The sequence below is a fragment of the Vibrio misgurnus genome (assembly GCF_029635775.1).
GTDB lineage: Bacteria > Pseudomonadota > Gammaproteobacteria > Enterobacterales > Vibrionaceae > Vibrio > Vibrio chanodichtyis.
On sequence record NZ_CP113241.1, the window covers coordinates 922,745 to 1,036,941 of the forward strand.

Consider the following 114,197-nt stretch of genomic DNA (forward strand, 5'->3'; position numbering starts at 1 on the left):
ACTACACCGAGCAGCGCACTGCCGACCATAAATAAGGAGTTATAGATATTTAACGCTGCAATAATTTGCGCTCGCTCGGTCGCTTTGGCCCGTTGTTGCAGCATGGCATATAAGGGGACGATAAAGATCCCACCGCACACGCCAATCAATAGCAGATAAGCAAAAATTGGCCACAATCCGGCATAAGCCACAAAATCACTCAAGGTGGTAAATTGCGGAAGATCGTTTGGGATTGCGCTCGCCATCAGGTAGCCAAACAGACTCATCCCCAAACTACCGAGCGGCACGATGCCCAATTCAATACGATGTCCAGAAAGCTTATCGCAAGCCAGTGAACCCAGCGCAATACCTATCGAGAATAAAGCCAGCAGGAAAGAGACCGCCGCTTCATTGCCGTGCAAATAGAGGCGAGTGAAATTCGGAAATTGGGTTAGATAAACGGCTCCGAGTAACCAAAACCAACTGATGGCCATGATGGCTTGAAAAATGGCGCGATCACGCTGAGCTATCTGCAGGGTTTGTTTGGTATGAGTCAGTGGTTGCCAGCGAAAATCGAGATCAGGCGCACTGGCCGGTGCCAGTGGAATGCTGCGGCTGGCCAGATAACCGAGTAGCGCCAACAGCACAATCGCGGCTGCGGCTAAATAGCGGGCTTGCTCCGCAGAGGCGAGAATACCTGCGCCTACCGTACCGAGTAAAATAGCGAGAAAGGTGCCGGTTTCAACCAAAGCATTGCCCGGAACTAACTCTTCGGCGCGTAAATGCTGGGGTAGCAATGCGTATTTGACCGGGCCAAAAAAGGCCGATTGAGTGCCCATTAAAAACAGCAGTAACAATAAGATGAGATAGTTTTGCGTCATCAATCCAACCGCACCACCGAGCATAATCGCAATTTCCAGCAATTTTACCTGGCGAATATAGCGTGATTTTTCTAGCTTATCGGCCAGAACCCCTGCGCTGGCGGAAAACAGAAAAAACGGCAAAATAAATAACCCAGCGGCCAGATTGATAAACAGATCACTGGAGATCGGTAAGGCTTGCGTGCCAGCAAACGCGACCAGCAATAACAATACATTTTTGAAAATATTGTCGTTAAATGCGCCAAGAAACTGCGTGATGAAATAGGGTAAGAAACGGCGATCAGTTAAGAGCGCGCTGGTTAAATTAGCCATAGTGTGTCAAGCATTACCAGTTAGCGAGATAGTGATTGAGCAGATTATCAATCAACGCACGGCCATCCATCGGTTGATTAGCAAAAAATTTATCATCCACACTCAGCATGGTGATGCCGTGTACTCCGGCCCAAAGCACTCGGCTGGCTTGCAGTACTTCTTGCTCGGAACGCAATGGCGCTAACACTCGCAATAATTCTTCTAACATATTGGTCATATTATCGATGCGTTGTGCTTGCCATTCAGGCAGCGCCTCACCATTCATATTGTGTTCAAAAATCAGTTGCCAACGATAAGGGTTATGCTTGGCAAAATTATGGTAGCAATAAGCCAGTTGATAGAGAGCATCTTTCGGGTAGGGGGTAGATTTTAGCGCTTGTTGTGCTTGCTGTGCCAGTTCATCTAAGGTTTGCGCGACCACATGCAGCAGCAGTAGGTTGTAGTTACCAAACACGTTAACCAATGTGCTTGGTACATAGCCAATCATTGTGGCGACCTTACGCAAGCTCAGTTCATGATAAGAGTGCGTATCGAGAAACTGTTTGACGCTCTCTAGGGTGAGAGCCACCAGCTCTTCTCGGGTGTGATCGTTTCGTCTTGCCATGATGTGGATTCAATAATGAACAATGTTCGATAGTCTAATCATCCCCTTAACTAGCGTCAACGAATCGATTTGCAATATTCTGATACATGTCGATAAATGCAAAACATTTCCATCGCGAGATGAACTGGCTATAGTGACCCAGTAAAGATAGATAAGCTCAAAAGCCCCATAACATCGACCCCTAAGGAAGTGTATGAAACGTTTGTTTTCGCTCATTGCGTTAATCATGGTTTCGGTTGCGGTAACCCCGATTGCTGAGGCCAAAAAATTCGGCGGTGGTAAATCGTTTGGTAACAAGAGTTACAAAACCGCTCCGGCACCGAAACAGCAGCAACAAAGAAACGATACTTTAAAAAAAGATGCCACCAATCCTGCTGGTTCAGCCAAAAAAGGCTTGATGGGCGGCTTGCTCGGCGGCTTACTGGCTGGTGGTTTACTGGCCGCATTCTTTGGTGGTGCATTTGAAGGTATCCAGTTTATGGATATCCTGATCATGGGGCTAATTGCTTTCGTGATCTTTAAATTGATGCGTGGACTATTGGCTTCTAAGCAGGGCAGCATGAATCAGTCTCAGCCACAACCGGCTTTTGGCGGTATGCAGCGTACCCCATTTGAGCAATCGAATGTACACAACTTTGAACAGCCTCAAACTGTGTCTAGCGGTTTTGGCAGCGATGCGCAAAGCGAAGTTCCTCACAACTACCCAGCCGGTTTTGATCGGGTTGCCTTTGTGAATGGGGCGCGTGAGCATTACCGTATTTTGCAAGGGGCATGGAACCATAACCAGCTTGAGACTATTCGTGAATATGTATCGCCAAGCTTGTTTGAAGATCTTAAAGCGGAGCGTGCAAACTACCCAGGTGAACAACATACTGATGTGATGTATGTGGATGCTGAAATTGTGCGTGCCGATTACGATGCTAACCGTGCCCATTTAAGTCTGCAGTTTAGTGGCCGTTATCGCGATGCGGTAGAAGGGATTGAAGAGAATATTGATGATGTATGGCACTTAGAGCGCGATTTAACTGAGCCAAATGCGCCTTGGTTGATCGTCGGTATTCAAGGTTAATCTCTGCCACCATTAAGCTTTTGTAACGCACCCAGCATCGCTGGGTGTTTTTTTGTATAGAGAAAACCCCCAGCTAGGCTGGGGGTTCAGTAAAGCTTTCAGCTATAAGTCAGTTATCTAACCCCTTTCAATTTGTTAAAACAGCTTTGCGGTCTGGCAACTGCAAGAGTTAAACAAAAATTGAAAGGGGGTCCCAATGGGGGACGAAAAGAGCTTAGCGCACACGCGCTGGAACTGTAAATACCACATAGTATTCGCACCGAAATATAGACGACAGGTGTTTTATGGAGAAAAACGTAGAGCGATAGGAGAAATATTGAGGAAACTATGTGAATGGAAAAATGTGCATATAGTTGAAGCTGAGTGCTGTGCAGATCATATCCATATGCTTTTAGAAATTCCGCCGAAAATGAGTGTTTCAGCTTTTATGGGGTACTTGAAAGGAAAAAGTAGCCTAATGCTTTATGAACGATTCGGGGATTTGAAGTTTAAATATCGGAATCGAGAGTTTTGGTGCCGAGGGTATTATGTAGATACGGTAGGTAAGAATACGACGAAGATACAAAATTACATAAAGCATCAGTTGGAGCAGGATAAGATTGGAGAGCAATTATCGATCCCATATACAGGAAGCCCGTTTACGGGTCGTAAGTAAACGTTCTATGCAAATGTCAGATCGCAATGCGCCTGCTAGGGCGCTGCTGGTGAGAAAGCCTTATAGGCGCATATGAAAAACCTCCGGCTATGCCGGAGGATGTTTTTATGAGCAGAGTGAGAGGGCTGTACTCACTGTAATAGTGGTGCATTGGGTATATACTCGCAGGCCTGTAAAGTAGCGCAAGGAGATCAACGTGGCACAATTCAAACATCAACAACTTAGCCAAAGCGAGCAAGATCAACTGGACGCAGCAGTTTTTCGTCAACTGTTGCAACACCTTGATCAAAATAAAGATGTGCAGAATATCGATTTAATGATTCTGGCCGGTTTTTGCCGTAACTGCCTGTGTAAATGGTACGCGGCAGAGGCAGATAAGCAGGGGTTAGCGTTGAGTATCGATGATGCGCGTGAGCGGGTGTATGGTATGACTTATGATGAATGGAAAGCCAATCATCAGCCGCCCGCGACCGCAGAGCAATTAGCGGCTTTTGCGGCTAAAAATGCGCAATAAACTGGGTTAAAAACAAAACGCGCCAACAGATGTGGCGCGTTTTTTGTGCTCAACGATCAAGCATTAGCTCGAGATTTATTGTCGGTTAAGCACATAGAATCCAGCAAGGTCGCCATCAATTTGTTGGCCATGCATATCCAGATGAGTAAGAGTGTTTTCGCCGACCAGATATTGTCTGCCAGTTTGTTCGCCAGATCGTAGGATCACGATACTGCCTGTTTCATCCCATGCAAAAGTGCCTTGTGATACTAAAGGCTGGCCTTCTTTATCGAGATAGTTTTCACTCAGCTTATAAGTGCCATCTTCGTTAAGGGTCAGCTCGGTTTCAATGCCACCACAATCTGCGCAAGGTAAAGTGCCTTGATAGCTACCAGCCCAGTCAAGGCTATTTTGTGCATTATGCGCCGCATCAATCGTTTCGGTTGTCGACTCCGTCATTGACTGCTCAGCAGGTTCAGCTACGTCAACCACCGGTTCGGCTTCCACTTTGGCTGGTTGGTTGTCACATCCAACCAGAAGGATAGCCAGTGCGCTTAGAGCAAAAATACTTTTTTTCATCATAAATCCTTGATTAATAAATGTTGACCATCATCAACTTAGTCGCGATGAACCGACGTCACTATGAACTTACGTTGTTAAGTTTAAGTTAAACGCGGGTCATTTTAGCGACAAGTTGTGTTTGTTCTAACCGAATAAAACTCAAATATTCCCAATAGATAATAAATCTTTATTTTATGGCTACTTACCGTCGTCGCAGCCGAGTCGCGGTACTCACTGACAGGTCAAGCTGCTACGCCAAGTCGTTTCAGTATAGTTAAAAAAAACCCTCAATGTTGAGGGTCTTTATAAATCAGCTATTTTTCATCATCAGGTAAGGTGACGTTGAGTTCAAGGACTGAGATATCATCGTCCTTATGCTCAAAAGAGAGTTCGACCATTGAAGGGTCAACCACGACATATTTGGCAATCACTTGCAAAATATCCGCTTTTAGCTGTGGTAAGTAGCTAGGCGCAGGATCATCTTGGCTACGACGTTCGGCAACAATAATCTGCAAACGCTCTTTGGCAACGCAGGCCGAAGTTTTCTTCTGTGGGCGGAAAAATTCCAGCAATGACATCGGATTAGCCTCCAAATAAGCGTTTGAAAATACCTTTCTTCGCTTCAGTTAGAAAACGAAATTCCACTTGCTCACCGAGTAGGCGTGTCACGGTATCTTGGTACGCTTGACCGGCATCGGATTGCTCATCAAAAATAACTGGCACCCCTTTATTAGAGGCATTCAGTACCGCTTGGCTCTCTGGGATCACCCCGAGTAGGGGTACATGCAGGATCTCTTCAACATCTTGTACGCTGAGCATTTCACCCTGAGTTACCCGAGTTGGATTGTAGCGTGTGAGCAGTAGGTGTTGCTTAATCGCCGCTTGACCTTGTTCGGCCCGCAAAGACTTAGAATCGAGAATGCCGAGGATACGGTCAGAATCGCGTACCGATGAGACTTCTGGATTGGTGGTGACAATCGCTTCGTCAGCATAATAAAGAGCCATCAAAGCACCTTGCTCAATACCCGCAGGGGAGTCGCAAATGATGAAATCAAACGCCATCTCCTTCAGTTCATTGAGCACACGTTGTACACCATCTTTGGTCAGCGCATCTTTATCACGGGTCTGTGAAGCGGGCAAAATGAATAAATTTTCATTGCGTTTATCTTTAATTAACGCCTGATTTAGGGTGGCTTCACCGTTGATGACATTGACAAAGTCATACACCACTCGGCGCTCACAGCCCATGATCAAATCGAGATTGCGCAGACCGATATCAAAATCGATCACTGCGGTTTTTTTGCCTCGCAGCGCGAGACCAGAAGCAATTGCAGCACTGGAGGTGGTTTTGCCAACCCCGCCTTTTCCTGACGTGACGACAATAATACGTGACATGTTATGGTTTCCTTTCAATCTTAAATCTTAAATCGTGAGCGTTTCGAGGTGAAGTGACTCGTCAGTCATACTGAGCATCACTCTCTGTTGCCAAAACTGACCCTCAATTTGATCGCTTAGCCAATAATGGCCAGCAATCGAAATCAGTTCTGCTTGCAAATCATGGCAAATAATTCGTGCTGCGGTTTGCCCACTGGCTCCTGCAATTGCTCGGCCACGTAAGGTTCCGTAAATATGGATTGAGCCATCGGCAATCACTTCTGCTCCCGCACTGACATGGCTTAAAATCACTAAGTCGCTATCTTTGGCGTAGATCTGTTGCCCTGAGCGCACCGGCGTACTGACCACTTTGGTCGGGGTTAGCTCAATCGGAGCTTGAATGGCAGAGTTGGTGGCACTCATCACCGCAAAACCTGCCGCAGCAGCCAGATTTTGGCTGCGTTTATCTTTGCACCCAGTAATGCCGACTGGGATTAAACCAGCGTCAGTGATCCCTTGTTTTAAAGCCGGATAATCCAGATCTGCAGTGACTTTTGCCACATTAATCACCACTGGAGCATTAGCAAAAAAAGCCGGGGCTTGCGCGACCTTTTCTTGCAGAAATTGTACCGTGTGCGCAATTTGGTGGTCAGAAAGGTGTAATACCGACAAAGTAAAGCTACTACCTTTCAAGTCAGGGGTTTTCGACATAGCCAGGTTGACCTCAAGAAACTCTATGCTTTGCAGAGAGAGCATTGGCTGGGAACAGGGCTGTCATGTTATATTCAGTGCTAAAACACGGCAAGTTATCTTGCGGTGAAATAAGTGATTTGGCATCAACTTTGGTCAAAGTTAATTGAATTTAAGATCAAAGGCCCTAATCGGGCGCACATCTAATCAAAAGGTTTGTCATGCTTTGTTCAATTTATAAAAGTGCCAAAAAAGAAGGCGCTTATCTGTATATTCCCAAACGGGACGATTTTTCACAGGTTCCTGACACCTTACGGCAGATGTTTGGTAAACCTATCTTTGTGATGCTGGTGAATTTAGAGCAGCGTCAACTTGCGCAGGTGAGTGTGGAGAACGTCAAGCAGTCACTGCAGACTCAGGGATTCTTCCTACAATTACCACCTCCTGCGGAAAATATACTTGAGCAATATAAGGAGCGCCAAGCGCACTCAAATACTTGATTAAAGATCGCTCAAGGAGGGCATCTTGAAAAAATTATTATCGATAGTATTGGGCTTGGCTTTGTCAGCACCACTACACGCCAGTGAAGTCAGCACCGAAGTCAGTTTTGAACGTTATATCGAAAGCTTAAAACAGCAAGCTCGGCAACAAGGTATTTCCGAACATATTATCCAACAAGCGTTTGGTGATGTTGAATATCGACCTCGTGCGGTGGTTGCCGATAAAAATCAACCTGAAAAAAAACTCACCTTGGATGAGTATATTCCACGGGCAGTGCCTGAATGGAAAGTAAAACAGGCTCAGGCTTTGTATCAAAAGCACTATGCAGAATTGCAGAAAATTGGCCAGCAGTACGGTGTGCAACCGCGTTTTATTGTCGCACTGTGGGGTGTTGAGAGTAATTTTGGCGCATTAACCGGTAATTTTAAGGTGATTGATGCTTTATCAACACTGGCTTATGAAGGTCGTCGTGAAGAGTTTTTCCGCAAAGAAACCATGGCAGCATTGCAGATCCTCGAACAAGGCCATATTGATCCCGCCGCGATGAAAGGCTCTTGGGCGGGAGCGATGGGTCAGTGTCAATTTATGCCTAGCTCATTTTTGAATTTTGCTGCTGACGGTAATGGCGATGGCAAAAAAGATATTTGGGGCACCCGCTCGGACGTATTTGCGTCCACCGCCAATTATCTCAGTCAATCCGGTTGGGATGATAAATATACCTGGGGACGTCAAGTAAAAATTCCGCAAGGTTTTGACCGTAACCTAGAAGGTCGTCAGCCAGAAAAAGGCAAAACCTTGCAGCAGTGGAGCAAGCTCGGAGTGACGCGTTATGATGGTAAGCCATTGCCCAAACTGACTGACGATATTCAAGCTTGGTTGATCATGCCGGATGATGAAGCGGGGCGTATTTATTTGGTCTACAACAATTACCATGTGCTGATGAAATGGAACCGTTCACATTACTTCGCGCTCGCGGTGAGCCATTTAGCTGATCGGATCAAGTTTTGAGTATGAGCTGGCATTCTTGAGGTTCTTCACTAGAATGCCAGCCATAGTCACTGCTAACGCTTAATTATTCGTGTCGCAATGATTTTTTAATCATGGGTATGGAATTGTTCGCACGCGAGTAAGGTATTCTCAATCAAACTGGCCACTGTCATCGGGCCAACGCCGCCTGGAACTGGAGTAATGAAACTGGCATGGCTGCGTGCAACCTCATATTCCACATCGCCAACTAATTTGCCGTTCGCAAGACGGTTGATACCAACATCGATCACGACCGCACCGGGTTTAATCCACGCACCGGGAATAAAGTTCGCTTTACCGACCGCTACCACTAAAAGATCGGCTTGACGTACGTGACTTTCAAGATCTTGAGTAAAACGATGACAAGTGGTGGTGGTACAGCCGGCTAACAGTAGCTCAAGCGTCATCGGGCGGCCGACAATATTAGAGGCACCAACAATCACCGCATGTTTACCATGCAGTGGAATATGGTAGCGCTCCAGCAGCGTGATAATGCCTTTTGGGGTGCAAGAGCGCAGTTTGGGGATCCGCTGTGCTAAGCGACCCACATTGTACGGGTGAAAGCCATCAACATCTTTTTGAGGATCAATGCTTTCCAATATCTTGGTGGTATCAATGCCTGCTGGTAAAGGAAGTTGCACCAAAATGCCATCAATCTGTGGGTCATGATTGAGTTCATCGATCAGCGCCAATAATTCTGTTTCATGAGTGCTGGTCGGGAGATCGTAAGATTTAGAGATAAAGCCGACCTCTTCGCAAGCGCGTCGTTTACTACCGACATAGACCTGTGAGGCTGGGTCTTCGCCCACCAGCACAACGGCAAGCCCCGGCGCTCGTAATCCAGCTTGAATGCGCGCTTTAACTCGGTTTGCGACTTCTGAACGGACGGTTTGCGAAACCAGCGTTCCATCAATATTTTGAGCAATCATGACTTTCCTTACAGATTTGGAGCGAAATTTTTGTGCGCATTGTGGCAGATAATTTGAATTTCATCCACAGGCAAACGTTTGCTTAGTTGTATTTTTCAGCAGTGAAACATCGATTGGTAAAATATTGCTCGTTCGCAACAGAAAGTAAGATAAAGGCATTGATCTCAATGGTTTTACTCGTATAATCCTCACCCTGTAGTGCGCCCTTAGCTCAGTTGGATAGAGCACGTGCCTTCTAAGCATGTGGTCACAGGTTCGAATCCTGTAGGGCGTGCCATTTCTTCTCAGCACTAGCAAGTTGATTCTTGCTGGTGCTTTTTTATCTCTAATATTTGCCAAATTACCCAACTCAATAGCTCGCTAGGTTGTTTATAGGGCGATTTTGCAAATTGTCAGCTTGTCGATGTTCTCAAATTTAAACACACTATTTACGATAGCATCGTTGACATGTGAATTTTCATATATATGACATTTCGCATGTTAAATGACCTTTAATTATAATATGCAACAAAGAGCGCTTAATTTGTACAAAGCACTTTCTGAAGAAACTCGGCTTAAGTCTCTGCTTTTAATGCAGAAGCAAGGAGAGTTGTGTGTCTGTGATCTCATGGAAGCGCTGAATCTCAGTCAACCCAAAGTATCTCGGCATCTTGCCGAATTGCGGAAGCACGAGCTTGTTCTGGATGAGCGACGTGGTAAGTGGGTTTACTACCAAATCAACCCCGCGCTAGCTCCTTGGGTCAAGCAAGTGCTGGAAATCACCCTTAAGCATAATTTGACATTTATCGAGTCAGAGTTGCAGTTCATCAAAGGCAAATCATGTTCGAATGGTGTGAACGAATAATGCTCTATTCCGTTGATTTATCAATTTTAAATGAAAGAGGTTTGTATGAGTAATGTCTTAAGCTGTGTCGAAACCAGCGCATCTGAAAAAATGAGTTTTCTTGATCGATACTTAACCGTATGGATTTTTCTTGCAATGGCAGTTGGTGTCGGGATTGGCGTGTTATTTCCTCAGGTCGCTCAGTGGAACGAAAGCCTATCTGTTGGTTCAACCAATATCCCGCTTGCCATTGGCTTAATCTTAATGATGTACCCGCCATTGGCGAAAGTGAACTATAGCCTTTTAGGTGAGGTAACTCGTGATAAACGCGCGATAACGCTTTCTTTAGTGATGAACTGGCTCGTGGGACCGATTTTGATGTTCATCTTGGCTATTATTTTCTTGCGCGATCAGCCTGGCTATATGATGGGACTCATTCTGATCGGCCTTGCTCGATGTATCGCAATGGTGTTGGTTTGGAATGATATCAGCGGCGGGAACAAAGAGTACGGAGCAACCTTAGTTGCCTTAAATAGCGCGTTTCAGATTATCACGTACAGTTTTATGGCATGGCTGTTTATTACTGTTTTGCCCCCTTACTTTGGTCTTGACAGTTTCGTTGTTGACATCACTATCTGGGCTATTGCACAAAGCGTCTTAATTTATTTAGGCATCCCTTTCTTAGCTGGTTTCCTAAGCCGTAAACTCTTGGTCTCAGCAAAAGGTGAACCGTGGTATAACGAAGTCTTCATCCCTCGTATTTCGCCAATCACCCTGATTGCGCTTTTGGCAACCATCGTTTTGATGTTTAGCCTGAAAGGTGAACTGATCATTGAGTTACCGATGGATGTATTCCGTATTGCAGTGCCACTTATCATCTATTTTATGGTGATGTTTTTTGTGAGCTTTTACATCGGGAAACGTATGGGTATTCCTTACGACCAAAATGCATCCATCGCCTTTACTTCATCTGGTAACAACTTCGAGCTGGCTATTGCCGTATCAATCGCTGTATTTGGATTAAATTCTGACCAAGCGTTTGCAGGTGTGATTGGACCTTTGGTTGAAGTCCCCGTTTTAATTGCTTTAGTCAACGTCGCCTTGAGAATGAAGCGTAAATATTATGCCTAAGAGCCGTATTTCGAAACAAACTTCAGCAGTGCCATGTCTTATTGAGACATGGCATCTTTCCGAGTCAGAGCTTTACTACTGGCTGCTTAAGCAAACAGGTGATCCTGAGCTGAGCTTTGATTTACTACAAGATACCTTCTTGAAGGCGTTACAGCAGAAGCAAGCGTTTTGCGATATTCAAAACCAAAGAGCATGGCTATATCGGGTAGCACGGAATATGCTCATTGATAAGCAACGCAGGGCGAATAAAGAACAAGTTCAGGATCTGAGTGATAATACGTCGATATGGGAAGAGTATGAACTTCCCACCGTCGATAGCCTTGCGCAATGCCTACCTAAAGCGCTATCAAAACTGACTGAGTCTGAAAGCGAAATTATCAAACAGTGTGACCTACAAGGTCTTACTCAACAGCAGTTTGCCAAGCAAAATGGACTTACTTTAGTGGCAACCAAATCACGCATTCAACGCGCTAGACAGAAACTTCAACACATTTTGCAAACGCAATGTCATATACGTTTCGACGAACAACAGCGTGTTTGTTGCTTTTTCAAAGATAGCGATAGTCTCTAAAATCGCATTAATTCGAACTCGCTAAGTCGATCTATTCTTCATCACAACAACACTCTTGCCGTAAGAAGTTGATTACTGCCTCTAAACAATCATATTCGGCTACGCAATATAAGGTACGCCCCTCACGACGTTGAGAGATTAAACCTGCTGAGGCCAAGCTAGATATATGATGTGAAAGTGTAGACGCTGGAACGCCAAGTACCTCTTGTATGACTCCCACCGCTATCCCGTGATGACCCGCTTTAACCACAACCTTGTAGATACTTAACCGAGTGGCATGCCCTAACTCTTTAAGCGCTTTCGCTACCGCTTCTAGTTCCATTGTAGTCTCTTTAAATAATCGCTTCGAAAATACTTCGATGATAATGGAAACATTAATGCGTGGCAAACATGACAGGCTGACGTCGATACAGTGAGAAGCGAAATGTCTTACATTCCTATTTTTATGGAAATATAAGGTTGACGAACACCTTATTAATACTATAATTCCAGAATTATCGAAACGAAAAGTGCAACAAGTTGACCAAGATACCGCAAAGAATGTGATTCGGAGATTCAATATGAACCAAGAAATTGCCACCATGGCAAAAGAAGCAATTGATATGTTTGCTTTTTTAGCGATAGAGCTAACCATGCTTTTCCTAGTAATTAGTTATATTGTAGGTGCGTTGCAAGAAGTACTTACACCAGAAAAGATCCAATCAATCCTTAGCTCTAAGGGAGGAAAAGGGTGGTTTATCGCTGCCTTACTAGGTTCGATTACACCGTTTTGTTCCTGCTCTACAATCCCCTTCTTAAAAGGGTTGTTAAGAGCGAGAGCTGGTTTTGGCCCCATGATGGTGTTTTTATTTGCAAGCCCATTGCTTAACCCTGTGATCATTGGTTTGTTTGTCATCACCTTTGGGTGGAAAGTTGCAGTGTTCTATTTCGTGATTGCAATGACCGTGTCTGTGGTTTCGGGATATGTGCTTGAAAAATTGGGGTTTGAGCGCTATGTAAAACCTGAGGCGTATGAAGCAGCAGGTGGATCTTCATGTGGGGAGCCAAGTAAGCAAGAAGAAGAGGAATCAGCATCAAGCTGTAGTCCTCGTTCTTGTTGTGAACCAACACCAGTTGCCACCACAAAATCATGTTGTGGTGAGCGTACGCTAAAAGCTGAGCCTAAAGTGGAAATATCTTGTTGCTCTGCCAATGGCAGTTCAAGTGCGACATTCGTTGAAACAAAACAACCAAGTCGTTGGATGCGAGTCTGGAATTCTACTTGGAAAGATTTTAAACAAGTGTTTCCATACCTCATGATGGGGATTGCAATTGGCTCCATTATTTATGGTTTTGTGCCAACAGATTTCATTGCGAAATACGCGGGTGAAACCAAATGGTATGCGATCCCCGTCGCTGCAATTATCGGTATTCCGTTGTATATCCGAGCGGAAGCGGTAATACCATTAAGTGCGGCTTTAGTGCAAAAAGGTATGGCTCTCGGTTCAGTAATGGCACTTATCATAGGTAGTGCTGGTGCAAGCCTCACAGAGGTGGTTTTGTTGAAATCTATCTTTAAGAACCAAATGATTGCCGCGTTTTTGTTTGTCATTCTCAGTATGGCAATCTCTGCGGGCTATTTGTATAGCTACTTCTTCATTTAAACATCAAGCTATTCCTTAGATTTAGAGGAAGGAACTAAAGGAAAATTACCACGGCTCTAGACAAGCCGTGGTCAACCTAACAATAAGCTCCATCACACCATCCCCCACTTATAACTTAAACATAGCTAAATCAGTTTTCCCAAGCACAAAGATAATAAAAAATTCTTTGCATCCTTTCGGCACTAACTTCGTCTTAGTGACATCAAAGACAAATTATGAGGTTGAAGGAGCCGATATGTTTGAAGTCTTTACCCATCTTGCTGATTGGATAACCTACCAGCTATTTGCTATGCAGCAAGGTACTAAGCTGGCAGATGTTATCCACTTTTTTATAGAAGACACTAGTAAAATCATGGTGTTGCTGGTCTTCATGATTTACGTCATTGCTTTGTTTCGTGCTTCTTTAAATGTTGAAAAAGTGCGCCACTATCTTGCGGGAAAGCGCCGTCTTTTTGGCTATGTGACGGGTAGTGTTTTCGGTGCAATCACCCCATTTTGCTCATGTTCAAGTATTCCCGTTTTTCTTGGCTTTACATCAGCAGGTATCCCACTTGGGATCACCATGGCATTTTTGATTACCTCGCCATTGATCAATGAAATCGCAGTATTGCTTCTGTTTAGCTTACTGGGATGGAAGTTCACCATCATGTATGTGCTGATAGGGATGCTTATCGGGATGTTGAGTGGCTGGTTACTGGATCTTATAAGAGCAGAGCGTTGGTTACAGCCATTTGCCGCAAAAGTCATGCAAAAAGCCCAAGCCCAACAACATACTCAGAACAATCTGAACGTTAGTAACGAAGAGTCTGCAATCACGCTTTCATATCGACATCAGTTTGCCAAACAAGAAATGGTTGAAATCATCGGTCGGGTTTGGAAGTGGGTGTTTATTGGTGTGGGTATAGGAGCTGGCTTGCATGGTTTTGTACCCGATGGCTGGATAGAAGCCCACTTAGGCGCAGGTCAGTGGTGGTCAGTTTCAGCTTCAGTATTGATTGGTATCCCTTTGTATTCTAATGCGACGGGTGTGATCCCCATCATGGAGAGTTTACTGAGAAATGGTCTTCCCATTGGTACGACATTAGCGTTTTGTATGAGCACTGTCGCTGCAAGTGTCCCTGAATTTGTCATGCTAAAACAAGTGATGCAATGGCGCTTACTGGGACTTCTTTTTGGTCTACTGCTGACAGCGTTTACTGTTATGGGATGGATATTTAACTTACCATTCTGGCAATTTTAGGAGATAAAAATGAAAGTATTTAAAGTACTAGGCTCAGGTTGTGCCAACTGCGTTAATACCGCGAAACTGATTGAGAAAGTTGCGGCAGAGCAAGGCATTGATGTTTCGGTTGAAAAAGTAACCGACCTTGAAACGATTATGAATTATGGCGTGATGTCTACGCCAGGCGTCGTCATGGATGAAGAAGTGGTTCACACAGGCGGGGTTCCAAAGCCTGAAGCAATTTTAGATTGGTTAAAATAGATAGCTATTTTCTTTTAGGCTAGGTAAACAACATCCTAGCCTAACAATAGCGTTATGAATTTTTTATGACATCGTATTTTACTTCTAGATAAATTTTTCTTTGCGCTTTAATATATATGAAAGTCCATATATAGATATATTCATATGCTGCCGCATCAGTTTTTTAAATTACTGTCCGATGAAACGCGAGTGCGTTGCTTATTAATGATTGCTCGTGAACAGAAAATGTGTGTTGGTGAGTTAACTGAAGCACTTGCAGAAAGCCAACCAAAAATTTCACGTCATTTGGCGTTGCTGCGTGCAAGTGGTGTGGTGGTGGATACCCGTCAAGGGCAGTGGGTCTTTTATCGTTTATCGGATCAACTGCCTGGTTGGATGAAAAAACAGATCCAAGGTTTGGTTGAATCGAATTGTCTTAAACGTGAATATCAGACAGATATTCTGCGTTTATCTGAGATGCAATCTCGCCCAACGTGTTGTATTTAGAGGATAAATAAATGTCTATCAAAGTAGGGATTAATGGCTTTGGCCGAATTGGGCGTTTGGCGCTGAGAGCCGCGTTTGATTGGCCGGAACTGGAGTTTGTACAGATTAATGATGTAGCAGGAGATGCAGCAACGTTAGCGCATCTGCTGGAGTTTGATTCGGTGCAAGGTCGTTGGCACCATGCGGTGAGCAGTCAAGATCATGGGATTATCATTGCTGGCAAAACGATCCGCACGTCGCAGAAAAAAGCAATTGATGAGGTAGATTGGTCTGGATGTGATGTGGTGATTGAAGCGACAGGTAAGCACCGTAAAGGTGAGTTTCTCAATCAATATTTAACACAAGGTGTTAAACGGGTGGTGGTTTCTGCACCGGTAGCAGAAGATGGCATCGCCAATATCGTGGTTGGTGTTAATGATCATATTTTTGATCCAGCAATACATCAAATTGTGACGGCGGCTTCTTGTACTACCAACTGTATTGCTCCTGTGGTTAAAGTGATCCACGAAAAGCTCGGGATTGAGCAATCGCTGTTTACCACCATTCACGATTTAACCAATACTCAAACTATCCTTGATGCACCACATAAAGATCTGCGTCGTGCTCGTGCCTGTGGTATGAGTTTGATCCCAACCACCACCGGTTCTGCCAAAGCGATTGTGGAAATTTTCCCTGATCTAAAAGGTAAAATTGATGGTCACGCGGTACGAGTACCCCTGGCGAATGCATCACTGACCGATATTATTTTTGATGTAAAGCGTGATACGAGCGTAGAAGAAGTTAATGCTTTACTCAAACAAGCGTCAGAAAACGAGTTAAAAGGCATTCTCGGTTTTGAAGAGCGCCCGCTCGTTTCTATCGATTATAAGGGTGATCAACGTTCAACCATCGTTGATGCGCTATCCACCATGGTGGTTGGTAAACGTATGGTGAAAATTTATGCGTGGTATGACAACGAAATGGGCTACGCCACCCGCACGGCAGAGCTGGTGCGTAAAGTCGGTTTAGCATAAAGGAGCAGAACAATGACACATCCTACATGGGAACTGCCAGTGGCAGATAATCATGCCACTTTAGTATTAACCCCTTGTCCGGGCACTAAACAACTTGGGTTGGTTGAAAGTATTGAACAACTGAAAGCGCAAGGGGTGACTGTGGTGGTCACTGCCTTAAGCCATCAAGAGATGCAGGCCAAAGGTGTTGGTGATTTGCCGCAAGTGGTAGAGCAAATGGGTTTGCAATGGTTCCATGCACCCATTGAAGATGATTGTGCGCCGGATGCTGGGTTTCAAGCGGATTGGCAATCTATCTCTCCAGCGTTACATCAAGCGCTCGCTAACGGTGATAAAGTTGCCTTGCACTGTATGGGCGGCTCGGGTCGTACGGGTTTACTTGCGGCTCATTTATTGTTGGAGAAAGGGTGGGATCTGGCCGAGATTATCACTCAAGTGCAGTCATTAAGGCCGGGCGCATTTACCAAAGATGTGCAACTTGAATACATCAAACAGGTTAATCAATAACTGCCTTTAAGAGCTGCCTTTGGTGGCTCTTTTGCTAAAAGAGTGATTTATGCTATCGCAATGCAATCAAAATGTGCGCCAGTACATGCTGGTAACCTTTAATTATTGGAATTTCACCATTACTGATGGTGCACTACGGATGTTGGTGGTGCTCTATTTTTACGATTTAGGTTATTCCGCGTTACAAATTGCGTCACTGTTTTTGTTTTACGAATTTTTTGGAGTGGTTACTAACTTGGTGGGGGGATGGCTTGGGGCGCGTCTGGGTTTGAATCGCACCATGAACATTGGTCTTGGTATGCAAATCATAGCGCTTATCATGCTTGCCGCTCCCGCTGGTTGGTTGTCGATTGCATGGGTGATGACGGCGCAAGCACTCTCTGGGATTGCCAAAGATCTGAATAAGATGAGTGCCAAAAGCGCGATTAAAAGCTTAGTACCGGATAATGCACAAGGTGCGCTTTACCAATGGATCGCTATCCTCACCGGTTCGAAAAATGCCCTGAAAGGGGCGGGGTTTTTCATCGGTGGCGCGCTGCTTACCTTGATCGGTTTTCAGTATGCGGTTGCGGCTATGGCTGGTGTGTTACTGTTGGTGTTTATTGGCAGCGTGTTAAGCCTTAAATCGGATCTGGGCAAAGCGAAAAATAAGCCAAAGTTTGCTGAAATTTTTTCTAAGTCGAGTCGTGTCAATATCTTATCGGCGGCGCGTCTGTTTTTGTTTGGTGCACGTGATGTATGGTTTGTGATTGCGCTTCCGATCTATCTGGCTACGGTATTTGGTTGGAGCCATAGCGCAGTAGGCGGTTTTTTGGCCTTATGGGTGATAGGCTACGGTGTTGTACAAGGTATCGCCCCTAAGATCACCGGCAGTCAATCGAACCACGCGCCGGATGGTCAAGCGGCGATCAAATGGGCTTTATTGTTGTCATTAGTGACGGCCGGGATTGCGTATAGTGTTCAGCAGCAATGGTACCCAGAAATGGTGATTATCGTGGGATTATTGAGTTTTGGTGCGGTATTTGCTGTCAATTCATCACTGCACTCTTATTTGATTGTCCGCTATGCCAAAAGTGATGGAGTGTCACTGGATGTCGGTTTTTACTATATGGCGAATGCGATGGGACGTTTGATTGGCACTATCTTGTCTGGATGGGTGTTTCAAAGATCGGGATTGGCAGCTTGCTTGTGGGTTTCGTTTGCTTTTTTAGCGCTGACAACATTGATTTCGTTTTGGTTGCCAAGGGGCGCCGAATCTGAACGGGTACAAAATGAATAACGATAAATGAAATAATGGTAGGGAGAGAAGTGTGGCACCAAATAATTATGGTGCCACAAAATTCTTATAGTGCAGTAACTTGCGCAGCTTGTAAGCCTTTTTTGCCTTGTTCAACGATGAACGAAACTTTTTGGCCTTCAGTTAAGGTTTTGAAACCAGTAGAAACGATTGAGTTGAAATGTACGAATACATCATCGCCACCGTTGTCTTGAGAAAGAAAACCGAAGCCTTTAGTTTCGTTGAACCACTTTACTGAACCAGTTAATTTAGCAGACATAGATACCTCTATATTGATTTTTAATGAAAAATTTAGCTAACTGAAGTGCTACTCAATGATTTAGAGATGAATATTTTATCGCAGGAACGTAACGAGGTAATCGATGAAGTACTTGAGAGAAATTTTGATCTTAAATTACATAAATAGCTCTCTTCTTAAGAGCTGTGGTGCAGTATACCGACACGATTAAGAATAGCTAGTTTTTTATTTTTTATTTTTATTGGTGGATGAACTCAAGATGTTAAGTTGTGCGTGCGGTAAGGTTAGGCTTGATACTATCACACTGTTTTCTAAGCAATCGTCATTGAACACTAGCAACTTGAGGTTCTCTATTCGGCTTTTTTGCCAGCGCTGACCATCTCCATCTACCACCCTAGTGGCGAGAAAATACCTATCTATTTCATTTTATCGGTGTATAGTGAGCCTCGATTTTTATTTTGAACACTTTATCAAATTGTATTTTCTAGTTTTGTTAGCTCTGTATATTGTGGCTGATTTTTAATTGAGCATATATTAAAGGTCGTTCAATGGTTTTGTTGAATGTTATTTGTTTGTTAGCGATTAACGATTGATAAATATTTAAAAACCCTAAATGATTAAGTTTTATAAATGGTTTTGACGGTTGTTTTCAAGATGGCCAACAATATTATTTATTATTGGGTTTTTTATAAGGTTTTATTTTGGTTTCTTGATGGTGTTAAGAGCTAAATATTGATTGTTTTATTTTCATTGCCATAAGTTCTGGATGCAGATAATTCAATCCTATTAAATGGTTTTATAGAGGTATAATTATGAAAAATAAGAGAGCGAGATCGCCTAATAAGAATAAAAAAGCTGCGTATGAAGCTAAATTTGAATTTATGGTCAAAGAGTACCATGAGGCTCAAGCTGTCTTGGAATCGATGACACAAGGCAGTGATGAGTATATCCAACAGAAAAAAAACTGTGACAGTCTATTTGCTCAGGCCGAACGTTTCTTTAAACAGAATCAATAAAGATTAATAAGTAACGACACTTTTGATTGTGGTGTGTAAGTATTTTATTAATCTGCGCATCATTATCATTTCACCTAATTCTAATCCTATAGATGATTGTCATCATTTTGGCCTAGATCAACTCGTTATTCCCTTCCTACTTGAAGCTGCAGCGGTGTTGGCTAGGTTCGTTCATCCCAATCACATAGTTTGCCTATGCTCATGGGGACTCACTCACTTGCCGCCTACCTGAAACTCCAAGTGGTTTGGGGATAGTCGCTGGCATTTCGCGATGAATATTGCAGTTGTATCATGCGCTAGCTGTGCGACCTTTCCGCTTTTTCGATACATTCTATTTACAAACTGATTCAGTGGTGTAAGGATTTGCGCACTCAGGAAGAGGCAAACCCAACAAATGGTCACAGTCCTGCTATTATCATATTAATTCAACTGCTTATCCGCATTTTTAGTTAGTGTATTGGTCGATAGTCGATCTGCTGGACTAAAACTGCAGGGAGATTTCCATGAAACGCATCCCCGCATTGGACAGTATTCGAGGATTATTGTTGGTCTTGATCACTTTTAACCATCTGATCTGGTATAGCGGTGGTACTACCATCTTGCAACGTGTTACCCATGAGCCAATTGGAGTCTTTGGAGCTGCGGAAGGGTTTATTTTTATGTCAGGGCTACTGGCTGGCATGGTATATAGCCGTAGTGAGTATTCTAACTGTGAAATGACCAATAAAGTATGGCGACGAGCGTTTACTATTTATAAGTATCATCTGATTGGTCTGTTTATCGCGATGTTGTGGTTTTTATTCGGTCGCGTTTATTTTGCTGAACAAGTGAGTGTGTTTGGTGGCAGTTTTAGTAACCTGCTTACCTTGCCTTTAATGACTTTAGTGATGAGTTTCCTGCTGCTCAATAAGCCTGCATATCTGGAAATTTTGCCGCTGTATATCATGTATATGTGGTTGTTTCCATTTGCACTCTATGCATTTCGGCGTGGTTATCTCAAAGCGGTGTTGATATTTAGTGTCAGTGTATGGGCGAGTAGCGGTTGGATTAATGCTTCACTTTTGACACCGTTATTTCAAGCGCTTTCCCCCACCTACATTCCTGAATTCGGTTATTTTGACCCGTTTGCTTGGCAACTGCTGTTTTTCTTTGGTGCGGCATTGGGTTATCGCCAGCGACAAGATGATTTAGCTTGGTTTACCCCTCGGCTGATGTGGTTGTGTGTTGTTGTGGCACTAGTGATTTTTGCCGCTTATCGTGACTTATTAACACCGTTGGGTATCACTCAGCAGATGGTTTATTCTGCTTCGAGTAAGCCTGAACTCGGTTGGCTGCGCGTATTAAGCCTAAGTGTATGGATTTATTTGATCGCCACCGTGATCCGTTTATACCCTAGTGCTTTAGTGTATGAGCCGCTCAGTTATCTTGGTCGCCATTCGTTACAAGTCTTTACTTGGCAAACACTACTGATTTTCCTCTCTGCCCCTTGGCTGCTGACCACCCGTGAATCACTCTGGCATACACCGATCATTCTGGTACTGTGTACCAGCTTATGGCTTGCTGCGTGGTTACAGAATTGGCGGCAAGATAAAGTGATCCATATTTCCTCTACTGCCGTGGCTGGCTTGGCTCTAGTATTAGTTGCCACTACTCGTTGGGCAAGCTTTCCACCTTTGGAAAAAACCGACACCGTCGCGAGCAGTGACCAAGTGATCAATCCACCGTTGTTGAGTAGCGACGTTTCAAGTAATGAACCGCATGATTTACCGCAGGTCAGTGATGAGACGCCCCTCAATTAATCTGCTGTAGTTGTGGTGATTGTTCAGACCACCAGTGCCACGGCAAAGTGACCTTGCGTATTTCACGGCTATTTCGATGAACGGTGATGCTAACAATTCATTTGATTCATTGAGGATTGGATAGCGATATTTATCTCAAGTGGTGATTTCGCTCGTGTGACAACCTATCAATCGTCATATTCTCGATTTACAGTCACTGGTTTAATCGATGATATGGTAATAGGTGAAAGTCTCAAATGAGTAAGTCCCTCTATGTGTTTGACTTGGATGACACCCTGATTGATGGGGATTGCGCCATGATTTGGAATGCCTTTTTAGCCGAGAAAGGGATTGCGACGGATCATAATTTTGTGGCAGAAGATCGGCGACGTATGGCGTTGTATGCGCAAGGTAAAATGGATATGGCACAGTACATTACTTTTGCCATGCAGCCGTTAGCCAATGTGCCGATTGCCGCCGTACAAGCTTGGGCACAAGAGTGCGTGGCGCAGTTGATTGTACCGCAGCATTTTGCTCAAGCTCGAACATTGTTGGCTCAGTTACAACAGCAGGGCAGCACCTGCCTGATCATTTCTGCTTCCGTCTCTTTTTTAGTGCAAGAGGTGGCTGCGCATTTTGGTATTGCGCATGCATTGGGAATTGATTTAGTCGAAAGGCAAGGTTGCTATAGTTCGGAAATTGCCGGGATAGCCAGTTATCGTGAAGGTAAAGTGCTGCGTTTGCAGCAGTGGCTCGCCGAGCAGAGTGAAACCTACCAACACATTCATTTTTATACCGATTCGATCAATGATCTGCCGTTATGCCTACACGCAGATTTCACTTATCTGGTCAATCCTTGTCCACAATTACGAGCACAAGGTGCACAGTATGGTTGGCCAGTGTTAGATTGGGCAGTGTAGAGTCTATGGTTTTGTTGTATCGGCTGGTGCACCAGTTAATCAATGTGGTGAGCGAGCTGCTCGGAAAATCGATATCTACGGCAGATAAACCCAAGCGGTGAAATTTTTTACTAATATTTGAGGTAATCGAAGAGGATAGTCGGTTTATAAGACATTTTTATGGCAAATTAATGCAAGGGTTGTTATGGTGATTCGCGATCCGTGCCAGGTATAAGTTGTTTTTGTTCAATACTTATACAACAACTATCAGCCGTTCTGAATACCTGACATGGATGTCATGGATGCAATATTAAAACTTGGAGTTTATGCATGTATAAGAACAAAATCACCCAAGCACTGCTGCTCAGTGCTGGCTTGGCGGTGGCCGCCACATCATTGACCTCTGTTGCTGCAAACGTCCCTGCCGGTACAAAACTGGCTCCCGTGCAAGAATTGGTGCGCGGTAACGGTACCGAAGTAGCCTCTCTCGATCCACACAAAACCGAAGGTGTTCCTGAATCCAACGTGATCCGTGATCTGTTAGAAGGTCTGGTCAATCAGGATGCCAATGGCAATGTGGTTCCTGGAGTAGCCGAACGTTGGGAAACAACCGATAACACCACCTTTACTTTCCATATTCGTCCCGATGCCAAGTGGTCTAACGGTGAGCCGGTGACGGCACACGATTTCGTGTACAGCTTTCAACGTGCGGTCGATCCGGCAACGGCTTCACCCTATTCTTGGTATATGGAATACACCAAGATGAAGAATGCCAAAGAGATCATCGCTGGGGAAAAAGACAAATCCACCTTGGGTGTCACCGCGCTGGATGACAAAACGCTGCGCTTTGAATTGGAAAGTCCAGTACCGTATTTTGTGATGATGATGGGACACACCACAGTAAAACCGGTTCACCGCGCGACCATTGAAAAATATGGCGAACAGTGGACCAAGCCTGAAAATTATGTCGGTAATGGTGCTTATGTGCTGGATAAATGGGTGGTTAACGAGCGTTTAGAGCTTAAACGTAACCCCCAATACTGGGATGATAAACACACCGTCATTAACAAAGTGACTTATCTGCCGATTGAAAACCAAGTAGCAGAAATGAACCGTTTCTTGTCTGGTGAAATTCAGATCACCAACGAACTACCACTTGAGCATTTCAAGCGTTTGAAAAAAGAGCATCCACAATCGGTACTGGTACAAGGTCAACTTTGTACTTATTACTACGGTTTTAATACCGCTAAAGCACCATTTGATGATGTCCGAGTACGTCAAGCCCTATCATATGCGATTGATCGTGATGTGATTTCAGATGCAATCTTGGGGCAAGGTCAAAAGCCCGCTTTCTTCTTGACGCCGGAAATCACCGCAGGGTTTGCTGCTGAAATGCCTGCTTACGGCAAAATGACCCAGAAACAGCGAATTGCGGAAGCCAAAAAATTGTTGGAAGCGGCAGGCTACAATAAAGCCAATCCACTCAAATTTACTTTGCTCTATAACACATCCGAAAACCACAAGAAAATTGCCACTGCGATCCAATCGATGTGGAAAACTGGCTTAGGGGTCGATATCGCATTGGAAAACCAAGAGTGGAAAACCTTCCTCGATACGCGTCGTCAAGGTAATTTTGATGCAACACGTGCAGGGTGGTGTGGTGACTATAACGAAGCGTCGTCGTTCTTAACCTTGATGATGTCAAGTAACTCGTCGAATGATGCTAAGTACTACAGTGCTGAGTATGATGCGACGCTCGAAAAAGCCATGACGTCTACATCTGAGCAGGAGCGTCAAAAACTGTATGCGGATGCGGAGAAGTTGTTGGCGCGTGATATGCCGATTGCACCAATTTATCAATATGTCATCTCACGACTGGTCTCTCCAACCGTTGGCGGTTATCCAACCAATAACGCGGAAGATAAGGTCTATGCCAAAGATCTCTACATTAAAGCTCAATAATCGAACTATAAAACTATAAGTAATCTCGGCGCTGCATGTGAAATTCACATGCAGGGTCTTTTCATTTTTGTCACAGATTGAAAGAGTGAGTTTATGTTTAAATTCATTGCAAAAAGGATATTTGAAGCAATCCCAACCATGTTGGTATTGATCACACTATCTTTTTTTCTTATGCGCTACGCGCCAGGTAACCCATTTTCTTCAGAGCGTCCGCTACCGCCGGAAGTGATGGCCAATATCAATGCCAAATATGGTCTCGATAAACCGGTATCAGAGCAGTACCTGACCTATCTAACCAATATCGTACAGGGCGATTTTGGCCCCTCGTTTAAATACAAAGATTATACGGTGAATGAACTGATCAGCAGTGCATTGCCGGTTTCGGTAAAAATTGGTCTGGCGGCGTTTATTTTCACGGTCATTATGGGGGTCACCGTCGGCACCATTGCGGCGTTGAAGCACAATACTTGGGTTGACTACACCATTATGTCGACCGCAATGATTGGGGTGGTGATGCCCTCTTTTGTGTTGGCTCCGGTCTTAATTTATCTGTTCTCAATTCACTTCAATCTGTTTCCAGCTGGTGGCTGGCAAGATGGCGGCTTGCGCTATATGGCACTGCCAGTGCTTGGTATGTCATTGTTGTATGTGGCCACCTTTGCGCGTATCACCCGCGGCTCGATGATTGAAACACTCAACAGTAACTTTATTCGTACTGCGCGTGCCAAAGGGCTCAGCTACCGTTATATCGTGATCAAACATGCGCTCAAGCCAGCCATGCTGCCAGTGGTGTCTTATATGGGGCCGGCATTTGTTGGCATTATCACCGGTTCTGTGGTGATTGAGACCATTTTTGGCTTACCCGGCATTGGCAAGTTATTTGTGAACGCTGCGTTCAACCGAGATTATTCTCTGGTTATGGGGATCACGATTCTGATCGGCTTCCTATTTATTCTGTTTAACGCGATTGTCGATATTCTGCTCGCTTATATCGATCCGAAAATTCGCTACTAATAGGACTACGATCATGTTAACCAAAAAAGAACACTTAGCGGCGATTGAAAATTTCTCACAAAATCTCGAGATTCAAGGTCGCAGCTTATGGCAAGACGCCAAGATTCGCTTTATGCGCAATAAAGCGGCGATGGTGAGCTTATTGATACTGATGTTGATCACCTTGGCGGTGATTTTCCTGCCGATGTTTTCCGCTTATAGCTACGAAGATACTGATTGGTATGCGATGCATGCCGCACCCTCTGCTGAACATTGGTTTGGTACGGATGCACTTGGACGTGACTTGTTTGTGCGTACCTTAGTCGGGGGACGAATTTCGCTGATGGTTGGCATCATGGGCGCATTGGTGGCGGTCTTGATCGGCACCTTATATGGCGCGACCTCCGGTTTTATTGGTGGTCGAACTGACCGAGTGATGATGCGCATTTTGGAGATTTTATACGCGATCCCATTTATGTTTTTGGTGATCGTATTAGTCACCTTTTTTGGCCGCAATATCGTGCTGATTTTTGTGGCAATCGGTGCGATTGCATGGCTGGATATGGCTCGGATTGTTCGTGGCCAAACCCTAAGCCTGCGCAGTAAAGAGTTTATTGAAGCGGCGCATGTGTGTGGGGTGAGTAAGTGGAATATTATCACTCGCCATATTGTGCCAAACGTACTGGGGATTGTGGCGGTTTACTCAACTTTGTTGATCCCAAGTATGATTTTGACCGAATCTTTTCTCTCTTTCCTTGGCCTTGGTGTGCAAGAGCCGATGACCAGTTGGGGCGCTTTGCTGCAAGAGGGCGCAAATACAATGGAAGTGGCAATTTGGCAACTGTTGTTCCCGGCGACATTTATGGTGTTGACGCTGTTCTGCTTTAACTATGTCGGCGATGGTCTGCGTGACGCGCTGGATCCTAAAGACAGATAAACCAAGCTTAAAATAAAGGAAGTCATAATGAGTTTATTAGATGTCAAAGATCTGCGTGTCGAGTTTGCCACTCAAGATGGTACGGTCACCGCAGTCAATGATCTCAATTTCTCGCTCAAGCAGGGAGAAACCTTAGGTATTGTTGGCGAGTCTGGTTCAGGCAAATCACAAACCGTATTTGCGATCATGGGCCTGCTAGCGAAAAACGGTACCATTACTGGTAGTGCTAAGTTTGAAGGCAAAGAGATCCTCAACTTACCCGAGCGTGAACTGAATAAAGTGCGCGCTGAGCAAATCGCGATGATTTTTCAAGATCCGATGACCTCACTCAACCCTTATATGAAAGTGAGCGATCAACTGATGGAAGTGTTGATGCTGCACAAAGGGATGAGTAAGGCGCAGGCATTTGAAGAGTCGGTACGTATGCTGGAAGCGGTAAAAATTCCTGAAGCGCGTCAGCGTATCACTATGTATCCACATGAGTTTTCAGGTGGGATGCGCCAGCGGGTAATGATCGCGATGGCGCTGTTGTGCCGCCCGAAACTGTTGATTGCCGATGAGCCGACCACCGCACTGGATGTGACGGTGCAAGCGCAGATCATGGAGCTATTGAACGAACTTAAGCGTGAATTCAATACCGCGATCATTATGATCACCCACGATTTGGGAGTAGTGGCCGGCTCTTGTGACAAAGTATTGGTAATGTATGCTGGCCGTACCATGGAGTATGGTTCGGTGAACGATATTTTCTACAACCCGAGTCACCCTTATGCAGAAGGTCTGCTCAGGGCGATCCCTCGCTTGGATACTGAAGGCGATGTGTTGCCGACAATCCCGGGTAATCCACCTAACTTATTGCGTTTACCGGTTGGCTGCCCTTATCAAGAACGTTGTCACCGAGTGATGGATCGCTGTACGCGTCAAGCACCGATCTTGCTGCCATTCGGTGATGATCGTCAACGTGCTTGTTTTTCGGATTGGGAGGCATGGGCCAAATGAACGCAGAAAAAAAATTATTATTAGAGATTAACGATCTCAAAGTTCACTTTAGCATCACCCCTAAATCAGCGTGGCCATGGACCAAACCGTTGACACTAAAAGCGGTGGATGGGGTGAATGTGCGCCTATATGAAGGGGAAACGTTAGGTGTGGTGGGGGAGTCGGGTTGTGGTAAATCGACTTTTGCGCGAGCCATAATCGGTTTAGTGCAAGCGACTCACGGTGAAGTAGTGTGGTTAGGGGAAGATTTAACTCGCATGCAGGAAGTCAAACGCCGCGCCACTCGCAAGCAAATTCAGATGATTTTTCAAGATCCTTTAGCTTCGCTCAACCCACGTATGACGGTGGGCGATATTATCGCGGAGCCGCTGCAAACCTTCTATCCTGCTCTGAACAAGCTAGAGGTGAAAGATCGCGTCAAAGAGATGATGGCCAAAGTCGGTCTGCTACCGAATGTGATCAACCGTTATCCGCATGAGTTCTCTGGTGGTCAATGTCAGCGGATTGGTATTGCGCGGGCATTGATCCTCAAGCCGAAGATGATTATCTGTGATGAGCCGGTATCAGCATTGGATGTCTCGATTCAAGCTCAAGTGGTTAACTTACTGAAAGATTTGCAAAAAGAACTGGGGTTGAGCTTGGTGTTTATTGCTCATGATCTGTCAGTGGTAAAGCACATTTCCGATCGCGTATTAGTGATGTATTTAGGTAATGCAGTCGAGCTTGGTGTCACCAAAGCCCTGTTTTCCAACCCTCTGCATCCTTATACTAAAGCGTTGATGTCTGCGGTACCGATTCCCGACCCTAACCTTGAGCGCAATAAAACCATCCAAATGTTGGAAGGGGATTTACCCTCGCCAATCAATCCACCTTCAGGTTGTGTATTTCGTACCCGCTGCCCTCAAGCAACGGCTGAATGTGCACAAACTAAACCTATGATTAAAGGCTCGGATAGACATTCGGTGGCTTGTTTATACGCTGAAGCATAAATTCAGTCTGTGACAGACTAAAGCGCGATCTTAAACTCTGATCGCGCTTTTTTATCTTGTTTGCATAAAAAAAGCCCCTGAAATTTCAGGGGCTTGGCAGATTAAGGGCTGAATCGTACCGATTTATTTCTGCTCTTGGCCGGCTTGGATCGCGGTCAGGGCGATGGTGTAGACGATATCGTCAACCAATGCGCCACGCGACAGGTCATTGACTGGCTTACGCATACCTTGCAGCATTGGACCGATTGATACCAGATCCGCTGAACGCTGTACCGCTTTGTAAGTGGTGTTACCGGTGTTCAGATCTGGGAAGACAAATACGGTTGCTTTACCCGCGACTGGCGAGTTAGGTGCTTTAGAGGCGGCAACGTTTTCCATAATTGCAGCGTCATACTGCAAAGGTCCATCAATCACCAGATCAGGGCGTTTCTCTTTGGCGATGCGGGTCGCTTCACGAACTTTATCCACATCCGCGCCTTGACCTGAAGTTCCGGTCGAGTAAGAGATCATCGCCACGCGAGGATCAATACCGAAAGCGGCAGCTGAGTCGGCAGATTGAATCGCAATCTCAGCCAGTTGCTCAGCGTTAGGATCTGGGTTGATTGCACAGTCACCGTACACCAGTACTTGATCTGGCAGTAGCATAAAGAAGATCGATGAAACCAGAGACGCGTTTGGCGCAGTCTTAATGATTTGTAGGGGTGGACGAATGGTGTTGGCGGTAGTGTGTACTGCACCAGAAACCAGACCATCGACTTGGTTACCCTCTAGCATCATAGTGCCGAGTACCACAGTATCTTCCAGTTGCTCACGTGCAACCACTTCGGTCATGCCTTTGCTCTTACGCAGCTCAACCAGACGAGCGATATACTGCTCACGGGCTACCGCAGGATCGATAATCTCGATACCTGCACCCAGCTCAACACCTTGTTGCGCTGCAACACGTTTGATTTCCGCAGGGTTACCGAGTAGCACACATTGGGCAATACCACGTTCAGCACAGATGGCCGCCGCTTTTACGGTACGTGGCTCATCACCTTCAGGCAGAACAATACGTTTGTTGGCGCTGCGTGCCAGTTCGGTTAACTGATAACGGAAGGCTGGTGGGCTTAGGCGACGAGACGCTTGTGCGCCTTCAGTCAGCGAGTCAACCCATGGACCATCAATGTGGCTTGCCACGTGCTCGCTGATAAATTCGATACGCTCTTTGTCATCTGCTGGTACTTCAAGGCTGAAACTTTGCAGGTTGAGCGACGTTTGCCAAGTGTTACCTTGCGCTTTGAAAATAGGCAGGCCAGTTTCAAAAGCCGGTTTACACAGCTTAACGATTTCATTTGGAATATCGTAACCGCCGGTCAGCAAGACGGCGCCAATTTCCACACCATTCATGGCCGCCAGTGCTGCGGCAACAATCACATCTGGGCGATCGGCTGAAGTCACTAGCAATGAGCCAGGTTTGAAATGCTCAATCATGTGTGGAATAGAGCGGGCACAGAAAGTGATGCTCTTGATACGACGAGTGTTGATATCGCCTTGGTTGATCACTTCGCCTTTGAGATGCTTGGCCATATCAATCGCGCGAGTTGCGATCAAATCGATACTCCATGGCACACAACCCAGTACGCGGATTGGGCTGGTGTTGAAGATTTGCATTACTTCAAGGTTGGCTTGCTTAGCGCTGTCCGCATCATCAAAGATTTCGGATAAGTCAGGGCGGGTGCGGCCTGCTTCATCAACCGGAGCATTGAGTTTATTGATGATAACGCCAGAAATGCTCTTGTTTTTGGTACCACCAAAGTTAGAGCATGCAACTTCAATGCGCTCTTTTAACTGGGTTGGATTGTTTGTGCCTGGGGTGGCAACGAACACAATTTCAGCACCAAGAGTGTTGGCAATTTCTGCGTTCACTTGGTTTGCAAAAGGGTGTTTGCGGGTCGGAACCAGACCTTCGATCAGAGTGACTTCTGCATCTTTATTGATTTGGTTATAACGCTCAACCACGGTTTCCAGCAGCACGTCCATCTTTTCGCTACCGATCAGTGCTTCTGCAGCTGACATACTCATCGGTTCACCGATCTGGATGTCACTGTTATGGCCCATGATCGTCGAAGTGAGATCCGGTTGATCACCGCCAGTGCGTGGCTGTGCAATCGGTTTATAGAAAGAAACGCTAACCCCTTTACGCTCCATGGCGCGCAGGAGACCCATGCTCACGCTAGTCAGACCGACACCAGCGCTAATTGGGACAAGCATAATAGTACGGGACATTGGCAAAGTACCTCACACTATTGATATACCTTTGCGACTTACTGTTGCCGCCTAGCGGTAACGCTAAGTTGTTTAGGTATAGCAATCTAAGCTGTTTAGATTGAAAGAGACCAAGCTCAAACGTAGATTAGGCTTACGCTGAGCCCCTAAATGACACTGGCTAACTTAAGTTAGCCAGTGTAAGTCGAATTAGATGTTAGTCAGACGTGCAGTATCTTCTGCAATCACTAACTCTTCGTTAGTGGCGATAACCATCGCTGGGATGCGGCTATCAGCAGTCGTGATCACACCTTCGCCACCGAAACGGGCTTTTAGGTTAGCTGCGCTGTCTACGGTAATGCCGAAGATCGCGAGACGGTTTAGTACCATTTCACGGATAGGTGCAGAGTTTTCACCGATACCACCAGTGAAGGTGATCGCATCCAGACGACCATCTAGGCAAGCGGTGTAGCTTGCAACGTATTTGGCTAGACGGTGACAGAACACATCCATCGCACGAGTGGCTTCTTCTTTTTGACCGTAGTTGTCTTCAACGAAACGGCAGTCAGAAGTCACTTCAGTTAGACCTTGCAGACCAGATTCTTTGGTCAGCATAGTGTTGATTTGTTCAACAGAGTAACCCAGTGCATCGTGCAGGTGGAAAATGATCGCAGGATCGATATCGCCACAACGAGTACCCATCACCAGACCTTCTAGAGGAGTCAGACCCATAGAAGTGTCAACTGATTGGCCGTTTTTGATCGCACAAACTGAAGCGCCGTTGCCTAAGTGGCAGTTGATGATGTTCAGCTCGTTAGCTGGCTTACCTAGACGCTCAGCCGCTTCACGTGCGATGAACAGGTGAGAAGTACCGTGCATGCCGTAACGGCGGATAGCGTGCTCTTGGTATAGTTTGTATGGCAGAGCGTACAGGTATGCTTCTTCAGGCATAGTTTGGTGGAATGCGGTATCGAATACTGCAACGTTTTGTAGTGCAGGGAACGCTTTTTGTGCCGCTTTGATACCAATGATGTGTGCTGGGTTATGCAGTGGAGCCAGAGTTGCACAATCTTCGATGCCTTTCAGTACTGCATCATCAATCAGTGCAGATTGAGTGAACTGCTCGCCACCGTGTACAACACGGTGACCAACGGCTTTCAGCTGAGCTGCCAGTTCTGGCTTAGAAGCAAGAATAGTTTCAACGATGAAAGACAGTGCTTCATCGTGTGCTGCGCCTTCGCCCAGTTGAGCTTCGTGCTTGCCATCCAATTTCCACTTGATACGAGCTTCAGGAAGGTGTAAACATTCAGCAAGACCTGAAAGATGTTGCTCACCACTTTGCGCGTCAACAACCGCGAACTTAAGTGAAGAACTACCGCAGTTTAAAACTAAAACCAGCTTAGACATGAGTGACTACCTGTAATAATCGGTTAGGATAAAATCAGTACCAAGATTAGACGACGCATCAGTGAATACGCGCTAATCTAGGTCAATAAAACGTCAATTTCCATATCGTGGCGACGTGACAAAGTCAGTATAAAGCGTCGATGCAATCCGTGCAGAAATCGTCCCAATATTGCCTAAATGGTAATTAACGGCAACAATGAGATTGAGAGTTCGCAAAGCATAGCGATAATAAACCAAGATAACAAAAAAAATTTGAATCAATATTAGCTTTTGTCAAGTTTTTGCGTCTTTTGTTGAATCATTCAACTAAATTTTAGTAGTTTGAACCAAGAGCAGCGAGGAAGTCGAGATGAGTAATAATAGAGTCGGCATAGTGCATAGCCTAAAAGATGGCCAAAAGTACATGGATAGTTGGCCGATGCGCAAAGAGTTAAATCCTTTGTTTCCTGAACTGCGTGTGATTAAAGCGACTCGTTTTGCGATTAAAGTGATGCCTGCGGTGGCGGCGATTAGCATACTGACTCAAATGGTGTTTACCAATGCGCAAGCGATGCCGCAAGCGATTGTGGTCGCTTTGTTTGCGATAAGCTTGCCACTACAAGGAATTTGGTGGTTGGGTAATCGCGCCAATACTTTGCTACCCCCTGCGTTGGCGAGTTGGTATCGCGAACTGTATATGAAGATTGTGGAAACCGGTTTTGCATTGGAACCGATCAAAAGTAAACCACGTTATAAAGAGCTGGCACAGGTATTAAATCGTGCATTTCGCCAATTGGATGACACCGCATTAACTCGTTGGTTTTAAGGCTGCCGTGTAGGCTAGGCTGTTTGTCCCATCAGTGTGACCAACGAATATCGAATATACCCTTCCGACTTGAAGCTTCAGCGGTGTTGGCGACGTTCGTTCACCCAATCTCATAGTTTGCCTATGCTGATGGGGACTCACTCACTTGCCGCTTACCTGCAACTCCAAGTGGTTTGGGTATAGTTGGTCACAGAAACTTGCAGTGTGCGCCAAGGCAACCCATCCCATGAGATCAAGATAAGTTAGCGCTGAGTGTGGCGACTGCGAGACGTTCTTTCTTTATGAGCAGAGGCCGCTTTCGCCTGAGATTTCAAAATAGAGTCTACCGTTAATTGCATTGGTTCTTTAGGCTGTAGGCCGTGAGGGAAAGTTCGTGCGCGTGGTGGGAGATTAAACTCTTCACTGGAAGCGCGAGGCATGCGTTTAAAGCGATAGAGGTAAAAATTTTCTAGTTTTTCTCGTGCCCACTCGGTCTTGTTTAAATATTTGATACTGCTGGCAATCGAAGGCTTGGTATGAAAGCAGTTAAAGCGCATTGCTGTATCTAAGATATCCCAGCCATAAAAATCCACCAGCTCTTGCAGTAAGGTTTCTAACTTAAGGCCGTGTAATGGGTTGTTTTTTTGTAGTTCGATTCTTTCTTGATCGGTCATCATTATCGGCTCCTAAGGATAAACGGTAGATAGGGTCGGTAAATCAAGATTTGGCACATGCACTTGTTGAACCCTATAGAGGGAGCGCATTCTAGCAGAGTTGCTCTTACTTCCCTATGGTTATCTGTTATCGGGATCATCTTTTACCGGGCCATCTTAATCATAGAGTCTATCTCGGCTGATGAGAGTGAATTGACCTACCATCTTCTGCCGCTCCATGTCGTTTGGGAAGAGAGATTGTTAACTTCACTTCCATTTTCGACATTGACTAAATTCCGAGCTTTTTCTGTTATCTAACTGTTAAATCCCACTTCCATTTGTCTAAAGTTACGGGTAATAATGTTGTCAGCGACACCTTAAGTGTCCAATAAGGATAATTAAAACAACAACATTCACAACATCATAAAAACTATGCTTTATATCAAGGAGTTAAGATGAAAGCAGGCAAAGTTATTGCTACCGCCGTTCTAGCCGGAGCGGCACTACTGTCTTCCCAGAGTATCATGGCCAAAACAGCCAAAGTCGCGGTATCACAAATTGTGGAACACCCCGCTTTAGATGCGACACGTCAAGGGCTACTCGATGGATTGAAAGCCAAAGGCTATGAAGAGGGCAAAAATCTAGAGTTTGATTACAAAACCGCGCAAGGCAACCCTGCCATTGCGGTACAAATTGCCCGTCAATTGGTCGGTGAAAAACCGGATGTATTAGTCGGGATTGCCACCCCAACCGCGCAAGCTCTGGCTTCCGCAACCAAAACGATTCCGATTGTCTTTACTGCGGTAACCGATCCTGTCGGGGCTAAGTTGGTTTCGCAACTGACGCAACCGGGTAAAAATGTGACCGGCTTGTCGGATCTTTCCCCCGTTGAACAGCACATTGAATTGATTAAAGAGATCCTGCCCAATGTGCAATCGATCGGCGTGGTGTATAACCCCGGTGAAGCCAATGCGGTGAGTCTTATCGAATTACTGAAACTCTCGACTGCTAAGCACGGTTTACAGTTGGTGGAAGCGACCGCGCTGAAAACCGCCGATGTGCAATCCGCCACTCAAGCGATTGCCGCAAAATCCGATGTAATTTATGCGCTGATTGATAACACGGTGGCCAGTGCGATTGAAGGCATGATCGTGGCTGCTAATCAAGCCAACACCCCGGTGTTTGGCGCGGCAACCTCTTATGTAGAGCGTGGTGCGATTGCCAGTTTAGGGTTTGACTACTACCAGATCGGCGTGCAAACCGCGGACTATGTTGTCGCGATTCTGGCCGGCAAAGCGCCAGGAACGCTGGATGTACAAGTTGCCAAAGGCTCTGATCTGGTGATCAACCAAACCGCGGCAGCACAGCTTGGGATCACCATTCCTGAAGTTGTATTGACTCGTGCGACCAGCATCAAATAATTAAGCGATGTTTTAACCACTGGGTGCTGTGGCTTGCCCTGCACCGAGTGGTCAGCGTTTATTCAACACGTTGGCGCTTTCCAACTTCGATAAGCAGAAAGGAGTGGTTATGTCTGCTTTTGCCTTTTTTGGCGCGCTGGAGCTCGGCTTATTATATGGCTTAGTGGCTCTGGGTGTTTATCTTACTTTTCGGGTGCTCGACTTTCCTGATTTGAGTGTCGATGGCAGCTTTCCTATGGGGGCGGCGGTGGCTGCAACCGCGATTATTTCAGGGGTGAATCCTTGGCTAGCGACAGGGTTAGCGATTATCGCTGGCGCAGCCACCGGATGGGTCACCGCATTTTTGACCGTGCGTTGCGGCATCTTGCATCTATTGGCCTCGATCCTGACCATGATCGCGGCATTTTCAATCAATATCCGCATTATGGGGCGTCCCAATCTTGCTTTGCTTGGCGAAGAGACGATTTTGACGCCATTTGAGACGTTGGGCGATGCGGTACTGATCCGTCCATTGGTGGTCGGGGTATTGGTGCTCATTTCAGCGCTGCTGGTGGTTAGGCTACTCAATAGTGATTTTGGTTTGGGTTTGCGTGCCACCGGCGTTAACGCGCGTATGGTCGCAGCCCAAGGGGCAAACACAGCTTTTTACACCTATTTTTGTTTGGCGATTTCTAACGGTTTTGTCGGTTTTGCTGGGGCTTTATTTGCGCAAACCAACAGTTTTGCCGATGTCACTTCTGGAGTGGGGACCATAGTGGTAGGGCTGGCCGCGGTAATTTTAGGCCAAACCTTGATCCCTGGCCGCAAAATTTGGGTAGCCGTCGTGGCGGTGATCGTCGGCTCGGTGCTGTACCGTTTAGCGGTGGCGTTTGCGCTTAGCTCTGGCATGTTTGGTTTGCAAGCTTCAGATCTTAACTTAGTCACCGCGGTGTTGGTGGCTTTAGCGCTGATCATGCCGAAAGTGAAGCGAAATTGGCAGGCGAAAAAACGCAATACCACGCTGCATTCGTCCTCTGATCAGCCGACTAACGCATCCGGAGAAAAGCTATGATTCGTTTACAAGATATTCAAGTTACCTTTAATCCAGGGACGATTTTGGAGAATCGCGCGTTACGCGGTGTCGGCTTAGATGTACCAGAGCGGCAATTTTTAACGGTGATCGGCTCCAATGGCGCGGGGAAATCGACTTTGCTTGGCGCTGTCACTGGTGAAACACCGATCATCGCTGGGCGAGTGGTGATTGATGAGATGGACGTGACGAAACAGAGTGTGGCGCAGCGTGCCAATCTTTGTGCGCGGGTATTTCAAGATCCATTAGCCGGAACTTGTGCGGCGCTGACCATCGAAGAAAATATGGCGCTGGCCTATATGCGCGGGAAAAAGCGTGGCTGGAGTTTGGCACTATCGAGTCAGCGGCGTAAATTATTCCAAGAGCGGATCAGCATTCTTGGTCTAGGGTTAGAAGATCGTTTAGCCGACAATATTGGTTTACTTTCTGGTGGGCAGCGCCAAGCGGTGAGTTTGGTAATGGCCACCTTAGCCGACAGTAAACTGCTGCTGCTTGATGAACACACCGCGGCGCTCGATCCACGTATGGCGGCTTTTATTATCGATCTTACCAAAAAAATCGTTAGCGAATTCAATTTGACAGTGATGATGGTGACTCACTCGATGAAAGACGCGCTAGCTTGTGGCGATCGCACCGTGATGTTGCACCAAGGCCAAATTGTGTTAGATGTCAGCGGTCAGCAACGCGCCAAGATGGGCGTTACTGAACTGCTTGAAATGTTTAGCAAAGTCCGTGGCGAAGAGCTGGCCGACGACAGCCTATTGCTCGGTTGAGGATGACTGGAGTTGATCCCGATAACGCTGTAACTGATCAACGATCAGCTCAACTTGAGTCAAGGCGCGTAACTCACCAAATAGCTCATTAGCCTGAGGGTAAGCGTGGCGTAGGTAAGCAAACCACTGTTTGATCCGGTTAGGATAGTATTTTCCCTTATCGCCACGCACTTCGAATTGAGTATAACGCAGCAGCAACTCGACCACTTCGTGCCATGGCATGGGGGGGTGATTGTGTTTGACCACATTGCCTAAATTGGGCACGTTGAGTGCGCCGCGGCACACCATGAGTGAATCGACACCGGTGGTTTGGATACAAGCTTGACCATCGGCGTAATTCCACACTTCACCATTAGCAATTAAAGGAATGGTGCAGTGTTGACGAATTTGATCAATGTAATGCCATTTGATTTCATTGGCCTTGTAACCATCGGCTTTGGTGCGCGCATGCACGGTGAGTTCATCCGCTTTGGCTTGCGCGATAGCATCGACAATTTCAAAGCAATCTTGCGGATCTTGCCAGCCCAAGCGAATTTTCGCCGAAACCGGAATGTGCGCAGGTACCGCGTCACGGCACGCTTTGACCACTTGATAAATGAGCTCTGGATGCTGCAATAACGCCGCACCGCCTTTGCTTTGGTTGACCATTTTGGCTGGACAACCAAAATTGAGATCGATCCCATCGGCCCCGAGTTCGGCAGCGCGAATAGCATTTTCTGCCATCCAGTGTGGATCTTGCCCTAGCAGTTGCACTTTAACCGGGACTCCAGCGGGCGTTTTCGAACCATATTGCAGCTCAGGACAGAGACGATAAAACACATGATCCGGCAGCCGTAAATTGACTACGCGCACAAATTCGGTAACACAGAAGTCGTAGTCATTAATTTGGGTCAGCATGTCACGCATCAAATGGTCTAACACGCCTTCCATTGGGCCTAAAATAACTCGCATAGTGATCAATACCGGCTTGCGCTGAACAAAGGGAGCGAGATTGTAGTAGCAGCATTGACAAATGTCACCCATCGATTCGAATTGCCATCCCGCAGCCTTGCCAGCTGCCACTTCGCCGGCTTTGAGTTATAATGCGCCGCAACTTTCCTTGTATTAAGCATTTTTCATGAATTATTCCTTGATCGATCTTAGCGTGCTGGAGTGCCCTCAATCGGCACTCTTTGTTGAAGGCGTGGTGCTGGCGGCGAATTTTGCCACTCGTCCGCTCGATCCTGAGCAATGGCTAGCAGAGCTGTTTGCCGAGCAACATCAGGCGTTATTATCGCCGGTGACCGAGCAGATTCATCTGCAATACCAGCAGCTTAAAGCCAACGAGTATGATTTATTGGCGCTATTGGCTGAGCATGCTCCATCCCGTGAGCAAGGTTTAGCCGATTTTGCTCAAGGCTTTATGCAACTATGGCCAGCCGTGGAAGAGATGTGGCAGCAAGGCGCGTTTGCAGATGGTTCGATCCGCATGCTGCAAGCTCTGCTGACCAGCTTAATGCTGGCGATGGATGAAGAGCAGACCCAAGCACAAATGCGAGCGGCTGGCTACGAGCAAGTGCCAAGTTTGGCCGATTTGATCGAGCAACTGAATTTGATGGTGCATGAAGTAGCGCTCGCGGCTGATGAAGCCATGCTTGGTGCGAAAGCGCAAAGTGTCAATCCGTTTAAAGGCATTGGTCGCAATGATGCTTGCCCTTGTGCCAGCGGTAAAAAATTCAAACAGTGTTGTGGGCAATCGTTTCTTACCCATGATTGACATGTGAGTGACAGCAAAAGCTTACTCTTTTGCTGTGTTATTATTCTGATGGCAATAATCGCTTGGAGTAGAGTCAGCATGAACAAATGGTTAGCCTTATTATTTTGTAGTTTTTCGGCGCTTGCCGCCCCTAAAGAAAATTTAAGTGAGCGTTTAGCGATCAGTGACGGCTTTAGCGCGACCTTTAACCAGCAAGTCTTAAGCCCAGAAGGTAAGGTGATCATGACTGGGCATGGCACGCTTGATATCGCGCGCCCGAGCCTATTTCGTTGGCAAACCTTAGCCCCAGATGAAAACTTGCTGGTCTCTGATGGCACGACTTTGTGGCATTTTGATCCTTTTGTGGAGCAGGTGACACTGTACCGTGCTGAGCGAGCTCTTGAGCAAACGCCGTTTGTATTACTGACCCGTAATAAAGCCAGTGATTGGGATGCCTACCACGTTGAAGAGCAAGGTGATGTGTTTACCCTGACACCTACCGCCCTCGATTCTAACCAAGGTCGTTTTCAAATCACCATCAGTGCGAAAGGGATAGTGCAAGGTTTTAAAGTGATCGAGCAAGATGGTCAGCAGAGCGCTTTCACCTTTAGCCAAGTTAAGCTGCAAAAACCAGCCGCCAGTTTATTCCAATACCAAGTACCCAAAGGGGTAGAAGTGGACGATCAGCGTGACTAAATCAGCAACAAGGGATCGATGGGCGTGAGTAATTACAGCTTAGATTTTTCTGGTGACGAAGATTTTCGTCCGCTCGCCGCTCGGATGCGGCCACAAACGGTCGAGCAGTATATTGGTCAGCAACATATTCTCGGGCCAGGCAAACCACTGCGCCGCGCCTTAGAAGCGGGGCATATTCACTCGATGATTTTGTGGGGGCCGCCGGGTACCGGCAAAACGACCCTCGCCGAAGTGGCCGCTAATTATGCCCATGCCGAAGTGGAGCGAGTGTCAGCGGTAACCTCTGGAGTCAAAGAGATCCGCGCCGCGATCGAAAAAGCCCGAGAAAATAAACTCAGTGGGCGGCGCACCATTTTGTTTGTCGACGAAGTGCATCGTTTTAATAAATCGCAGCAAGATGCATTTTTACCGCACATCGAAGATGGTACGGTGACTTTTATTGGTGCAACCACCGAAAATCCTTCGTTTGAGCTGAATAACGCGCTGCTGTCCCGTGCGCGGGTGTATAAACTTACCTCGCTCAACCAGTCAGAAATTCTGCAAGCGGTGCAGCAGGCGATTGCCGATCGTGAACGTGGCCTTGGCCAACTGTCAGCGGTGTTTGTCGATAATGTGCTGGATCGCTTAGCGGAATTGGTCAATGGTGATGCGCGGATGGCGCTCAACTATCTTGAGCTGCTGTATGACATGGCACATGAAGATGAGCAAGGTCGTAAACAGATTGATCTGGCGTTGCTGGCCGAAGTGGCGGGTGAAAAAGTGTCGCGCTTTGATAATAAAGGCGATATTTGGTACGACCTGATTTCCGCTGTGCACAAATCGATTCGTGGCTCAAATCCCGATGCGGCGCTGTACTGGGCGGCGCGGATGATTTCTGCTGGCTGTGATCCGCTGTATATTGCCCGTCGTTTGCTGGCGATTGCTTCAGAAGATGTCGGTAATGCGGATCCGCGAGCGATGCAAGTGGCACTAGCGGCTTGGGATTGCTTTACGCGGGTCGGTCCTGCGGAAGGGGAACGCGCGATCGCCCAAGCGATTGTCTATTTGGCGTGCGCACCGAAAAGCAATGCGGTGTACACCGCTTGGAAACAAGCGCTGTCCGATGCGCAGAATCTGCCTGAGTTTGAAGTACCGCCGCATCTGCGTAATGCACCGACTCGACTGATGAAAGATCTCGGTTATGGAGCAGAGTACCGTTATGCCCATGATGAGCCGGGTGCTTATGCCGCAGGTGAGTGCTATTTGCCACCCGAAATCAGTACAACTCGCTACTATCAACCGACGCAACGTGGGCTAGAAACTAAGATTGCTGAAAAGTTAGCGTATCTGGCGGATTTGGACGCAAAAAGCCCACAAAAGCGCTATGAAAAGTAGTGCCTTTTGGTTATCTTTGGCAGGGTAAATTTCAATACGCGTGGCTTTGGCTAAAAAGGAAGCACACGCGCTTTCTCGCAACTCTTAAAGCATAGGATTAGCAATGCTGGATTCTAAATTACTTCGTACTGAGCTGGACGAAACAGCTGCAAAATTGGCACGTCGCGGTTTTAAACTCGACGTGGAGACTATCCGTACTCTTGAAGAACAACGTAAGTCCATTCAAGTAGAAGTTGAGAATTTACAATCCACGCGTAACTCGATCTCCAAGCAAATCGGTCAACTGATGGCGACTGGTGATAAAGCGGGTGCAGAAGCAGTGAAGCAACAAATTGGCACTTTGGGTGACGATCTGGATGCGAAAAAAGTGGAACTGGATGCGATCATGGCACAGTTAGATGCGATCACCCAAATCGTACCTAATCTTCCAGATGATGCGGTACCTAACGGTAAAGATGACAGCGAAAACGTCGAAGTTTCTCGTTGGGGCACGCCAAAAACCTATGATTTCGAAGTTAAAGATCATGTGGATTTAGGTGAAATGGCTGATGGTCTGGATTTTGCGAGCGCAACTAAGATCACCGGCGCACGTTTTGTGGTAATGAAAGGCCAATTTGCTCGTCTGCACCGTGCGATCGCGCAATTTATGTTGGATTTGCACACCGATCAACACGGCTATACTGAGTTGTATGTGCCTTACCTAGTCAACGCGGAAACGCTGTTTGGTACTGGTCAGCTACCGAAATTCGGCCAAGATCTGTTCCATACTGAGCCTTTGACAGAGAAAGCCAGTGACGAAGAGCCACGCCGTCTGTCTTTGATCCCAACCGCGGAAGTACCTGTGACCAACCTGGTGCGTGATACGATTTTGGATGAAGCGCAACTGCCGCTGAAAATGACCGCGCATACGCCATGTTTCCGTTCTGAAGCGGGCTCTTACGGACGTGATACGCGTGGTTTGATCCGTATGCACCAGTTTGACAAAGTGGAACTGGTACAAATCACTCGCCCTGAAGATTCTATGGCGGCATTGGAAGAGCTGACTGGCCATGCAGAAAAAGTGCTGCAACTGCTCGAGCTGCCTTACCGTAAAGTGATCCTATGTACTGGTGACATGGGCTTTGGTTCGTGCAAAACCTACGATTTGGAAGTTTGGGTTCCAGCGCAAGAAACCTACCGTGAAATCTCTTCTTGTTCCAATATGTGGGATTTCCAAGCGCGTCGTATGCAAGCGCGTTTCCGTCGCAAAGGCGAGAAGAAGCCTGAGCTGGTGCACACGCTGAACGGCTCTGGTCTGGCAGTCGGTCGTACTATGGTGGCGATTTTGGAAAACTACCAACAAGCGGATGGCCGGATTGCGATCCCTGCGGTACTGCAAAACTACATGGGCGGTTTAACCCATATTGGTTAATCCGCTTTTCCGATAAACGGAAAATTAGCGCTTAAAGCGCTAAGCATGAAAAAAGCCGGCATACTGATGTCGGCTTTTTTGTGCGTGTCATTTGTTGCGCAGCGTATTGGCTATTGTTTAAAACAGTCTGGGTGGTTTAATGCAGCGGCAATCGCCTCCACCAGCTTTTGTAAGTGTTCAGGTTGGCTAATGTAGGGAGGCATCAGATAAATCAGCCGACCAAAAGGGCGAATCCACACTCCATGCTCTACAAATAGAGCCTGGATCACTTGCATATTGACCGCAAGATGGGTTTCCACCACTCCAATCGCGCCTAACCAACGAGTCTGCTTGACCTGTGGCAAAAGGTTGAGTTTAGGCAGTTGCTCAGCAAAAAATGCTTCGATATTCGCTACTTGTTGTTGCCAATCTCCTTGCTCAAGCAGCGATAAACTGGCGCTGGCGACTGCGCAAGCCAGCGGATTGCCCATAAAGGTAGGGCCATGCATAAAGCAACCCGCTTCTCCGGCGCACACGGTATCGGCCACTTGTTGGGTGGTGAGGGTGGCGGACAAAGTCATGTAGCCGCCAGTCAGCGCTTTGCCAACGCACAGAATATCCGGCTGAATACCCGCATGTTCACAGGCAAAGGTTTTGCCGGTACGGCCAAAGCCGGTGGCAATCTCATCTAAGATCAGCAGCACACCAAACTCATCACACAAAGCTCTAACTTGGCGTAAAAACTCAGGATGATAAATGCGCATACCACCCGCGCCCTGTACGATGGGCTCAAGGATCACCGCGGCAATCTGGTGGTGATATTGAGTGATTTTGTCACGAAAATCGGCAATGTCACGCTCATCCCACGCATCAAAAAATCCGCCTTCTGGCGAGTTAGCGAAAATATGCTCGGGCAGAAACCCTTTGTACAGGCTGTGCATCGAGTTATCTGGATCGGTCACCGACATGGCTGCAAAAGTATCGCCGTGATAGCCGTGGCGTAGGGTGAGAAATTTTGCTCTCGGTTGGCCTTTGCTGTGCCAATACTGCAACGCCATTTTCAAGCTCACTTCCACTGCTACCGAACCTGAATCCGCGAGAAACACTTGCTGCAAATTTTGCGGCGCGAGTTTGAGCAATTTTTGACAAAGCTCAATCGCTGGTTGATGAGTCAAACCACCAAACATGATGTGCGACATCTGCTCAATTTGCTGATGTGCGGCTTGGTTGAGTATGGGGTGATTGTAACCGTGAATGGCAGCCCACCAAGAGGACATGCCATCAACCAAGTTGCGCCCATCTTCGAGCGTGATCATCACGCCATTGGCGCGACTCACGGGATAACAGGTCAGAGGTGTTAGGGTAGATGTGTAGGGATGCCAAATATGGCAACGGTCGAAGGCTAAATCCATCATCATTCCAAAATCAATAAAAGCACAATTAATAATCACATGTAAATAATGTGATTTTCTTATTGTTGACAGTCTAGCGTCGCTCAGTAGACTAGCCAAGCATAAAACTCATCACCCCAATAAGGATTACACGTGGAAGTTCGTCATCACTGGACGGTCGCGGAGGTTAACGCGTTACTGGATCAACCTTTTATGGATTTGCTGTTTGAAGCGCAGCAGGTGCATCGTAAGCATCATCCACACAACCATGTGCAGGTCAGCACACTGCTGTCGATCAAAACCGGTGCTTGTCCAGAGGATTGCAAATACTGCCCGCAAAGTGCTCATTATCGTACTGATGTGGAAAAAGAGCGTTTAATGGAAATCGAACGCGTGTTGGATGCGGCGCAAAAGGCCAAAAATTCAGGCTCGACCCGTTTTTGCATGGGCGCAGCGTGGAAAAACCCGAAACCGCGTGATATGCCACTGCTCAAACAGATGATCCGCGGTGTGAAAGAGATGGGGCTAGAGACCTGCATGACACTCGGTATGCTCACGCCAGATCAAGCGCAGCAGTTGGCGCAAGCTGGGCTGGATTACTACAACCATAACCTCGATACCTCACCTGAATTCTATGGCAACATCATCACCACACGAACCTACCAAGATCGCTTGGATACGTTGTCACATGTGCGTGATGCCGGGATGAAGATCTGCTCGGGTGGGATTATTGGCATGGGGGAAAGCGTCAATGACCGCGCTGGATTATTGGTTGAGCTGGCGAATTTGCCAACACAGCCTGAAAGTGTCCCGATCAATATGCTGGTTAAAGTGAAGGGCACGCCATTAGAGCAAGTGGATGATGTCGAGCCGTTTGATTTTATACGTTTGATTGCGCTGGCGCGGATCATGATGCCGAAATCCGCGGTGCGCCTGTCAGCAGGGCGTGAGCAGATGAATGAGCAGATGCAAGCGTTGTGTTTTATGGCTGGCGCCAATTCGATTTTCTATGGTTGTAAACTGCTGACCACCCCCAATCCAGCCGAAGACAGCGATATGTTGCTGTTTAAAAAGCTGGGTATTAACCGTGAATCCGTCGCGCAAAAACCTGATCAAATCACCGAAAATGAACTACTGGATCGAGTGGTTGAACGCGTAGCTGCACGTCCAACTGCCAATGATTTATTCTATGATGCCGCACTTTAAATCACGCATTACACAAGCGCTCACCCAACGTGAGCAGGGTGGGCTGACTCGCCAACTGCAACAGCTAGAGCGAAGTGGCGCGGGTGAGTTGGCTCTGTTTGATCGTCGCTACTCAAATTTTTCCAGTAACGATTATCTTGGTTTGGCCAATGATGCTCAACTGATCCAAGCTTGGCAAACCGGGTTGAGCCGTTTTGGTGCTGGCAGTGGCGCATCACCGATGGTCACGGGTTTTAGTACCGCGCATGCAGAGTTGGAGCGCGAGCTGTGTGATTGGCTGGGCTATCCGCGCGCGATTTTATTCAGCTCAGGATTTAGTGCGAATCAAGCCGTGCTGTTTACGTTGCTCGAAAAAGGCGATGTGCTGCTGCAAGATAAACTCAATCACGCTTCATTGATCGAAGCGGGCCGCTTAAGCCCTGCCACGATGCAACGTTTTAAGCACAATGATATTGATCATCTCGGTCAATTACTGCGTCAAGCTGCCAATACGTTAGTGGTCACTGAAGGGGTGTTTAGCATGGATGGCGACTGCGCACCTTTGGCACAAATCGCGGCGCTAGTGAAACCGCGCGCTTGGTTGATGGTCGATGACGCGCATGGGATTGGTGTGCTTGGCGAACAGGGCGCAGGCAGTTGCCAAGCCGCTGGCATTCAACCGAATATTTTGGTGGTCACCTTTGGCAAAGCGTTTGGCTTGGCTGGAGCGGCAGTCTTGTGCGATGCGCAAGTGGGCGATTATCTGACCCAATTTGCGCGCCATCATGTCTATTCCACCGCAATGCCTCCCGCGCAGGCGTACGCTTTAACTCAAGCGGCACGTATGATCCAAAGCCAAGCTTGGCGCAGAGAAAAGCTGGCTGAGCTGATGGCGTACTTTGATGAACAGTGTCGAGATCTTCCTGGTTTTATCGCCACTCAAACCCCGATCAAACCTTGGTTATTAGGCCGTAGTGAGCATGCGATGAGGGTCGCTGATCAGTTGAAACAGCAAGGAACTTGGGTCAGTGCGATCCGTCCACCAACGGTTGCTAAGGGTAGCGCACGGTTACGGATTACCTTGACCGCCGCCCACACTAAGCGACAAGTACAACATTTGGCGGAGCAATTAGCGGCTGTGATGGAGTTTAGAGCATGACTATTGTGGCTGAATTATGTGGTGCGGGCCAATTGAGCGCAGGATTGAAAGACAAAAGAGCGATTGCCCAAGCGTTTGGTAAAGCGGCGGCGCATTATGATCAACATGCCGCCTTTCAACGCCAAGTGGGCTGGCGTTTACTGGACAAAATGCCGACTCGGTTAGATGGGCTACAAGTGCTCGATCTTGGTTGTGGGACCGGTTATTTTTCTGCTCTATTGCGTGAGCGTGGTGCGGTGGTAATGTGTGCTGATCTTTCGTCTGTCATGCTTGAGCAAGCGCATCAACGCTGTGGTGATTGCGGCATGGATTACCAGTTGGCCGATGCTGAGCTGTTGCCTTTTATCTCCGCTCGCTTTGATATGGTGTTTTCCAGCTTAGCCTTGCAGTGGTGTGACGACTTATCCTTGCCGCTACAAGAAATTCGCCGGGTACTGAAACCTGGTGGCCAAGCATTCATTTCTACCTTGCTGGAGGGGTCGCTATTTGAATTAGAACAAGCTTGGCGCAGCGTTGATCAGCATCGTCATATCAATTCATTCATCACCAGCAATCAGGTAAACCTTGCGTTAGCGCAAGCTGAATGTATGCAACATCACTTAGACTGGGTAACCATGAGAGTTTGGTATGAGACGGCCTTTGCACTGATGCGCGATCTAAAAGGGATCGGTGCGACTCATGTCAGTGAACGTTCAACAGGGCTGATTAGCCGTCGAACGTTGGCAAAAGTGGAGTCTGCTTATCAAGCTTTCCGTAATCAACACGGTCTTGTGCCAGCCACGTATCAGGTTTGTTTAGGGGTTATTCACCGATGAAAAATGCAATTTTTATCGCAGGGACGGATACCGACGTAGGGAAAACAGTCGCATCAAAAGCGATTTTACAGGCGCTAGCAGCACACAATATCACCACGATTGGTTATAAACCTGTCGCAGCGGGAAGCGAGAAAACAGAGTTTGGTTATCGAAACTGTGATGCACTGCATCTGATGCAAGTCGCCACAGTGGCGATGCCTTATGAGGATGTCAATCCTTACCCGCTAGCCTTACCGACCTCTCCCCATATTGCCGCTAAACATGAAAATGTGACGATTGATTATGCGATATTGAGTCATAAACTGGCTCAACATCAACAACAGGCACAATTGGTCGTGGTCGAAGGTGCAGGTGGTTGGCGTGTACCAACATCCGATGCAGATTGTTTATCGAGTTGGGTTAAACAACAGCAGTTGCCGGTTATTTTGGTGGTTGGGATTAAGCTTGGCTGCCTAAGTCATGCTATTCTGACTGCTGAAGCGATCCGAGCGGATGGTTTACCACTGATTGGCTGGGTTGCCAACCGAGTCAATCCTGGCACCGAACATTATGCTGAAATCATCGAACACCTTGAAGCTCGGATCGGGGCTCCTAAACTGGGTGAAATTCCCTATATTCCGAAGGCTAAACGCCAAGAGTTGGGCAAATATATCCAGTTGCAACCTCTGTTAGCTTCTGTCACCGTCGCGTGATTTAAAATTGTAAGGCGGCTCTACACGAGCCGCCTTTTTCGTATCGGTCGGTAAACTTATCCGCCATTGCGGCGTTGATTATCTATCCCCCTTCTTACTTGAAGCTGCAGCTGTGTTGGCTACCTTCGTTCCCCCCAATTACATAGTTTGTCTATGCTCATGGGGACTCACTTGCCGCCTACCTGCAACTTCAAGTTGTTTGGGTATAGTTGGTAGAAGATTTGCTATCGAAACCCAGTAACGATTGCTGTGTATCGATAATGCGCTGTTGCAGATTTTGTGGATTAGGTGCTAACCCAAGTTGGATCCGTGCTTGTTGTTCATCAATACCTAAATGGCAGCAAAGTAAATCAATCGCCATTTGGTAGCTATTTGCTTCAACCATAAGTTTTCCTTTGCTGATGGTGAAATGGTGGTGACGTTGGCATTGTATTTTTGTCGCCCTTGATGACTTGGCGAACTCTGGCTCAAGATGACTCCTGTCTATACTCAAGTGTTTTGAGTATAGCTCAGCGTTGAGCCACTGTAGGTAAGACATTAAATGTTGCAATTTATTGCTTAACCTTGTTTTTTAAATCGAAGAACATAGGTTTATAAATAATAATAAATGATGTGTGATAAATTGGCGCATCATCCTAGTTGAGCCGTGTTGTTCGGAGAGTAAGTCATGAAACGTATTTTGTTATTCTTAGCCACCAACCTTGCTGTAATTATGGTGCTAAGTGTTGTTTTGAATATTGTGTATGCAGTGACCGGCATGCAACCAGGCAGTTTGTCTGGGCTACTGGTTATGGCGGCGGTGTTTGGTTTCGGTGGGGCTTTTATCTCGCTACTGATGTCGAAAAGTATTGCCCTGCGTTCAGTCAATGGCATGGTGATTGAAAATCCTCGTAACGAAATTGAGCACTGGCTACTACATACCGTGCGTCGCCAAGCAGAGCAAGCGGGTATTGGTATGCCAACCGTGGCGATTTATGACTCTCCCGATATCAACGCATTTGCGACCGGAGCGAAGCGTGATGATTCACTGGTCGCCGTTTCGACAGGTTTGCTGCACAACATGACGCGCGATGAAGCGGAAGCGGTTTTAGCCCACGAAGTGAGCCATATCGCTAATGGAGATATGGTGACTATGACCTTAATGCAAGGTGTGGTGAATACCTTCGTGATCTTCTTATCGCGTTTTATTGCCAATATTGTCGCTTCACGGGATTCAGAAGAAGGTCAGGGCAGTAACACCATGATTTACTTTGCGGTATCTATGGTTCTTGAGTTGGTATTTGGCTTGTTAGCCAGCTTTATTACCATGTGGTATAGCCGTCGCCGTGAGTTTTATGCCGATGCAGGTGCTGCGCAATTGGTCGGTAAGCACAAAATGATTGCCGCCCTAGAGCGCCTAAAAATGGGCCAAGAGTCGCAACTTGAAGGTTCGATGATGGCATTTGGCATCAACGGTAAGCGCTCTCTATCCGAACTGATGATGACTCACCCGCCACTCGAAAAACGGATTGCCGCACTGCGTAATCTGTAAATAAAAACTGTACTCTCTTCTTAATTTATAAAATAAAGGTCTGGCAATCATGTCAGACCTTTTTCACCTTATCAGCCAGCAGCGTGATGAATCATCAAGCCGTTTTGTTAGGCAGAGATAGGTTTGCCCACTTTTTAATCCAGCTTGTGCATAAAAACGATGGGTGTAGATTACTTGATATAGGAGTCTAGAACTTTTAACACAATGTCCATATCGACTTGACGTTGTTGTTTGTCTTCTTCAAGTACGACGTGTTCAAGTAGGTGGCCTTTAATCACTTCGCGCATCAAGCCATTAACTGCCCCTCTAATGGCCGCAATCTGCTGCAGCACATCTTGGCATTCGTGCTCCCTTTCCAGCATTTTTTTTAGCCCATTCACTTGTCCCTGTATTTTGTTTACCCGGGTTTTGAGTTTCTTTTGATCTCTGGTCGTATGTGACATGGTTTATCTTCTTTGAGTGGCTAAATGAGTGGCGCTAGCGGTAATGTAGCATTTGATTATACTGGGGGGTAGTATTGATTACTGGGGGGGGAGTATAGTTTGTTTCAAATTTGAAATGATCACTGGGAACAATAATGGATTTTGTCGAACTACTGCAGCAAGGTAATGGATGGTTCTTTATTCCTAGCGCTATTTTACTCGGTGCGCTACATGGTCTTGAGCCAGGACATTCAAAAACGATGATGGCGGCTTTTATTGTGGCGGTTAAGGGGACTGTTAAGCAGGCTGTGATGTTGGGGTTAGCCGCCACACTATCGCATACTGCTGTAGTGTGGCTAATTGCGGTTGGAGGTATGTATATCAGTCGTAAATTTACGCCTGAAGCTGTGGAGCCATGGATGCAGCTTATCTCTGGGGTAATTATTGTTTTGACTGGTTTATGGATGTTTTGGATAACATGGCGTCATCAACGAGCTTGGCATAAGGATCAGCACCATGATCATCAATGGACAAATCAAATTGTCGATACTGAGCATGGTCATACACATGACTTCGATGTGCACTTTGATAGTGATTCTTGCTCAGAATGTGATCATAAAGAGTATCAAGATGCTCATGAGCGAGCCCATGCTCTGGATATTCAAAAGCATTTTGAAAATAGAGAGGTAACGAATGGGCAAATACTTGTTTTTGGTTTAACCGGAGGGCTGATTCCATGCCCCGCAGCTATCACTATCCTACTTATTTGTTTACAGCTTAAAGCGATGATACTGGGTGCGACTTTAGTTATTTCATTTAGTATCGGCCTAGCACTGACCCTTGTTGCGGTAGGTGTTGTTGCTTCAGTCGGGGTACAAAAGGCGACATCTAGATGGCGTGGATTGAATGATGTTGCACGCCGAGCGCCCTATCTATCCGGCATATTGATTAGTGCAGTGGGTTTATACATGGGAGTATATGGTTACCTTTCACTGATGAGTTAACGTTGTTGGCTACGTTCGCTCACCCCAATCACATCGTTTGCTTATGCTGATGGAGAGTCTCTTACTTGCCGCCTACCTGCAACTCCAAGTGGTTTGGGTATAATTTCGATTGGCAATAAAGCATGCGGGTAGTGTAGTTAGTTGCCTGCTCAAGCGATTTATTTTATAGCCTTAAGTCATTAACCGCATATCGAGCGAATATTGTACAAGGCTATAAAGTCAACTATGGTTGTAATGCAGGATTAACTTCTTATCGTTGTATAACGCTAGGGATTAGCATTATGGACGTACAACATGTTGCGCGTTTTTATCAGCATATCGACAAAAAACAATTACACAAATTACCCGAAATCTACCATCACAATGTGGTATTTGAAGATCCCGCCCATCGTATTCAAGGGGTTCAAGCTCTCACTGACTATTTTGCAACGTTATATCAAAATGTTGAACGTTGTAGTTTTGTGATTGACGAGCAGTACAGCGTAGACGAGGGGGCCTTTTTAATATGGACAATGTACCTACGGCATCCCAAATTAGCCAAAGGACAACTAATTCGTGTTAATGGTGTGAGTTATTTGCGCTTTGCGGATGACAAGGTGATCTATCACCGTGATTATTTTGATATGGGACAAATGCTTTATGAGCGGTTGCCTATATTAGGGTCACTTATCCGTACCATCAAACGGAGACTAGGCCAATGAAATCGGTTTTGATCACCGGAGCGACTTCCGGGATTGGTAAACAACTGGCGCTAGATTATGCCAAAGACGGCTGGACAGTGATCGCCTGTGGGCGCAACGAACAGATTCTACAAACCCTGCATTTAGATTTCCCCAACATTTATCCGCTGGTTTTTGATGTGACCGATGATCAGGCCACCAAAATCGCATTAGCAAAATTACCTTGTCAACCACAGCTTTGGATTTTAAATGCCGGTGATTGTGAATATATCAACCAGGGCAAGATGGATAGCGCGGTAATGAGGCGGGTATTTAACGTTAATGTGCTTGGCGTTGCTACGGTTATTGAGGCGATCCAACCTCATTTAGCGCGTGGTCATCGGGTTGCGATTGTGGGCTCGATTGCAAGTGAGTTGGCGTTGCCCCGCGCACAAGCCTACGGTGCATCCAAAGCTGCAGTGGCCTATCTTGCACGTACACTGCAACTCGATTGGTATCCGCTCGGTATTCAAGTGACGACTATTTTTCCTGGCTTTGTCGCGACCCCCTTAACTCAGCGTAATACGTTTGTGATGCCAATGATTATCTCTGTCGAGCGAGCGGCCCAAGAGATCCGTTCTGGATTAGATCGAGGGTTGGCACAGATCTATTTTCCGCGACGGTTTACTTGGCTAATCCGTCTACTGGGTAGCTTACCTTATGCTTGGCAATGTCAATTAGTTCGGCGCATATTGACTGATTAATGGAGAGTTTGGATGAAGATTGCAATCATTGGTTCTGGTATTTCAGGTTTAACTTGTGGTTACTATTTGCATCGTTATCACGATATCACAATGTTTGAAGCCAATGATTATATTGGGGGGCACACCGCAACCATCGATATTGAGCTGGAGGGCAAGTCATATGCGGTGGATACCGGATTTATTGTGTATAACCAGAGAACGTATCCCAACTTTATCAAAATGATGGATGAAGTCGGGGTGCACGGTAAACCAACCCAGATGAGTTTTAGTGTACGTAACGATACCAATGGCTTGGAGTACAATGGACATACTTTGGCGACACTGTTTGCCCAAAAACGTAATTGGTTCAATCTGCGGTTCTACCGCTTTATCGCAGAAATATTGCGCTTTAATCGCTTAACGAAAGCCTGTGTAGCGCATCGACAGCTCAATGAACAAACCCTTGGTGAGTTTTTGGCTGAGCATAAGTTTGATGATTATTTTTGTGAAAACTACATTTTACCCATGGGTGCAGCGATTTGGTCTTCCTCTTTGACTGATATGCGTGCTTTCCCGCTGCTGTTTTTCGCCCGTTTTTTCCTGAACCATGGATTACTGGATGTGACTCAGCGTCCTCCGTGGTATGTGATCCCTGGTGGTTCGCGTAATTATATTCAGCCATTAACTCAAGGGTTTATCGACCGGATCCATCTTAATAGTGCGGTTAAGCAGGTGAGACGCTTAGCAACCGGGGTTGAGATTCAGGTGAATGATCACGTCGAATTTTTTGATGAAGTTATTTTTGCTTGCCACAGCGATCAGGCACTGGCGATGTTAAGTGAGCCAAGCATGAGTGAACAACAGTTACTTTCTGCTCTGACTTATCAGACCAATGAGGTTGTTTTACACACCGATAGTGCGCTACTGCCAAAATGTAAGGCCGCATGGGCGGCATGGAACTATTGGTTAAAAGGTGAGGCTGATCAACAGACACGTTTACCTGCGCTGACTTATAACATGAATATTTTGCAGCATATTCAAGCGCCACAAACGTTGTGCGTGACGCTTAATTGCAGTGAGGATATTGACCCCAATAAGGTATTAGCTCGCTTTAGCTATCATCATCCGGTGTTTTCTCACAGTGCCATTAAAGCGCAGCAGAAAAAGTCACATATTAGCGGAGTAAACCATACTTGGTACTGTGGTGCTTATTGGCACAATGGATTCCATGAGGATGGCGTACGCAGTGCATTGGATGTGGTGACTCAACTGCAAGCTTATGCACAGCGCGCTGAGCCGGGGCGTAGGGAGTCGCCGAATGTCGATATCTGATCGTAAAACCGAATGGCAAAGTTGCTTAATGATTGGTCAAGTGCGTCATCGTCGCTTTACTCCAGTGCAACATGATCTCAACTATTCTCTCTTTATGCCCTGTATTGATTTAGATGAATGGCCACAACTGGCGAGTACCGTATGGGGAATGGGTGAGCGTTGGTGGCATTGGGCACGCTTGCGGCGTGAAGACTATCTTGGTCAAGGTTCACTTAAACAAGCGGTTCTCGATAAAATTGAGCAGTTGACGGGGGAGCGAATTGAAGGGCGAGTGGTGGCTCTAATACATATGCGTTATCTCGGGATCTATTTTAGTCCGGTCAATTTTTATTATGTGCAGGATACCGATTTGCGTTGGCGTTATTTGCTTGCGGAAGTGAGCAATACGCCATGGAATGAACGGCACTATTATGCCATTTCCGCACGGGATCAAGAGCAGGCAGCTAGCCATTCGGTGATTGAAAGGCAGCATCCAAAGGCATTTCATGTTTCGCCCTTTAATCCGATTGATCAGCGGTATTGTTGGAAAATCCGACCATTAACTCGTTCTGTGCTCATCCATCTTGAGTGTCATCGCACCCATAAAGAGTTTGATGCCACTTTAGCCATGCAAGCACAACCATTGGTCACCACGAATCTATTATTTCAGTTGTTCAAAACTCCCATCATGGCGGTAAAGGTAATGGTGGGGATCTATTGGCACGCCTTTAAATTATGGCGTAAGGGTGTGCCAGTTTATCCACATCCAAAATCAGAGCACAACAATAATTAAGGAGTCTCTTGATGGTAAATAGCTCATCGATGGCAATCTCAGGTTCTTTCAGCCGCTGGCAAAAAGGTGCCCGTAGCGTTATTTATCGCGCATTATCATCGCTTGAAGGCAACTTAACGCTCGTCGAACATATTGCGGGTCAAACACAACCCCGTTGTGAGCAATTTGGCCGAGATGGATTAAATTCCATTCATGCCGTTATTGAAGTCAAGCATCCGGATTTTTATCAGCGAGTGTTAAAAGGTGGCAGTATTGCTGCCGCAGAAGCTTATATGGATGGCTGGTGGGATAGCCCTAATCTGAGTGCCTTGATGCAATTAATGGCAATCAATTTTGCGGCGTTAGATAAACTGGAAAGACAGAGTAATCGTGTTACTCAATGGCTCAATAGGTTAGCGCATTGGCTAAAACGCAACACGCTTGAGCAAGCCCAAGATAATATTCATCAACATTACGATTTGGGCAATTCGTTATACCAATTGTTTCTAGATCAGACGATGCTTTACTCTAGCGCATTATTTACACACAAACATTTTTCATTAGAGCAAGCTCAACAAGCAAAAATGCAGCGCTTGTGTGATCAGTTACAGCTTAAATCGAGTGATCATGTGTTGGAAATTGGTACGGGTTGGGGCGCAATGGCGATTTATATGGCCCAAAACTACGGTTGTAAGGTCACCACGACTACCATCTCCGAACAGCAGTTTGCATATACTCAGCAAAAAATTAGTACATTAGGTTTGCATAACCACATCACCTTACTCAAACAAGATTATCGTTTGCTGGTTGGACAATATGACAAGCTGGTTTCTATCGAGATGATCGAGGCGGTGGGTAAAGCCTTCCTACCCACATTTTTGAGCCAATGCTATGCCCTATTGAAACCGCATGGAAAAATGGCACTACAGGCGATTACCATTGCGGATCAACGCTATGTGAGTTACAGCAATAACGTTGATTTTATTCAAAAATATATCTTCCCTGGCGGGTTTTTACCTTCTATCTCTGTGCTGACAGATTTAGCGACCAAGCACACCGGATTTATTGTGCGTGATCTATTCGATATTGGGCTTGATTATGCCTTAACACTACAACATTGGCGTGAACGTTTTGAACAGCAGTTACCCAAAGTGCGTGAACTCGGTTATGACGAACGCTTTATTCGCATGTGGCATTACTATTTTTGCTACTGTGAAGGGGGCTTCTTAGCGCGCAGCATCAGCACGATTCATCTCACTTTTGAGCGAGATTAAGTCTATGTCTCTGCTATTAAGTTCCATCTGGTTTGACTTGATATGGGCAATGGCCGTATTCGGTCAGCAAAGGTGGTTATGGTTGACCTCTGGACTGGTTGTTGTGGCTTATGGATGGGCGATGATCCAGCGCCATCCCTTATTAATCAACATGGTTTGGGTCGCCTTACTCGGCATTGTGATTGATTATGGCAATCTAAGCTTGGGATTATTTATCTTTTCTGATCAACAGTTACCACTCTGGTTGGTTGCGCTATGGTTCGCATTTTCATGGTACGCGGCTTATGTAATCCCACCACTCAATCGTTATCCAAAGCCGATACTGTGTGTCGTAGGTGGTAGCTTAGGTAGTTTAAGTTATTGGGTTGGCTATCGAGCTGGTGCGGTCAGTTGGCTATCTTCACACTGGCTGGTATTGGGAGTGGTATTTTTGCAATGGCTCGCAATAACTTGGTTGTTAATCAAGGTCATGAAGTATGAAAAAACCACCAATAGTTAAATTAGTCATGCTGGCTTGTGGTATCAGTTATATCAGCATGCTGAAAGTAGCCGTCCCAGTGGAGTCCGTCACAAGTCGATGGCACGACTGGCCGATTGTTGGGCAAGCGACACTTTCTTGGATCTGGTTTGATATTTACACTGCACAACTGAGAACGCCGACCGGTCAATACCAAGAATCTCAAGATGTTTCACCACATCCGATGGCATTAGAAATTACTTATTTGCGCGCCATCAGTCGTCAGGAATTGATTGAAGCCACTCAAAATCAGTGGCGTAAGCTCGGCATTGCTTCGACGATTAGCCAAGCTTGGTTGGCCAATTTACAGCAAATTTTTCCAAATCTCTTAAGCGGAGATCGTTTGGTCTATGTTTCTGATGGAAAAGATGGAGAGTTCTTTTTTTATCGCCAGCAAGAGGATGAGCGTTCGATCGGTAAGATCAGTGATGAAGCATTTAATGATGCTTTTCTCTCGATCTGGTTATCACCACAAACTGAATATTTAATGCTACGCAATCAATTAATAGGAGTTAATCGACAATGAAACTCTGGAAAAGTGGTTTACTGCTGACTTTAGGTTGGCTGTGGGGCTGCTCGGCAGATATTCATGAATATCGCGCTGCCACACCTAAATTTGATCTATTTAATTATTTTTTAGGTACGACTCATGCGTGGGGAATGGTACAAGATTATACCAATAAGCAAACCCGACGTTTTACCGTAACGATTGAAGGCCGAGTGGAAAATGATCAACTGATCCTGGTGGAGGACTTTGTCTTTGATGATGGCGAAATGGATCAGCGGATCTGGACGATTAGTCGGACTGGAGCTGATCAGTACCAAGGCCATGCCGATGATATCGTCGGGGCTGCTCGCGGGGAAGAAGTTGGTAATGCGTTGCGCTGGCAATATGATTTTATGCTGAAACGCAACAGTAGCGAAGTATTGGTCCACTTTGATGATTGGTTGTATCGACAAGATGAAAAGCGGCTATTCAATTTAACCAAAATTCGCAAATTTGGCTTTGAGGTTGGGCGAATAACGCTATTTTTTGAAAAGCAGGAGTAAAATCAGTCACACTGAGATTTAAAAACAAGGGGAGCCTCGCGGCTCCCCTTGGTCATTTGTTTTCTCTGGTATTCAGATCACAGCTGATCGGTCATTTCAATCGCATAGCCAATGTAGCTGGCTGGAGTCATCGCTTGCAGACGCGCTTTTTCTTCAGCAGGGAGTGCTAAACCATCGATAAATTGACGCATCGCTTCGCCATCGACTCGCTTGCCACGAGTCAGCTCTTTCAGCTTCTCATAAGGCTTTTCAATGCCATAGCGGCGCATCACGGTTTGAATTGGCTCGGCCAGAACTTCCCAGTTGTGATCAAGCTCTGCCAATAGCGCAGCGCGGTTCACTTCCAGTTTGCTGATGCCTTTTAGGGTTGAGGTGTACGCGATAATGGCATAACCGACACCGACACCTAGGTTACGCAGTACGGTAGAGTCAGTCAGGTCACGCTGCCAACGAGAGATTGGCAGTTTTTGCGCTAAATGGGTAAATACCGCATTGGCGAGTCCCAAGTTGCCTTCTGAGTTTTCAAAATCAATCGGGTTGACTTTGTGTGGCATGGTTGAAGAGCCAATTTCACCTGCAATGGTTCTTTGTTTGAAGTGGCCTAAGGCAATGTAACCCCAAATATCACGATCAAAATCGATTAAGATGGTATTAAAACGGCCCACCGCTTCAAACAGTTCGGCAATATAATCATGTGGCTCAATTTGCGTGGTGTACGGATTCCAATCTACCCCTAGTGATTGGGTGATAAACTGTTCGCTGAATTGGTGCCAATCTACCGCTGGGTAAGCAGAAAGGTGTGCGTTGTAGTTACCCACTGCGCCATTGATTTTAGCCAGAATTTCTACATTAGCGATCTGCTTGTATTGGCGCTCCATACGGTAAGCCACGTTGGCCATCTCTTTACCCATGGTCGAAGGCGATGCCGGTTGCCCGTGAGTGCGAGAAAGCAGTGGAATGTCGCGGTACTCTTCGGCCAGTTTGCGAATCGCATCAATCACGTTGCGAATTTCTGGTAGGATCACGGTATCACGCGCTTCTTTAAGCATTAACGCGTGCGATGTGTTGTTAATATCTTCTGAAGTACAAGCAAAATGGATGAACTCATTGACCGCATGCAGCTCAGGCATTGCTGCCACTTTCTCTTTCAGGAAGTATTCCACCGCTTTCACATCGTGGTTGGTGGTGCGTTCAATCTCTTTGATACGCAGTGCATCCGTCTCACTGAAATTGGCGGCAATCGCATCAAGGAATTGGTTAGCTTCGGCACTGAATGCAGGCACTTCTGCGATTTCGGCAGTGGCAGCAAGTTTTTGTAACCAGCGGATTTCTACGATAGTGCGGTACTTGAGGAGACCAAATTCACTGAAGATACTGCGTAACGCAATCGTTTTACTTCCGTAGCGGCCATCGACCGGTGAAACAGCAGTCAATGCTGACAGTTCCATGTTCTTCTCCTGAATAGTGAGTTAAAGGTGTGAGTAATTCGAATAGGGGGTCATCACTTAGATTCGCGCTAACAAAATCTGCGCCTGTTCGATCATTTTTTTGCGACCAAAAATCAGGTGACGACGACGTCCACCAACCTGACGCCACAATACTGCGCAGCGGATCCCTGATAACAGTAGCGCACGTACTTTGTGCTGGTTAGTGGTGAGCTGTAACACCGATGGGGTGCCGGTGACTTGAATGCGCGGCCCGATCGGGCTTATTACATCGAGATAAATGCTGGCAAGGTTACTGATCATCTGATCATCAAATAAGTCAAAATGCTCAAGCTGACGCTCGATCATTTGAATGCGGTCACCCAGTTGGTTCATCGTATCGCGACGGCCACTTAACTTACGTTCAAGTGCCATCAGGCTGATCAAATAACGCGTAATTTCGCTACCTGCGGGCGTGCTATCAATACCTTTGACGAGACACGCCAAGCCGAGTTTGAGTTGATGTTCATGGCCGAACACGGCCAGAGTATTACTTGGGTTAGTGCAGGTAATAGCTTTTAGCGAAGTTGCAAACGCATCAGGATCACAATGGCCATTTTTGGCGATCTGTTGAACCAATGTCACTGCTTGGCACAGGCCAGCAAAAGCGAGGGTACGATCGTAAATTGCGTTAGCCACGTAAATCTCCTAAAAATTGACTATCAAATGCGCTGTTCAATAATACCGCCACCAAGGCAGACATCATCTTGATAAAATACCGCCGATTGTCCCGGAGTGACCGCCACTTGTGGTTGGTCAAACATCACTTTTATCTGATCATCACTGAGTGGGATAATGGTGCAAGCAATGTCGGTTTGGCGATAACGCGTTTTGACGCTGCAACGCAGTGGCTCGGTGATCGGCATGCGGTTAACCCAATGCAGTTGCGAAGCAATCAAACCCTGCGATTGCAATAGTGGATGATCGGCACCTTGTACCGCAATCAATACATTGCGCTTGAGATCTTTGTCTGCCACATACCATGGCTGCTCACTACACTCTTTCATTCCACCAATATGCAGACCTTTACGCTGTCCGAGCGTGTGATACATCAAACCTTGATGTTCGCCAATCACTTTACCTTCCGGAGTCTCAATTTTACCTGGTTGAGCCGGTAAATAGCGAGCTAAGAAGTCGGTAAACTTGCGCTCACCGATAAAACAGATCCCAGTCGAATCTTTCTTTTTCGCGGTGATCAGCCCTTGTTCTTCGGCAATGCGGCGTACTTCCGGTTTTTCCAGATCGCCGACAGGGAACAGGCTGCGCGCTACCTGCTCATGACTGAGTGTATAAAGGAAGTAACTTTGATCTTTATTGCTGTCTAAGCCGCGCAGCATTTGTGGTTTTTCACCTGCAGACGGGAAGGTGCGTCGCACATAGTGGCCCATCGCGATGTAATCGGCATCAAGCACTTCATCAGCAAATTCTAAGAAGGCTTTAAATTTGATCTCTTTATTGCACAGAATATCTGGGTTAGGAGTACGGCCTGCTTTATATTCGGCCAAGAAGTACTCAAACACGTTATCCCAATATTCGGCTGCAAAGTTAATGGTATGCAGTGGAATGTTGAGCTTATCGCACACCGCCTGAGCATCGGCTAAATCTTCTGCTGCAGTGCAATATTCTTCGTTATCGTCTTCTTCCCAGTTTTTCATAAACAGGCCTTCCACTTGGTAACCCTGCTGTTTGAGAAGATAGGCTGAAACAGAGGAATCAACCCCTCCAGACATACCGACAATCACTTTTTTTTGGCTGTTTGCGTGCTCTACAGACATCACTTATCTACCACTCAATTAACTTGGAGCAAGATTCTAACAGAAAGAATTTTTCGAGGACAGATCCGCGACCGCAATCACACTTCACTGGCATTGGTTACAATGCTACTAACTCATTGAATCTCTTGTGCTACCAGTGCTATTGAAAAGTTTTCAAATAAAAACCACACGGAGCAAACGTTTGCTATTTTTTCCTCAGTTGCTGCACTACCAGCAGCACGGTAGAATCGGCGCTCTTTTTCTCCTTGACCTCAAGTAACCTTTATGAAATTTCCTGGCCAACGCAAATCTAAGCATTATTTTCCAGTTCATGCGCGTGACCCTTTGGTCATTCAAGCGCAAGAAAATAAGAAGATGACGCGCACGCATATTATCGGTATTGATCAAACTCTGGTGGATATTGAGGCCAAGGTTGATTCAGCTCTGATCGAGCGTTATGGCTTGAGTAAAGGGCATTCATTAGTGATTGATGATCAGACGGCAGAAGCGCTGTATAACGAATTAAAACATCATGGTTTAATTACTAATGAGTATGCGGGTGGTACCATCGGCAATACGCTACATAACTACTCTGTATTGGCTGATGATCGTTCGACGTTACTTGGGGTAATGAGCCAGGATATTAAAATTGGCAGTTATGGCTATCGTTATTTGTGCAACACTTCTAGTCGTGTGGATCTTAACTATTTACAAGGTGTTGATGGTGCTATCGGTCGCTGTTTTGCGTTGATCACCGAAGAGGGTGAACGCACTTTCGCGATCAGCGAAGGGCAAATGAACCAATTACGCCCAGAAAATATTCCAGAAAAAATATTTGCCAGTGCCTCCGCTTTAGTGATTACTGCTTATTTAGTGCGCTGTAAATCTGGCGATCCGATGCCAGAGGCGACCATGCGTGCCATTGAGTATGCAAAAAAACATGATGTGCCAGTGGTATTAACTTTAGGTACAAAATTTGTAATTCAAGATGATCCACAATTTTGGCAAGAATTTTTACGTGAACATGTCACTGTAGTGGCGATGAACGAGGACGAGGCTTTAGCACTCACCGGTGAAAGTGATCCGCTAGCCGCTTCAGATAAGGCCTTGGATTGGGTCGATTTAGTGCTGTGTACGGCTGGGCCTGTGGGTTTATTTATGGCCGGATACACGGAAGATTCCGCGAAACGTCAAACCTCGTTACCATTATTACCGGGTTCAGTGGCAGAATTTAACCGCTATGAATTTAGTCGCCCAGTGCGTAAAGAGAGTTGTATCAATCCTATTCGGGTTTATTCGCACATTTCGCCGTATATGGGTGGACCAGAGAAGATAAAAAATACTAATGGTGCTGGAGATGCAGCATTATCAGCTTTATTACACGATATGGCGGCCAATAAATATCATAAAGAAAATGTGCCTAACTCGAGCAAGCATCAACATGAATTTTTGACTTATTCTTCTTTTTCTCAGGTGTGTAAATATTCTAACCGTGCGAGTTATGAAGTATTGGCACAACATTCTCCTCGTTTATCGCGCGGGCTTCCTGAGCGTGAAGATAGCCTCGAAGAGGCGTATTGGGAACGATAATAAAAAAGGCTCCATTTCGGAGCCTTTTTTATAACTAAATGCTTTGGAATAGTTACTTTGCAATTAAATAGCAAAAACGTCCAAAGATTTACCCGCATCGAGTGCTTTTTGAATCGCTAAAGGTGTGCGACCTTGGCCTGTCCAAGTTTTCTCTTCACCATTAGTGTCGATATACTTGTATTTAGCAGGACGAGGTGCGCGTTTGCCTTTGCTGCTTTTGGCTTTCATTTTGGTTTCGCCAGACAGCGCAGAAATAAGCGCTTCTAGGTCAATGCCATCTTTTGCCATTTGTTCTGCAATCGCTGCTAATTTCGCATCTTGCTCAGCACGAGCTGCCATTTCTTCCGCTTCAGCTTCTTTACGCTCTTGAACGACGGTCGTTAATTTATCTAACGCTTCTTCAAGTTGCTCAAAAGTTAGCTCGCGTGCATAAGCACGTAGGCTACGAATATTTAATAAAGTCTTAGTGATTTCCGACATTACCATTTCCTGTTCACAAATTGGATACGAGTTAATATTAAACCTAGCTTATTATTCTGACAAGTTATTCGCTGTAAATAATAATTCAAAATAGTAAGAAAGTAAAAATATAAAAATTATTGAGTAAAAGAAGGTAAAGAACCGTCGTCGCTGTGATTTGTTGATCATCGATTATGCATATAAACATGGTTGCCTGATACTTATCACACCAGTAAATAATATATATGCGATATATCCAGCCTCCGGTTTTTTTTATGAAACGAGTCTCTAATAAGTGATTGATTTGCGAGCCGTAACACGAATTTTTCCACGCGAAAGCTAGTTGCATTGCGATTTTTGTTCAGTAAAATAACCACTACCTAATGCGAAAAGCATCTTTGAATGAGCCAAATGAATGGGTCTGATAAGATGGGGGTTTCGCCGTAGAGGCGCGATTACGAAGAGTATCCACAATTGGGGTGATGCCAATCAATGGTGGAGAAAGGCGTTGTCGCCGAAGTCAACTTGCCGATCACAGCAGTTGGCTGGGGTTGCATCAAATAGGTGTAACACTGCCATAGTCTATATTTTTGTTAAACTATGGAGCGCTACTGTAGGGTTGGGTGAAGTGTTCGCTTCCCTTTCGCTTAGTTCAACATAAATTAAGTGGACATGAAGTCGCTTAATTTGTCTGCAGTAGATCTCTAACCATTTTTTACTGGTTTAGGAAGATCATGAATTTAATCGATTTTGCTTCTTCGCCACTCTCTGTTTTACCACCACTGGTAGCATTGAGTCTGGCTATTATTACTCGTCGCGTACTCCTGTCACTCGGAGTGGGTATTTTCTTAGGTGCTTTACTGTTAGCGGATTATGCGCTCGGCCAATCAGCACAATATATTGCGACTCGAGTCGGCAGTGTATTTATCGAAGATGGTGCGATTAATGCGTGGAATATGAGCATTGTTGGCTTTTTACTGCTGCTGGGCATGATGACCGCTTTATTGACCCTGTCGGGCGGGACGCATGCTTTTGCTCAGTGGGCTCAAGTTCGAGTAAAAAGTAAACGCGGCTCTCAATTATTGGCGGCATTTTTAGGCGTATTCATTTTTGTGGATGACTACTTTAATAGCCTCGCGGTGGGGTCAATTTCTCGCCCAGTGACGGACCGTTTCTACGTTTCTCGCGCCAAATTAGCTTATATCCTAGACTCTACTGCCGCGCCGATGTGTGTTGTGATGCCCGCCTCAAGTTGGGGTGCTTACATTATGACCATTATTGGCGGTATTTTGGTGGCGCACGGGATCGAAGAGTATTCTGCGTTAGGTGCCTATCTACGTTTAGTACCGATGAACTTCTATGCGATCTTTGCGTTGCTGATGGTATTTGTTGTGGTGTGGTTCAAAATCGACGTTGGCCAGATGCGCAAACATGAAATTGCAGCCTCTCAAGGACGGGGATTTGATGAAGATCCGAGTACCGATGCGCCATCGGCTCATCAACTTAATGAAGAGCTCGATATTGAACAAAGCCCGCGTGGCAGTGTATTAGATCTGGTATTGCCGATTGTGTTTTTAGTAGTGGCGACGATCAGTGCCATGATTTGGACTGGCGCGAGCGCGTTAACTGAAAGTGGCAAACCATTTGATATTTTTGGTGCTTTTGAAAATACCGATGTAGGTACCTCACTGGTTTATGGTGGCCTAGTCGGTTTGGCGATGGCGTTTATTACTGTACTACGTCAAAAGCTGCCAGTTAAGCAAGTGGCCAATACCTTGTGGATCGGCGCAAAATCGATGTTTGGTGCGATTTTGATCCTCATCTTTGCATGGACGATTGGTTCGGTGATTGGTGATATGAAAACCGGTACTTATCTCTCTTCATTGGTGCAAGGCAACATTCAACCTTACTGGTTACCGGTGATTCTGTTTGTTCTGTCTGGTGCGATGGCATTCTCGACCGGAACATCATGGGGCACATTTGGTATTATGCTGCCGATTGCGGGTGATATGGCTGGTGCAACCGATGTGGCCTTAATGCTACCGATGTTGGGTGCGGTATTAGCCGGATCGGTATTTGGTGATCACTGCTCGCCGATTTCAGATACGACCATTTTGTCATCGACGGGTGCACGCTGTCACCATATCGATCACGTTGCTACTCAGTTGCCTTACGCATTAGCGGTGGCTTTAGTTTCTGCGATTGGTTATGTGGTACTCGGTATCTTCGCTTCATTGTGGTTGGCGTTAGCGGCGGCATCGGTCAGCTTTGTGTTGATCTGCTTAGTTCTTACTGTACTCTCGAAAACCAAATTGAGTAAGCAAGTGTCGGTATAATCGACTTAATTCGCTTGTGTTACGAGGAGGTCGGTGGACCTCCTTTTTTGTACATAAAAAACGTACTATTAAAAAATAACCAGAAAAGTATCAATTTGTGGTTGAAAAAACGACTCAGCTTAGTTAGTGTGAATGCAGTTCTCAAACAGATAGAAAATCACTAAGTATGCGTAATTTCGTAATGAACATTCATCATCACCATCATCCCTAAGCTGTCTTTCGGGGAGATGTACGCATACCCGGGGGACTGGAATCTCCCGGAGTTGAAATCAGAGCTACAGCAAGATTCTAACCCTCGGGAGACTAAACTCCCGAGGGTTTTTGTTTTACGCTTTGAAAAAACAAATAAATTCAACAAATTGCCAAGGAAGCATGTTATGCAAACACAACGACTGAGAATTGCGTTACAGAAAAAAGGACGCTTGAGCCAAGAGTGTCAAGAACTGCTGAAAAAATGCGGTGTGAAATTTAACATCATGGGTGAGCGCTTAGTGGTTCATTCACTGAATATGCCGATTGATCTGTTACTCGTTCGTGATGATGACATTCCTGGATTAATCATGGATGGGGTAGTGGATTTAGGATTTGTGGGCGAAAACGTATTAGAAGAAACGCGCTTAGACCGCCTTGCGCTTAATCAACCGCATCAATTTATCACCTTACGGCGCATGGATTTTGGTGGCTGTCGTCTTTCGATTGCGATTGAAAAAGATGCCGACTACCGTACTCCGCACGATCTGAATGGTAAACGGATTGCCACCACTTATCCTCAACTACTTAAAGCGTATATGAATCGCCAAGGGATCGAGTTTAGCACCTGTATGTTAACTGGCTCGGTAGAAGTGGCACCGCGTGCCGGCTTAGCGGATGCGATTGCCGACCTTGTGTCTACCGGTGCAACCTTAGAAGCCAATGGTCTCAAAGAAGTGGAAGTGATCTTTGAATCCAAAGCGACCCTGATCCAGCGTCCTGGCCCTTTTGCTGCCGATAAAGCGGCGTTGATCGATAAACTGCTCACGCGGATGCACGGAGTGCAGCAAGCGAAAGAATCCAAATACATTATGTTGCACGCACCAGTAGAAAAACTCTCTCAGATCAAAACATTATTACCTGGTGCTGAAGATCCCACTGTGCTGCCGCTCTCTGCGGATCGATCTAAAGTGGCGGTACATATGGTGAGCTCAGAAAACCTATTTTGGGAAACCATGGAGCAGCTCAAAGCGCTCGGTGCGAGTTCAATTCTGGTGTTACCAATTGAAAAAATGATGGAGTAAAGCGATGAGAACCGTAGTTTGGCACTCTTTGAGTGAAGCTCAGCAACAATCGATTTTACAACGTCCCGCGATAACGGAAGGGGCAAACATCACCACGGCGGTAGCGCAGGTTGTCGCGAAAGTGCGTAGCGAGGGCGATGCTGCACTGTTTGAACTCACTGAAAAATTTGATCGGGTGAAACCGGCTTCGCTGCGTGTTTCACGTGAAGAGATGGATGCCGCCGCTGCGCGTTTGTCGGAAACGATGAAGCAGGCGTTAGAGCTGGCATACCACAACATCAGCAAATTTCACCAAGCGCAAAAAATGCAGCCAATCAAAGTGGAAACTATGCCAGGTGTGGTGTGTGAGCAAGTGACTCGTCCGATCAATCAAGTGGGTCTGTATATTCCCGGTGGCAGCGCACCGCTACCATCAACCGTGCTGATGCTCGGGGTGCCAGCGCAAATTGCCGGTTGTCGTAAAGTAGTGCTTTGCTCGCCACCGCCGATCGCCGATGAAATACTCTATGTTGCTAAGCTGTGCAACATCGATGAGGTGTACAACTTAGGAGGTGGCCAAGCTATCGCCGCGATGGCCTACGGTACTCAAACGGTGCCCAAAGTTGACAAAATTTTTGGCCCCGGTAACGCCTATGTCACGGAAGCAAAGCGCCAAGTGAGTAACGATTTTCGTGGCGCAGCGATTGATATGCCAGCCGGACCGTCAGAAGTGTTGGTGATTGCTGATGAAACAGCAGATGCGGATTTTATCGCCGCTGATCTGCTCAGTCAGGCGGAACACGGGCCAGATTCGCAAGTGGTGCTGGTGACACCATCCCCGGTGTTGGCCGATCAAGTGATTGATGCGCTGCAGCAACAATTAAAAACGCTGACTCGTGCCAGTATTGCCGAGCAAGCTTTGGCTTCCAGTTTGATCATTATTGCCGAATCACTCACTCAAGCGGTTGCGATCTCGAATTACTACGGCCCTGAACATTTAATTGTACAGACGCGCAATCCACGTGAGTTGGTGCCACTGCTTGATAATGCGGGTTCGATTTTCCTCGGTGATTGGTCTCCAGAATCGGTAGGGGACTACGCTTCAGGCACCAACCATGTCCTGCCTACCTACGGTTACACTCGTACTTATTCCAGCCTTGGCCTAGCCGATTTCAGTAAGCGCATGACAGTGCAAGAGCTGAGTGCTGATGGTTTGCTGTTGCTGGCACCAACCGTAGTGACGATGGCGCAAGCGGAAGGGTTAGACGCACACCAACGTGCGGTGACAATTCGCGTGGAAAAATTACAGAAGGCTCAATAAATTATGGAAAAACTGGCTCGTAAACAAGTACAAGGCTTAACGCCATATCTTTCTGCGCGGCGGATTGGCGGCAGTGGTGATGTGTGGCTTAATGCTAACGAATCGCCGTTTAACAATGAATATAAAACCGATTTTGCCCGCCTTAATCGCTACAGCGATTGTCAACCCAAAGCGATGCTTGAGGCTTACGCAAACTATGCAGGAGTGTGTCCAGAGCAAGTGTTGACATCGCGTGGGGCCGATGAAGGGATTGAACTTTTGATCCGAGCCTTTTGTGAGCCGAATCAAGATGCCATTTTATTCTGTCCTCCGACTTACGGCATGTATGCCATCAGTGCTGAAACTTTTGGCGTTGAGCGCAAACGCGTACCGCTGACCGCTGACTGGCAGCTCGATTTGCCAAGCATTGCTGCTAATTTAGATCGGGTTAAGCTGGTGTTTGTGTGTAGTCCAAATAACCCAACTGGCAATTTGGTGCAACGTTCAGACATTATTGAATTACTTGAAATGACCAAAGATCGGGCGATTGTGGTGATGGATGAAGCCTATATCGATTTTTGTCCTGAAGCGTCGACGGTCGATTTGCTCGCCCAATATCCGAACTTAGCGATTCTACGCACCCTTTCCAAGGCCTTCGCGTTGGCCGGGTTGCGCTGCGGATTTACCCTAGCGAGTCCTGAGCTGATTAATGTACTGCTCAAAGTGATTGCGCCTTATCCAGTACCGGTGCCAGTGGCAGAAATTGCGGTGCAAGCCCTATCTGAACTGGGGCTGGCGCGTGCCAAATATCAAGTACTGGAACTTGGCGCTAACCGCGCTTATTTGCAAGTTGGCTTGTCGATGATACCGGGCGTGCAGGTATTTGAAGGCTGGGGTAACTATCTATTGGTCAAATTTGTGGATGGTGACGCGCTGTTCAAAGCCGCATGGCAACACGGAATTATTTTGCGTAACTCACCGATTGAAAATTGTGTGCGCATCAGTGTTGGCAACCGCGAAGAGTGTGAGAAAACCGTCGCGTTTATCCGCAACTACTACCAGTAATTGGGTTTTCAGTAATTTGATTTACAGCAGCGCGTAGCGCGGGCTGCTGATGAAAGGGACATTTATTGTGAGCAAACAACAAAAAATTCTGTTTATCGACCGCGACGGTAGCTTAATTGTTGAGCCGCCAGTGGATTACCAAGTTGACCGCTTGGATAAACTCAAACTTGAGCCTTATGTGATCCCAAGTTTGCTTAAGCTGCAAGAGGCGGGTTATCGCTTGGTGATGGTGACCAATCAAGATGGTTTAGGCACTGCCAGTTACCCTCAAGCGGATTTCGATGCGCCACATAATATGATGATGGATATTTTTGCATCGCAAGGCGTTAAGTTTGATGAGGTGCTGATTTGCCCGCATTTCGATCGCGATAACTGCTCGTGCCGTAAACCGAAGCTGGGCTTGGTCAAAGAGTACCTGCAAGGTGGCAAAATTGATTTCAAATCGTCAGCCGTGATTGGCGATCGCAGCACCGATCTGCAACTGGCGGAAAATATGGCGCTGCGTGGTATTCAATACCACCCACAAACCATGGGTTGGCTGGATATTGTTAAAGATCTCACCACCAAGCCGCGGGTTGCCCAAGTGGTGCGTAAAACCAAAGAGACCGATATTCAGGTTCTAGTCAATCTTGACCAAACTGGTGGTAATCAGATTGAAACTGGCTTGGGATTTTTTGATCATATGTTGGATCAAATCGCCACCCACGGCGGTTTTCAACTGCAACTGAAAGTGGTTGGTGATCTGCATATTGATGATCATCACACGGTGGAAGATACCGCCTTGGCTCTGGGGCAAGCGCTGCGTGAAGCGCTGGGTGACAAACGTGGTATTGGGCGCTTTGGTTTCACTCTTCCGATGGATGAATGTTTGGCCCAGTGCGCGCTCGATCTCTCGGGGCGCCCATATTTGAAATTTGCTGCGAGCTTTAGCCGTCCACAAGTAGGCGATCTGTCGACCGAGATGGTCTATCACTTCTTCCGCTCCTTGACCGATACCTTAGCCTGTACGCTACACCTTTCGTCCAGTGGCGAAAATGATCACCACATCATCGAAAGTCTGTTTAAAGCGTTTGGCCGTACGCTGCGTCAAGCGATCACCGTGCAAGGTAACGAGTTACCAAGCAGTAAAGGAGTGCTGTGATGACTCAGAAGGTGGTGATTATTGATACTGGCTGCGCCAATATTTCTTCGGTCAAGTTTGCCATTGAGCGCTTAGGTTATCCGGTGACGATTTCGCGTGATCCTCAGGTGGTGTTAGGTGCGGATAAACTGCTGTTACCTGGGGTTGGCACGGCGAGCGAAGCGATGAAAAATCTCGCTGAACGCGATTTGATTGAACTGGTGAAACGGGTTGAAAAGCCACTGCTTGGCATCTGCCTTGGCATGCAACTGCTTGGCAAATTTTCCGCAGAGAAAGGCCAGCAAGCCGATCAAATGGTCGCGTGTTTAGGTTTGGTCGATGGTGAAGTCCGTTTGCTACAAACAGGCGATCTGCCGTTGCCACATATGGGCTGGAACACGGTGCAAGCCAAAGCGGGGCATCCGCTGTTTGAGGGGATTGCGCGTGACGAATATTTCTATTTTGTACACAGTTTTGCTCTGCCAGTCGGCGATTATACGATTGCCGAGTGTGAGTATGGGCCATCGTTCAGTGCGGCGATCCAAGTCGGCAATTATTACGGGGTGCAATTTCACCCAGAGCGCTCTTCTAAAGCGGGCGCACGCTTACTACAAAACTTTCTTGAACTTTAGGGACAAGCGCTAGCGAACGTTGGCGCAATACAAGGAACCCCAATGATTATTCCCGCATTAGATTTGATTGAAGGTCAGGTGGTGCGTCTGTATCAAGGTGATTACGGACAAGTGACCGAATATAAAGTAGACCCCGCCGAGCAGTTTAATTTGTACCACCAAGCCGGAGCAGATTGGCTGCACTTAGTGGATCTAACAGGCGCAAAAAATACCACAGTGCGTCAACTGGATTTGATTGCTCGCCTACTTGCCAGCACACCGGCCAATATCCAAATTGGTGGTGGAGTTCGCAGCGAACAAGATGTGCTGGATCTGCTGGAAGCCGGTGCGCAGCGTGTGGTGGTGGGCTCTACCGCGGTTAAACAGCCGCAATTAGTCAAAAACTGGATGGAAAAATACGGCGCAGAGAAAATTGTTTTAGCCTTGGATATCAATATTGATGCGCAGGGTGCGCGCAAAGTGGCCATTTCCGGCTGGCAGGAAGATTCCGGCGTGACGATCGAAGCTTTGCTTGATGATTACTTAACGGTCGGTTTACAGCACGTACTGTGTACTGATATTTCCCGAGATGGCACGCTAGCCGGCTCGAACGTGGAGCTGTATCGCGATCTCTGTCGTCAATATCCACAAGTGCAATTTCAATCCTCCGGTGGTATTGGTTCACTGGCCGATATTGAGGCACTCAAGGGCACAGGTGTTGCGGGTGTGATTGTCGGTCGCGCGCTATTGGATGGGAAATTTACTGCGCAGGAGGCATTCGCATGTTGGCAAAACGGATAATACCTTGTCTGGATGTGCGCGATGGACAGGTGGTGAAAGGTGTTCAGTTTCGTAACCACGAAATTATTGGAGACATTGTGCCGCTGGCCAAGCGTTACGCCGAAGAAGGCGCGGATGAGCTGGTGTTTTATGATATTACCGCATCCAGTGATGGTCGAGTGGTGGATAAAAGCTGGGTCGCGCGCGTGGCGGAAGTGATCGACATTCCTTTTTGTGTCGCTGGGGGGATCAAATCGGCGCAAGATGCCGCGCGGATCTTGGAATTTGGCGCGGATAAAGTCTCGATTAACTCGCCCGCACTGGCGAATCCACAACTGATCACCGATCTTGCCGACCGTTTTGGCGTGCAATGCATCGTCGTGGGCATCGACTCTTATTTTGATAAAGAGACGGGCCAATATCAGGTTTATCAGTTTACCGGTGATGAAAGCCGCACCCGTGCCACCCAGTGGCAAACTTGCGATTGGGTGCAAGAGGTGCAACAGCGTGGCGCGGGGGAAATTGTCCTTAATATGATGAACCAAGATGGTGTACGTAATGGCTATGATCTGCAGCAACTTAATTTAGTCCGCTCAGTATGCCGCGTGCCGTTAATCGCTTCTGGTGGTGCAGGGGCGATGGAACATTTCGCGCAAGCCTTTACCCAAGCCAACGTCGATGGCGCTTTAGCCGCTTCGGTTTTTCACAAGCAGATCATCAATATCGGTGAACTCAAGCAGTATCTACAACAACAAGGAATTGAGGTGAGACGATGACTCCAGCAAGCCCATTTGCCACACTAAGCGAGCGTATTGACTGGCAGAAAGTCGATGGACTGGTGCCTGCGATTGTGCAGGATTTTCAGTCCAGCCAAGTGTTAATGCTGGGGTATATGAACCCTGAAGCGTTACAAAAAACCCTTGAAACAGAGCAAGTAACTTTTTTCTCGCGCAGTAAACAGCGTTTGTGGACCAAAGGTGAAACCTCGGGCCATGTGTTGCAACTGAAAAATATCGCGCTGGACTGTGACCAAGATACGTTACTGGTCAAAGTGAACCCAATAGGGCCAACCTGCCACACTGGTAGCGTGACCTGTTGGGATAGCGATGCGCAGGAGGAGTCACAAATGGTTTGGCTTCATCAGCTTGAAGCGTTACTGGCTGAGCGTAAACATGCCGACCCTAGTTCCTCTTACACTGCCTCGTTATATGCGAGTGGCACTAAACGTATCGCGCAAAAAGTGGGTGAAGAAGGGGTTGAAGTTGCGTTGGCCGCCACCGCTGGTGATCAAGAGGAGCTGATTGGTGAATCTGCCGATTTGATCTATCACTTACTGGTATTGCTGCAAGATCAAGGCTTAGCCATCAATGATGTGATCAATAAGCTTAAACAACGGCATAAGTAATTGGTAGAAGAGTCTATCCAACTCAACAATAACGCCCCATTATTGGGGCGTTATTCCCTTCCGACTTGAAGCTGCCGAGGTGTTGGTTGCAACGCTAAGCCGTTGGGCTATATCGGGTAGAAGTCAGAGTGTTAAAGCGTCATTTCACGCCATTCACCGGGTTGTAAATCACCTAAATTCCAATCGCCCATCGCGTAACGAATCAAACGTAGGGTTGGAAAACCGATGTGCGCGGTCATACGGCGAACTTGGCGATTACGTCCTTCGATCAAGGTAATAGCTAACCAAGTGGTGGGGATCGCCGCGCGAAAACGTACCGGAGGATTACGCGGCCACAGTGTGGGTTCGGAGATGATTTCGACTTTAGCCGGCAAAGTCGGGCCATCTTTTAAGCTCACGCCGCGGCGCAAGGCCTCAAGGTCGCTCTCTTGTGGTGCGCCTTCGACTTGTACCCAATAGGTTTTGGGCGCTTTGGATTGCGGCTGAGTCAATCTGGCCTGCAAAATCCCATCATTGGTTAAAATCAGTAGTCCTTCACTATCGCGATCCAACCGTCCTGCGGCGTAGACCTCTTTAATCGGAATATAATCCGCTAACGTGGTTCTGCCATCACCATCAGTGAATTGGCTTAAGGTATCATACGGTTTATTAAGCAAAATAACCTTGCGCGCCGCCGACGTCATTGGATGCGAAGTGGAACGCGTTGTGACGGGCGGCTGGCTGGGCGTGCGCTTGCGATGAGAGCCACTGTGAGTACGAGCCGTTTTTTGGGTTGCAGAACGCTTAAAATGCGCTTTAGTTTTGGCGGTAGCGGGCGCGGCATCACGGGAGGTGTGCGAGGGCATGTTAAGCACCTTGTAAAAATGTCGATAAAATGTATTGAAAGTTTTTCGCAGGGCACAAGTTCAGCTATCATTTGCGCGCCTGAGAAAGGTTTAGCGCACAAGATAATAGACTATTGGCCGTAATTTGTTTAATTATAAATAACTTCACTCAAGGATTAGCTCGCAAGCGGCGCAACGCGATTTAAGCAGCAGATTTGTAAGAGTGACAAGAGAGTACTTAGGAAAAGATCGTACTTAGGCGGGGGATGTTGCCCACTTAAGTGCCGACAGTTACACAGGGTCATGGCATCCCATGACGCTGTTAGAACAGATAGGGAAAGTTCATGCCAACTAATAAGCCTACCATTATTTACACCGTTACTGATGAAGCTCCAGCGCTAGCGACTTATTCATTACTACCAATTATTCAATCATTTACCGCATCATCAGGCATTAATATTGCTACGAGAGATATTTCGTTAGCCGGCCGTATTCTGGCTAATTTTCCTGAATATTTGACCGAGGCTCAGCGGGTTGGTGATGCATTAACTGAACTTGGTCAGCTCGCGCAGATGCCTGAAGCTAACATCATTAAGCTGCCGAATATTTCTGCCTCGCTGCCACAGCTCAAAGCCGCGATTAAAGAGCTACAAGAGAAAGGCTACGCGCTACCCAATTATCCAGAAGAGCCCAGCAACCCTGCACAAGCAACGATTAAAGCAACCTATGACAAGATCAAGGGCAGTGCGGTAAACCCAGTGCTGCGTGAGGGGAATTCTGATCGCCGTGCGCCAGCATCGGTGAAGAACTATGCCAAGAAGAACCCACACTCGATGGGGGCTTGGCGTCAGGATTCGAAATCCCATGTGGCGAGCATGAGCGAGCAAGATTTTTTTGCCAGCGAGAAATCGCTGACTGTGAGCGGCGCAACTAAAGTCGCGATTGAATTGGTGGGTAAAGACGGCGCGGTGAAAGTGCTGAAAAAGCCCTTTGCACTGCAAGATCAAGAGATCATTGATACCAGTGTGATGAGCAAACAAGCGCTCATTTCGTTCTTTGAAAAAGAGATCGCGGATGCCAAAACGCAAGATGTGCTGTTCTCATTGCATATGAAAGCGACCATGATGAAAGTCTCGGATCCGGTGATCTTCGGCTATGCGGTGAAGGTGTACTACAAAGCGGTTTTTGATCAATATGGCCCGCTGTTTGAGCAGCTGGGGGTTGATGTTAACAACGGTTTGGGTGATGTGTATGCAAAAATTCAATCGTTGCCAGCAGCGCAACGCGCAGAGATTGAAGCGGCGATTCAAGCAGTGTACGCCACTCAACCGGCGCTTGCTATGGTCGATTCAGACCGCGGTATCACTAACCTGCATGTACCCAGTGATGTGATTGTGGATGCCTCGATGCCTGCGATGATCCGCACTTCTGGGCAAATGTGGGGTCCCGATGGTAAGCCAAAAGATACCAAAGCGATCATTCCTGATCGTTGCTACGCGGGTGTTTACCAAACCGTGATTGATTTTTGTAAACAACACGGTGCGTTTGACCCAGCCACGATGGGCAGTGTGCCCAATGTTGGTTTGATGGCACAACAAGCGGAAGAGTATGGTTCACACGATAAGACCTTTATTATTGAGGCTGAAGGTGTGGTGCGTGTGATTGACCAAGCGGGTAAAGTGCTGTTGGAACAATCCGTAGCAGCGGGCGATATCTTTCGCATGTGTCAGGTCAAAGATGCGCCAATTCAAGACTGGGTGAAACTGGCGGTCACTCGTGCTCGCGCGTCAAATACTCCCGCAGTCTTCTGGCTTGATTCGGCGCGGGCACATGATGTGCAATTGATCAAAAAAGTGCAGCAATATCTGCCCAAGCACGATACCACAGGTTTGCAAATCAAGATCCTCTCGCCCGTTGAAGCAACTCAATACTCACTGCAGCGAATCAAGGCCGGACAAGATGCTATTTCGGTGACGGGTAACGTGCTGCGTGATTATCTCACCGATCTGTTTCCGATCCTTGAGCTTGGCACGTCGGCAAAAATGTTATCGATAGTGCCACTGATGAATGGTGGTGGATTGTTTGAGACTGGTGCGGGTGGCTCGGCACCGAAGCATGTTCAGCAAGTTCAAAAAGAGAACTATCTACGTTGGGATTCGCTCGGCGAATTTTTGGCGTTAGCGGCATCGTTGGAGCATTTGAGTGTGGTGACCGGCAATCGTAAAGCACAAGTGCTAGCAGAGGCACTCGATAAAGCCACTGGCAAGTTCCTAGATATGGATAAATCACCGGCACGGCGTGTGGGTCAAATCGATAACCGTGGTAGTCATTTTTATCTGGCAACCTATTGGGCACAAGCGCTGGCAGAGCAGCAACAGGATGCAGAATTAGCCGCAGAGTTTGCCCCTATCGCCAAGCAACTGTTTGAACAAGAGGCTAAAATCGTGGCCGAGCTGAATGGTGTGCAAGGCAAGCCTGGTGATCTTGGCGGCTATTATGCCCCTGAATTTAGCCAAGCTGCAGCGTTGATGCGCCCAAGTGCCACTTTCAACGCGATAATTGATCGCAAGTGATGGCGACATGGTACTAAGCTCTCGTTAAACCAAACCCGCCAAGATTGGCGGGTTTGTCTTATGATTAAATGGTTATTGCCGCTTTGCGTATTGCAAACCGTGGTGCTGATTATCGCTATTTGGTCGCTTGGCCTTCAACCGGCATCACGCAACTGGCGTGGTACCCCTTCGGACCTTGTTCCACTTGATAAGAAACTTGTTGACCGGCTTTGAGTGTACGGTATCCGTCCATTTGAATGGTTGAGTAATGAGCGAAAATATCTCCGTCTTCACCTTCTGGGCAAATAAAACCGAAGCCTTTGGCATTATTGAACCATTTTACTGTACCTGTCGCCATGCTATACATCCCTCATGCATTATCTAACTGATGTTGAAAAGAAAACCCATGTTGTCATGTGACGTTGGTGAGTTCTCAAAGTGAATAGCGATTCAGCCGATGCTGAAACTTAGTCACTAATTGACCAATTTAGACGATGATAGAGCGCAGTCAATAGCATAAACGTATAAAAAGCACACAGTTTGATATGAGAGCTCAATTTTTTAAGGGTAAGTTATATAAATTTGTCATTTACCACGGATACCAAGCATGTTTATCCAATGGATATCGGTGGTGGGAATTTAAGCAGTCGCCCTTGTGCAGATCACCATTCGCTATGTTTTATTTGCAGCGTTACCATTGCTAGATTAGTCTCTAAAGAAGAGCTGAAATTCACTGCAGAGGGTTAAGATCATGCTCAGTGTTAAACTGACTTGGCTTAGCGCACTTCAGTGTGAAATTGTCGGTGAGCAGTCCTAATATATTGAATGATCATGAGTAAAAATTTTGAATGGGTCTCTCCAGACTTTGATTTACTGGAGCAAGAAAAAACGGCCATCAAGCCGCCATCTATGTATCACGTAGTATTAAACAACGATGACTACACGCCGATGGACTTTGTAATTGAAATACTTGAGCGGTTTTTCGGCATGGATATCGATCGGGCGACGCAAATCATGCTGCAAGTGCATTACCAGGGGAAAGCCATCTGTGGCACATTTACTGCGGAAGTGGCAGAGACCAAAGTGGCTCAAGTTACTCTATATGCAAGGGAAAATGAGCACCCGCTCTTATGCACGATGGAGCAAGCTTAAGCTTGTGTTTTGTGATTGTGGGTTAAGGAGGCTGTATGCTTAACAAAGAATTAGAGTCGAGTTTGAACAGCGCGTTTGCTCGGGCTCGCAATAAAAGACATGAATTTATGACCGTTGAGCACCTCCTACTGGCATTGTTGGAAAATGATGCTGCGCGAGAGGCCCTGCTAGCGTGTCAGGCCGATATTGACATCTTACGCCGCGAGTTGGATACCTTTATTGATCAAACCACACCATTGATCCCTAAAAATGATGAGACTCGTGAAACACAACCGACCTTAAGTTTCCAACGTGTATTACAACGGGCGGTATTTCATGTCCAATCTTCCGGGCGCAGTGAAGTGACCGGCGCTAATGTCTTGGTCGCAATTTTTAGTGAACAAGAGTCACATGCAGCGTATTTACTGAAAAAAAATGACATTAGCCGCTTGGATATTGTCAATTTTATCTCTCATGGCATAAGCAAAGCCTCGAACCATAACGAAGATTCTTCTGGGGATTCGGTTGGCAGTGACAGTTCAGAAGAACTCAGTGCGGATGAACGTTTGGAGAGCTTTGCGACCAATCTTAATCTATTAGCCAAACAAGGTCAGATTGATCCGTTGATTGGGCGAGATCAAGAACTGGAACGTACCATTCAAGTCCTATGCCGTCGCCGTAAAAATAACCCATTATTGGTTGGCGAGGCAGGGGTGGGAAAAACCGCGATAGCTGAAGGTCTGGCATGGCGCATTGTTGAAGGTAATGTACCGGAAGTGATCCAACACAGCGTGATTTACTCGCTCGATATTGGCTCGCTGCTCGCGGGAACCAAATATCGTGGCGATTTTGAGAAACGCTTTAAATCGATCCTTAAACAGCTTGAAAAAGAGCAAGATGCTATCCTGTTTATCGATGAAATTCATACTATTATTGGCGCGGGGGCGGCGTCTGGTGGTCAAGTGGATGCCGCCAATCTAATCAAGCCTCTGCTCAGTAGCGGTAAGTTGCGCTGTATCGGTTCAACTACCTATCAAGAGTACAATAATATTTTTGACAAAGAGCGTGCTCTTTCGCGCCGCTTCCAAAAAATCGATGTGGTCGAGCCTTCACTGGATGACACGACTAAAATTTTGATGGGCTTAAAAAGCAAATATGAAGCTCACCATGATGTTCGTTACACCAACAAAGCTTTACGTGCTGCAGTTGAGCTTTCCGCTAAATACATTAATGAACGCCATCTGCCGGATAAAGCGATTGACGTGATTGATGAAGCGGGAGCGCGTGCGCGTTTAATGCCGGCCAGTCGGCGTAAAAAGACGATCGGTGTGACTGATATTGAGACTATGGTCGCGAAAATGGCGCGGATCCCGGAGAAATCGGTTTCCTCTTCTGATAAAGATATCCTCAAACATCTTGATCAAAGAATGAAGATGTTGGTGTTTGGCCAAGATCCTGCGATTGATGTATTGACCGAGGCGATTAAATTGACTCGCGCCGGTTTAGGGGCAGAACACAAACCGGTCGGTTCATTCCTATTTGCTGGTCCTACAGGGGTGGGCAAAACCGAAGTCACATTGCAGCTTTCTAAAGTGCTCGGAATTGAGTTGCTGCGCTTTGATATGTCGGAGTATGGTGAACGTCACTCGGTGAGTCGTTTGATTGGTGCGCCTCCTGGCTATGTTGGTTATGACCAAGGTGGTTTGCTGACCGATGCGGTGATTAAACATCCTCATTCGGTCGTGTTACTCGATGAAATCGAAAAAGCTCACCCCGATATTTTTAATTTGTTATTGCAAGTTATGGATAACGGTACGCTGACCGATAACAATGGCCGTAAGGCGGATTTCCGTAATGTGATTTTAGTGATGACCACGAACGCTGGGGTAGCGGAAACGGTCAAAAAATCAATTGGTTTGATCCAGCAAGATAATAGCCATGATGCGATGGCGGAAATCAAAAAGGTTTTCACCCCTGAGTTTCGTAACCGACTGGATCACATCATCTGGTTTAATCGTCTTGATGAGCGAGTGATCCATCAAGTGGTTGATAAGTTTATCGTGGAGCTGCAAGCCCAGTTAGATGGACGGGGTGTTTCTCTAGAAGTCTCAGAAGATGCGCGTCACTGGTTAGCCAACAAAGGCTATGATCGTGAGATGGGTGCACGTCCGATGGCGCGAGTGATCCAAGAGCAACTGAAAAAACCATTGGCTAATGAGTTGTTGTTTGGCTGCTTAGTTGATGGTGGTACCGTCAAAGTCACCTTGAGTAGTGAGCGGTTATCGTTCGAATATTTCGCCACTCGTAAAGAAGTGGTTCACTAATAACCCAATCAACGACCTCACGCAATATCACACACTCAATAACATAAAGGCACCGTAAGGTGCCTTTTTAATCATGCAAGCTGGTTAATAACGTGATCGCAGTGCTGAATATGCTTGGTATTTAGTTGAGCAAGATAAAAATTGTTCCAGTCAGGGTCATTAAAATATTGGCGATGGCGTAGGTTCCTGCATAACCGAGTGCCGGAATGGTTGATTTGGCATATTCATTGACAATATCCATGGCTGGTGCACAAGTGCGAGCTCCAATAATGGCACCAAACAGTAAAGCTCGATTCATCTTTAGCAGGTATGCCCCGACTAAATAAGCAAACACTACGGGTACGACGCTGACTAAGAATGCCAGACCAATCACTTGTACCCCGACCTCAGAAAGGTGTTGGAACATTTTGCTACCCGCACTGAGGCCAATTCCGACCATGAAAATCGCTAAGCCTAAGTCTTTGACCATATTGAGTGCCCCTTGTGGTACATAACCAAAGGTCGGGTGGTTGGCGCGCAAAAAGCCTAAGGTGATACCAGATAGCAACAGTCCTACCGCATTACCTAGGCTGAAAGAGACTTGGCCGAAGGTCATCGTGATCAATCCGAACAGAATGCCCAGAATAAAAAAGCTACAAAAAGCAATGAGATCCGCCATTTGGCTATGGACGGAGATAAAGCCGATCTTATCGGCGAGTCCTTTGACTTTGCTTTTTTCGCCACTGACCTGCAGCACATCACCTTTGGCGAGCACAATATCAAGATCCATCGGCATTTCAATTTGTGCCCGTACCACTCGGTTGAGGAAACAGCCATATTCAGAAAGGTTCAGATCGGAGAGCCGCTTACCGGCGATACTGTCACTTTTTACCACGATCTCCTCTTCCGAGATACGCAGGTCGAGTAGGTTACGGTCAAAGACCTCTTTACCGTTACGAAAGCTAGGATCGAGTCGTGCATGGCTATCTGGGAAACCTACCAGTGCAATTTCATCGCCTTCTTGCAAAATTGCATCACCATCGGGGTGGGCTAAAATGCCGTGACGACGAATGCGCTCAATATAACAACCGGTTTGACGATAGATGCCTAATTCACGCAAGTTACGTCCATCAATCCAATCGATCAGCTCTGGTCCGACTCGATAAGCGCGAATAATCGGTAGATAGACTTTACGTTGGCTACCAAGACCGCGCTCTTGCGCAATTTGTTGCGCAGAATCAGAGAGGTTTTGTTTTTGTAATTTAGGCAGCAGCTTAGCAAACATGATCATACTGATCAGGCCAATTAAATACGCCATCGCATAGCCGACCGAGACATTATCCAGCACCAACGAGAGATCCATCTGTCGTGGCACGGAGGCCAACCCTGAATTTAAAGCATCTTGTGCACCAACTAGCACAGGGGTTGACGTTAGCGCACCGGCCATCATACCCGCCGCTAGCCCGTAGCCAAGGTTGAGATAATAGCCACCAAAATAGGCAATCGATGTGGCGGTGATCAACACCACCAAACTTAGGATTAGGTAGTGCTTACCATCACGAAAGAAAATGCCAAAGAAATTGGGGCCGGCTTCAATACCGACACAGTAGATAAAGAGCATAAAACCGATGGTTAATGCCTCAGGCGTAAAGGCAAAACCAAGGTGGCCCATGATCAAGGAGGTGATCAATACGCCGATGGAATTGCCCAATTGAAAACTACCAAAACGGATTTTTCCGAACGAGAGACCAATCGCCAAGACCACAAAAATCAGCAAAATAGGATTTTGCTCTAGCAATAAAACGACATCGATATTCACGATTTAACTCAATTTACGTGTGGCAAGAGAGGAAAGAATAAAATTGGGGGAATTGTAGCTGAATAATATAAAAAGATAAGTGAATTTTTGCATTTATGGGTCGGAATCACCATCTAATCGCTAAAAATAAGACAGAGATTTTGTGTGCTCCCGTTAATAAAAAGCCTGCAAATGAGCAGGCTTATTAGCAACTAGATTAGCTTAATCAAACAGGCCAAGATTTTCTTTGGCGTAAGCTTCAAAATCGGTGCAACCACCAATGTGTTGCTCATCAATGAAGATTTGTGGAACGGTTTCTACTGGTTTGCCAATGGTTTTTTCCAAATCTGCTTTGGTAATACCTTCGGCGTGGATATCAACATAACGGTAGTTAAAATCATCACGCTTTGCTTTGAGCGTTTCAGCATGTTCTTTCGCGCGAACACAGTAAGGACAACCAGGACGACCAAAAATGACCACAAACATAACTTTCTCCCTCATTTTATTTGCGCGTACTATGCCCGATCCGATGTGGGAAATAAAGTGTGTTTTTTCTCTTTATTCAATAGCTAAAAACGATGAAATGGCCAGTCATTCGCTTTACTGTTCGATTTTTTGCTCGCAATTATAATGGAATAGATTGAAACGACTATATTTAGGTGTGAGATGGTGCAATAAGCCTTGATTTTTTTGTGGTTAATTTTGGCAAGTTGTACTGGGTCAAACAAATTTAGCCACTTTGCGGGCAAGCTAGTGGTTGATGATGTATCAGAGAGCTTGGAGGCTACATGTTTCAATTTATGACCGCGACACGGATCATTTTCGGTGAAGGGTCGTTAGACAACGCTCTGTCGATCATTAGTCAGTATGGCTACAGTGTGCTACTCATTTCAGGCAAAAACCCTCAACGTTATGCACCGATCGTGGCCTATTTACAGCAGCAAAAACTGCGTTATCAGCATGTACAGGTAACGGGTGAACCGAATATCACTATGGTGGAAGAGACGGCGCTGCTAGGTCGCCGTTTTAATCCAGATATGGTAGTTGCGATTGGCGGTGGTAGTGTGCTGGATATGGGTAAAGCGGTTGCTGCGGTCATTCCTAATCAAGGCAATGTGTATGATTATGTGGAGGTGGTGGGACGCAGTGTTCCGCTCAAAGCTAAGCCGCTGCCTTTTATTGCGATACCTACCACTGCCAGCTCTGGCTCTGAGGTGACGCGCAATGCAGTACTCCGATCGGCGCAGGATCGGGTTAAAGTCAGCTTACGCAGCCCAGATATGTTAGCCGATGTGGCGATTATCGATCCCACGTTGACTTATGGCACTGATCGGCTGATTTCAGGGCGTGGAGCATTGGATGCTTTTACCCATGTGATGGAAGCTTATGTATGTGGTCAGTCTAATCCGTTGACCGATATGATTTGTGAAGAAGGGCTGCGTCGCTTAAGTCGCTCGATAATTCCAGCGTGTTTGCGGGATGATAAAAAGGCTCGCAGTGATTTATCTTTTGCTGCCATGTTAGGTGGCATGGCTTCTACCAATGCAAAATTAGGCGCAGCACATGGACTAGCCGCCGCGTTAGGGGGGAAATTAGAGGCTCCCCATAGCGTGATCACTGCACGGTTGGCGCCGATTGTGATGCGTGAAAATATTCAAGTTGCCCGAGAGGCTGGGCGCAGTGATATTTTGCAACGCTATCAAACCATTTCACGTATTTTAACCGGGCGTAAAAATGCCGGAGTCGAAGACAGTATTTTGTGGGTTAATATGATGCTAGAAAAATTGAGCATCCCCAACTTGACCGATTTTGGCGTATGCACCACCTCATTTGAACGGGTGGCGACGGATGCGCTCAAATCGACCTCGATTAAAGGCAATCCGATGCCACTTACCGTACAACGCTTGACGCATATTTTGCAGCAAGTGTGTGCTTGTTATCCCCAGGATTTGCCCGTGATTCAGGCTGTCGGCACTGCAAAAATATCTCATTTGTTGCAGCAAGAATAACCGGTTGAGTGGATGATTCGGGGGAGCCCAATACTTGATACGACAACGGAGCCATTAGGCTCCGTTGTGATACCTCTTGCCATTAATGACTTGGGTTAAAGTAAGGTGGCAATTTATCGTAGCGCGAGTCTTTTAACACTTCTTTGACCCGCTTAAGATTTTCTCGAAAACCGGAACCACGGCGTAGAGTGAAACCGGTTGCCAGTACATCAATCACGGTCATTTGGACCACGCGGCTTGCCATTGGCATGTACACGTCTGTATCTTCCGGAACATCCAAGCAAATCGATAATGAACTGGCTTGGTCGAGTGGTGAATCTTTCGCAGTAATGGCAATCACCGTTGCACCATTTTCACGCGCCAGATTAGCAATTTCAACTTGGCTTTTGGTGCGCCCGGTATGTGAAATCAGCACAATCACATCGTTATCGGTGCAGTTAATACAGCTCATGCGCTGCATCACGATATCTTCAAAACAGCTAATTGGGATATTAAAGCGGATGAATTTATTTTGAGCATCGCGTGCGACAGCGGAGGAAGCCCCCAAACCAAAAAAAGAGATACGTTTGGCTTGAGTTAACAGGTCAACCGCACGATTAATTTGGAGCGGGTCGAGACTATTTTTGGCGACATCGAGACATGCCATGGTCGACTCGAAAATCTTGTGCGTATAAGCGTCTGGGCCATCATCTTCTTCTACATTACGGTTCACATAGGGCGTACCGTTAGCTAGGCTCTGGGCTAAATGCAATTTAAAGTCCGGAAAACCTTTGGTATCTAAGCGGCGGCAAAAACGGTTGACGGTGGGTTCACTGACGTCTGCCATTTTCGCTAGCGTAGCGATGCTGGAATGAATCGCCGTTTGTGGTGATGCCATAATCACTTCAGCAACCTTACGCTCTGACTTGCTGAAATTTTCCAGATTTTTTTGAATTTTTTCTAATGTATTCATAGTGTTCACGCAGGCTAGAGCACAACTCGTCGGTTAGGGTGTGGCTGGAAACAACCGGTGATAAATCAATGGTTTCCATATGATGAACCCACCAACGCCAATTGCCAGAGTATAAACCCAAGCACCACAGAAGCAGAAATGAAACTCTCATTAAGACAGTAAGAATATGACCCGCCTCAATTAAATTTTATAAAAACTACACATTTGATGGCCAGCTTCCGTCATATTGGCCATTTCTTGGCGCTGATTGCACCAAGAGTGACCACAATCTGAAAGTTTATTTCGGTTTTTAGTCACTCTTGGTCAGGATGTTAGTGGTTGACAATGCGTGCCGCTAGCTCGGTAAGTTGTTGCATTAACTTCGGTGCTTGTTGGGCAATTTCGCGCTGTTCCTCTAATACACTATGTAAAATTTCTTGAGTAGTCAGCGGGTTGGCGAGTACCACTCGAAATACGATTGTCGCCAGTTTATCCCACTGATGTGGATTTAACTGAGTTCTGGATACGAATGACTTGCCGGTTTCGCGTTGTTTTTTCTGAATAAATTTAGTGAGTTCATTAATTAAATCATTCAGTTGTGCCCGTTGTGCCCCTTGTGATTGGGTGAGCGCACTTCGTACCTGTGCTGGAACATAGCGGTAAGTTAACAGGCACAATTCTGGTTGAGACACCAACTCAAAATCGGCTTGTGCCTCAATTAAATCAGCAAAATAGCGCGCTTTTTGTATGCTTTGATCGATTAATAGCTCAAACCCTGGGCGGCTAATAATGTGCATGCTTGCGTAGACCAGCATGGCCATCCCCGAACGAGAGCCCTCCAAGGTATGGCTACCCAAGTCTTTCGAACCTTGCCGCAAAATGTACTGCGCATGGTGCTCAATTGAACGCATGGCGTGCTGATCTTTAAATAACACCATGCCTGCGCCCATCGGAATATAGAGCTGTTTATGCGCATCAATGGTGACCGAATCGGCCAGTTCAATCCCATCTAACAGAGCACGGTAGCGATGGGACATTAACGTTGCTCCGCCCCAAGCCGCATCAATATGGAAATGGATCTGCTCTTGTTGGCAAATTTGGGCAATCGCTCGCAGTGGATCAATACTGCCGGTTTCCGTGCTGCCCGCAACACCGACCACCGCAAAGACTTTTATGTTACGTGTGCGCAGATCGGCAAGTTTGTGCTGTAAATCGAGTGGACAGATCCGGTTATTGGCATCGGTTTTCACCGCTACCAGCCCTTCTTGACCAATCCCAAGTACATCGGCGGCTTTCTTCAATGAATAGTGGCCTCGCTCGGAAACCAAAATGGCTAAACCTTGATAGCCATAGTGCTGCATCGCTTTAAATAGGCCGGCTTTTTCAACCCCAGGGAAATCGCCATTGGCTTTGAGTGCATTATTACGCGCTACCCAAAGCGCGGTAATATTGGCAATGGTTCCACCTGAACAAAATGCACCGAGCGAGTGCTGGGCACTGTGCATCCATTGCTGATAAAAATGGTCGCTTTGCCCGTAAATCAAACGATGGATCATGCCTAACACTTGCCGCTCTAAGGGCGTAAAAGCTTTAGACGTTTCAATTTTGACCAGATTTTGGTTGAGTGCGATCATGATTTTTGACAGCGGCATCAAGAAATAGGGTAGTGCCGAGGTCATATGACCGATAAAACTTGGTGAAGCGGTGTGCACGGAGTGCGATACCAATCGGTCGAGTAAATGTTGGGTATGATCGGAAACGAATTGCGGCTGTTCAGGAATGCACGGGTTAGAAAAATCTTTCTCAATCTCTTTGAGCGGTTTTTCTTCAGCGACAATGTGTCTGCGCAAGAAATCGTTTAAGTTGCGCGATAGCTCTTCATCAATTTGGGTTAATGTCGAATCCGGACCTTCAGGCACGGTGAAGATCTTGAGCAGGGAATCGAAGTTGACTTGCGCAGTTTTTTGTTCTGATACCATACAGCGTCGTGGATATTTGAGTTGATGAGCATTAGGCGCGACAATTTAATTCAAAATGGTGACAATGTCCCGTCTTAATTCGGAAAGCCTTGGTTGCATGGATGCTAGGTGTCAGCTAAAAAATGTCAACCATATTCCAATCCAATCTTACGCTTTAGCTGGCAAGAGAGACAAAAAATAAGATCAAAATCGGAACTAACAGACTCAGAATAAACCCACTTACAATCGCTACCGGGACGCATTTTACCCCGCCAGTGGTCTGAATTACCGGTAATGTAAAATCCATCGCCGTGGCTCCAGCATAACCAATCGCGGTGCATGGCACGCGGCGGATCAGCATCGGGATCAACACCAGTGCGACCAGTTCACGCAGCAGTTCAATCATAAACGATGCACCACCTAATACAGGGCCGAATGCGTCGCCGACCAGAATTCCAGCTAACGAATACCAACCAAACCCGGAAGCCATTGCTAGTGCTTGATAGAGTGGCATATCGAGCAGCCAGGCGGCGAGTACGCCACCTAACCAACTTGTGGCGACGATGACCACAGCGATGATCATGCCATGTTTATTGAGCAGGATCTGTTTTAATGACAAGCCACTATTGCGCAGTTGAATACCGATAAAAAACAGCAGCAGAAATAAAATCCAACTGCTAGCTGATTCCACCCACGCTAGATTTTGATTAAGTAAAATACCGATTACTAGTCCTGCGCCAACCACCAAAATCAGTTTGGCTGACTCTAACATCATGCTTGAAAGCGATAGTTTAGTGTGGTTGGTGTCGGTACGCAGTGGCAAATAGTGATCAATTACAGGTAGCGCCAGTAAATTACATGTGCCTAGTATCACGAAAAAGACCGCACTATATTTAACGATAGTCTGTAGATTGGCTTGTAGATTATCTAATCCTGCCAAACTTAAGCCCATTAAAAATAGGATCACATATACTAGATGTGAAGTCGCGCGGCTCAACCGATGCAGGTGTAATGGGTTATGGAGGGTAACCAGATAACCGACCAGTAGTGGTGCCAAAATAAACATCATCCCTGATAGCATAATTTCCTCACTGTGCTTCAGATACCGCTGGCACTGATCACATCACTTAACTTATGTTTAAATTCCATCTCACTCATATTGCTGAGTTGGTAAAGCACCTCTGCGCCTTCCGCGTTGATCTCAACCTCGTGATCATCCAGTGCTTCATCTCGTTTTCTAAAGAGCAGCAGATGATGTGCGATACGCGCAACATCCAGATAACTCACTTCTGGTCGGGCGCTGATTAATTCACTATTGCATGACACTTCTAAAAAGTCGCTATCGAATCCCCAATGTTGCAAGACTGATTGACTGATCGGTGAACATTGTGACTGGAAGATTTGCAGCGCAATGTTCGGGTCGAGATAATGACCGTGTTGCAGATACAGATGGTACTCATTGACTAGACAGAATAGACCAATATCCGCCAATAAACCGACTAATAATGCCTTTTCTAACTCAAGATAGTGGTATTTTTTCGGATCAATCGATTTGAATGTTTGTGCCACTAATAACATTGTCGCACCCAGTTCACGCGATGCCATAGCGCTTTTGACCAAGATATGATGGCACGCTTTATTCAGATTGACCGAATGTTTGAGCTGTTCGATGGCTTGCGCGGTGACTATATCACGTACCCGTAAAATACCCAGTCGAGAAACGGCCGTCACAATCTCATTGCAGGTAATGTTACGTCGATTAAAGACCACCGAGTTGGCGATTCGAATGACCGTAGCCGACAGGCCTGGATCTTCAATCAAGCAATCGGCCACATCGGAGATCGAAGTTGACTCAATCAAACACAGCCGCTGAATTTTCAGTACCACATCCGAAATAGGGGGGAGGGAGATTTTCCCAGTACTAATCGAAAGCTCGACCAATTGCGCAAACTCAGTTTCCAATCCTTGGATGAGTTGATGTTTTGTTTCTGGTAACCAGTAAAAAGATAGGTGACTCATAAAATACACGATCAAGCAAAGTGAGCTGCATTTTTACTATCGCTAAACCAAATAAGCAAACAGTTCCAAGCTTTTTACGCCTCGAATAACTTTGGTTTGAATTACGGCTAAAACGTATTGATTGCTTGAATGTTTTTGGCTTAATTAGCGGCGTCAACAAAAAATTGACACTGTGATACTAATCTCATAATGTGCCCAGATCAAATTGCATCAGTGTGAGATAAGTCCGGACTTATTTTGCTTCGTTAACTATCATTGTCTACACAAAAAAAAGCAAGCCAATACTAAAGATTGAATAGGCTTGCTAAGAAATTCATATTTTCGCTTTATTGCTGCTATCTGGTGATCTTCCTTAATCGGGGAATATGATTAAAGGATCAATGGATATGAATGAGCAACAGTTTTTAAATTACATAACTAAGTTTGGCGCATATCAAAGACGTTCTATGTTTGGTGGTATCGGGTTGTTTCAGCACGATGCGATGTACGTGTTGGTTAGTGAAGAGCGTATTTTTATCCGCGGTTGCGAGGAGTTAGACCCTGAGCTGATTGATTTAGGGTGTGAAAAATATCGTCATGTCAAAAAACAGACTACGGCTACAGTGAATTATTATGATATTACCGATCTTTATGAGCAAAATTATCCAGAGCTAGATTCGATTATCGAGCGTTCTATTCAATTTTCGGTGGATCAGCGTGAGTTTCAACGTTCAGTCGCTAGTCGTCGTCTACGTGATCTGCCCAATATGCAACTCACCTTAGAGCGCATGGTAAAAAAAGCCGGTATCGATGATGTTGAAACCTTTATTAAGTTAGGTGCGCCAGCGGTGTTTAATAAGGTGCGTCAGACTTATGGTAGCGATGTTGATGTGAAGTTATTGTGGAAGTTTGCCGGTGCGATTGAGAGTATTCATTGGAAACTGCTGCAAGAGCCACGTAAGCGTCAGTTGCTGGAAAGTTGTCAGCTACGTTGAAACATGCCACACCATTAACGTGATAAAAAATAAGCCGGATGATACCGGCTTGTTTTTTTTATGTTTATCAATCGTTTGTGGCGTTTGTGACTTGCTACAGCGGATAAGGTTAAACGCTATCGACGGTTAACCTTGTGAGCTTAAAAATTAAAGCGAGCAGTAAACATCACCTGATCGTTGTAAAAATCGTTAAAGCGCGCTTCCGCTCCGAGTGCAAACAATTCGGTGGCATGGAAGCGTGCATACACTGAGCCTAACCAGTCGTCATTATTATCAATCGAGACATAACCCGCTTTGCCACCGACTTCAAGCTGTGGACCTAACCATTGGCGAATACCGATATTCAGTTCCATTCCGGTATCAGCGCTAGAGCGTTTGCGATCATCAACTAAGCGAAATAACATTTCCCCAGTCAAATCAGCCCAGTTGTTGACTGGAGCGTGGAAGCCTAATCCTGCAGCAAAGTCGAAATCACTTTCGAACTCTGAATCGATCCGAGCAATCGCGTGCGCATTGGGATGAATAGAGCGGCTCATCGCAGCACCAAAAGTCATAGGGCTAGCGCCGATACGCGCTTCTAGGTAGTCATAACTAAAGTTACTCATTACTGCGCGGTTATCACGCTCACCTTGAGCTACCGCTGAACCTGCGCCAAGAAGTAGTGCAGTTACCAGGATTGTTTTACGCATAATTAAGATAAACCTATCTCTTCAGATTAATTCCAAGGCCGCTGCGGACGAATAGGCAGCGGCTGAAGCCATACATCAGCTCCGGGTTCATGGTTTGACATCATAAAGCATTGATGTATCACGCTACTATCAAAAAATGTCAGAGTTTTGTCGTTTAGATGAAATTTAAGCAAATTAGGTGCCAAATTCGGATTGACGCTACTCACCAAAGCTCATCCTTTTTGCTGCAATCGCATTGAGGATTTTTTCAGCGTCCAAAATCTGGATCCAAGGCATTAGATCACTTTCGTTGGCAATCACATAGTGCGTGAGCTGCTCTTTGACCACTTGTCGTAATTGTTCACCTTGCCACGGTTTAGCAATATAGAAGTGTAGGCTGGCATGATTAACTGCTTGTACCGTGTCTTCCAATCCTGCTTGACCAGTGAGTAACATTTTGCGCGTTTTAGCGGTATCCACATCTTGATTTAATTCAATCAAAAATTGGATCCCAGTCTGCTCTGGCATAATGTGATCACACAGAATTAACGCCAACGCGACCTGTTCATCTCGATAATCTTCAATCACCGATTTGGCTTCTGCCACCGATTGTGCTGCTTCAATAATAAAGTGCTGTTCGAAACAGTCGAGATCTTGCACCACGCTGTCGAGCACTTCTCGTTCATCATCTACACATAAAATCAGATATTTGTTCATGGCTTGCTCCTGGCCAACTTTGGTGCGACTAAAGGGAGCCACACGGTCATGCTGGTGTATTGGTTGGGCTCAGATTTGACCTCAATCCAACCTTGATGTTGTTGAATGATCTGTTGGCATACCGACAGACCAATACCAAGCCCAAAGTTACCTTCGCGCTTAGTGGTATAGTTGAGGGCAAAAATCTGCTCGGTGAGTTGTGCTGGAATGCCACATCCGTTATCAGTAATGTGGATCACGGCGTATTCTTGATCTTGATAATGCTGTTGCTCGGTTTCAATCCGTAATCGGCCATGTTCAGGAAATGCATCAATCGCATTGGAAATTAGGTTGGTCCACACTTGTTGTAACGCGATAGGTAAGCAGTAAATCAGTGGCAGTGCGGCGTATTCTTTTTCTACCGTGTGTCGTTTCAAGCGATTTTCGAAAATGACCAGAGTATCTTCTATCCCTTCATGAATATCGGTTAAGCGATAGGTTTCATCGTCCGGCCTTGCATAGCCTTTCAGGCTTTTGACCATATCGGCAATACGCTGTGCACAGACTTGAATCGAACGCAAAGTACTACCCGTGAGATGGTAACTTTCTAATTGTTCTAGCTGTTTTTGTGCCGCGTCAGGATCGCTTTTGGCAAATTGGATTAAATTTTGATTGTCATCGAGACCCAGTTTGACCATTTTTTTGGCCAGTAGTCGATGATGAATGATGGTTTCCAACTGTTTGGCTTTGCTGCGTTCTTGTGAGGTAGATATGGGGCGCGCTTGCATTGCTTGGCGCAATAAATTTGCCCCTAATTCGATTTGGGTACGTTGTTCTTCATTGAGCAGATGGCCAATATGGCTCGAGAGGGTTTCGGTACCGCGTAATATGGCCGCTACTGGATTGTTCAATTCATGAGCCACCCCCGCGACTAATTGACCGAGCATAGCCATCTTTTCGCGTTCCATTAATTGCTGATGGGCCGATTCGAGTGAGTCGAGGGTTTTTTGTAACTCCAATTTGGTGGTGATACTACGTTGTAAACGACGATTGAAATGGCGCAGCAATAAGTTGGTAAACAGTGGCAATAAGCTGGTGTCGTTATGCATTACTTTGGCAAACACCTCGCGGTCGAGTTTGATCACTGCGGTTTTGGTTAAGGTGATGGCGGTCGAAAATGATGGCTCACCGGTAACAAATGACATGCCACCGACAATATTGCCTTTGGTGTGACGTACCACTTCACGTTGCTGACCAAGGTCATCTTTCTTATACAGCGCCACTTCGCCTTCAGTGATAAACCACAGAAAGCGGTTTGGCTCGCCTTCTTTAGTCAGCAGATGTTGGGCCGAATAGCTGCGACACGCTTGGGTATCATCTTGCTCGGCAAAAATTTGATGCAGAGCACCAATCACCTTTTCGGCTAATTCATTATCTGACAGGCGGTGGTAGTCAGAGATGAATCCTTCGCGATAACTACGCATTTTATTATCGATATGGGCGCGCAATAAGCGTTGCTGATCAAGCACTGTACTGTAAGAGAGAACATTGTCTTTATCGTGTTCAAGTACAAAAGAGGTGAGTTCTTGTACCACGGTTTTGTAGAGAGCATGCTCTGGTAGCGGTTGAGTTAGGCAGTAATCTAAACGCCCTTCATTGACCGCATTGAGAATAGCTTGGATATCCTCGTCACCACTGATCAGAACCTTGCGGGCGAATTTGGTATGAGCAATTTTATCGAGTCGGATCAAAAACTCAGCCCCATTGAGCTCTGGATGATGGCTAGCGATAACTAATGCGACGATTTGTTCACTTTGTTCTATAAACTCAAGTTGTTGCTCAGCCTCTTCGACAGACCCGCTGCTGTAGATATTGAATTTTCCAGCAAAGCTCGCCAATTCTTGACACCAATTTGCAACGCTTAGTGGATGGTTGTCTAAAATGAGTAGGGCATACCGATTCACAACGTATTCTCTGGCCACGGGTTAGATGGTTACTGTAGCAGGGATAGCGTAAGGGAAATGGGAGCCGAGTTGAATAATTTCTGATCGACAGTGTTGCAATTCAATACTCTGATTTATTTCATACTTTGCTAGGAGTTTGCCCTAATACTGACAATTATTTGTATCTTGTCAGTGTTTGGTCACCTAAACTACACAGATTCAATCGCAAGGAAATAGACGACGATGAAATCAATAAAAATAATCGGTGCCGTGGGTGGGGCTGTTGCGCTAGGGTTATGCTGGCCGCTTGCGGTTGGGCAAATTGGGGAATCAGTGATTAAAGATGGCCTTAACCGTTTTGAAAGCTCATCGATCACCGCGGAATTGGTAAGTTATCAGCGTGGTTATCTCTCATCACACATGCAAACCCGTTATCAAATTAGTGATCCAATCTTGGCTGCGCAGCTACAAGCCGAAGGGATCCCCAGTGAAATTGTGGTCGATAGTCAACTGCAGCATGGCCTGTTCGGTATTGCGGCCATCTCAACCTTGCCACAATATCCACAGTTTCCGGTGCAGATGCACTCGACTACGCATTTAAATGGCAATACTGACTACACTGTCAATTTGGAACAATGGAATTATATGTTCCAAGGCGAAGTGCCGGTCAGTGTGATGATTGAGCCGACGCAACTGACTGGCTCAGTGACCAAATTAGGGGAAATTACCTTCCAACTCAGCATGCCGAACGTCGTGTTTGATTTTGAAAATCAAGCCCAAATGGTGTTGAGCCAAATGACGCTAGAGGGACAAGGTAAAGAGAGTGATGGCTTGTGGCTCGGTGCGCAGAATTTCAAACTGGGTAAACTGGGCGTCAATCAAGCAGGCCAAACCGAATTGGATTTGGATGGTTTTGCCTACCATTTTACTTCTGCGTTGGATAAGACTCTGACTCGTTTTACGACCGCCCATCAAATGCAGATTGCTAAGCTGCAATATAGCGAGGGGGAATGGCAGGATATTGGGTTAGATTTTACGCTGGGTGATCTCGATACCGAAGCGACTAAGGCGCTATCTCAACTATATCAAAATGCTCCAGAAATGAGTGAGCAAGATATTGCACAAATTCTGCCGCAAGTTGATGCGTTGTTTCAGCAAGGTTTTTTTATTGCGATTGATAAATTTACCGCCAAAATTTCTGGTGGTCATGTCACCTCTGATTGGCGACTCGCGGTGCCAGAAGGTACACAAAATCTGCTGCAAGATCCATTAGCGGTGATCCCAGCCTTAACCGGGCAAAGCAAAACATTTGTCTCTCATCAGCTTGCCGAAAGTTTTCCTTTCATTCAGCAGGCGGTGGATCAATTGGTCATGATGGAGATGATGACTCAAAATGAGCAAGGTTATACGTTGGAAGCCGAAATTAAAGACGGTAACGTGGTGTTCCCAAGCGGAAAAACCATGCCATTAATGATGCTGATCATGCCGCTGTTGATGTCGCAAGGCTAGCTTGTTGCTAACGATGGTTTGCTGATGAAAAGAGGCCGTAAGGTCTCTTTTCGCGCTTTTTATCTGCGGGAAAAAGTGGTATTAATCACAACACTTTTCGTTAGCAGGAGCAAACAACACATGGAGCACAATACCGATACGGTTTACAACTTTAGCGCTGGCCCAGCTGCCTTGCCTAAGGCGGTCATGCTGCAGGCACAAGCGGAGTTGGTAAACTGGAATCACCTCGGTACTTCGGTGATGGAGATCAGCCATCGCAGTAAGCCATTTATTCAAGTTGCCGAACAGGCAGAGCGCGATTTGCGCGATCTTCTCAACATTCCAGACAATTACAAAGTGCTGTTTTGCCAAGGTGGCGCACGGGCGCAATTTGCTGCAGTACCGCTCAATTTATTAGGATCGGCGCAGACTGCAACCTATATTGATGCGGGTTATTGGGCAGCTAGTGCGGTCAAAGAAGCGAAAAAATACTGCTCGGTGGATGTTTTCGATGCCAAAATTGAAAAAGAGGGCAAAGTTGCGGTGTTACCGGCCAGCGAATGGCGCATTGCTGAGCACGCTGCTTATGTGCATTTTTGTCCTAACGAAACGATTGATGGGATTGAGATTAACGATTTACCGGTAACCGATAAACCGATTGTCGCCGATATGTCATCGACCATTTTGTCTCGTGAAATCGATGTGTCGCAGTACGGAGTCATTTATGCGGGAGCGCAAAAAAATATCGGCCCGGCTGGGATCTGTATTGCGATTGTGCGTGATGATTTGTTAGATCTGGCCAGTGATTTACTACCAGGTGTGCTTAATTACAAGATTTTGGCTGAGCAAGACTCAATGTTCAATACCCCGCCAACGTTTGCTTGGTACCTTTCTGGGTTAGTGTTTCAGTGGTTGAAAGCGCAAGGTGGGGTGCGAGCGATTGAGCAAGTCAACCGTGCGAAAGCTGCACTGCTATATGACTATATCGATAGTTCGGATTTTTATCGTAATAATATTCACCCAGCGAACCGTTCGTTGATGAATGTGCCTTTCCAACTGGCGAAACCGGAATTGGACAGTACTTTCTTGGAATTGGCGCAAGCGCGTGGGCTGGTCTCGTTGAAAGGCCACCGAGTGGTGGGAGGCATGCGAGCTTCGATCTACAACGCGATGCCATTGCAAGGTGTACAAGCCTTGGTTGATTTTATGCGTGAGTTTGCTGAGCAATATGCTTAATTTCGCATTGACGCGATCACTAAGCTAATCGATCACTCTAGCGGATGACTTGCAAAAATGATGGCTCCCTAAAGGCTGATTAATCAAAGCCTTTAGGGATTTTTTTCATAAGGTTACAGGGTTTGAGTTAACTGATGGTAGCGGCCTTGCTTGGCAAGCAGATCATGGTGATGACCGTATTCCACTAACTGACCGTGCTCAATGAGCGCAATCGCATCCATCCGCTCAAGATTAACCAGCCGGTGGGTGATCAATAGCACGGTTTTCTCGGCAAAATGCGCTTGCAGTAGCTGCATGATTTGCTGCTCAGTCTGTTTGTCTAAGCCTTCGGTTGGTTCATCGAGTAATAAAATCGGCGCATTATGCAGTAGAGCGCGAGCAATGCCGATCCGCCGTCTCTCACCACCCGAGAGCTGACGACCTCCGTCTCCCAGCCAAGTATTGAGCGCAGTGTCTTCTAGCAGTTGATCCAATCCTACTTGTTGCAGAACTTGGCTTAACTGCTCATCGCTTGCGCTGGGTTTGGCTAAGATCAGATTATCCCGCAGTGTGCCGTTGAGAATATCCACTCGCTGACTGACCACGCTGATCGCCGCGCGCAAGTCACTTTCTGACCATTGGCGAATATCGCTGCCGCCGATGGTAATTTGCCCGTAGTCTACATCCCAATAACGGCAAATTAACTGAATTAAAGTCGATTTACCCGAGCCAGTTTGCCCCACGATCGCCACTTTTTGCCCTGTGCTCAGGGTTAAACTTAGGTTATCGATCGTATTGGATTGCTGAGCTTGGTAAGCAAAACTCACGCTTTGCAAAGCGATATCGTACCGTCCATTGTGCGCGGCTGAGTGTGGCGCAAATTCAACTTCGGGCTTAGCGAGAATAATTTCATTCAGCCGACGAGCCGAAGTCATGGTTTGGCCTAAATGTTGGAATGCCATTGCCATTGGCATCAGTAATTCTACGCTGGCTAGTGTGGCAAACGCGACTAGTGCGATCAGTGGATCGGGCGCGCGTCCACCCACCCCATCGGCGGCTAGCCACAGCATGAGTACTAATGTCCAGCCATTCGCCAGTAGCAGTAGTGATTGAGCTAATCCTGAAATTTTTGCATTCATCGATTGATTGAGTAGCAGTTTATCTTGAATGCGTAAGATCGCTTGGCGATAGTGAACTTCTGCACCAAAAATAGTTAATTCACTATACCCTTGCAACCAATCGAGCGTACGGATACGCAGTTCTGCTTTATGCTGAGTGAGCTGCTGGCCGTTGCGATTGCCTAAGTGGTAGAACAGCGTTGGCCATACCAGAATGATCACTAACAGCAGCGCGCCTAGCGTGATGCCGAGTTCATGATCAAACCAAGCAATAAGGCTGGTGAGCGCACTAATCCCCAATACCGCGACGGTGACCGGGCTGATTAAACGTAGATAAACATGATCCATGGCATCAACATCGGCCACGATGCGATTCAGCATATCGGCATCGCGTACTGCACTTAAGCGCCCAGGGATCAGTGGGGTAAGCTTGGCAAAGAAAAATACCCGCAAATCGGTCAGCAGTTTGAAGGTCGCGTTGTGGCTAACCACACGCTCTCCCCAACGGCCTGCGGTACGCCCCATGGCAAAGCCGCGCACAAAGGCACCGGGTAACATGTAGTTAAAGGTTTCTCTGGCAATGCTTAACCCTGCGACGGCGGCTGCCGATAAAAACCAGCCGGACAGGGTCAACAAGCCAATCGAAGCGAGTAGGGTGAGCAGTGCGAGTAGCATACCAAGGGTTAAGCTGAAAGCATGTTTTTTATACAATTTTAGGTAAGGTAGCAATTCACGCATCGAGATCCCCTTGCGCCGCGATTTGTTGTGCTTGGTTGGCTGCGAGCAGAGTGGCAAATAAGCCGGTTTGTTGGCTTAATTGATCAAAATGGCCGGTTTGCACCAGTAGGCCATGTTCCATCACTAAAATTTGCTCGACCGTATGCAGTGGCTGTAACTGGTGAGTCACCAATAAAGCGGTGTGTTGTTGAATACTGCGCTTCAGTCCACGCATCACATATTGCTCGCTACGAGCATCTAAGCTAGCGGTTGGCTCATCGAGTAGCCAGAAGCGGCCATTTTGTAACATGGCACGCGCTAAAGCCAAACGCTGGGCTTGACCTACCGATAGACCTTGTGAGCGATCACTGATGGGATAGTCTAAACCATGCTGTGCCACAAACTCGGTCGCGTAAGCGGATTGCAGCGCTTGATTCAGTTGTTGTTCAGTGATCTCCTGCTTACCGAGTGTGACATTGTCACGAATGCTGCCGTGCAGTAGTAGCGGATTTTGGCCGACCCAACTGATGGTTTGTCGCCACTGTGCATGATCTAATTCACGCAGTTCAATACCGTTGATGGTTAAGCTACCTTGGTAGGGCATAAAGCCCAAAATGGTATTGATTAAACTGGTTTTGCCTGCGCCACTTGGCCCTACCAAGGCGCTGGTTTGGCCCGCTTGTAGGGTAAAAGAGAGTGGTCCGGCTAAACGTTGACCTTGCGGGCTGAGTACGATCAGTTGATCGGCGACGATTTCAATCGCTTGCTCGGCCGCGAGCGTTTGCTGGCCACTGTGCAGTGCTGCGGCCTCAGTGTCGAGAAAATCGACAATCGATTCTGCCGCTCCGACCGCTAGCTGCTTAGCGTGGTAATAAGTGCCGAGATCACGCAGTGGCTGATAAAACTCCGGCGCTAAAATCAGCACAAACAGTCCGGCAAACAGGGTTACGCTGGCACCGTAGTAGCCAAAATTCAGCTCTCCAATATAACTAAAGCCGAAATAAACCGCAGTTAGCGCAATCGAGATTGAGGTAAAAAACTCCAGTACCGCCGAGGAGAGAAACGCGATACGCAATACATCCATGGTACGGTGACGAAACACTTCCGATGCAGCTCGCATTTGCTCGGTTTCTGCACCAGCGCGATCAAACAGGCGGATCGTGGTGAGCGCTTGTAGACGATCGTAAAAATGGCCTGATAAGCGTTGTAGTGCTTTAAAGTTTTTACGGCTCGCTTCTGCCGCTTTGATGCCGACTAAGGCCATAAACAGCGGCACTAACGGTGCCGTGATCAGGAAAATCAATCCAGCCGCCCAATTGACCGGAAGCACGACCACCAAGATCACCAACGGTACTAGCACGGCCAGCGCCATTTGTGGTAGGTAACGCGCAAAGAAGTCGTGTAACTCTTCGACTTGCTCTAATAGCAAGCTTGCCCACGCGCCCGCTGGCTTGCCTTTAATATAAGCCGGCCCCAGTTCCCGCAGCTTATCGAGAATTAATTGACGGATATAACGACGGATCTCTTCACCGCAGCGAAAGCCAGCGATTTCACGTCCCCAAGCGCAGAGGGCACGCAGTGCAATCAGCAGTGTTAAGCCGAAAAAGTGTGGGATCAGCAACTGTTTATCGATTTGTTCAATGATCAGCTGATGCAAGATCGAGGCAAGCAACGCCGCTTGTGCCACTAGAAATAGGCTTGATAACACTCCCAATCCTATGGCGATGGCAAGCCACCGTTTAGCGCGTTGACTTTGCTGTTTGAGCCACAGATTTAAACTGCGCTGTTTTTGGTTATCCATTGGCAAGACTTTATGAGCATAATAATTGTAATGGGCGTCAGTATACAAAGAAAAGCCCGCCGGTAATACCTAGCGGGCTTGGGGAAATAAAAACCAGCCTAACGTGAACGGTTGGTTATTTGGCTTGGCTGTCTAGATAACGTTCGGCATCCAAGGCAGCCATACAACCGGTACCAGCGGAAGTGATTGCTTGGCGATAGTTATGATCCATCACATCACCGGCGGCAAACACACCTTCAATACTGGTTTGAGTGGCATTACCATTTAGACCGGATTGCACCACAATGTAACCGTTATTCATCTCAAGTTGATCGGCAAAAATCTGCGAGTTGGGTTGATGGCCGATGGCAATGAAGACCCCCATAACAGCCAAATCTTCAGTGGCATCGGATTGAGTATCTTTCAGACGCACCCCTGTAACTCCCATCTCATCACCGAGCACTTCCTCTAACGTGCGATGGGTGTGCAGCACAATATTGCCGTTGGCGACTTTTTCCATCAGACGATCAATCAGGATTTTCTCGCTGCGGAAACTATCACGGCGGTGGATCAAATGGACTTCGGCGGCGATGTTAGACAGGTAAAGCGCCTCTTCAACCGCGGTATTGCCACCGCCCACTACCGCTACTTTTTGATTGCGGTAAAAGAAACCATCACAGGTGGCACAAGCTGAAACCCCGCGGCCTTTGAACGCTTCTTCCGAGTCCAAACCAAGATATTTCGCCGATGCGCCAGTTGAGATGATCAGCGCATCACAACTGTAGGTTTGGCTATCGCCAGTTAAACGAAATGGGCGGGTAGAGAGATCGACCGATTGAATATGATCAAACACGATCTCTGTTTCAAAACGCTGTGCATGCTCTTGCATTCGTTCCATCAGACCGGGTCCGGTTAAACCCTCGGCATCACCGGGCCAGTTTTCGACTTCGGTCGTAGTGGTCAATTGACCACCTTGTTGCATACCGGTGATCAGCACCGGTTTTAAGTTAGCGCGCGCTGCGTAAACCGCGGCAGTATACCCAGCAGGGCCAGAGCCCAAAATTAGCAGTTTGCTGTGTTTCACGTTACTCATGGAGCACTCCAATAAGGACGAAAGGGCATTGGCTCATTGCTTGTTCTAGTGATAAAACATAAGCGAATGATAAGAATCGCTTTTGATTGTAGGGAATGTGGTGAGTGAAGAAAAGTGGTTTACCGAGCAAATTGGTTAGCGTCGCTGACAACTATGGATTTGATGGCGGGCTTTCGCTTGCTGTGACTTCACTTTGTTCAATAATGATAGGCTCTTTAGGGCCAAGAAACTTCGGTTGGGTATTGAGCACAAAGAGATCAAACACTGCGTAAGCGCGCGCAAACACTTCACGTAAACGCACTTTGAAGCCGGAATGGCTGCTCGGTCCAGGGACCGCGAGGCAGGATGCTTGGATATTTTGAAAGTGAGCAATAAACAGGGCTCGTTCACAATGAAAACGCTGGGTAATGATCAAAAAATTGTCGGTATCAAAAATCGCTTTAGCGCGAACGATCGAATCTAAGGTACGAAAACCGGCATAATCGAGAGAAATATGCTCATTGGGGATCCCTGCTCGCAGCAAGTCGCGTTTCATGGTCCAAGGTTCGTTGTATGAGCGATGCGCATTGTCGCCACTGAGCAAGAAATTGCTGACTTTTCCTTGTTGGTAAAGCTCGATCGCGGCATCAATCCGATGGACGTAGTACTCGTTGAGTGTTCTACCTATGTATTTACTGGTACCCAGCACCACCGCGACTTGAAAAGACGGTGCGCTTTGTGTGTTGTTAATGATGTTACTTTGCGTCTGCCAAGTTACCCAACGGTCAATCGCCAATAAGCTAACCAACACCAAGCTCAACACCAATAGCAGAGTATTGCTTATTTTACGCCAAGGTAAATGGCACAATGGTGTCGCGATAGCCGCGCTGATTCGGCGTAGAGTTAGATTTGACGGTTTCTTTGTGCCCATAGGCCTATCACAATAAAACAGCTTACGATAACAGTCAGCATGATACCTGAATCCAACTGCGCGAAGAGTTGCGCAAGGTAAGGGGTTGCTTTGATGATGATTAAACCGTATCCAAACGCGTTAATAAAGATAAATGCTAGGGTTCGTACCAGAAAATGTTGATTGCGCAATGTTTGACGCAAAAATGCATTCATCTCACCGCCAAACATGACTAACCCACAAGCGATCAGTGCTGTGGCAATTTCATTCAAGTAAGGCAGCAGAATTTGGCCGGCGGGCGATAAAAAATCAAAAAGTTGCATGGTTTCCACTTATTGGATGGTTGTTACAGCCCCTGTTACTCGGGGCTGTTCGGTTTCGCTTAGAAGGCCGTGCGCTTATAACGGCGATAAGCTGGTTGCCAGAAGTGCTGCTCAATGGATGCCTCTAGCGCTTCGTCGGTAATTTCTGGTGCCATACCTTGCTCTATGGCTTTTTTGGCTACCGCGAAAGCAATTTTTTTCGATACAGAATGGATCGATTCCAACGGCGGTAATAATGGCCCATGGCCATAGATCGCCATCGGCGAGCTGCTGGCTAACGCTCGACTGGATTCCATCAGCATTTCATCGGTAACTCGGCGTGCATTGGCCGCTAACACCCCAAGGCCGATGCCTGGAAAAATATAGCTATTGTTGCATTGTACAATGGGGTAGGTTTTACCGTCGTGTAATACGGGATCAAATGGGCTACCCGTAGCGACTAAAGCCTCACCATTGGTCCAGCGAATGATATCGCTTGGCAGCGCTTCGACTCGACTGGTTGGGTTCGACAGTGGAAAGATAATCGGTCGTGGGCAGTGCTGATGCATCTCTTTGATGATCTCTTCACTAAATAGCCCCGGTGCGCCAGAAACGCCGATCAATACGGTCGGTTTGGCATTGCGGATCACATCATGCAGTGAGTAGCCACTTTGTTCGGTACTCCAATGTTGGGTGCTGGCTTTTTTCTGGACCAAACGCTGTTGGAAATCGAGCAGATTGGGCATACCTTCTTCGAGTAGTCCCCAGCGGTCGACCATATACACTTGTGAACGTGCTTGTTGATCGCTGATGCCTTCCGAGACCATTTGCGCAATGATCGCTTCGGCAATCCCACAACCGGCAGAGCCAGCACCTAAAAAGGTGATCCGCTGCTGCGAGAGTTGACTTCCAGCGGCTTGACAAGCCGCTAATAAAGAGCCGACCGTTACCGCCGCGGTACCTTGAATATCATCGTTAAAACAGCACACGCGATTTTTATAACGCTCAAGCAGTGGCATGGCATTTTTCTGGGCGAAATCTTCAAATTGAATTAAAGCATCAGGCCAGCGACGCTGCACCGCCTGGATAAACTCATCAACAAACTGGTCGTAGTCTGGCCCTGTGATCCGCGGATGACGCCAGCCCATGTACATTGGATCCGCCAGACGCTGTGGATTATTGGTTCCGGCATCTAACACCACTGGCAAAGTGTAAGCGGGACTAATTCCACCACAGGCGGTGTATAACGACAGCTTACCAATCGGAATCCCCATCCCGCCTATGCCTTGGTCACCAAGGCCAAGGATGCGTTCACCATCGGTAACCACAATCACTTTGACATTATGGTTGGCAGCATTATTGAGTAGGTCATCGATGCGATCACGATTCGCATAAGAGATAAATAGCCCACGACCACGGCGATAAATATTAGAAAAATTTTCACACGCTGCGCCGACAGTAGGGGTATAGATGATCGGCATCATTTCTGAAATATGGTTTTGTACCAGGCGATAGAATAGGGTTTCGTTGGTGTCTTGAATATTGCGCAAGTAAATATGTTTATCCATATCGCTTTCAAAGCCACGATACTGCTGATAAGCGCGCACCACTTGTTCTTGGATGGTTTCGGTGGCTTCGGGCAGTAAGCCCTCGAGGTTAAATGAAGCACGTTCTTCTGCGCTAAAAGCACTGCCTTTGTTAAGCAACGGAGTACTGAGCAGAGCAGGGCCAGCATAGGGGATATAGAGTGGACGTTTATCGTTATTCATAGTCGACCTGTTGATAGGGTAGCAGAGACCGCAAAAGAATACCGATTTGCGAGCTGAATTGTAAGTGGACAATCGGATGGCTGTTTTTGATTATTATGCTTCTGTGCACAAGGACATAATTTGCCATATTTATGGTTCAATTATTCATCAATCGCTTAGCGATAATATGATGAACATGGATTATTGCTTTCTGGGGAAAAGATTTCATTTGAGTATGGAAATATTAATCAACTAAGCACATATCATATAAAATATGTATCTCTAGTGTTATTAATTTGGTTTTTATATAGCCTTTTGATTTGTTTTTAAAGTATAAAAGACCTTTTTTATATATCGTATTGCTATATAAAAAAGATTAGTTAATAGTGTGTTGGGTTGCCAATTGTGTCGGAGAACAGAATGGAAAAGGCAAGGATCAGCGCTGTGTTTGATTATACCGCCTTCTTAGGGGTGTCATGCAGCCAAAAATGGACTTTTGCTGAAGCAATTAGCTTATTGGCCTCGGTGTTTGGCCGCGATTGGTCAAAAACGATGGGGCAAGATCATGGCCTTGAGCCGCAAAGTCCTCAAGATCGGCTATGGGATATTGCGTTAAAGCAGCTCTCTACCCGACGCAGTGATGAATCAAATGTGATCACTTTGGTTAAATTAGCCAAACAGCAAGGGATTGAAGAGCTGACGTTAGTAATGCCTTATGCTCTCGATGAGCAGCAGTTAACTATGATTCAATCCAAAAGTGCGGCCTGTATTGAAGCCACCAATCAAGATGAATTGTTAATTAAATGGTAAATGAAATTAGCCAGTTAATTGTGAGAGGGTGAGCAAGCAAAGGGGCATTCATGCCCCTTTGTGCATTATGTTATTTAGTGTTCGATCAAACCGTACTCTTTATCCAAAATGTCGATGATCTCTTGTTTTGGTTGAGTGCTGAGCGTAATTGGCTTACCGGTGATTTTTTCTGCGATCCCAAGATAGGTGCGTGAAATATCTAATAGCGCTTGTAGAGGCAGTGCATTATCACGCGCTAAAGCTTCACGTTCCGGCATCCGCTCTTTATTGAGCAAAATGTCTGGATCAGGGAAATAGTTGAGCAGGAACTGGCGGAACCCTTCTTTGGAGTTTTCGACAATTTTACCTTGTTGATATTGCTCAGCGTCCCAAATTCGCGATGAGTCAGGCGTCCCTACTTCATCCATATAGATCAGTTTTTGCTGCCCTTGAGCATCGGTCACGTAACCAAATTCAAATTTGGTATCGACAAAAATTTGCCCAACAGCGCTTAGCGCTTCACGGATCACCGAGAAACCTTGTTTGAGCAAAATTTCATAATGATCAATATCTTGTGGTTGGTTAAAGTTAAATGCAGCGTAGTTTTCTGCAATGTCTTGGCGCGAAATATTGACATCATCGGCTTCAGGTACGCCGGGAATACCACGCAAAATACCTTTGGTTGATGGAGTCAATAGCAGCTCTGGTAATGGACGGTCTTTTGCGAGTCCTTCAGGTAGCGTGATCCCGCAAAACTCGCGTTCGCCTTTACTATAAGCACGCCACATCGACCCGGTAATATATTGGCGGCAAATGGCTTCAATTTTGATTGGGCGTGCTTTTTGCACAATCCATACCAATGGATGCGGAATATCTAAAATATGGCTATCTGCCAATCCGTGCTGTTGAAACAGTTTGAACCAGTGATTGGAAATGGCATTTAATGCTGCTCCTTTGCCCGGCACACCCTGTACACCCCCTTCGGCGTGCCAAATACAATCGAATGCCGAAATACGATCACTGATCACCATAATGGCTAAGGGAGCGTCTGCGGTCACCGGATAACCTTTTTCTTTGATTAGGCGGCGGCTATCTTGCTCGGTCAACCAATACACAGAACGGACTTTGCCGCTGTGAACCGGTTGATGAGTACGAATTGGGAGGTCGTCATTGACGGCAAGGACTTGATCTGCAAGGCTCATTGAGACATTCCTATCTGGATTCAAACATCATTTTTGTGATTGACCGTGGTGGAAAATCACCTGTTGAGCGCATAATACCAGAACTAATTTCTGTCGCCAGATAAAAAGCAAACGTTTGCTTAAATTGTTATAACCCATTCCTACCACGCTCAATGCAGAGCGAGTGGGGCTTGCTTGATGAAAAACAGCGCACAGTCATTCTGTTGGGCAAAATGTTGCAGCTGCTGCTGAGTCTCTTGGTCTATCGCGCTGGAGGCCACAATCGCACTGGCGGTACGGCAAGCAATGGCCTGCGCGACAATCTCAGCTTCAGAGTGAGATTTTGATGCTTTAAGGTGGATCACTTTGCCGCAGTCAATGTGATGGGTACTCAATGATTGAGTGCTGGGCCGTTGGCATTGCGCCGTATACAGGATCCACTGTGCTCGCTCAGATAAACGAGCGAGTTGGCACATAAAGTGAGCGATATTATTTGACTCATGAGTCGTGGGTAAGCGATGCCGAGTGCGCGATACATGTCTGCTAAAAGGTTTGAAGTCAGAGTGCCACATAATGCTGTTTCTTTATCCATGCTGTATATAATTACAGTATTATTGGTTGGCTGATTTTGCAACTTATTTTTGGGTAAAAAAAACACAACTGTCGATTGTTGATGCTATGTGTAATTTTATCTAATTGATTTTATTTGATTATTAATTTCGTGTTCGTTCAAGCAAGATATTCGGCATGGTTGAGTTTTGTGAGCGGCAGCACGTGAGTTAAATCAGTGAGGGTTGGTAATAAAACAGAAAAAGCACACTAAGGTGCTTTTTCTCATTCAAGCCAGAGAGGGATTAGCGTATAGCTTGCTGTGTGTTTCGCAATGCCATTTCAGCTAAGTTAAATTGCCGAACATCCAAACGAGCCAACTCATTACAACTGGCACAGGAATAATGGGCCTTGCCATCGAGGTATTGATGTTTTATCAGTGGTTTTGCCTGTTTGCACCAATCACAGGTGCCTATTACGCTATACATGGTCTGTTCTCCCAGCAAAATCAGGCGTAAATTTTGCGCAAATTATCGCATGAGTGGGCAAAAAAAGTGAGTGATTTGTGATGGGAAGCGACCGATTGCACAGCGCAAGATCTGACTGAACCGTGGTGAGCATCACTCAGTTTGTTTGATTTGTGGATGATGTAGCGAATCGATAACCATTTTTACGGCGCCATTAAGCCGTTTCATCTCTTGGTCACTGCCGCCTAGATCGGGATGGTAAATTTTTGATAACTGCTTATAGCGCAGTTTGACCGATTTAATATCAAGTGACTGAGTCGGTTCAAAGCCCATCTGTGCCAATGCCATTACCATCTTTTGTTGATTAGCATTGTGGGATTGCTGTTGCAGTCGTTGGCAAGTCTGAAACAGCTGATCCAATTGTTGTTTTTGGCGTTTTATCGTCAATTGCTGTGCTTGGAGTTGAGTATGTAATTCACGGTCAGGCGCTGCAAGTCGACGGTGTCGTGGTGGCCAATGGCGGCGTAGCACAATGACCAATGCCATCATTAACAGTGACAGAATACTGAGCGTGAACGGCCACCAATTGGTTTGAGTATCTTGCTGGCTGGTGGGCTCGTGCGTTGTCGCTGGTAAGCTGAGATCTTGATCTATTAATTGGTCGAACTGCGTTATGCTATAGAGCTGTTTTTCACGCTGCTGATTGAATTTTTGTTCGAGTAAATCCGCATAACCTTGCTCGGCTTGAGGATCTTGCTTGGCATGCACTCGATACCAAATCTCGGCTAAGTCGAATGTCGAGATGGGGGCTGTCTGCTGTTGGTACCATGCGGCTAAGGTGGTGGTAGCGCGAATATTGCCGCTAAGGGCTAATTGAGTGAGCCAGTATTGAGTTTGCAGTGCATCGGGTTCAACCCCTTGCCCAGTCATATAACTATTGGCCACTTGTGCCATTGCTGCAGGATGCTGTTGCTCGGCGGCTTGTAAAAACCAATAAAATGCCTCATGTTGATTTTGTGTTACCGAGCTGCCCGTTTGGTAAGCTAGGGCGAGTTGGTATTGCGCCTGTGGGTTTTGCGCGTTGGCAAGCGAGAGCAGTTCGCTCAGTTCGTTGGCGGCCAGTGGGCATGATAAGAGCAAACACAACCATAAACGGCGTAAACTCATGGTCTTTTTTTCCTTAACAAGATAAAAAGTTTAGCCAACAATCCGCTAGCGTTGTGTGGCTCGCCGATGCATTTTTGCCGTGCTTAACCCAGCATTATCTCAACTGCTTCGGCGCTTGTGCTCCGTGGATCGGCCGATTGACTGATACACGGCGCCCTTTTTTAAGGCCAGTCTCGTAGTCTGCGGTGAGATTTTTCATCGCTTCTCTTAATTGTTGTTTGAAGGTTTCACGGTCAATATTTTCGAATTCTTTATCAATGTAGCTATTGATTTTGTTCATTGAATCATCATCTGGAGTGATGATCGGTAATTTTTCTAACGCACCTTCAATCCAACCGGAAACAAAAGAGTTGACGCGCCGAGTGACCTCGAGGGAAGAAGTGCCGCTGCCGGCAAAGCTGTTGCGAAATTGGCCCGTGTGCTCATTCATTTCACGATAAATAATATCAAATGCGAATGCCGCAAAGATGGCGCGATCCGCTTCGCCAATAAACTCAACGCGTTTTAACCCCTTGTGATTAAGCAATACCGCTTCTACGCCAAAACGAGTATTAATTCCGCGGATCACCCGCAAAATACCTGAGGATATGGCGGCGGGCAGCAAATGGCTTGACTGGGTTTTCCCCATTTTGATGAACTCAATATCGTCTTTATCAAGACCGTACTTGAGCATCAAATTATGCGCCATTTTGATTGCATTCGCGGCTTCATTGACGTTGGCAGAATTGCCTAACTCAAGGCATTTAGCGATTTTTTTAAGGGCTTTTTGTTTATCCATTGATCAGTAAAGCAGATTCGGTACAGCGAAAGAAAAGTCCGACATTCTAGCCTTTTTGGCCGCCAAGGAAAAGGGAAGAGGCCATCTGTTGCAAGATGGCTCTGATTAGCAATGGATTATAAGTGAAGAGTAAAGTTAAAGCCCGAGCTGGGCGAGTAAATCTTCAGCGCTTGCTTCAGTTGCAGAAGGCGCGGCAACCGATGATAGTTGTTGCTGAGCGGCTTGTAAAATATCGTCTGGACTTTCATCCTCTTGCACATCAAATTCTTCGAGTTGAATAAACTCAGTTTTATCCATCGCCAATTCTAGGTAGAAAATATTGTTATTGGCGGTAGAAAAGGTCACTCGGCGTGCTTGTGGACGGTCTAAATTGGTATCAACCGACAGCACAACCTGTTTGTTAAGTGACAGCATTTTCGGTTGGTTTTGGGTGATGTTGGTTTGCAGTTGTTTGCGCACTTTATTGGTAAAATCGCCCACCAACTGATTCATCAGCTCACCTAACACATCTCCAACCTCATCTGAGGTGTGTAAAATGGCCAATTCTTCTTCTGGCATGCCCATATTGCGCATGTAATTGGTGTAAATCTCAAGTGCAGCTTTGGCGGCAAAGTTGATCACCACTAATCCAGTGAATCCACCATCGAATAGGACAAAACAGCCAAAATCCGGTTTTAGCGAGGTTTTATTAATTTTTTGTACCATCGCAGAATAGTGAACCGGTGAATGCGTCGCGGAAGTGAGAACCGTAGAAACCGATTGGCACAGCATAAGTAAAATATCTTCGGTGGTGACTATGTGATTTTTTTTCATCGTTTTTTTCCATACAGTTCTAGAGAGATAAATAACAGAATAGGTAAGCAATACATAAAGTTGAAAAAATTCTGTTGCAGCGCATTCTGGCATTCAGATTCTGATTTGATCACCCTTTTAAATGTTGTAAAGTGACTCAACTCAAAGATTATTCTTTAAAATCTAACAATACCCAAAGCTGATAGGATCAGCGTAGTAGGGGGCAGGAAGCAAATGTTACCAAGACTTCATCACCAATCCGACGTTGACCCGGTGGTTTTAACCTTTTTAGATCAGTTAAAGCTCGCGGGATTTAACGGCGACATTGAAACCCAATACTCTAGCCGTCTTGCGGTGGCGACTGATAATAGTGTTTATCAGCAATTGCCTCAAGCAGTGGTGTATCCGCAATCGACGGCAGATGTGGTACTGATCGGTAAGCTCAATGCAAAACCTGAATTTGAGCGTGTGACGTTTTCCCCTCGCGGTGGTGGTACTGGCACCAATGGTCAATCGTTGACTAAAGGGGTGGTGGTGGATTTATCGCGTCATATGAATCGCATTTTGGAAATCAATCCACAGCAAGGCTGGGTGCGCGTGCAAGCGGGGGTGATCAAAGATCAGCTTAATGATGCGGTACGTGGTCACGGATTGTTCTTTTCCCCAGATTTATCAACCAGTAACCGCGCGACCTTAGGTGGCATGATCAATACCGATGCTTCTGGGCAAGGTTCATTGCAATATGGCAAAACCTCGGATCATGTTCTGTCTTTGCAAGCGGTATTGGCTGATGGCTCACTGCTTGAAACGGATCTTACACAAGGTCTTCCAGAGCCGCACAGTTTTGCTGCGCAAGCTTTGCAAGTGACAGAGCAAGTCTGCCGTAGTCAGCGTGCACAAATTGTAGCTAAGTTTCCGCGCTTAAACCGTTTTTTAACCGGTTACGATTTAAGCAATGCATTTGATGAGGCACAAGATCGCTTTGATATTACCCGCGTGTTGTGTGGTGCAGAAGGCTCACTGGCGTTTATTACTGAAGCTACACTCAATTTAACCCCGATTCCGCAAGCGCGCACCTTAGTCAATGTCAAATACGACAGTTTTGATTCTGCGCTGCGCAATGCCCCTTTGATGGTACAAGCCAAAGCGCTGTCGGTGGAAACGCTCGACTCCAAAGTGCTCAATTTGGCCAAGCAAGATATTGTTTGGCATAGCGTCAAAGAGCTGTTGAGTGATGTGCCGGGTAAAGAGATGCAAGGCATTAATATCGTGGAATATGCTGGGCAAGATCATACTGAGATCGATCAACAAGTCGCTCAACTGACCACACAACTTGAGCAGATGATGGCGGATCAGCAAGCTGGGATCATCGGCTATCAAGTGTGCCGTGATTTGGCCAGCATCAACCGAATTTATACCATGCGCAAAAAAGCCGTCGGTTTACTTGGGGCAGCTAAAGGGCGAGCAAAACCGGTGGCTTTCACTGAAGATACTTGTGTTCCGCCGGAACACTTAGCAGATTTTATTGCTGAATTTCGCGCGCTGCTCGATTCGAAGCAGTTGGCTTATGGCATGTTTGGTCATGTGGATGCTGGGGTGCTGCATGTGCGGCCGGCACTTGATTTATGTGATCCCAAGCAAGAGCTATTGATGGCTGAAATCTCCGATCAAGTGGTTAAACTGGTCGCCAAATATGGCGGTTTGATGTGGGGAGAGCACGGCAAAGGTTATCGCTCGGAATATGGACCAGAATTTTTTGGTGAAGAGCTGTTTACCGAATTGCGGCGAGTGAAAGCGGCGTTTGATCCGCATAATAAGATGAATCCAGGCAAAATTTGCACACCGCTGGATACCCCCTTTGAGCTGGTGAAAGTCTCTGATACCAAACGCGGTTTTTACGATCGGCAAATAGATGTCAAAGTGCGCGACAGCTTTAAAGCTGCAGTCGAGTGTAACGGTAACGGTTTATGTTTTAACTATGAAACCAGCTCACCGATGTGCCCCTCCATGAAAGTCACGGCTGATCGTCGCCATTCACCGAAAGGGCGCGCGGGTCTAGTGCGTGAATGGTTGCGGCAATTGAGCGAGCAGGGCGTGGATATTCTCGATCTTGAGCAAGCGACACTGGAATCATCACCAACCATTAAGTCGTTGCTTGATCGAGTCCGTCACGCGCTGACCAAAGATAAGCAGTATGATTTTTCTCATGAAGTGTATGAGGCGATGAATGGTTGTTTGGCCTGTAAAGCTTGCGCCAGTCAGTGTCCGATCAAGGTTGATGTCCCGAGTTTTCGCGCACGCTTTTTGAATCTTTACCACACGCGTTACCCACGTCCTGTGAAAGATTATTTGGTGGCCAACATCGAATCCTTACTGCCAGTGATGGCCAAAGCGCCCCAACTGGTGAATGGCATTTTAGCTCGCTCGACCGTGCAGAAATTAACCGCAAAAACAGTAGGCTATGTGGATACGCCGTATTTGTCGGTGCCCACTCTGGCACAGCGGTTGCGTCGTCATCCGGTGGTGTTGTTTGATATGCAGCGGTTGGCGGCACTCTCTCAAGCTGAACGCGATCAACACGTGTTGATTGTGCAAGATCCGTTTACTAGCTATTACGACGCCGAGGTGGTGGAAGATTTTGTGGCTCTGCTGCTCAAATTGGGTAAAAAACCGGTATTGCTGCCGTTTAAACCCAATGGTAAAGCGCAGCACATCAAAGGTTTTTTACGCCAGTTCCGTGCCACGGCAAGTAATACGGCGAGTTTTTTAGCACAAGTGGCGGCACTGAATATTCCGTTAGTTGGGGTCGATCCGGCGCTAGTGCTCTGTTATCGCGATGAATATGTAGAAACTTTGGCGCAACATCGTGGTGATTTTGCCGTGTTCACCGTACATGAATGGCTCACTCCTCGTTTAGCCGAGTTTGCCTTGCAAGCGAGTGACACGCAGCCTTGGTATCTGCTGGCACACTGTACTGAAAAAACCAAGCTGCCTAAGGCTGAGCAAGAATGGGTGACGATTTTTCGTCACTTTAATGCAGCACTACAGGTGGTTTCGGTCGGTTGTTGTGGCATGGCCGGTACTTTCGGCCATGAGGCTGATAAGCTGGCCATGTCGCGTGATATTTACCAGTTGAGCTGGCAACCGGCATTATCAGCATTACCCAAAGAGCGTTGTTTGGTCACTGGTTATTCTTGTCGCAGTCAGGTGAAACGCTTTGAGCAAGTCAAACCTAAGCATCCGTTGCAAGCGTTGCTACAGTTACTGTAAGCCATTAGCCCAGTTGAGCTGGGCTTTTTATCAGAGCGAGGAAGCAAGATGAGAAACTTGGAGTTAAAAGTGCCACCGGTTGCGGTATTTTTAGTGGCGTTAAGTTTAATCCATCTCAGCGCACGTTGGTTTAGTTCACTGACTCTCGCATTGCCGTTTCCTAATGTGATCATGGCATTGTGCTTGTGTATGGCGGGATTTTTAGGTCTGGCGGGGATCATGGAATTTCGGCGCTATAAAACCACCGTCAATCCATTAGCGCCCGATCTCACGGTCACGGTGGTGGATAGTGGTGTATTTGCCTTAAGCCGTAACCCGATGTATCTCGCGTTGTTACTGCTGTTATTTGGCTTGGCTTATTGGCAGCAAAATGCGCTTAGTCTAGTGATCAGCGCAGGTTTTGTGATGTATATGAATCACTACCAAATTGAGCCAGAGGAGCGGATTTTACACGCTAAATTTGGTGAAGTTTATCTCAATTACACTCAGCGTGTGCGACGTTGGCTATGATCAGCGATATAGAGAATTGAGAAAATATAACCCGCACTTGGCGGGTTATTGAAAAGGTGGCGCTTAAGCCGCTTGTTCAAGTTGGCGCAGAAAGGCTTGTTTACGCTCATTGAAACGATTGACCAGATCATCGATGTCAGTCTGGTTGTATGGTTTCAATCCGCTGGCGACCATACGTTTTAGCCCTTTGCCGACCACTTGGCCTTGATCTTTGAACACGAAGTTGAGAGTGACTAAGCCGCGTTTACCATCAACATCAAATGTTGCCCCAGCAAATTCAACCTCCGGGTGGGTGAGGTCGAGGCGGTTAAACTCCACTTCCATTGATTCATAAATCACTAATGGGCGCTGACAGTTGATCATCATTTGCTGCGCTTCCATCAGTGGGACCATAATATGTGGGAAGTTCATCCCGGAAAACTGCACATAGCTGGTGACCACGTGTTCAATAAAGTCTGAGTTATGGTTAACCTCACCTTCACACGACATATGTAGGTACTCTTTGCCGTTAGCATCAACTACCGCACTTTCACGCTGACATTTATTTTCAATATGCAGTGCAACGCCATCGCTGACCATACCTGAGAAATCAAAGCGCATTTTGTGGCTAATGCCTTGTTTTTGCAGTAATACTGCAAATAGTAAGTCACCCGGAACGCAGAAGCGCTTGTTGTCTTCATCATGGATCGGGTTAAAATCGCCCGCCACCAGCTTGGCAAAGTGGCTCGCTTGCTGGCGAGTAAATTGAAATTGCTGTTGTTGACTTGAATGGTATGCGCTCAGAAACATGGTTATCGCTATTTAAATGAAACAGCGGTCATTATAGGGCACAATCGACAAATGATTGGTCTATCCAGTGTAAAAAATGTGGCTGAGTTTGAGTGTCGATACCATAACTCAACGCATTGAATCTGCGGTAACTTATATTCGATAGCGGTAGGTGATATGCAGCGCAATATCTGCGCTATTATCCATGCTAAATACGTTTTCGGTGAACGCTAACTCAATGGCGCTACTTGGCAGCAGATAGCGATAACCGAGCACGTATTCTGTGGCTGGTTTTTCAAGTGCAGCAGGGCTTTCGACGCTACCTTGATAAAAATGAAACGACGTAAATAGATGGTGCTTGGGATGCAGTTGGTATTCATAGCCGATGGCGCTGCTGAGGGAAAGGGATTTTAGTGGCAAAGTGCCGGTTGCACTATCATGATGTACCATCCCCAACATGGCATAGATTCGATGTAAGTCATATTGGTAGGTGTAATTGAGTTGTAATGCTTGCTCAAAGCGGCTGAAGCGCAGTAGCCCACTTTGATGATAATATAAGCTGGCACCGATAGAGAGCCCGTGCTGTGCAGAACTATGTAGCTGATATTGAGTGTAGAGTGTAACTGCTCTACCGAGGGTGCTGCCGGCAAAACCATCCCATTGGATATTATGTTCGGGGATCGCAATATGAAAACGGTGCTTTGCTACACTATCACGCCCATTTTGATCTAGGCCAAACAGGTCGTGAAAGCCCATTGTCAGCGAATCTAACTGATTATCCCACGCTTGGCTGTCTCGGTAGTTCAATTCGCTTTGCCAGCGCGGTGCAAATTGCCATTTTAGGCCAATCGCAAATTGGTTTTGATAGAAATCCCCTTGATAACTTGGGCTGTCGCTCCAGATACTGGCTGCGGAAAATCCGCCATACAGTTGTAAGCTATCTAACGGCAGCGAGTAGCCGTCCCGCAGTTGTGGGGTGAGTGAATGGCTGGCAAGAGGAGCCTGAGCATAGAGATTGAATGGGCCATAATGATATGGGTTGGCCAAAACATCAAAGGAGCAGAGAGCACAAATAAGCGTAAGCAGTGAGAAAATTCGCATCGTCTTACTCACAGTTTGATTGCACTTGAGTTAAGCTTAGCTGAATTTTTTGCGAATGGCGTCAGCCTGTTAGGCTTAATTGAACTTTTTATAAACCGCCAAAAGAGTAACGCCAGCTTGAATGCTGGCGTTAATCCGTTTAGTCACGCTTCCACAGCATATGACAAAACTTCTGATCTGGATCTCGGCTAACTAACATGCGGGCAAACACATCATCCAGCACATCGTTCTGCTCATTCACCAGACCAATGCGTACTTCGGCGTAGATTTCTTTATCGACTTCGAAACCCACGTGCGCATCCCAATCATCACCGACATCGACCAATTCTGCCGCGCCGCGATCATCAAACTGTGCTGTGAATAGGATCACATCGACTGGCTCTAGGTTATCGGGTGCCATCTCTAAGAAGATGTCGTAGGCCGTATCAATCGTGTCGTCGATAGAAATTAACTCTGCCATAAAATTACGCTCGGTTCATGAATTTGCGTTCCGCAGTATTGATCACAATACGCTCGCCAGTCGAAATATACTCTGGCACTTGCACCACTAAACCAGTAGGCATACGTGCAGGTTTAGTCCGTGAAGAGGCTGAAGCACCTTTAATCGATGGATCGGTTTCTTCAATCGCCATTTCAACTGAAGATGGCAGTTCAATCGCCACTGCTTCACCATCAACCAAAACCACGCTCATACCTTGAATATCTTCCGTGATGAACAGTAGTTCATCTTCGATTTCATCTTTCTTGAAGTTGTATGGTGTGTAGTCTTCATTGTTCATGAACACGTACTCATCGCCATCAATATAAGAGAAAGAGATTGGACGTTTGTTCATTTCTACTGTGTCGAGCACATCATCAGATTTGTAACGCTCATCCACTCGTGCACCGGTGTTGAGGTCAGTACAACGCAGTTTGTAGATTTTTGAACCGCCGCGGCCACCTGGAGTGGTCACTTCGATGTCTTTGATCAGTAGGGTTTTGCCGTTAGAAACGATTGCAAAGCCTTTTTTGAGTTCACTTGCCTTTGGCATGAAATATATCCTTCGTGTAAAAAGTGCCAGCATTATAACTAAAGGAAGGGGAGAAAAGGAATATCTATCCCTTGCTGATGGGGTGCGGTGTAGTAAGTGGTGTTTTACTAAGCAATCCAGCGGCTAGCTATTGATTGATGGTCGCGCATCATGGAACATAAGGCCTTTGCACCTTAAATCACTATGTGAGTCGGATGACGCTGCCAGTAATTGACCCTCAACAGCCTTTTCAGCCGGAATATCAAAGCGCGATTGCCGATTTGGTACGCTTTTGGCGTGCAGGGGCAGGGACAGCATTACACAGTCTTTATCTTTACGGCAGCGTGGCGCGTAAAACGGCGCAGCCCAATCACTCGAATCTGGATGTGGTGGTGGTGACTCATGGGGTTTTTACACAAAACCGTGCCACGTTAATCAATACCATTCGTTGGCGTTTTCAAAAAAGTTACCCGTGGATCACCGATGTCTCGATCAAACTGGCCAGCGTTGAGGAGATCGCGACTTTAGACGCGATTTTTTCGTGGGGATTTATGCTGCGTCACTGCTGTGTATGTGTATACGGTGATGA

General features: G+C 46.5%; 113 protein-coding genes, 1 tRNA gene, 1 riboswitch and 1 other annotated feature (2 of these 116 running past the window's edge). Of the genes, 67 read left to right on the forward strand and 47 right to left on the reverse strand.

The window, feature by feature from the left end; all coding sequences use genetic code 11:
* Together OOK74_RS04410 and OOK74_RS04415 are read right to left on the reverse strand one after the other, a co-directional pair.
* A protein-coding gene (locus OOK74_RS04410) for an MFS transporter (RefSeq protein WP_278183180.1) crosses the window boundary here: on the reverse strand, nt 1-1,172 show its 5' portion. 700 nt of this gene lie to the left of the window's left edge; the window shows 1,172 of its 1,872 coding nt (coding positions 1-1,172); its start codon is at nt 1,170-1,172; the stop codon falls past the left edge of the window.
* Between the two features lie 13 nt (nt 1,173-1,185).
* Complete coding sequence (locus OOK74_RS04415) at nt 1,186-1,776, reverse strand: TetR/AcrR family transcriptional regulator (RefSeq protein ID WP_166013246.1); 591 nt, start codon at nt 1,774-1,776, stop codon at nt 1,186-1,188.
* A 193-nt stretch (nt 1,777-1,969) separates the two neighbouring features.
* Here OOK74_RS04415 and OOK74_RS04420 point away from each other — a divergent pair, with 193 nt between their 5' ends.
* The 3 genes from OOK74_RS04420 to OOK74_RS04430 all read left to right on the forward strand — a co-directional run bounded on the left by OOK74_RS04420 (nt 1,970) and on the right by OOK74_RS04430 (nt 4,014).
* Nucleotides 1,970-2,845: a Tim44 domain-containing protein gene (locus tag OOK74_RS04420; RefSeq protein ID WP_274722328.1), complete on the forward strand. Its 876-nt coding sequence runs from the start codon at nt 1,970-1,972 to the stop codon at nt 2,843-2,845.
* Between the two features lie 196 nt (nt 2,846-3,041).
* Nucleotides 3,042-3,500, forward strand: a complete 459-nt coding sequence (gene tnpA / locus OOK74_RS04425; protein ID WP_274723742.1) for an IS200/IS605 family transposase — start codon at nt 3,042-3,044, stop codon at nt 3,498-3,500.
* Nucleotides 3,501-3,696: 196 nt separating this feature from the next.
* Complete coding sequence (locus tag OOK74_RS04430; RefSeq protein WP_274722103.1) at nt 3,697-4,014, forward strand: DUF1244 domain-containing protein; 318 nt, start codon at nt 3,697-3,699, stop codon at nt 4,012-4,014.
* 75 nt (nt 4,015-4,089) lie between these two features.
* Here OOK74_RS04430 and OOK74_RS04435 read toward each other — a convergent pair whose 3' ends face one another.
* The 4 genes from OOK74_RS04435 to minC form a co-directional block, all read right to left on the reverse strand.
* Complete coding sequence (locus OOK74_RS04435) at nt 4,090-4,575, reverse strand: copper resistance protein NlpE (RefSeq protein ID WP_274722102.1); 486 nt, start codon at nt 4,573-4,575, stop codon at nt 4,090-4,092.
* A gap of 293 nt (nt 4,576-4,868) precedes the next feature.
* Complete coding sequence (gene minE / locus OOK74_RS04440; protein ID WP_274722101.1) at nt 4,869-5,132, reverse strand: cell division topological specificity factor MinE; 264 nt, start codon at nt 5,130-5,132, stop codon at nt 4,869-4,871.
* 4 nt (nt 5,133-5,136) lie between these two features.
* Entirely contained in the window at nt 5,137-5,949 is an 813-nt protein-coding gene (gene minD / locus OOK74_RS04445; RefSeq protein WP_166013241.1) for a septum site-determining protein MinD, read from the reverse strand.
* Nucleotides 5,950-5,976: 27 nt separating this feature from the next.
* Nucleotides 5,977-6,639 carry a septum site-determining protein MinC gene (gene minC, locus OOK74_RS04450; protein ID WP_274722100.1) on the reverse strand — a complete coding sequence of 221 codons (663 nt, stop codon included), beginning with the start codon at nt 6,637-6,639 and terminating at the stop codon, nt 5,977-5,979.
* A gap of 200 nt (nt 6,640-6,839) precedes the next feature.
* On the opposite strand from minC, the gene OOK74_RS04455 reads away from it, so the two are divergent.
* Both OOK74_RS04455 and OOK74_RS04460 read left to right on the forward strand, forming a co-directional pair.
* Entirely contained in the window at nt 6,840-7,118 is a 279-nt protein-coding gene (locus OOK74_RS04455; protein WP_166013239.1) for a YcgL domain-containing protein, read from the forward strand.
* A gap of 25 nt (nt 7,119-7,143) precedes the next feature.
* Nucleotides 7,144-8,127 carry a lytic murein transglycosylase gene (locus OOK74_RS04460; RefSeq protein ID WP_278183181.1) on the forward strand — a complete coding sequence of 328 codons (984 nt, stop codon included), beginning with the start codon at nt 7,144-7,146 and terminating at the stop codon, nt 8,125-8,127.
* Nucleotides 8,128-8,213: 86 nt separating this feature from the next.
* Here the strand turns inward: OOK74_RS04460 and folD are convergent, their stop codons facing one another.
* Entirely contained in the window at nt 8,214-9,074 is an 861-nt protein-coding gene (folD, locus tag OOK74_RS04465) for a bifunctional methylenetetrahydrofolate dehydrogenase/methenyltetrahydrofolate cyclohydrolase FolD (protein WP_274722098.1), read from the reverse strand.
* A 200-nt stretch (nt 9,075-9,274) separates the two neighbouring features.
* Here folD and OOK74_RS04470 point away from each other — a divergent pair.
* The 4 genes from OOK74_RS04470 to OOK74_RS04485 all read left to right on the forward strand — a co-directional run bounded on the left by OOK74_RS04470 (nt 9,275) and on the right by OOK74_RS04485 (nt 11,599).
* A tRNA-Arg gene (locus OOK74_RS04470) sits at nt 9,275-9,351 on the forward strand.
* A gap of 225 nt (nt 9,352-9,576) precedes the next feature.
* Complete coding sequence (locus OOK74_RS04475) at nt 9,577-9,918, forward strand: metalloregulator ArsR/SmtB family transcription factor (protein ID WP_274722112.1); 342 nt, start codon at nt 9,577-9,579, stop codon at nt 9,916-9,918.
* 45 nt (nt 9,919-9,963) lie between these two features.
* The gene (arsB, locus tag OOK74_RS04480; RefSeq protein WP_274722097.1) at nt 9,964-11,028 is read left to right on the forward strand and encodes an ACR3 family arsenite efflux transporter; all 1,065 of its coding nucleotides are present in this window, start codon (nt 9,964-9,966) and stop codon (nt 11,026-11,028) included.
* Entirely contained in the window at nt 11,021-11,599 is a 579-nt protein-coding gene (locus OOK74_RS04485; RefSeq protein WP_274722096.1) for a sigma-70 family RNA polymerase sigma factor, read from the forward strand. Before arsB ends, OOK74_RS04485 begins: the two co-directional genes overlap by 8 nt.
* Before the next feature lie 31 nt (nt 11,600-11,630).
* On the opposite strand, the gene OOK74_RS04490 is transcribed toward OOK74_RS04485, so the two are convergent.
* Nucleotides 11,631-11,921, reverse strand: coding sequence for an ArsR/SmtB family transcription factor (locus tag OOK74_RS04490; protein ID WP_274722095.1), 291 nt, complete (start codon nt 11,919-11,921; stop codon nt 11,631-11,633).
* 238 nt (nt 11,922-12,159) lie between these two features.
* Here OOK74_RS04490 and OOK74_RS04495 point away from each other — a divergent pair, with 238 nt between their 5' ends.
* The 7 genes from OOK74_RS04495 to arsJ all read left to right on the forward strand — a co-directional run bounded on the left by OOK74_RS04495 (nt 12,160) and on the right by arsJ (nt 18,010).
* A complete protein-coding gene (locus tag OOK74_RS04495) occupies nt 12,160-13,242 on the forward strand; it encodes a permease (RefSeq protein ID WP_274722094.1) in 1,083 nt (360 codons plus the stop codon).
* Between the two features lie 235 nt (nt 13,243-13,477).
* Nucleotides 13,478-14,482 (forward strand): permease, encoded by a 1,005-nt coding sequence (locus tag OOK74_RS04500; protein ID WP_278183182.1) that lies wholly within the window; start codon nt 13,478-13,480, stop codon nt 14,480-14,482.
* Nucleotides 14,483-14,491: 9 nt separating this feature from the next.
* Nucleotides 14,492-14,725 carry a thioredoxin family protein gene (locus tag OOK74_RS04505; RefSeq protein ID WP_274722092.1) on the forward strand — a complete coding sequence of 78 codons (234 nt, stop codon included), beginning with the start codon at nt 14,492-14,494 and terminating at the stop codon, nt 14,723-14,725.
* A 144-nt stretch (nt 14,726-14,869) separates the two neighbouring features.
* Nucleotides 14,870-15,211, forward strand: a complete 342-nt coding sequence (locus OOK74_RS04510; protein ID WP_274722091.1) for a metalloregulator ArsR/SmtB family transcription factor — start codon at nt 14,870-14,872, stop codon at nt 15,209-15,211.
* A gap of 11 nt (nt 15,212-15,222) precedes the next feature.
* A complete protein-coding gene (locus OOK74_RS04515) occupies nt 15,223-16,224 on the forward strand; it encodes an ArsJ-associated glyceraldehyde-3-phosphate dehydrogenase (protein WP_274722090.1) in 1,002 nt (333 codons plus the stop codon).
* A gap of 12 nt (nt 16,225-16,236) precedes the next feature.
* Nucleotides 16,237-16,731 carry a cyclin-dependent kinase inhibitor 3 family protein gene (locus OOK74_RS04520; protein ID WP_274722089.1) on the forward strand — a complete coding sequence of 165 codons (495 nt, stop codon included), beginning with the start codon at nt 16,237-16,239 and terminating at the stop codon, nt 16,729-16,731.
* A gap of 49 nt (nt 16,732-16,780) precedes the next feature.
* Complete coding sequence (arsJ, locus tag OOK74_RS04525; RefSeq protein ID WP_278183183.1) at nt 16,781-18,010, forward strand: organoarsenical effux MFS transporter ArsJ; 1,230 nt, start codon at nt 16,781-16,783, stop codon at nt 18,008-18,010.
* A gap of 64 nt (nt 18,011-18,074) precedes the next feature.
* On the opposite strand, the gene OOK74_RS04530 is transcribed toward arsJ, so the two are convergent.
* Nucleotides 18,075-18,287, reverse strand: coding sequence for a cold-shock protein (locus tag OOK74_RS04530; RefSeq protein WP_274722087.1), 213 nt, complete (start codon nt 18,285-18,287; stop codon nt 18,075-18,077).
* 791 nt (nt 18,288-19,078) lie between these two features.
* Here OOK74_RS04530 and OOK74_RS04535 point away from each other — a divergent pair.
* The 8 genes from OOK74_RS04535 to oppF all read left to right on the forward strand — a co-directional run bounded on the left by OOK74_RS04535 (nt 19,079) and on the right by oppF (nt 27,839).
* Complete coding sequence (locus OOK74_RS04535; RefSeq protein ID WP_274722086.1) at nt 19,079-19,282, forward strand: hypothetical protein; 204 nt, start codon at nt 19,079-19,081, stop codon at nt 19,280-19,282.
* A 503-nt stretch (nt 19,283-19,785) separates the two neighbouring features.
* Nucleotides 19,786-21,081, forward strand: a complete 1,296-nt coding sequence (locus OOK74_RS04540; protein WP_274722085.1) for an OpgC domain-containing protein — start codon at nt 19,786-19,788, stop codon at nt 21,079-21,081.
* A gap of 236 nt (nt 21,082-21,317) precedes the next feature.
* On the forward strand, nt 21,318-21,980 hold the full coding sequence (locus OOK74_RS04545; RefSeq protein WP_274722084.1) for an HAD-IB family hydrolase: 663 nt from the start codon (nt 21,318-21,320) through the stop codon (nt 21,978-21,980).
* A 309-nt stretch (nt 21,981-22,289) separates the two neighbouring features.
* A complete protein-coding gene (locus OOK74_RS04550) occupies nt 22,290-23,921 on the forward strand; it encodes an ABC transporter substrate-binding protein (protein ID WP_274722083.1) in 1,632 nt (543 codons plus the stop codon).
* A 93-nt stretch (nt 23,922-24,014) separates the two neighbouring features.
* Nucleotides 24,015-24,935, forward strand: a complete 921-nt coding sequence (oppB, locus tag OOK74_RS04555; RefSeq protein ID WP_274722082.1) for an oligopeptide ABC transporter permease OppB — start codon at nt 24,015-24,017, stop codon at nt 24,933-24,935.
* A gap of 13 nt (nt 24,936-24,948) precedes the next feature.
* Nucleotides 24,949-25,851, forward strand: coding sequence for an oligopeptide ABC transporter permease OppC (gene oppC, locus OOK74_RS04560; RefSeq protein ID WP_274722081.1), 903 nt, complete (start codon nt 24,949-24,951; stop codon nt 25,849-25,851).
* A 27-nt stretch (nt 25,852-25,878) separates the two neighbouring features.
* Nucleotides 25,879-26,850 (forward strand): ABC transporter ATP-binding protein, encoded by a 972-nt coding sequence (oppD, locus tag OOK74_RS04565; RefSeq protein WP_274722080.1) that lies wholly within the window; start codon nt 25,879-25,881, stop codon nt 26,848-26,850.
* Entirely contained in the window at nt 26,847-27,839 is a 993-nt protein-coding gene (oppF, locus tag OOK74_RS04570; RefSeq protein ID WP_274722079.1) for a murein tripeptide/oligopeptide ABC transporter ATP binding protein OppF, read from the forward strand. Before oppD ends, oppF begins: the two co-directional genes overlap by 4 nt.
* Before the next feature lie 123 nt (nt 27,840-27,962).
* Here the strand turns inward: oppF and pta are convergent, their stop codons facing one another.
* On the reverse strand, nt 27,963-30,107 hold the full coding sequence (pta, locus tag OOK74_RS04575) for a phosphate acetyltransferase (RefSeq protein ID WP_274722078.1): 2,145 nt from the start codon (nt 30,105-30,107) through the stop codon (nt 27,963-27,965).
* A gap of 189 nt (nt 30,108-30,296) precedes the next feature.
* Nucleotides 30,297-31,493: an acetate kinase gene (locus OOK74_RS04580; protein ID WP_166013225.1), complete on the reverse strand. Its 1,197-nt coding sequence runs from the start codon at nt 31,491-31,493 to the stop codon at nt 30,297-30,299.
* A gap of 349 nt (nt 31,494-31,842) precedes the next feature.
* Between OOK74_RS04580 and yfbV the strand changes: the two genes are divergently transcribed.
* Nucleotides 31,843-32,298: a terminus macrodomain insulation protein YfbV gene (yfbV, locus tag OOK74_RS04585; RefSeq protein WP_274722077.1), complete on the forward strand. Its 456-nt coding sequence runs from the start codon at nt 31,843-31,845 to the stop codon at nt 32,296-32,298.
* A gap of 242 nt (nt 32,299-32,540) precedes the next feature.
* Here the strand turns inward: yfbV and OOK74_RS04590 are convergent, their stop codons facing one another.
* Nucleotides 32,541-32,951, reverse strand: a complete 411-nt coding sequence (locus OOK74_RS04590) for a VF530 family protein (protein ID WP_274722111.1) — start codon at nt 32,949-32,951, stop codon at nt 32,541-32,543.
* A gap of 434 nt (nt 32,952-33,385) precedes the next feature.
* Here OOK74_RS04590 and OOK74_RS04595 point away from each other — a divergent pair, with 434 nt between their 5' ends.
* The 3 genes from OOK74_RS04595 to OOK74_RS04605 all read left to right on the forward strand — a co-directional run bounded on the left by OOK74_RS04595 (nt 33,386) and on the right by OOK74_RS04605 (nt 36,193).
* Nucleotides 33,386-34,351 (forward strand): ABC transporter substrate-binding protein, encoded by a 966-nt coding sequence (locus OOK74_RS04595; RefSeq protein ID WP_274722076.1) that lies wholly within the window; start codon nt 33,386-33,388, stop codon nt 34,349-34,351.
* A 109-nt stretch (nt 34,352-34,460) separates the two neighbouring features.
* Nucleotides 34,461-35,402: an ABC transporter permease gene (locus tag OOK74_RS04600; protein ID WP_274722075.1), complete on the forward strand. Its 942-nt coding sequence runs from the start codon at nt 34,461-34,463 to the stop codon at nt 35,400-35,402.
* Nucleotides 35,399-36,193, forward strand: coding sequence for an ABC transporter ATP-binding protein (locus tag OOK74_RS04605; RefSeq protein WP_274722074.1), 795 nt, complete (start codon nt 35,399-35,401; stop codon nt 36,191-36,193). The genes OOK74_RS04600 and OOK74_RS04605 overlap by 4 nt, the downstream gene beginning before the upstream one ends.
* Here the strand turns inward: OOK74_RS04605 and dusC are convergent.
* On the reverse strand, nt 36,179-37,144 hold the full coding sequence (gene dusC / locus OOK74_RS04610) for a tRNA dihydrouridine(16) synthase DusC (protein WP_274722110.1): 966 nt from the start codon (nt 37,142-37,144) through the stop codon (nt 36,179-36,181). The two genes, OOK74_RS04605 and dusC, sit on opposite strands and share 15 nt — an antisense overlap.
* A gap of 166 nt (nt 37,145-37,310) precedes the next feature.
* Here dusC and OOK74_RS04615 point away from each other — a divergent pair, with 166 nt between their 5' ends.
* The 4 genes from OOK74_RS04615 (at nt 37,311) to serS (ending at nt 41,409) form a co-directional block, all read left to right on the forward strand.
* The gene (locus tag OOK74_RS04615; RefSeq protein WP_274722073.1) at nt 37,311-37,949 is read left to right on the forward strand and encodes a YecA/YgfB family protein; all 639 of its coding nucleotides are present in this window, start codon (nt 37,311-37,313) and stop codon (nt 37,947-37,949) included.
* A 78-nt stretch (nt 37,950-38,027) separates the two neighbouring features.
* Entirely contained in the window at nt 38,028-38,624 is a 597-nt protein-coding gene (gene lolA / locus OOK74_RS04620; RefSeq protein WP_274722072.1) for an outer membrane lipoprotein periplasmic chaperone LolA, read from the forward strand.
* Between the two features lie 24 nt (nt 38,625-38,648).
* The gene (locus tag OOK74_RS04625) at nt 38,649-39,998 is read left to right on the forward strand and encodes a replication-associated recombination protein A (RefSeq protein ID WP_274722071.1); all 1,350 of its coding nucleotides are present in this window, start codon (nt 38,649-38,651) and stop codon (nt 39,996-39,998) included.
* Nucleotides 39,999-40,101: 103 nt separating this feature from the next.
* Complete coding sequence (serS, locus tag OOK74_RS04630; protein WP_274722070.1) at nt 40,102-41,409, forward strand: serine--tRNA ligase; 1,308 nt, start codon at nt 40,102-40,104, stop codon at nt 41,407-41,409.
* 110 nt (nt 41,410-41,519) lie between these two features.
* Here serS and bioA read toward each other — a convergent pair whose 3' ends face one another.
* Nucleotides 41,520-42,800 (reverse strand): adenosylmethionine--8-amino-7-oxononanoate transaminase, encoded by a 1,281-nt coding sequence (gene bioA, locus OOK74_RS04635; protein ID WP_274722069.1) that lies wholly within the window; start codon nt 42,798-42,800, stop codon nt 41,520-41,522.
* Between the two features lie 132 nt (nt 42,801-42,932).
* Between bioA and bioB the strand changes: the two genes are divergently transcribed.
* The 4 genes from bioB to bioD are packed head-to-tail and all read left to right on the forward strand — an operon-like array spanning nt 42,933 to nt 46,630.
* Nucleotides 42,933-43,985 carry a biotin synthase BioB gene (bioB, locus tag OOK74_RS04640; protein WP_274722068.1) on the forward strand — a complete coding sequence of 351 codons (1,053 nt, stop codon included), beginning with the start codon at nt 42,933-42,935 and terminating at the stop codon, nt 43,983-43,985.
* Entirely contained in the window at nt 43,969-45,123 is a 1,155-nt protein-coding gene (gene bioF, locus OOK74_RS04645) for an 8-amino-7-oxononanoate synthase (protein WP_274722067.1), read from the forward strand. The genes bioB and bioF overlap by 17 nt, the downstream gene beginning before the upstream one ends.
* Complete coding sequence (gene bioC / locus OOK74_RS04650) at nt 45,120-45,938, forward strand: malonyl-ACP O-methyltransferase BioC (RefSeq protein WP_274722066.1); 819 nt, start codon at nt 45,120-45,122, stop codon at nt 45,936-45,938. The genes bioF and bioC overlap by 4 nt, the downstream gene beginning before the upstream one ends.
* Complete coding sequence (gene bioD / locus OOK74_RS04655; RefSeq protein ID WP_274722065.1) at nt 45,935-46,630, forward strand: dethiobiotin synthase; 696 nt, start codon at nt 45,935-45,937, stop codon at nt 46,628-46,630. The genes bioC and bioD overlap by 4 nt, the downstream gene beginning before the upstream one ends.
* A 190-nt stretch (nt 46,631-46,820) precedes the next feature.
* On the opposite strand, the gene OOK74_RS04660 is transcribed toward bioD, so the two are convergent.
* Entirely contained in the window at nt 46,821-47,015 is a 195-nt protein-coding gene (locus OOK74_RS04660; protein WP_274722064.1) for a hypothetical protein, read from the reverse strand.
* A 282-nt stretch (nt 47,016-47,297) separates the two neighbouring features.
* Between OOK74_RS04660 and htpX the strand changes: the two genes are divergently transcribed.
* Nucleotides 47,298-48,161, forward strand: a complete 864-nt coding sequence (gene htpX, locus OOK74_RS04665; protein WP_274722063.1) for a protease HtpX — start codon at nt 47,298-47,300, stop codon at nt 48,159-48,161.
* A gap of 170 nt (nt 48,162-48,331) precedes the next feature.
* Here htpX and rcnR read toward each other — a convergent pair whose 3' ends face one another.
* Nucleotides 48,332-48,604, reverse strand: a complete 273-nt coding sequence (gene rcnR, locus OOK74_RS04670; RefSeq protein WP_274722061.1) for a Ni(II)/Co(II)-binding transcriptional repressor RcnR — start codon at nt 48,602-48,604, stop codon at nt 48,332-48,334.
* Between the two features lie 134 nt (nt 48,605-48,738).
* Here rcnR and OOK74_RS04675 point away from each other — a divergent pair, with 134 nt between their 5' ends.
* From OOK74_RS04675 to OOK74_RS04715, 9 genes are all read left to right on the forward strand, one after another.
* Nucleotides 48,739-49,587 (forward strand): nickel/cobalt efflux protein RcnA, encoded by an 849-nt coding sequence (locus OOK74_RS04675; protein ID WP_274722060.1) that lies wholly within the window; start codon nt 48,739-48,741, stop codon nt 49,585-49,587.
* Nucleotides 49,588-49,868: 281 nt separating this feature from the next.
* Complete coding sequence (locus OOK74_RS04680; RefSeq protein WP_274722059.1) at nt 49,869-50,288, forward strand: nuclear transport factor 2 family protein; 420 nt, start codon at nt 49,869-49,871, stop codon at nt 50,286-50,288.
* On the forward strand, nt 50,285-51,010 hold the full coding sequence (locus OOK74_RS04685) for an SDR family oxidoreductase (RefSeq protein ID WP_274722058.1): 726 nt from the start codon (nt 50,285-50,287) through the stop codon (nt 51,008-51,010). The genes OOK74_RS04680 and OOK74_RS04685 overlap by 4 nt, the downstream gene beginning before the upstream one ends.
* Before the next feature lie 12 nt (nt 51,011-51,022).
* A complete protein-coding gene (locus tag OOK74_RS04690) occupies nt 51,023-52,321 on the forward strand; it encodes an NAD(P)/FAD-dependent oxidoreductase (protein WP_274722057.1) in 1,299 nt (432 codons plus the stop codon).
* Nucleotides 52,308-53,093 (forward strand): DUF1365 domain-containing protein, encoded by a 786-nt coding sequence (locus OOK74_RS04695; RefSeq protein WP_274722056.1) that lies wholly within the window; start codon nt 52,308-52,310, stop codon nt 53,091-53,093. Before OOK74_RS04690 ends, OOK74_RS04695 begins: the two co-directional genes overlap by 14 nt.
* 11 nt (nt 53,094-53,104) lie before the next feature.
* On the forward strand, nt 53,105-54,346 hold the full coding sequence (locus OOK74_RS04700; protein ID WP_278183184.1) for an SAM-dependent methyltransferase: 1,242 nt from the start codon (nt 53,105-53,107) through the stop codon (nt 54,344-54,346).
* Between the two features lie 4 nt (nt 54,347-54,350).
* The gene (locus OOK74_RS04705; RefSeq protein ID WP_274722054.1) at nt 54,351-54,845 is read left to right on the forward strand and encodes a DUF2878 domain-containing protein; all 495 of its coding nucleotides are present in this window, start codon (nt 54,351-54,353) and stop codon (nt 54,843-54,845) included.
* A gap of 7 nt (nt 54,846-54,852) precedes the next feature.
* A complete protein-coding gene (locus OOK74_RS04710; RefSeq protein WP_274722109.1) occupies nt 54,853-55,389 on the forward strand; it encodes a chalcone isomerase family protein in 537 nt (178 codons plus the stop codon).
* Entirely contained in the window at nt 55,386-55,913 is a 528-nt protein-coding gene (locus OOK74_RS04715; protein WP_166013202.1) for a DUF3833 domain-containing protein, read from the forward strand. Before OOK74_RS04710 ends, OOK74_RS04715 begins: the two co-directional genes overlap by 4 nt.
* Before the next feature lie 77 nt (nt 55,914-55,990).
* Here the strand turns inward: OOK74_RS04715 and purB are convergent, their stop codons facing one another.
* From purB to mnmA, 3 genes are read right to left on the reverse strand one after another with little or no spacing between them, the layout of a single operon-like run.
* Nucleotides 55,991-57,361 carry an adenylosuccinate lyase gene (gene purB, locus OOK74_RS04720; protein ID WP_274722053.1) on the reverse strand — a complete coding sequence of 457 codons (1,371 nt, stop codon included), beginning with the start codon at nt 57,359-57,361 and terminating at the stop codon, nt 55,991-55,993.
* A 57-nt stretch (nt 57,362-57,418) separates the two neighbouring features.
* Nucleotides 57,419-58,036 (reverse strand): high frequency lysogenization protein HflD, encoded by a 618-nt coding sequence (gene hflD, locus OOK74_RS04725; RefSeq protein WP_274722052.1) that lies wholly within the window; start codon nt 58,034-58,036, stop codon nt 57,419-57,421.
* A gap of 23 nt (nt 58,037-58,059) precedes the next feature.
* Nucleotides 58,060-59,172: a tRNA 2-thiouridine(34) synthase MnmA gene (gene mnmA, locus OOK74_RS04730; RefSeq protein WP_278183185.1), complete on the reverse strand. Its 1,113-nt coding sequence runs from the start codon at nt 59,170-59,172 to the stop codon at nt 58,060-58,062.
* 264 nt (nt 59,173-59,436) lie between these two features.
* Here mnmA and OOK74_RS04735 point away from each other — a divergent pair, with 264 nt between their 5' ends.
* Nucleotides 59,437-60,741 (forward strand): inosine/guanosine kinase, encoded by a 1,305-nt coding sequence (locus OOK74_RS04735; protein WP_277206734.1) that lies wholly within the window; start codon nt 59,437-59,439, stop codon nt 60,739-60,741.
* A gap of 63 nt (nt 60,742-60,804) precedes the next feature.
* Here the strand turns inward: OOK74_RS04735 and OOK74_RS04740 are convergent, their stop codons facing one another.
* Nucleotides 60,805-61,221, reverse strand: coding sequence for an H-NS family histone-like protein (locus tag OOK74_RS04740; protein WP_274722049.1), 417 nt, complete (start codon nt 61,219-61,221; stop codon nt 60,805-60,807).
* A 415-nt stretch (nt 61,222-61,636) separates the two neighbouring features.
* Nucleotides 61,637-61,819, forward strand: a riboswitch (Lysine riboswitch).
* Nucleotides 61,820-61,934: 115 nt separating this feature from the next.
* Here OOK74_RS04740 and OOK74_RS04745 point away from each other — a divergent pair.
* The 9 genes from OOK74_RS04745 to hisIE all read left to right on the forward strand — a co-directional run bounded on the left by OOK74_RS04745 (nt 61,935) and on the right by hisIE (nt 71,070).
* Complete coding sequence (locus OOK74_RS04745; protein WP_278183186.1) at nt 61,935-63,536, forward strand: Na+/H+ antiporter NhaC family protein; 1,602 nt, start codon at nt 61,935-61,937, stop codon at nt 63,534-63,536.
* Nucleotides 63,537-63,725: 189 nt separating this feature from the next.
* Nucleotides 63,726-63,863: a sequence feature (His leader region), on the forward strand.
* A 50-nt stretch (nt 63,864-63,913) separates the two neighbouring features.
* On the forward strand, nt 63,914-64,810 hold the full coding sequence (hisG, locus tag OOK74_RS04750) for an ATP phosphoribosyltransferase (protein ID WP_278183187.1): 897 nt from the start codon (nt 63,914-63,916) through the stop codon (nt 64,808-64,810).
* A 4-nt stretch (nt 64,811-64,814) separates the two neighbouring features.
* Entirely contained in the window at nt 64,815-66,110 is a 1,296-nt protein-coding gene (hisD, locus tag OOK74_RS04755; protein ID WP_278183188.1) for a histidinol dehydrogenase, read from the forward strand.
* A gap of 3 nt (nt 66,111-66,113) precedes the next feature.
* Entirely contained in the window at nt 66,114-67,154 is a 1,041-nt protein-coding gene (gene hisC / locus OOK74_RS04760; RefSeq protein WP_278183189.1) for a histidinol-phosphate transaminase, read from the forward strand.
* A 67-nt stretch (nt 67,155-67,221) separates the two neighbouring features.
* Complete coding sequence (gene hisB / locus OOK74_RS04765) at nt 67,222-68,295, forward strand: bifunctional histidinol-phosphatase/imidazoleglycerol-phosphate dehydratase HisB (protein ID WP_278183190.1); 1,074 nt, start codon at nt 67,222-67,224, stop codon at nt 68,293-68,295.
* On the forward strand, nt 68,295-68,906 hold the full coding sequence (gene hisH, locus OOK74_RS04770; protein ID WP_278183191.1) for an imidazole glycerol phosphate synthase subunit HisH: 612 nt from the start codon (nt 68,295-68,297) through the stop codon (nt 68,904-68,906). Before hisB ends, hisH begins: the two co-directional genes overlap by 1 nt.
* 42 nt (nt 68,907-68,948) lie before the next feature.
* Complete coding sequence (gene hisA / locus OOK74_RS04775) at nt 68,949-69,686, forward strand: 1-(5-phosphoribosyl)-5-[(5-phosphoribosylamino)methylideneamino]imidazole-4-carboxamide isomerase (RefSeq protein ID WP_278183192.1); 738 nt, start codon at nt 68,949-68,951, stop codon at nt 69,684-69,686.
* Nucleotides 69,668-70,441: an imidazole glycerol phosphate synthase subunit HisF gene (hisF, locus tag OOK74_RS04780; RefSeq protein ID WP_166013192.1), complete on the forward strand. Its 774-nt coding sequence runs from the start codon at nt 69,668-69,670 to the stop codon at nt 70,439-70,441. Before hisA ends, hisF begins: the two co-directional genes overlap by 19 nt.
* Entirely contained in the window at nt 70,438-71,070 is a 633-nt protein-coding gene (gene hisIE, locus OOK74_RS04785) for a bifunctional phosphoribosyl-AMP cyclohydrolase/phosphoribosyl-ATP diphosphatase HisIE (protein WP_274722041.1), read from the forward strand. Before hisF ends, hisIE begins: the two co-directional genes overlap by 4 nt.
* 131 nt (nt 71,071-71,201) lie before the next feature.
* Here the strand turns inward: hisIE and rluE are convergent, their stop codons facing one another.
* Nucleotides 71,202-71,915: a 23S rRNA pseudouridine(2457) synthase RluE gene (gene rluE, locus OOK74_RS04790; protein WP_278183193.1), complete on the reverse strand. Its 714-nt coding sequence runs from the start codon at nt 71,913-71,915 to the stop codon at nt 71,202-71,204.
* Nucleotides 71,916-72,238: 323 nt separating this feature from the next.
* Here rluE and OOK74_RS04795 point away from each other — a divergent pair, with 323 nt between their 5' ends.
* Nucleotides 72,239-74,467 (forward strand): NADP-dependent isocitrate dehydrogenase, encoded by a 2,229-nt coding sequence (locus OOK74_RS04795; RefSeq protein ID WP_278183194.1) that lies wholly within the window; start codon nt 72,239-72,241, stop codon nt 74,465-74,467.
* Between the two features lie 115 nt (nt 74,468-74,582).
* Here the strand turns inward: OOK74_RS04795 and cspD are convergent, their stop codons facing one another.
* Nucleotides 74,583-74,804, reverse strand: coding sequence for a cold shock domain-containing protein CspD (gene cspD / locus OOK74_RS04800; RefSeq protein ID WP_166013188.1), 222 nt, complete (start codon nt 74,802-74,804; stop codon nt 74,583-74,585).
* A 473-nt stretch (nt 74,805-75,277) separates the two neighbouring features.
* Here cspD and clpS point away from each other — a divergent pair, with 473 nt between their 5' ends.
* Together clpS and clpA are read left to right on the forward strand one after the other, a co-directional pair.
* Nucleotides 75,278-75,598, forward strand: coding sequence for an ATP-dependent Clp protease adapter ClpS (gene clpS, locus OOK74_RS04805; RefSeq protein WP_274722037.1), 321 nt, complete (start codon nt 75,278-75,280; stop codon nt 75,596-75,598).
* A gap of 35 nt (nt 75,599-75,633) precedes the next feature.
* Complete coding sequence (clpA, locus tag OOK74_RS04810) at nt 75,634-77,901, forward strand: ATP-dependent Clp protease ATP-binding subunit ClpA (RefSeq protein ID WP_274722036.1); 2,268 nt, start codon at nt 75,634-75,636, stop codon at nt 77,899-77,901.
* 121 nt (nt 77,902-78,022) lie between these two features.
* Here the strand turns inward: clpA and OOK74_RS04815 are convergent, their stop codons facing one another.
* Both OOK74_RS04815 and OOK74_RS04820 read right to left on the reverse strand, forming a co-directional pair.
* Nucleotides 78,023-79,699 carry an aspartate:alanine antiporter gene (locus tag OOK74_RS04815; protein WP_274722035.1) on the reverse strand — a complete coding sequence of 559 codons (1,677 nt, stop codon included), beginning with the start codon at nt 79,697-79,699 and terminating at the stop codon, nt 78,023-78,025.
* A 201-nt stretch (nt 79,700-79,900) separates the two neighbouring features.
* Nucleotides 79,901-80,164 carry a GrxA family glutaredoxin gene (locus OOK74_RS04820; protein ID WP_000498418.1) on the reverse strand — a complete coding sequence of 88 codons (264 nt, stop codon included), beginning with the start codon at nt 80,162-80,164 and terminating at the stop codon, nt 79,901-79,903.
* A gap of 302 nt (nt 80,165-80,466) precedes the next feature.
* On the opposite strand from OOK74_RS04820, the gene OOK74_RS04825 reads away from it, so the two are divergent.
* Complete coding sequence (locus OOK74_RS04825) at nt 80,467-81,687, forward strand: iron-containing alcohol dehydrogenase (RefSeq protein WP_278183195.1); 1,221 nt, start codon at nt 80,467-80,469, stop codon at nt 81,685-81,687.
* An 82-nt stretch (nt 81,688-81,769) separates the two neighbouring features.
* Here OOK74_RS04825 and OOK74_RS04830 read toward each other — a convergent pair whose 3' ends face one another.
* From OOK74_RS04830 to OOK74_RS04845, 4 genes are all read right to left on the reverse strand, one after another.
* A complete protein-coding gene (locus OOK74_RS04830; RefSeq protein WP_166013183.1) occupies nt 81,770-82,639 on the reverse strand; it encodes a MurR/RpiR family transcriptional regulator in 870 nt (289 codons plus the stop codon).
* Between the two features lie 311 nt (nt 82,640-82,950).
* A complete protein-coding gene (panP, locus tag OOK74_RS04835; RefSeq protein ID WP_278183196.1) occupies nt 82,951-84,597 on the reverse strand; it encodes a pyridoxal-dependent aspartate 1-decarboxylase PanP in 1,647 nt (548 codons plus the stop codon).
* Nucleotides 84,598-84,751: 154 nt separating this feature from the next.
* A complete protein-coding gene (locus OOK74_RS04840) occupies nt 84,752-85,657 on the reverse strand; it encodes a LysO family transporter (RefSeq protein ID WP_274722030.1) in 906 nt (301 codons plus the stop codon).
* Between the two features lie 17 nt (nt 85,658-85,674).
* Complete coding sequence (locus OOK74_RS04845; RefSeq protein ID WP_278183197.1) at nt 85,675-86,595, reverse strand: HDOD domain-containing protein; 921 nt, start codon at nt 86,593-86,595, stop codon at nt 85,675-85,677.
* 386 nt (nt 86,596-86,981) lie between these two features.
* Between OOK74_RS04845 and OOK74_RS04850 the strand changes: the two genes are divergently transcribed.
* Complete coding sequence (locus OOK74_RS04850; protein ID WP_274722028.1) at nt 86,982-87,569, forward strand: TfoX/Sxy family DNA transformation protein; 588 nt, start codon at nt 86,982-86,984, stop codon at nt 87,567-87,569.
* Between the two features lie 140 nt (nt 87,570-87,709).
* Here OOK74_RS04850 and OOK74_RS04855 read toward each other — a convergent pair whose 3' ends face one another.
* From OOK74_RS04855 to OOK74_RS04865, 3 genes are all read right to left on the reverse strand, one after another.
* Entirely contained in the window at nt 87,710-88,258 is a 549-nt protein-coding gene (locus OOK74_RS04855; protein WP_274722027.1) for a hypothetical protein, read from the reverse strand.
* A 198-nt stretch (nt 88,259-88,456) separates the two neighbouring features.
* Nucleotides 88,457-88,954, reverse strand: a complete 498-nt coding sequence (locus tag OOK74_RS04860) for a response regulator (RefSeq protein WP_166013177.1) — start codon at nt 88,952-88,954, stop codon at nt 88,457-88,459.
* On the reverse strand, nt 88,951-90,897 hold the full coding sequence (locus OOK74_RS04865; RefSeq protein WP_278183198.1) for an ATP-binding protein: 1,947 nt from the start codon (nt 90,895-90,897) through the stop codon (nt 88,951-88,953). Before OOK74_RS04865 ends, OOK74_RS04860 begins: the two co-directional genes overlap by 4 nt.
* Before the next feature lie 222 nt (nt 90,898-91,119).
* Here OOK74_RS04865 and OOK74_RS04870 point away from each other — a divergent pair, with 222 nt between their 5' ends.
* Nucleotides 91,120-92,385: a DUF945 family protein gene (locus OOK74_RS04870; protein WP_278183199.1), complete on the forward strand. Its 1,266-nt coding sequence runs from the start codon at nt 91,120-91,122 to the stop codon at nt 92,383-92,385.
* Nucleotides 92,386-92,505: 120 nt separating this feature from the next.
* A complete protein-coding gene (serC, locus tag OOK74_RS04875) occupies nt 92,506-93,600 on the forward strand; it encodes a 3-phosphoserine/phosphohydroxythreonine transaminase (protein WP_278183200.1) in 1,095 nt (364 codons plus the stop codon).
* A gap of 113 nt (nt 93,601-93,713) precedes the next feature.
* Here serC and cydC read toward each other — a convergent pair whose 3' ends face one another.
* From cydC to OOK74_RS04905, 6 genes are all read right to left on the reverse strand, one after another.
* A complete protein-coding gene (cydC, locus tag OOK74_RS04880; protein ID WP_278183201.1) occupies nt 93,714-95,435 on the reverse strand; it encodes a heme ABC transporter ATP-binding protein/permease CydC in 1,722 nt (573 codons plus the stop codon).
* Nucleotides 95,428-97,215 carry a heme ABC transporter permease/ATP-binding protein CydD gene (gene cydD / locus OOK74_RS04885; protein WP_277206751.1) on the reverse strand — a complete coding sequence of 596 codons (1,788 nt, stop codon included), beginning with the start codon at nt 97,213-97,215 and terminating at the stop codon, nt 95,428-95,430. The genes cydC and cydD overlap by 8 nt, the downstream gene beginning before the upstream one ends.
* 115 nt (nt 97,216-97,330) lie before the next feature.
* Nucleotides 97,331-98,287, reverse strand: a complete 957-nt coding sequence (gene trxB, locus OOK74_RS04890) for a thioredoxin-disulfide reductase (RefSeq protein ID WP_274722021.1) — start codon at nt 98,285-98,287, stop codon at nt 97,331-97,333.
* A gap of 151 nt (nt 98,288-98,438) precedes the next feature.
* The gene (locus tag OOK74_RS04895; RefSeq protein ID WP_278183202.1) at nt 98,439-99,197 is read right to left on the reverse strand and encodes a SanA/YdcF family protein; all 759 of its coding nucleotides are present in this window, start codon (nt 99,195-99,197) and stop codon (nt 98,439-98,441) included.
* Nucleotides 99,170-99,499: a DUF3392 domain-containing protein gene (locus tag OOK74_RS04900; protein WP_274722019.1), complete on the reverse strand. Its 330-nt coding sequence runs from the start codon at nt 99,497-99,499 to the stop codon at nt 99,170-99,172. The genes OOK74_RS04895 and OOK74_RS04900 overlap by 28 nt, the downstream gene beginning before the upstream one ends.
* Nucleotides 99,500-99,558: 59 nt before the next feature.
* Nucleotides 99,559-101,247, reverse strand: coding sequence for an NAD-dependent malic enzyme (locus OOK74_RS04905; protein ID WP_274722018.1), 1,689 nt, complete (start codon nt 101,245-101,247; stop codon nt 99,559-99,561).
* A gap of 423 nt (nt 101,248-101,670) precedes the next feature.
* Between OOK74_RS04905 and OOK74_RS04910 the strand changes: the two genes are divergently transcribed.
* A complete protein-coding gene (locus OOK74_RS04910; protein WP_274722108.1) occupies nt 101,671-102,036 on the forward strand; it encodes a transporter in 366 nt (121 codons plus the stop codon).
* 74 nt (nt 102,037-102,110) lie between these two features.
* Here OOK74_RS04910 and OOK74_RS04915 read toward each other — a convergent pair whose 3' ends face one another.
* The 6 genes from OOK74_RS04915 to OOK74_RS04940 form a co-directional block, all read right to left on the reverse strand.
* A complete protein-coding gene (locus tag OOK74_RS04915) occupies nt 102,111-103,217 on the reverse strand; it encodes a phosphoribosylaminoimidazolesuccinocarboxamide synthase (protein ID WP_274722017.1) in 1,107 nt (368 codons plus the stop codon).
* 149 nt (nt 103,218-103,366) lie between these two features.
* Nucleotides 103,367-103,768: a hypothetical protein gene (locus OOK74_RS04920; protein WP_278183203.1), complete on the reverse strand. Its 402-nt coding sequence runs from the start codon at nt 103,766-103,768 to the stop codon at nt 103,367-103,369.
* 282 nt (nt 103,769-104,050) lie between these two features.
* Nucleotides 104,051-104,233, reverse strand: a complete 183-nt coding sequence (locus tag OOK74_RS04925) for a hypothetical protein (RefSeq protein WP_274722015.1) — start codon at nt 104,231-104,233, stop codon at nt 104,051-104,053.
* 132 nt (nt 104,234-104,365) lie between these two features.
* Nucleotides 104,366-105,379, reverse strand: a complete 1,014-nt coding sequence (locus OOK74_RS04930) for a J domain-containing protein (protein ID WP_278183204.1) — start codon at nt 105,377-105,379, stop codon at nt 104,366-104,368.
* Nucleotides 105,380-105,473: 94 nt separating this feature from the next.
* Nucleotides 105,474-106,157: a DUF2786 domain-containing protein gene (locus OOK74_RS04935; protein ID WP_274722013.1), complete on the reverse strand. Its 684-nt coding sequence runs from the start codon at nt 106,155-106,157 to the stop codon at nt 105,474-105,476.
* Nucleotides 106,158-106,292: 135 nt separating this feature from the next.
* Complete coding sequence (locus OOK74_RS04940) at nt 106,293-106,970, reverse strand: DUF3334 family protein (RefSeq protein WP_274722012.1); 678 nt, start codon at nt 106,968-106,970, stop codon at nt 106,293-106,295.
* Between the two features lie 213 nt (nt 106,971-107,183).
* Between OOK74_RS04940 and ydiJ the strand changes: the two genes are divergently transcribed.
* Nucleotides 107,184-110,219 (forward strand): D-2-hydroxyglutarate dehydrogenase YdiJ, encoded by a 3,036-nt coding sequence (gene ydiJ, locus OOK74_RS04945; RefSeq protein WP_278183205.1) that lies wholly within the window; start codon nt 107,184-107,186, stop codon nt 110,217-110,219.
* Nucleotides 110,220-110,267: 48 nt separating this feature from the next.
* Nucleotides 110,268-110,729 carry a methyltransferase family protein gene (locus tag OOK74_RS04950; RefSeq protein WP_277206760.1) on the forward strand — a complete coding sequence of 154 codons (462 nt, stop codon included), beginning with the start codon at nt 110,268-110,270 and terminating at the stop codon, nt 110,727-110,729.
* 63 nt (nt 110,730-110,792) lie between these two features.
* Here OOK74_RS04950 and OOK74_RS04955 read toward each other — a convergent pair whose 3' ends face one another.
* The 4 genes from OOK74_RS04955 to yeiP form a co-directional block, all read right to left on the reverse strand.
* A complete protein-coding gene (locus OOK74_RS04955) occupies nt 110,793-111,518 on the reverse strand; it encodes a DUF3581 family protein (protein ID WP_278183206.1) in 726 nt (241 codons plus the stop codon).
* Between the two features lie 132 nt (nt 111,519-111,650).
* Entirely contained in the window at nt 111,651-112,598 is a 948-nt protein-coding gene (locus OOK74_RS04960) for a DUF3187 family protein (RefSeq protein WP_278183254.1), read from the reverse strand.
* A 139-nt stretch (nt 112,599-112,737) separates the two neighbouring features.
* Nucleotides 112,738-113,058, reverse strand: a complete 321-nt coding sequence (locus tag OOK74_RS04965) for an HI1450 family dsDNA-mimic protein (RefSeq protein WP_274722007.1) — start codon at nt 113,056-113,058, stop codon at nt 112,738-112,740.
* Between the two features lie 4 nt (nt 113,059-113,062).
* Nucleotides 113,063-113,629: an elongation factor P-like protein YeiP gene (gene yeiP, locus OOK74_RS04970; protein WP_166013157.1), complete on the reverse strand. Its 567-nt coding sequence runs from the start codon at nt 113,627-113,629 to the stop codon at nt 113,063-113,065.
* Nucleotides 113,630-113,823: 194 nt separating this feature from the next.
* Between yeiP and OOK74_RS04975 the strand changes: the two genes are divergently transcribed.
* Nucleotides 113,824-114,197: the 5' end (the start) of a nucleotidyltransferase domain-containing protein gene (locus tag OOK74_RS04975; RefSeq protein ID WP_277206761.1), read on the forward strand. Its footprint extends 394 nt past the window's final position; only the first 374 of its 768 coding nucleotides appear in the window; the start codon lies at nt 113,824-113,826; its stop codon lies off the right edge, out of view.

Excerpts from the sequence above, each read along its gene's own strand:
- OOK74_RS04415 (WP_166013246.1), bottom strand. The coding sequence starts at position 1,776 with ATGGCAAGACGAAACGATCACACCCGAGAAGAGCTGGTGGCTCTCACC.
- OOK74_RS04420 (WP_274722328.1), top strand. The coding sequence starts at position 1,970 with ATGAAACGTTTGTTTTCGCTCATTGCGTTAATCATGGTTTCGGTTGCG.
- tnpA (WP_274723742.1), top strand. The coding sequence starts at position 3,042 with ATGGGGGACGAAAAGAGCTTAGCGCACACGCGCTGGAACTGTAAATAC.
- OOK74_RS04435 (WP_274722102.1), bottom strand. The coding sequence starts at position 4,575 with ATGATGAAAAAAAGTATTTTTGCTCTAAGCGCACTGGCTATCCTTCTG.
- minE (WP_274722101.1), bottom strand. The coding sequence starts at position 5,132 with ATGTCATTGCTGGAATTTTTCCGCCCACAGAAGAAAACTTCGGCCTGC.
- minD (WP_166013241.1), bottom strand. The coding sequence starts at position 5,949 with ATGTCACGTATTATTGTCGTCACGTCAGGAAAAGGCGGGGTTGGCAAA.
- minC (WP_274722100.1), bottom strand. The coding sequence starts at position 6,639 with ATGTCGAAAACCCCTGACTTGAAAGGTAGTAGCTTTACTTTGTCGGTA.
- OOK74_RS04455 (WP_166013239.1), top strand. The coding sequence starts at position 6,840 with ATGCTTTGTTCAATTTATAAAAGTGCCAAAAAAGAAGGCGCTTATCTG.
- folD (WP_274722098.1), bottom strand. The coding sequence starts at position 9,074 with ATGATTGCTCAAAATATTGATGGAACGCTGGTTTCGCAAACCGTCCGT.
- OOK74_RS04475 (WP_274722112.1), top strand. The coding sequence starts at position 9,577 with ATGCAACAAAGAGCGCTTAATTTGTACAAAGCACTTTCTGAAGAAACT.
- arsB (WP_274722097.1), top strand. The coding sequence starts at position 9,964 with ATGAGTAATGTCTTAAGCTGTGTCGAAACCAGCGCATCTGAAAAAATG.
- OOK74_RS04485 (WP_274722096.1), top strand. The coding sequence starts at position 11,021 with ATGCCTAAGAGCCGTATTTCGAAACAAACTTCAGCAGTGCCATGTCTT.
- OOK74_RS04490 (WP_274722095.1), bottom strand. The coding sequence starts at position 11,921 with ATGGAACTAGAAGCGGTAGCGAAAGCGCTTAAAGAGTTAGGGCATGCC.
- OOK74_RS04495 (WP_274722094.1), top strand. The coding sequence starts at position 12,160 with ATGAACCAAGAAATTGCCACCATGGCAAAAGAAGCAATTGATATGTTT.
- OOK74_RS04500 (WP_278183182.1), top strand. The coding sequence starts at position 13,478 with ATGTTTGAAGTCTTTACCCATCTTGCTGATTGGATAACCTACCAGCTA.
- OOK74_RS04505 (WP_274722092.1), top strand. The coding sequence starts at position 14,492 with ATGAAAGTATTTAAAGTACTAGGCTCAGGTTGTGCCAACTGCGTTAAT.
- OOK74_RS04510 (WP_274722091.1), top strand. The coding sequence starts at position 14,870 with ATGCTGCCGCATCAGTTTTTTAAATTACTGTCCGATGAAACGCGAGTG.
- OOK74_RS04515 (WP_274722090.1), top strand. The coding sequence starts at position 15,223 with ATGTCTATCAAAGTAGGGATTAATGGCTTTGGCCGAATTGGGCGTTTG.
- OOK74_RS04520 (WP_274722089.1), top strand. The coding sequence starts at position 16,237 with ATGACACATCCTACATGGGAACTGCCAGTGGCAGATAATCATGCCACT.
- arsJ (WP_278183183.1), top strand. The coding sequence starts at position 16,781 with ATGCTATCGCAATGCAATCAAAATGTGCGCCAGTACATGCTGGTAACC.
- OOK74_RS04530 (WP_274722087.1), bottom strand. The coding sequence starts at position 18,287 with ATGTCTGCTAAATTAACTGGTTCAGTAAAGTGGTTCAACGAAACTAAA.
- OOK74_RS04535 (WP_274722086.1), top strand. The coding sequence starts at position 19,079 with ATGAAAAATAAGAGAGCGAGATCGCCTAATAAGAATAAAAAAGCTGCG.
- OOK74_RS04540 (WP_274722085.1), top strand. The coding sequence starts at position 19,786 with ATGAAACGCATCCCCGCATTGGACAGTATTCGAGGATTATTGTTGGTC.
- OOK74_RS04545 (WP_274722084.1), top strand. The coding sequence starts at position 21,318 with ATGAGTAAGTCCCTCTATGTGTTTGACTTGGATGACACCCTGATTGAT.
- OOK74_RS04550 (WP_274722083.1), top strand. The coding sequence starts at position 22,290 with ATGTATAAGAACAAAATCACCCAAGCACTGCTGCTCAGTGCTGGCTTG.
- oppB (WP_274722082.1), top strand. The coding sequence starts at position 24,015 with ATGTTTAAATTCATTGCAAAAAGGATATTTGAAGCAATCCCAACCATG.
- oppC (WP_274722081.1), top strand. The coding sequence starts at position 24,949 with ATGTTAACCAAAAAAGAACACTTAGCGGCGATTGAAAATTTCTCACAA.
- oppD (WP_274722080.1), top strand. The coding sequence starts at position 25,879 with ATGAGTTTATTAGATGTCAAAGATCTGCGTGTCGAGTTTGCCACTCAA.
- oppF (WP_274722079.1), top strand. The coding sequence starts at position 26,847 with ATGAACGCAGAAAAAAAATTATTATTAGAGATTAACGATCTCAAAGTT.
- pta (WP_274722078.1), bottom strand. The coding sequence starts at position 30,107 with ATGTCCCGTACTATTATGCTTGTCCCAATTAGCGCTGGTGTCGGTCTG.
- OOK74_RS04580 (WP_166013225.1), bottom strand. The coding sequence starts at position 31,493 with ATGTCTAAGCTGGTTTTAGTTTTAAACTGCGGTAGTTCTTCACTTAAG.
- yfbV (WP_274722077.1), top strand. The coding sequence starts at position 31,843 with ATGAGTAATAATAGAGTCGGCATAGTGCATAGCCTAAAAGATGGCCAA.
- OOK74_RS04590 (WP_274722111.1), bottom strand. The coding sequence starts at position 32,951 with ATGACCGATCAAGAAAGAATCGAACTACAAAAAAACAACCCATTACAC.
- OOK74_RS04595 (WP_274722076.1), top strand. The coding sequence starts at position 33,386 with ATGAAAGCAGGCAAAGTTATTGCTACCGCCGTTCTAGCCGGAGCGGCA.
- OOK74_RS04600 (WP_274722075.1), top strand. The coding sequence starts at position 34,461 with ATGTCTGCTTTTGCCTTTTTTGGCGCGCTGGAGCTCGGCTTATTATAT.
- OOK74_RS04605 (WP_274722074.1), top strand. The coding sequence starts at position 35,399 with ATGATTCGTTTACAAGATATTCAAGTTACCTTTAATCCAGGGACGATT.
- dusC (WP_274722110.1), bottom strand. The coding sequence starts at position 37,144 with ATGCGAGTTATTTTAGGCCCAATGGAAGGCGTGTTAGACCATTTGATG.
- OOK74_RS04615 (WP_274722073.1), top strand. The coding sequence starts at position 37,311 with ATGAATTATTCCTTGATCGATCTTAGCGTGCTGGAGTGCCCTCAATCG.
- lolA (WP_274722072.1), top strand. The coding sequence starts at position 38,028 with ATGAACAAATGGTTAGCCTTATTATTTTGTAGTTTTTCGGCGCTTGCC.
- serS (WP_274722070.1), top strand. The coding sequence starts at position 40,102 with ATGCTGGATTCTAAATTACTTCGTACTGAGCTGGACGAAACAGCTGCA.
- bioA (WP_274722069.1), bottom strand. The coding sequence starts at position 42,800 with ATGGATTTAGCCTTCGACCGTTGCCATATTTGGCATCCCTACACATCT.
- bioF (WP_274722067.1), top strand. The coding sequence starts at position 43,969 with ATGATGCCGCACTTTAAATCACGCATTACACAAGCGCTCACCCAACGT.
- bioC (WP_274722066.1), top strand. The coding sequence starts at position 45,120 with ATGACTATTGTGGCTGAATTATGTGGTGCGGGCCAATTGAGCGCAGGA.
- bioD (WP_274722065.1), top strand. The coding sequence starts at position 45,935 with ATGAAAAATGCAATTTTTATCGCAGGGACGGATACCGACGTAGGGAAA.
- OOK74_RS04660 (WP_274722064.1), bottom strand. The coding sequence starts at position 47,015 with ATGGTTGAAGCAAATAGCTACCAAATGGCGATTGATTTACTTTGCTGC.
- htpX (WP_274722063.1), top strand. The coding sequence starts at position 47,298 with ATGAAACGTATTTTGTTATTCTTAGCCACCAACCTTGCTGTAATTATG.
- rcnR (WP_274722061.1), bottom strand. The coding sequence starts at position 48,604 with ATGTCACATACGACCAGAGATCAAAAGAAACTCAAAACCCGGGTAAAC.
- OOK74_RS04675 (WP_274722060.1), top strand. The coding sequence starts at position 48,739 with ATGGATTTTGTCGAACTACTGCAGCAAGGTAATGGATGGTTCTTTATT.
- OOK74_RS04680 (WP_274722059.1), top strand. The coding sequence starts at position 49,869 with ATGGACGTACAACATGTTGCGCGTTTTTATCAGCATATCGACAAAAAA.
- OOK74_RS04685 (WP_274722058.1), top strand. The coding sequence starts at position 50,285 with ATGAAATCGGTTTTGATCACCGGAGCGACTTCCGGGATTGGTAAACAA.
- OOK74_RS04690 (WP_274722057.1), top strand. The coding sequence starts at position 51,023 with ATGAAGATTGCAATCATTGGTTCTGGTATTTCAGGTTTAACTTGTGGT.
- OOK74_RS04695 (WP_274722056.1), top strand. The coding sequence starts at position 52,308 with ATGTCGATATCTGATCGTAAAACCGAATGGCAAAGTTGCTTAATGATT.
- OOK74_RS04700 (WP_278183184.1), top strand. The coding sequence starts at position 53,105 with ATGGTAAATAGCTCATCGATGGCAATCTCAGGTTCTTTCAGCCGCTGG.
- OOK74_RS04705 (WP_274722054.1), top strand. The coding sequence starts at position 54,351 with ATGTCTCTGCTATTAAGTTCCATCTGGTTTGACTTGATATGGGCAATG.
- OOK74_RS04710 (WP_274722109.1), top strand. The coding sequence starts at position 54,853 with ATGCTGGCTTGTGGTATCAGTTATATCAGCATGCTGAAAGTAGCCGTC.
- OOK74_RS04715 (WP_166013202.1), top strand. The coding sequence starts at position 55,386 with ATGAAACTCTGGAAAAGTGGTTTACTGCTGACTTTAGGTTGGCTGTGG.
- purB (WP_274722053.1), bottom strand. The coding sequence starts at position 57,361 with ATGGAACTGTCAGCATTGACTGCTGTTTCACCGGTCGATGGCCGCTAC.
- mnmA (WP_278183185.1), bottom strand. The coding sequence starts at position 59,172 with ATGTCTGTAGAGCACGCAAACAGCCAAAAAAAAGTGATTGTCGGTATG.
- OOK74_RS04735 (WP_277206734.1), top strand. The coding sequence starts at position 59,437 with ATGAAATTTCCTGGCCAACGCAAATCTAAGCATTATTTTCCAGTTCAT.
- OOK74_RS04740 (WP_274722049.1), bottom strand. The coding sequence starts at position 61,221 with ATGTCGGAAATCACTAAGACTTTATTAAATATTCGTAGCCTACGTGCT.
- OOK74_RS04745 (WP_278183186.1), top strand. The coding sequence starts at position 61,935 with ATGAATTTAATCGATTTTGCTTCTTCGCCACTCTCTGTTTTACCACCA.
- hisG (WP_278183187.1), top strand. The coding sequence starts at position 63,914 with ATGCAAACACAACGACTGAGAATTGCGTTACAGAAAAAAGGACGCTTG.
- hisD (WP_278183188.1), top strand. The coding sequence starts at position 64,815 with ATGAGAACCGTAGTTTGGCACTCTTTGAGTGAAGCTCAGCAACAATCG.
- hisC (WP_278183189.1), top strand. The coding sequence starts at position 66,114 with ATGGAAAAACTGGCTCGTAAACAAGTACAAGGCTTAACGCCATATCTT.
- hisH (WP_278183191.1), top strand. The coding sequence starts at position 68,295 with ATGACTCAGAAGGTGGTGATTATTGATACTGGCTGCGCCAATATTTCT.
- hisA (WP_278183192.1), top strand. The coding sequence starts at position 68,949 with ATGATTATTCCCGCATTAGATTTGATTGAAGGTCAGGTGGTGCGTCTG.
- hisF (WP_166013192.1), top strand. The coding sequence starts at position 69,668 with ATGTTGGCAAAACGGATAATACCTTGTCTGGATGTGCGCGATGGACAG.
- hisIE (WP_274722041.1), top strand. The coding sequence starts at position 70,438 with ATGACTCCAGCAAGCCCATTTGCCACACTAAGCGAGCGTATTGACTGG.
- rluE (WP_278183193.1), bottom strand. The coding sequence starts at position 71,915 with ATGCCCTCGCACACCTCCCGTGATGCCGCGCCCGCTACCGCCAAAACT.
- OOK74_RS04795 (WP_278183194.1), top strand. The coding sequence starts at position 72,239 with ATGCCAACTAATAAGCCTACCATTATTTACACCGTTACTGATGAAGCT.
- cspD (WP_166013188.1), bottom strand. The coding sequence starts at position 74,804 with ATGGCGACAGGTACAGTAAAATGGTTCAATAATGCCAAAGGCTTCGGT.
- clpS (WP_274722037.1), top strand. The coding sequence starts at position 75,278 with ATGAGTAAAAATTTTGAATGGGTCTCTCCAGACTTTGATTTACTGGAG.
- clpA (WP_274722036.1), top strand. The coding sequence starts at position 75,634 with ATGCTTAACAAAGAATTAGAGTCGAGTTTGAACAGCGCGTTTGCTCGG.
- OOK74_RS04820 (WP_000498418.1), bottom strand. The coding sequence starts at position 80,164 with ATGTTTGTGGTCATTTTTGGTCGTCCTGGTTGTCCTTACTGTGTTCGC.
- OOK74_RS04825 (WP_278183195.1), top strand. The coding sequence starts at position 80,467 with ATGTTTCAATTTATGACCGCGACACGGATCATTTTCGGTGAAGGGTCG.
- OOK74_RS04830 (WP_166013183.1), bottom strand. The coding sequence starts at position 82,639 with ATGAATACATTAGAAAAAATTCAAAAAAATCTGGAAAATTTCAGCAAG.
- panP (WP_278183196.1), bottom strand. The coding sequence starts at position 84,597 with ATGGTATCAGAACAAAAAACTGCGCAAGTCAACTTCGATTCCCTGCTC.
- OOK74_RS04840 (WP_274722030.1), bottom strand. The coding sequence starts at position 85,657 with ATGCTATCAGGGATGATGTTTATTTTGGCACCACTACTGGTCGGTTAT.
- OOK74_RS04845 (WP_278183197.1), bottom strand. The coding sequence starts at position 86,595 with ATGAGTCACCTATCTTTTTACTGGTTACCAGAAACAAAACATCAACTC.
- OOK74_RS04850 (WP_274722028.1), top strand. The coding sequence starts at position 86,982 with ATGAATGAGCAACAGTTTTTAAATTACATAACTAAGTTTGGCGCATAT.
- OOK74_RS04855 (WP_274722027.1), bottom strand. The coding sequence starts at position 88,258 with ATGCGTAAAACAATCCTGGTAACTGCACTACTTCTTGGCGCAGGTTCA.
- OOK74_RS04860 (WP_166013177.1), bottom strand. The coding sequence starts at position 88,954 with ATGAACAAATATCTGATTTTATGTGTAGATGATGAACGAGAAGTGCTC.
- OOK74_RS04870 (WP_278183199.1), top strand. The coding sequence starts at position 91,120 with ATGAAATCAATAAAAATAATCGGTGCCGTGGGTGGGGCTGTTGCGCTA.
- serC (WP_278183200.1), top strand. The coding sequence starts at position 92,506 with ATGGAGCACAATACCGATACGGTTTACAACTTTAGCGCTGGCCCAGCT.
- cydC (WP_278183201.1), bottom strand. The coding sequence starts at position 95,435 with ATGCGTGAATTGCTACCTTACCTAAAATTGTATAAAAAACATGCTTTC.
- cydD (WP_277206751.1), bottom strand. The coding sequence starts at position 97,215 with ATGGATAACCAAAAACAGCGCAGTTTAAATCTGTGGCTCAAACAGCAA.
- trxB (WP_274722021.1), bottom strand. The coding sequence starts at position 98,287 with ATGAGTAACGTGAAACACAGCAAACTGCTAATTTTGGGCTCTGGCCCT.
- OOK74_RS04895 (WP_278183202.1), bottom strand. The coding sequence starts at position 99,197 with ATGGGCACAAAGAAACCGTCAAATCTAACTCTACGCCGAATCAGCGCG.
- OOK74_RS04900 (WP_274722019.1), bottom strand. The coding sequence starts at position 99,499 with ATGCAACTTTTTGATTTTTTATCGCCCGCCGGCCAAATTCTGCTGCCT.
- OOK74_RS04905 (WP_274722018.1), bottom strand. The coding sequence starts at position 101,247 with ATGAATAACGATAAACGTCCACTCTATATCCCCTATGCTGGCCCTGCT.
- OOK74_RS04915 (WP_274722017.1), bottom strand. The coding sequence starts at position 103,217 with ATGAGCCTTGCAGATCAAGTCCTTGCCGTCAATGACGACCTCCCAATT.
- OOK74_RS04920 (WP_278183203.1), bottom strand. The coding sequence starts at position 103,768 with ATGTGGCACTCTGACTTCAAACCTTTTAGCAGACATGTATCGCGCACT.
- OOK74_RS04925 (WP_274722015.1), bottom strand. The coding sequence starts at position 104,233 with ATGTATAGCGTAATAGGCACCTGTGATTGGTGCAAACAGGCAAAACCA.
- OOK74_RS04930 (WP_278183204.1), bottom strand. The coding sequence starts at position 105,379 with ATGAGTTTACGCCGTTTATGGTTGTGTTTGCTCTTATCATGCCCACTG.
- OOK74_RS04935 (WP_274722013.1), bottom strand. The coding sequence starts at position 106,157 with ATGGATAAACAAAAAGCCCTTAAAAAAATCGCTAAATGCCTTGAGTTA.
- OOK74_RS04940 (WP_274722012.1), bottom strand. The coding sequence starts at position 106,970 with ATGAAAAAAAATCACATAGTCACCACCGAAGATATTTTACTTATGCTG.
- ydiJ (WP_278183205.1), top strand. The coding sequence starts at position 107,184 with ATGTTACCAAGACTTCATCACCAATCCGACGTTGACCCGGTGGTTTTA.
- OOK74_RS04950 (WP_277206760.1), top strand. The coding sequence starts at position 110,268 with ATGAGAAACTTGGAGTTAAAAGTGCCACCGGTTGCGGTATTTTTAGTG.
- OOK74_RS04955 (WP_278183206.1), bottom strand. The coding sequence starts at position 111,518 with ATGTTTCTGAGCGCATACCATTCAAGTCAACAACAGCAATTTCAATTT.
- OOK74_RS04960 (WP_278183254.1), bottom strand. The coding sequence starts at position 112,598 with ATGCGAATTTTCTCACTGCTTACGCTTATTTGTGCTCTCTGCTCCTTT.
- OOK74_RS04965 (WP_274722007.1), bottom strand. The coding sequence starts at position 113,058 with ATGGCAGAGTTAATTTCTATCGACGACACGATTGATACGGCCTACGAC.
- yeiP (WP_166013157.1), bottom strand. The coding sequence starts at position 113,629 with ATGCCAAAGGCAAGTGAACTCAAAAAAGGCTTTGCAATCGTTTCTAAC.